Source organism: Xylanibacter oryzae DSM 17970, from assembly GCF_000585355.1.
In the GTDB taxonomy this organism is placed as follows: domain Bacteria; phylum Bacteroidota; class Bacteroidia; order Bacteroidales; family Bacteroidaceae; genus Prevotella; species Prevotella oryzae.
In genome coordinates this window covers 913,419-1,028,761 of record NZ_KK073873.1, presented here as the reverse complement: position 1 = coordinate 1,028,761, position 115,343 = coordinate 913,419, and the positions used below count along the sequence as shown (strand labels likewise).

General features: G+C 35.1%; 99 protein-coding genes, 6 tRNA genes and 1 pseudogene (2 of these 106 cut by a window edge). 53 read left to right on the top strand and 53 right to left on the bottom strand.

The genetic code is table 11. The annotated features are described in order from the left end of the window. Positions 1–359: the 5' end (the start) of a sigma-70 family RNA polymerase sigma factor gene (locus tag XYLOR_RS04285; protein WP_036877274.1), read on the bottom strand. Its footprint begins 514 nt before the window's first position; the window shows 359 of its 873 coding nt (coding positions 1–359); the start codon lies at positions 357–359; the stop codon falls past the left edge of the window. Between the two features lie 330 nt (positions 360–689). Between XYLOR_RS04285 and XYLOR_RS13770 the strand changes: the two genes are divergently transcribed. Further along, complete coding sequence (locus tag XYLOR_RS13770; RefSeq protein ID WP_154655662.1) at positions 690–809, top strand: RNA-binding protein; 120 nt, start codon at positions 690–692, stop codon at positions 807–809. Positions 810–844: 35 nt separating this feature from the next. Here the strand turns inward: XYLOR_RS13770 and XYLOR_RS04280 are convergent, their stop codons facing one another. The 3 genes from XYLOR_RS04280 to XYLOR_RS04270 form a co-directional block, all read right to left on the bottom strand. Beyond that, positions 845–3,298: an alpha-L-arabinofuranosidase family protein gene (locus tag XYLOR_RS04280; protein WP_036877272.1), complete on the bottom strand. Its 2,454-nt coding sequence runs from the start codon at positions 3,296–3,298 to the stop codon at positions 845–847. 101 nt (positions 3,299–3,399) lie between these two features. Further along, the gene (locus XYLOR_RS04275) at positions 3,400–4,572 is read right to left on the bottom strand and encodes a class I SAM-dependent rRNA methyltransferase (protein WP_036877270.1); all 1,173 of its coding nucleotides are present in this window, start codon (positions 4,570–4,572) and stop codon (positions 3,400–3,402) included. 16 nt (positions 4,573–4,588) lie between these two features. Continuing rightward, a complete protein-coding gene (locus XYLOR_RS04270) occupies positions 4,589–5,233 on the bottom strand; it encodes a 3'-5' exonuclease (protein WP_036877267.1) in 645 nt (214 codons plus the stop codon). A 365-nt stretch (positions 5,234–5,598) separates the two neighbouring features. On the opposite strand from XYLOR_RS04270, the gene XYLOR_RS04265 reads away from it, so the two are divergent. The 5 genes from XYLOR_RS04265 to XYLOR_RS04245 all read left to right on the top strand — a co-directional run bounded on the left by XYLOR_RS04265 (position 5,599) and on the right by XYLOR_RS04245 (position 12,877). Then, the gene (locus tag XYLOR_RS04265; protein WP_036877265.1) at positions 5,599–8,055 is read left to right on the top strand and encodes an FtsK/SpoIIIE family DNA translocase; all 2,457 of its coding nucleotides are present in this window, start codon (positions 5,599–5,601) and stop codon (positions 8,053–8,055) included. 11 nt (positions 8,056–8,066) lie between these two features. Beyond that, complete coding sequence (gene lolA1 / locus XYLOR_RS04260; RefSeq protein WP_036877262.1) at positions 8,067–8,672, top strand: outer membrane lipoprotein periplasmic chaperone LolA1; 606 nt, start codon at positions 8,067–8,069, stop codon at positions 8,670–8,672. 11 nt (positions 8,673–8,683) lie between these two features. Continuing rightward, positions 8,684–10,177 (top strand): DUF5687 family protein, encoded by a 1,494-nt coding sequence (locus XYLOR_RS04255; protein ID WP_154655661.1) that lies wholly within the window; start codon positions 8,684–8,686, stop codon positions 10,175–10,177. Positions 10,178–10,814: 637 nt separating this feature from the next. After that, a complete protein-coding gene (gene bla / locus XYLOR_RS04250; protein WP_036877257.1) occupies positions 10,815–11,696 on the top strand; it encodes a class A beta-lactamase in 882 nt (293 codons plus the stop codon). Between the two features lie 737 nt (positions 11,697–12,433). Further along, positions 12,434–12,877, top strand: coding sequence for a T9SS type A sorting domain-containing protein (locus XYLOR_RS04245; protein ID WP_036877254.1), 444 nt, complete (start codon positions 12,434–12,436; stop codon positions 12,875–12,877). 21 nt (positions 12,878–12,898) lie between these two features. On the opposite strand, the gene XYLOR_RS04240 is transcribed toward XYLOR_RS04245, so the two are convergent. Then, entirely contained in the window at positions 12,899–14,107 is a 1,209-nt protein-coding gene (locus tag XYLOR_RS04240) for an MltF family protein (RefSeq protein ID WP_051508857.1), read from the bottom strand. 130 nt (positions 14,108–14,237) lie between these two features. Between XYLOR_RS04240 and hisG the strand changes: the two genes are divergently transcribed. Genes hisG through XYLOR_RS04200 form a run of 8 tightly spaced genes read left to right on the top strand, consistent with a single transcriptional unit; the run spans position 14,238 to position 21,555 of the window. Continuing rightward, on the top strand, positions 14,238–15,089 hold the full coding sequence (gene hisG, locus XYLOR_RS04235) for an ATP phosphoribosyltransferase (protein WP_036877252.1): 852 nt from the start codon (positions 14,238–14,240) through the stop codon (positions 15,087–15,089). Between the two features lie 4 nt (positions 15,090–15,093). Next, positions 15,094–16,383: a histidinol dehydrogenase gene (hisD, locus tag XYLOR_RS04230; protein ID WP_036877249.1), complete on the top strand. Its 1,290-nt coding sequence runs from the start codon at positions 15,094–15,096 to the stop codon at positions 16,381–16,383. Position 16,384: 1 nt separating this feature from the next. Continuing rightward, positions 16,385–17,419, top strand: coding sequence for a histidinol-phosphate transaminase (gene hisC / locus XYLOR_RS04225; RefSeq protein WP_036877247.1), 1,035 nt, complete (start codon positions 16,385–16,387; stop codon positions 17,417–17,419). Between the two features lie 11 nt (positions 17,420–17,430). Continuing rightward, positions 17,431–18,243: an RsiV family protein gene (locus XYLOR_RS13260; protein WP_051508855.1), complete on the top strand. Its 813-nt coding sequence runs from the start codon at positions 17,431–17,433 to the stop codon at positions 18,241–18,243. Between the two features lie 15 nt (positions 18,244–18,258). After that, positions 18,259–18,879, top strand: coding sequence for a 16S rRNA (guanine(527)-N(7))-methyltransferase RsmG (gene rsmG / locus XYLOR_RS04215; protein ID WP_036877245.1), 621 nt, complete (start codon positions 18,259–18,261; stop codon positions 18,877–18,879). Then, on the top strand, positions 18,876–19,520 hold the full coding sequence (locus tag XYLOR_RS04210) for an MBL fold metallo-hydrolase (protein ID WP_036877242.1): 645 nt from the start codon (positions 18,876–18,878) through the stop codon (positions 19,518–19,520). The genes rsmG and XYLOR_RS04210 overlap by 4 nt, the downstream gene beginning before the upstream one ends. Continuing rightward, complete coding sequence (gene ruvC, locus XYLOR_RS04205) at positions 19,520–20,086, top strand: crossover junction endodeoxyribonuclease RuvC (RefSeq protein WP_036877240.1); 567 nt, start codon at positions 19,520–19,522, stop codon at positions 20,084–20,086. Before XYLOR_RS04210 ends, ruvC begins: the two co-directional genes overlap by 1 nt. Next, positions 20,074–21,555: an ATP-binding cassette domain-containing protein gene (locus XYLOR_RS04200; RefSeq protein WP_036877237.1), complete on the top strand. Its 1,482-nt coding sequence runs from the start codon at positions 20,074–20,076 to the stop codon at positions 21,553–21,555. The genes ruvC and XYLOR_RS04200 overlap by 13 nt, the downstream gene beginning before the upstream one ends. 1 nt (position 21,556) lies before the next feature. On the opposite strand, the gene XYLOR_RS04195 is transcribed toward XYLOR_RS04200, so the two are convergent. From XYLOR_RS04195 to XYLOR_RS04180, 4 genes are read right to left on the bottom strand one after another with little or no spacing between them, the layout of a single operon-like run. Beyond that, complete coding sequence (locus tag XYLOR_RS04195) at positions 21,557–22,714, bottom strand: DUF6057 family protein (RefSeq protein WP_051508853.1); 1,158 nt, start codon at positions 22,712–22,714, stop codon at positions 21,557–21,559. Positions 22,715–22,717: 3 nt separating this feature from the next. Then, positions 22,718–24,784: an alpha amylase C-terminal domain-containing protein gene (locus XYLOR_RS04190; protein WP_036877235.1), complete on the bottom strand. Its 2,067-nt coding sequence runs from the start codon at positions 24,782–24,784 to the stop codon at positions 22,718–22,720. A gap of 21 nt (positions 24,785–24,805) precedes the next feature. Further along, positions 24,806–25,252: a NanQ anomerase/TabA/YiaL family protein gene (locus XYLOR_RS04185; RefSeq protein WP_036877232.1), complete on the bottom strand. Its 447-nt coding sequence runs from the start codon at positions 25,250–25,252 to the stop codon at positions 24,806–24,808. A gap of 37 nt (positions 25,253–25,289) precedes the next feature. Continuing rightward, positions 25,290–26,411: a phosphatidylinositol-4-phosphate 5-kinase gene (locus XYLOR_RS04180; RefSeq protein WP_036880660.1), complete on the bottom strand. Its 1,122-nt coding sequence runs from the start codon at positions 26,409–26,411 to the stop codon at positions 25,290–25,292. A 121-nt stretch (positions 26,412–26,532) separates the two neighbouring features. Between XYLOR_RS04180 and kdsB the strand changes: the two genes are divergently transcribed. Next, positions 26,533–27,276 (top strand): 3-deoxy-manno-octulosonate cytidylyltransferase, encoded by a 744-nt coding sequence (gene kdsB / locus XYLOR_RS04175; RefSeq protein ID WP_036877231.1) that lies wholly within the window; start codon positions 26,533–26,535, stop codon positions 27,274–27,276. Here kdsB and XYLOR_RS04170 read toward each other — a convergent pair. From XYLOR_RS04170 to XYLOR_RS04155, 4 genes are read right to left on the bottom strand one after another with little or no spacing between them, the layout of a single operon-like run. Beyond that, a complete protein-coding gene (locus tag XYLOR_RS04170) occupies positions 27,268–27,903 on the bottom strand; it encodes an HAD family hydrolase (RefSeq protein ID WP_036877229.1) in 636 nt (211 codons plus the stop codon). The genes kdsB and XYLOR_RS04170 overlap by 9 nt on opposite strands. Positions 27,904–27,905: 2 nt before the next feature. Next, a complete protein-coding gene (metH, locus tag XYLOR_RS04165) occupies positions 27,906–30,659 on the bottom strand; it encodes a methionine synthase (protein ID WP_051508851.1) in 2,754 nt (917 codons plus the stop codon). A 20-nt stretch (positions 30,660–30,679) separates the two neighbouring features. Beyond that, entirely contained in the window at positions 30,680–31,156 is a 477-nt protein-coding gene (smpB, locus tag XYLOR_RS04160) for an SsrA-binding protein SmpB (RefSeq protein ID WP_036877228.1), read from the bottom strand. Then, entirely contained in the window at positions 31,149–31,664 is a 516-nt protein-coding gene (locus XYLOR_RS04155) for a DMP19 family protein (RefSeq protein WP_036877226.1), read from the bottom strand. Before XYLOR_RS04155 ends, smpB begins: the two co-directional genes overlap by 8 nt. A 664-nt stretch (positions 31,665–32,328) precedes the next feature. Between XYLOR_RS04155 and XYLOR_RS04150 the strand changes: the two genes are divergently transcribed. The 3 genes from XYLOR_RS04150 to XYLOR_RS04140 all read left to right on the top strand — a co-directional run bounded on the left by XYLOR_RS04150 (position 32,329) and on the right by XYLOR_RS04140 (position 35,419). Next, positions 32,329–33,030 (top strand): iron-sulfur cluster assembly scaffold protein, encoded by a 702-nt coding sequence (locus XYLOR_RS04150; protein WP_036877225.1) that lies wholly within the window; start codon positions 32,329–32,331, stop codon positions 33,028–33,030. Positions 33,031–33,042: 12 nt separating this feature from the next. Then, complete coding sequence (locus XYLOR_RS04145) at positions 33,043–34,056, top strand: GGGtGRT protein (RefSeq protein ID WP_036877224.1); 1,014 nt, start codon at positions 33,043–33,045, stop codon at positions 34,054–34,056. A 103-nt stretch (positions 34,057–34,159) separates the two neighbouring features. Then, complete coding sequence (locus XYLOR_RS04140) at positions 34,160–35,419, top strand: type IX secretion system plug protein (RefSeq protein WP_036877223.1); 1,260 nt, start codon at positions 34,160–34,162, stop codon at positions 35,417–35,419. A 633-nt stretch (positions 35,420–36,052) separates the two neighbouring features. Here the strand turns inward: XYLOR_RS04140 and XYLOR_RS04135 are convergent. Further along, positions 36,053–36,126 (bottom strand) — tRNA-Pro (locus XYLOR_RS04135). 76 nt (positions 36,127–36,202) lie between these two features. Next, positions 36,203–37,390: a serine palmitoyltransferase gene (gene spt, locus XYLOR_RS04130; RefSeq protein ID WP_036877221.1), complete on the bottom strand. Its 1,188-nt coding sequence runs from the start codon at positions 37,388–37,390 to the stop codon at positions 36,203–36,205. A gap of 162 nt (positions 37,391–37,552) precedes the next feature. Between spt and XYLOR_RS04125 the strand changes: the two genes are divergently transcribed. Further along, entirely contained in the window at positions 37,553–38,587 is a 1,035-nt protein-coding gene (locus tag XYLOR_RS04125) for a diacylglycerol/lipid kinase family protein (protein ID WP_036877219.1), read from the top strand. A gap of 3 nt (positions 38,588–38,590) precedes the next feature. After that, positions 38,591–39,895, top strand: coding sequence for an NCS2 family permease (locus tag XYLOR_RS04120; RefSeq protein WP_036877217.1), 1,305 nt, complete (start codon positions 38,591–38,593; stop codon positions 39,893–39,895). Between the two features lie 7 nt (positions 39,896–39,902). Here the strand turns inward: XYLOR_RS04120 and XYLOR_RS04115 are convergent, their stop codons facing one another. The 8 genes from XYLOR_RS04115 to dnaB all read right to left on the bottom strand — a co-directional run bounded on the left by XYLOR_RS04115 (position 39,903) and on the right by dnaB (position 49,379). Further along, positions 39,903–40,583, bottom strand: coding sequence for a tetratricopeptide repeat protein (locus XYLOR_RS04115; RefSeq protein WP_036877214.1), 681 nt, complete (start codon positions 40,581–40,583; stop codon positions 39,903–39,905). 73 nt (positions 40,584–40,656) lie between these two features. Continuing rightward, a complete protein-coding gene (gene leuB / locus XYLOR_RS04110) occupies positions 40,657–41,718 on the bottom strand; it encodes a 3-isopropylmalate dehydrogenase (RefSeq protein ID WP_036877212.1) in 1,062 nt (353 codons plus the stop codon). Positions 41,719–41,743: 25 nt separating this feature from the next. Then, positions 41,744–43,312, bottom strand: coding sequence for a hydroxymethylglutaryl-CoA lyase-like TIM-barrel protein (locus XYLOR_RS04105; RefSeq protein WP_036877210.1), 1,569 nt, complete (start codon positions 43,310–43,312; stop codon positions 41,744–41,746). Next, positions 43,291–43,881: a 3-isopropylmalate dehydratase small subunit gene (gene leuD, locus XYLOR_RS04100; RefSeq protein ID WP_036880656.1), complete on the bottom strand. Its 591-nt coding sequence runs from the start codon at positions 43,879–43,881 to the stop codon at positions 43,291–43,293. Before leuD ends, XYLOR_RS04105 begins: the two co-directional genes overlap by 22 nt. A 46-nt stretch (positions 43,882–43,927) precedes the next feature. Next, positions 43,928–45,322: a 3-isopropylmalate dehydratase large subunit gene (gene leuC / locus XYLOR_RS04095; RefSeq protein WP_036877208.1), complete on the bottom strand. Its 1,395-nt coding sequence runs from the start codon at positions 45,320–45,322 to the stop codon at positions 43,928–43,930. Between the two features lie 12 nt (positions 45,323–45,334). Further along, positions 45,335–46,834 carry a 2-isopropylmalate synthase gene (locus XYLOR_RS04090; RefSeq protein WP_036877206.1) on the bottom strand — a complete coding sequence of 500 codons (1,500 nt, stop codon included), beginning with the start codon at positions 46,832–46,834 and terminating at the stop codon, positions 45,335–45,337. A gap of 311 nt (positions 46,835–47,145) precedes the next feature. Beyond that, positions 47,146–47,835: an SGNH/GDSL hydrolase family protein gene (locus tag XYLOR_RS04085; RefSeq protein WP_036877205.1), complete on the bottom strand. Its 690-nt coding sequence runs from the start codon at positions 47,833–47,835 to the stop codon at positions 47,146–47,148. A gap of 20 nt (positions 47,836–47,855) precedes the next feature. Next, positions 47,856–49,379: a replicative DNA helicase gene (gene dnaB / locus XYLOR_RS04080; protein ID WP_036877204.1), complete on the bottom strand. Its 1,524-nt coding sequence runs from the start codon at positions 49,377–49,379 to the stop codon at positions 47,856–47,858. 100 nt (positions 49,380–49,479) lie between these two features. On the opposite strand from dnaB, the gene ispE reads away from it, so the two are divergent. Both ispE and XYLOR_RS04070 read left to right on the top strand, forming a co-directional pair. Then, a complete protein-coding gene (gene ispE / locus XYLOR_RS04075) occupies positions 49,480–50,310 on the top strand; it encodes a 4-(cytidine 5'-diphospho)-2-C-methyl-D-erythritol kinase (RefSeq protein WP_036877202.1) in 831 nt (276 codons plus the stop codon). A gap of 6 nt (positions 50,311–50,316) precedes the next feature. After that, positions 50,317–50,826, top strand: a complete 510-nt coding sequence (locus XYLOR_RS04070) for an NUDIX hydrolase (RefSeq protein ID WP_154655660.1) — start codon at positions 50,317–50,319, stop codon at positions 50,824–50,826. Between the two features lie 5 nt (positions 50,827–50,831). Here the strand turns inward: XYLOR_RS04070 and XYLOR_RS04065 are convergent, their stop codons facing one another. The 5 genes from XYLOR_RS04065 to XYLOR_RS04045 all read right to left on the bottom strand — a co-directional run bounded on the left by XYLOR_RS04065 (position 50,832) and on the right by XYLOR_RS04045 (position 57,381). After that, on the bottom strand, positions 50,832–51,383 hold the full coding sequence (locus XYLOR_RS04065) for an ABC transporter substrate-binding protein (RefSeq protein ID WP_154655659.1): 552 nt from the start codon (positions 51,381–51,383) through the stop codon (positions 50,832–50,834). Between the two features lie 64 nt (positions 51,384–51,447). Further along, positions 51,448–52,173 carry a DUF5932 domain-containing protein gene (locus XYLOR_RS04060; RefSeq protein ID WP_036877199.1) on the bottom strand — a complete coding sequence of 242 codons (726 nt, stop codon included), beginning with the start codon at positions 52,171–52,173 and terminating at the stop codon, positions 51,448–51,450. Then, positions 52,160–55,615: a DUF5112 domain-containing protein gene (locus XYLOR_RS04055; protein ID WP_154655750.1), complete on the bottom strand. Its 3,456-nt coding sequence runs from the start codon at positions 55,613–55,615 to the stop codon at positions 52,160–52,162. The genes XYLOR_RS04060 and XYLOR_RS04055 overlap by 14 nt, the downstream gene beginning before the upstream one ends. A 49-nt stretch (positions 55,616–55,664) precedes the next feature. Further along, a complete protein-coding gene (locus XYLOR_RS04050) occupies positions 55,665–56,336 on the bottom strand; it encodes a bifunctional 4-hydroxy-2-oxoglutarate aldolase/2-dehydro-3-deoxy-phosphogluconate aldolase (protein ID WP_036877197.1) in 672 nt (223 codons plus the stop codon). A 19-nt stretch (positions 56,337–56,355) separates the two neighbouring features. Further along, on the bottom strand, positions 56,356–57,381 hold the full coding sequence (locus XYLOR_RS04045) for a sugar kinase (RefSeq protein WP_036877196.1): 1,026 nt from the start codon (positions 57,379–57,381) through the stop codon (positions 56,356–56,358). A gap of 201 nt (positions 57,382–57,582) precedes the next feature. Here XYLOR_RS04045 and XYLOR_RS04040 point away from each other — a divergent pair, with 201 nt between their 5' ends. The 6 genes from XYLOR_RS04040 (at position 57,583) to XYLOR_RS04015 (ending at position 64,316) form a co-directional block, all read left to right on the top strand. Further along, positions 57,583–58,647, top strand: coding sequence for a LacI family DNA-binding transcriptional regulator (locus XYLOR_RS04040; protein ID WP_036877194.1), 1,065 nt, complete (start codon positions 57,583–57,585; stop codon positions 58,645–58,647). Between the two features lie 22 nt (positions 58,648–58,669). Beyond that, on the top strand, positions 58,670–60,166 hold the full coding sequence (locus XYLOR_RS04035; RefSeq protein WP_036877193.1) for a UxaA family hydrolase: 1,497 nt from the start codon (positions 58,670–58,672) through the stop codon (positions 60,164–60,166). Between the two features lie 13 nt (positions 60,167–60,179). Continuing rightward, positions 60,180–61,460 (top strand): Na+/H+ antiporter NhaC family protein, encoded by a 1,281-nt coding sequence (locus XYLOR_RS04030; RefSeq protein WP_036877191.1) that lies wholly within the window; start codon positions 60,180–60,182, stop codon positions 61,458–61,460. 15 nt (positions 61,461–61,475) lie between these two features. Beyond that, complete coding sequence (locus tag XYLOR_RS04025) at positions 61,476–62,300, top strand: hypothetical protein (RefSeq protein WP_036877189.1); 825 nt, start codon at positions 61,476–61,478, stop codon at positions 62,298–62,300. A 96-nt stretch (positions 62,301–62,396) separates the two neighbouring features. Further along, on the top strand, positions 62,397–63,095 hold the full coding sequence (locus XYLOR_RS04020; RefSeq protein ID WP_084608516.1) for a glycoside hydrolase family 25 protein: 699 nt from the start codon (positions 62,397–62,399) through the stop codon (positions 63,093–63,095). 39 nt (positions 63,096–63,134) lie between these two features. Beyond that, positions 63,135–64,316 (top strand): zinc ribbon domain-containing protein, encoded by a 1,182-nt coding sequence (locus tag XYLOR_RS04015; protein ID WP_036877187.1) that lies wholly within the window; start codon positions 63,135–63,137, stop codon positions 64,314–64,316. 125 nt (positions 64,317–64,441) lie between these two features. On the opposite strand, the gene XYLOR_RS04010 is transcribed toward XYLOR_RS04015, so the two are convergent. Both XYLOR_RS04010 and XYLOR_RS04005 read right to left on the bottom strand, forming a co-directional pair. Beyond that, the gene (locus tag XYLOR_RS04010; RefSeq protein WP_036877186.1) at positions 64,442–66,388 is read right to left on the bottom strand and encodes a TlpA family protein disulfide reductase; all 1,947 of its coding nucleotides are present in this window, start codon (positions 66,386–66,388) and stop codon (positions 64,442–64,444) included. Between the two features lie 543 nt (positions 66,389–66,931). Beyond that, positions 66,932–67,849, bottom strand: a complete 918-nt coding sequence (locus tag XYLOR_RS04005) for a glucosaminidase domain-containing protein (protein WP_154655658.1) — start codon at positions 67,847–67,849, stop codon at positions 66,932–66,934. A 127-nt stretch (positions 67,850–67,976) separates the two neighbouring features. Here XYLOR_RS04005 and cdd point away from each other — a divergent pair, with 127 nt between their 5' ends. The 4 genes from cdd (at position 67,977) to XYLOR_RS03985 (ending at position 71,112) form a co-directional block, all read left to right on the top strand. Further along, complete coding sequence (gene cdd / locus XYLOR_RS04000; RefSeq protein WP_036877183.1) at positions 67,977–68,459, top strand: cytidine deaminase; 483 nt, start codon at positions 67,977–67,979, stop codon at positions 68,457–68,459. A 120-nt stretch (positions 68,460–68,579) separates the two neighbouring features. Further along, positions 68,580–69,005 (top strand): Fur family transcriptional regulator, encoded by a 426-nt coding sequence (locus XYLOR_RS03995; protein WP_036880648.1) that lies wholly within the window; start codon positions 68,580–68,582, stop codon positions 69,003–69,005. Between the two features lie 23 nt (positions 69,006–69,028). After that, complete coding sequence (locus XYLOR_RS03990; RefSeq protein ID WP_036877180.1) at positions 69,029–69,583, top strand: NADH peroxidase; 555 nt, start codon at positions 69,029–69,031, stop codon at positions 69,581–69,583. A 104-nt stretch (positions 69,584–69,687) separates the two neighbouring features. After that, entirely contained in the window at positions 69,688–71,112 is a 1,425-nt protein-coding gene (locus XYLOR_RS03985; RefSeq protein ID WP_051508850.1) for a hypothetical protein, read from the top strand. A 32-nt stretch (positions 71,113–71,144) separates the two neighbouring features. On the opposite strand, the pseudogene XYLOR_RS03980 reads toward XYLOR_RS03985, so the two are convergent. The 7 genes and pseudogenes from XYLOR_RS03980 to XYLOR_RS03950 all read right to left on the bottom strand — a co-directional run. Continuing rightward, positions 71,145–72,098: pseudogene (locus XYLOR_RS03980) on the bottom strand (rhamnogalacturonan acetylesterase); the annotation flags it as partial. A gap of 68 nt (positions 72,099–72,166) precedes the next feature. Continuing rightward, positions 72,167–73,528 (bottom strand): histidine--tRNA ligase, encoded by a 1,362-nt coding sequence (gene hisS / locus XYLOR_RS03975; protein WP_036877173.1) that lies wholly within the window; start codon positions 73,526–73,528, stop codon positions 72,167–72,169. A 12-nt stretch (positions 73,529–73,540) separates the two neighbouring features. Then, complete coding sequence (locus XYLOR_RS03970; RefSeq protein WP_036877170.1) at positions 73,541–74,812, bottom strand: adenylosuccinate synthase; 1,272 nt, start codon at positions 74,810–74,812, stop codon at positions 73,541–73,543. Between the two features lie 5 nt (positions 74,813–74,817). Continuing rightward, positions 74,818–75,312: a Fur family transcriptional regulator gene (locus XYLOR_RS03965; protein WP_036877167.1), complete on the bottom strand. Its 495-nt coding sequence runs from the start codon at positions 75,310–75,312 to the stop codon at positions 74,818–74,820. 65 nt (positions 75,313–75,377) lie between these two features. Then, positions 75,378–75,998 carry a DNA alkylation repair protein gene (locus tag XYLOR_RS03960; protein WP_036877164.1) on the bottom strand — a complete coding sequence of 207 codons (621 nt, stop codon included), beginning with the start codon at positions 75,996–75,998 and terminating at the stop codon, positions 75,378–75,380. Positions 75,999–76,008: 10 nt separating this feature from the next. Continuing rightward, positions 76,009–77,967 carry a dipeptidyl-peptidase 3 family protein gene (locus XYLOR_RS03955; RefSeq protein ID WP_036877161.1) on the bottom strand — a complete coding sequence of 653 codons (1,959 nt, stop codon included), beginning with the start codon at positions 77,965–77,967 and terminating at the stop codon, positions 76,009–76,011. Between the two features lie 23 nt (positions 77,968–77,990). Continuing rightward, entirely contained in the window at positions 77,991–78,446 is a 456-nt protein-coding gene (locus XYLOR_RS03950; protein ID WP_036877159.1) for a helix-turn-helix domain-containing protein, read from the bottom strand. Positions 78,447–78,570: 124 nt separating this feature from the next. Here XYLOR_RS03950 and recQ point away from each other — a divergent pair, with 124 nt between their 5' ends. After that, entirely contained in the window at positions 78,571–80,391 is a 1,821-nt protein-coding gene (gene recQ / locus XYLOR_RS03945) for a DNA helicase RecQ (RefSeq protein WP_036880642.1), read from the top strand. 23 nt (positions 80,392–80,414) lie between these two features. On the opposite strand, the gene XYLOR_RS03940 is transcribed toward recQ, so the two are convergent. The 3 genes from XYLOR_RS03940 to XYLOR_RS03930 all read right to left on the bottom strand — a co-directional run bounded on the left by XYLOR_RS03940 (position 80,415) and on the right by XYLOR_RS03930 (position 82,529). Beyond that, positions 80,415–81,113 carry a DUF2461 domain-containing protein gene (locus XYLOR_RS03940; RefSeq protein ID WP_036877156.1) on the bottom strand — a complete coding sequence of 233 codons (699 nt, stop codon included), beginning with the start codon at positions 81,111–81,113 and terminating at the stop codon, positions 80,415–80,417. A 5-nt stretch (positions 81,114–81,118) separates the two neighbouring features. Next, entirely contained in the window at positions 81,119–81,766 is a 648-nt protein-coding gene (gene nth, locus XYLOR_RS03935; protein ID WP_036877154.1) for an endonuclease III, read from the bottom strand. A gap of 145 nt (positions 81,767–81,911) precedes the next feature. After that, a complete protein-coding gene (locus XYLOR_RS03930; RefSeq protein ID WP_036877151.1) occupies positions 81,912–82,529 on the bottom strand; it encodes an OmpH/Skp family outer membrane protein in 618 nt (205 codons plus the stop codon). 313 nt (positions 82,530–82,842) lie between these two features. On the opposite strand from XYLOR_RS03930, the gene XYLOR_RS03925 reads away from it, so the two are divergent. Then, positions 82,843–84,300 (top strand): aminoacyl-histidine dipeptidase, encoded by a 1,458-nt coding sequence (locus tag XYLOR_RS03925; protein ID WP_036877149.1) that lies wholly within the window; start codon positions 82,843–82,845, stop codon positions 84,298–84,300. Positions 84,301–84,471: 171 nt separating this feature from the next. Beyond that, a complete protein-coding gene (locus tag XYLOR_RS03920; protein ID WP_036877146.1) occupies positions 84,472–84,948 on the top strand; it encodes a low molecular weight protein-tyrosine-phosphatase in 477 nt (158 codons plus the stop codon). A 94-nt stretch (positions 84,949–85,042) separates the two neighbouring features. Here XYLOR_RS03920 and XYLOR_RS03915 read toward each other — a convergent pair. The 3 genes from XYLOR_RS03915 to XYLOR_RS03905 all read right to left on the bottom strand — a co-directional run bounded on the left by XYLOR_RS03915 (position 85,043) and on the right by XYLOR_RS03905 (position 85,924). After that, a tRNA-Glu gene (locus XYLOR_RS03915) sits at positions 85,043–85,114 on the bottom strand. Between the two features lie 21 nt (positions 85,115–85,135). Continuing rightward, a tRNA-Ser gene (locus XYLOR_RS03910) sits at positions 85,136–85,222 on the bottom strand. Between the two features lie 186 nt (positions 85,223–85,408). After that, complete coding sequence (locus XYLOR_RS03905; RefSeq protein ID WP_036877143.1) at positions 85,409–85,924, bottom strand: RNA polymerase sigma factor; 516 nt, start codon at positions 85,922–85,924, stop codon at positions 85,409–85,411. Positions 85,925–86,191: 267 nt separating this feature from the next. On the opposite strand from XYLOR_RS03905, the gene htpG reads away from it, so the two are divergent. Both htpG and XYLOR_RS03895 read left to right on the top strand, forming a co-directional pair. Beyond that, positions 86,192–88,249 carry a molecular chaperone HtpG gene (htpG, locus tag XYLOR_RS03900; protein WP_036877141.1) on the top strand — a complete coding sequence of 686 codons (2,058 nt, stop codon included), beginning with the start codon at positions 86,192–86,194 and terminating at the stop codon, positions 88,247–88,249. A gap of 143 nt (positions 88,250–88,392) precedes the next feature. Beyond that, positions 88,393–88,466: transfer RNA gene (locus XYLOR_RS03895), tRNA-Arg, on the top strand. A gap of 1,096 nt (positions 88,467–89,562) precedes the next feature. On the opposite strand, the gene XYLOR_RS03890 is transcribed toward XYLOR_RS03895, so the two are convergent. Together XYLOR_RS03890 and XYLOR_RS03885 are read right to left on the bottom strand one after the other, a co-directional pair. Continuing rightward, positions 89,563–89,635: transfer RNA gene (locus XYLOR_RS03890), tRNA-Lys, on the bottom strand. Between the two features lie 107 nt (positions 89,636–89,742). After that, positions 89,743–90,546 (bottom strand): MBL fold metallo-hydrolase, encoded by an 804-nt coding sequence (locus XYLOR_RS03885; RefSeq protein WP_036877139.1) that lies wholly within the window; start codon positions 90,544–90,546, stop codon positions 89,743–89,745. Positions 90,547–90,636: 90 nt separating this feature from the next. Between XYLOR_RS03885 and XYLOR_RS03880 the strand changes: the two genes are divergently transcribed. Then, a complete protein-coding gene (locus XYLOR_RS03880; RefSeq protein WP_036877137.1) occupies positions 90,637–91,104 on the top strand; it encodes a hypothetical protein in 468 nt (155 codons plus the stop codon). Here XYLOR_RS03880 and tamL read toward each other — a convergent pair. Beyond that, complete coding sequence (gene tamL, locus XYLOR_RS03875; protein ID WP_084608515.1) at positions 91,058–93,277, bottom strand: translocation and assembly module lipoprotein TamL; 2,220 nt, start codon at positions 93,275–93,277, stop codon at positions 91,058–91,060. The two genes, XYLOR_RS03880 and tamL, sit on opposite strands and share 47 nt — an antisense overlap. Positions 93,278–93,440: 163 nt before the next feature. Between tamL and XYLOR_RS03870 the strand changes: the two genes are divergently transcribed. The 6 genes from XYLOR_RS03870 (at position 93,441) to XYLOR_RS03850 (ending at position 99,424) form a co-directional block, all read left to right on the top strand. Next, a complete protein-coding gene (locus XYLOR_RS03870) occupies positions 93,441–94,205 on the top strand; it encodes an RNA methyltransferase (RefSeq protein ID WP_036877135.1) in 765 nt (254 codons plus the stop codon). A gap of 23 nt (positions 94,206–94,228) precedes the next feature. After that, a complete protein-coding gene (locus tag XYLOR_RS03865) occupies positions 94,229–96,598 on the top strand; it encodes a TonB-dependent receptor (RefSeq protein WP_036877134.1) in 2,370 nt (789 codons plus the stop codon). Positions 96,599–96,723: 125 nt separating this feature from the next. Further along, a complete protein-coding gene (mce, locus tag XYLOR_RS03860; RefSeq protein WP_036877131.1) occupies positions 96,724–97,128 on the top strand; it encodes a methylmalonyl-CoA epimerase in 405 nt (134 codons plus the stop codon). A 39-nt stretch (positions 97,129–97,167) separates the two neighbouring features. Then, positions 97,168–98,721, top strand: coding sequence for an acyl-CoA carboxylase subunit beta (locus XYLOR_RS03855; protein ID WP_036877128.1), 1,554 nt, complete (start codon positions 97,168–97,170; stop codon positions 98,719–98,721). Between the two features lie 76 nt (positions 98,722–98,797). After that, a complete protein-coding gene (locus tag XYLOR_RS13900) occupies positions 98,798–98,956 on the top strand; it encodes a hypothetical protein (RefSeq protein ID WP_169730549.1) in 159 nt (52 codons plus the stop codon). Between the two features lie 33 nt (positions 98,957–98,989). Beyond that, entirely contained in the window at positions 98,990–99,424 is a 435-nt protein-coding gene (locus XYLOR_RS03850; protein ID WP_036877127.1) for an acetyl-CoA carboxylase biotin carboxyl carrier protein, read from the top strand. A 73-nt stretch (positions 99,425–99,497) separates the two neighbouring features. Here the strand turns inward: XYLOR_RS03850 and panD are convergent, their stop codons facing one another. Both panD and panC read right to left on the bottom strand, forming a co-directional pair. Further along, on the bottom strand, positions 99,498–99,845 hold the full coding sequence (gene panD / locus XYLOR_RS03845; protein ID WP_036877124.1) for an aspartate 1-decarboxylase: 348 nt from the start codon (positions 99,843–99,845) through the stop codon (positions 99,498–99,500). A gap of 19 nt (positions 99,846–99,864) precedes the next feature. After that, positions 99,865–100,713 carry a pantoate--beta-alanine ligase gene (panC, locus tag XYLOR_RS03840; protein WP_036877121.1) on the bottom strand — a complete coding sequence of 283 codons (849 nt, stop codon included), beginning with the start codon at positions 100,711–100,713 and terminating at the stop codon, positions 99,865–99,867. Positions 100,714–100,893: 180 nt separating this feature from the next. Between panC and XYLOR_RS03835 the strand changes: the two genes are divergently transcribed. The 3 genes from XYLOR_RS03835 to XYLOR_RS03825 are packed head-to-tail and all read left to right on the top strand — an operon-like array spanning position 100,894 to position 103,342. Next, positions 100,894–101,709 carry a glycogen/starch synthase gene (locus XYLOR_RS03835; RefSeq protein ID WP_036877120.1) on the top strand — a complete coding sequence of 272 codons (816 nt, stop codon included), beginning with the start codon at positions 100,894–100,896 and terminating at the stop codon, positions 101,707–101,709. Between the two features lie 29 nt (positions 101,710–101,738). Next, positions 101,739–103,205 (top strand): DUF4270 domain-containing protein, encoded by a 1,467-nt coding sequence (locus tag XYLOR_RS03830; protein WP_036877118.1) that lies wholly within the window; start codon positions 101,739–101,741, stop codon positions 103,203–103,205. Continuing rightward, positions 103,205–103,342: a hypothetical protein gene (locus XYLOR_RS03825; protein WP_036877117.1), complete on the top strand. Its 138-nt coding sequence runs from the start codon at positions 103,205–103,207 to the stop codon at positions 103,340–103,342. The genes XYLOR_RS03830 and XYLOR_RS03825 overlap by 1 nt, the downstream gene beginning before the upstream one ends. A gap of 44 nt (positions 103,343–103,386) precedes the next feature. Here XYLOR_RS03825 and XYLOR_RS03820 read toward each other — a convergent pair whose 3' ends face one another. Genes XYLOR_RS03820 through XYLOR_RS03805 form a run of 4 tightly spaced genes read right to left on the bottom strand, consistent with a single transcriptional unit; the run spans position 103,387 to position 108,800 of the window. Then, entirely contained in the window at positions 103,387–105,846 is a 2,460-nt protein-coding gene (locus tag XYLOR_RS03820) for an ATP-dependent helicase (RefSeq protein ID WP_036877116.1), read from the bottom strand. Continuing rightward, entirely contained in the window at positions 105,846–106,700 is an 855-nt protein-coding gene (locus XYLOR_RS03815; RefSeq protein ID WP_036877114.1) for an N-acetylmuramoyl-L-alanine amidase-like domain-containing protein, read from the bottom strand. The genes XYLOR_RS03820 and XYLOR_RS03815 overlap by 1 nt, the downstream gene beginning before the upstream one ends. Positions 106,701–106,724: 24 nt before the next feature. Then, positions 106,725–107,759, bottom strand: a complete 1,035-nt coding sequence (locus XYLOR_RS03810; protein WP_036880637.1) for a DUF4421 domain-containing protein — start codon at positions 107,757–107,759, stop codon at positions 106,725–106,727. Between the two features lie 57 nt (positions 107,760–107,816). After that, complete coding sequence (locus XYLOR_RS03805; protein WP_036877112.1) at positions 107,817–108,800, bottom strand: Gfo/Idh/MocA family protein; 984 nt, start codon at positions 108,798–108,800, stop codon at positions 107,817–107,819. 84 nt (positions 108,801–108,884) lie between these two features. On the opposite strand from XYLOR_RS03805, the gene XYLOR_RS03800 reads away from it, so the two are divergent. Both XYLOR_RS03800 and hisB read left to right on the top strand, forming a co-directional pair. Further along, entirely contained in the window at positions 108,885–109,817 is a 933-nt protein-coding gene (locus XYLOR_RS03800; protein WP_036877111.1) for a hypothetical protein, read from the top strand. Between the two features lies 1 nt (position 109,818). Continuing rightward, the gene (hisB, locus tag XYLOR_RS03795; protein WP_036877110.1) at positions 109,819–110,895 is read left to right on the top strand and encodes a bifunctional histidinol-phosphatase/imidazoleglycerol-phosphate dehydratase HisB; all 1,077 of its coding nucleotides are present in this window, start codon (positions 109,819–109,821) and stop codon (positions 110,893–110,895) included. A 577-nt stretch (positions 110,896–111,472) separates the two neighbouring features. On the opposite strand, the gene XYLOR_RS03790 is transcribed toward hisB, so the two are convergent. Then, a tRNA-Asp gene (locus XYLOR_RS03790) sits at positions 111,473–111,546 on the bottom strand. A 259-nt stretch (positions 111,547–111,805) separates the two neighbouring features. Between XYLOR_RS03790 and XYLOR_RS03785 the strand changes: the two genes are divergently transcribed. The 4 genes in view from XYLOR_RS03785 to XYLOR_RS03770 are tightly spaced (at most 12 nt apart) and all read left to right on the top strand, a layout consistent with a single transcriptional unit that may run on beyond the window. Next, a complete protein-coding gene (locus tag XYLOR_RS03785) occupies positions 111,806–112,039 on the top strand; it encodes a Sec-independent protein translocase subunit TatA/TatB (protein WP_036877108.1) in 234 nt (77 codons plus the stop codon). Next, positions 112,036–112,812 carry a twin-arginine translocase subunit TatC gene (tatC, locus tag XYLOR_RS03780; RefSeq protein WP_036877106.1) on the top strand — a complete coding sequence of 259 codons (777 nt, stop codon included), beginning with the start codon at positions 112,036–112,038 and terminating at the stop codon, positions 112,810–112,812. The genes XYLOR_RS03785 and tatC overlap by 4 nt, the downstream gene beginning before the upstream one ends. 11 nt (positions 112,813–112,823) lie before the next feature. Next, on the top strand, positions 112,824–114,317 hold the full coding sequence (locus tag XYLOR_RS03775) for a 4Fe-4S binding protein (protein ID WP_036877103.1): 1,494 nt from the start codon (positions 112,824–112,826) through the stop codon (positions 114,315–114,317). 12 nt (positions 114,318–114,329) lie between these two features. Beyond that, positions 114,330–115,343 carry the 5' portion of an aldo/keto reductase gene (locus tag XYLOR_RS03770; protein ID WP_036877100.1) on the top strand. It continues 393 nt past the right edge of the window, so 1,014 of the gene's 1,407 nt are visible here — the first part of the coding sequence; its start codon is at positions 114,330–114,332; its stop codon lies beyond the right edge, outside the window.

Here is a 115,343-nt window from a genome sequence, read left to right as displayed (position 1 = left end):
GCTTGAAGAATACTCTGTCTTATCCACCAAACTGCATATGAGATGAATTTAAAACCACGTGTCTCGTCGAATTTTTGTGCAGCTTTAATTAGTCCAATATTACCTTCATCTATCAAGTCTGTCAATGTCAACCCCTGGTGCTGATATTGTTTTGCTACAGAAACAACAAAACGTAAGTTCGCAGTAACCAACTTATCTTTGGCTTTTTCTCCAGTGCGGCCGCCTTTTTTAATTTGTTGCGCCAAATCAATTTCTTCATCAATAGAAATTAATGGAGCACGTCCAATTTCAACTAGGTACTTGTCCAAAGCCTCGCTCGAACGGTTCGTAATACTCTTCTGAATTTTTAATTGTCTCATCTTTAATACCTTAAATCTTAATATTACTCTTAAGCATTTTACCTTAATTTGGTCTTATTTGAGTAGACCCTCTATATATAGGGCGCATTTTAACACAAATGAGCCCGTTTTGGGCGTAATTTAACTAAATATTTAGTATCTTTATGGAATATTAGTTCTAAAATTATTTAATAGCAGAAAATATCTTGAAAAGTGGGATAATTTATCTTATTTATCATAATATTGATTATGTTGAATTTGTACTAGTTTAAACTAGTTTAAAAATTTGGATGTTTCATACATATGTTATACTTTTGCATCACGAAAAAATATTAATAAAAACTTAATAATATGGGAGCAGCTGGAAACAAAAAGCCCAAAAAGGCTAAAGCAGGTAAACACGAGGCCAAGTACGCAGCAGAAGAATCTATGAGTAATTCTGCTAAAGGTCAAAAAAAGAAACTTCACTAATCTGAAGTTTCTTTTTTTCTTGCGAGTCATATTTATTATTTTTCAATTCGTATTATATTAAGTGAATATGAAGGAACATCAAGTATGACATTGTCTTTTGATGGAGATAAGGTTTCTTCAACTGGATATACTTTCGTTGGATTATCAAATGTGTTTTCATCATTTCCACTCGTTGATGTCAATCTTGTTACTCTTGCTTCCTTTATATCATAGTTTTTGATATTCAACTTTGCAGTAGTATTTACAGAACTTGTATTTACGATTTTTACAAATATTTCTCCTGTATTATCATCTATTGAAGCATTTGAAAAGACACCAGGACTTGTGTTCTTACGTAATTTTGCATTTAAAATATTATTTTTATCAATGTAACATTTTGCGCTATCACCATCAACCTCAATCTTAATATCATACCATCGCCCTTTTTCTATGTTCCCTGGAACTGTAGCTACTTGAGATTTACCACCATTCACAATTTGTTCTAGTCCATTTAATGTATTTCCCCAACCACCAAGATTAAACCAACAATAGTTTTGAGGATCTTGATAATTAAAAAGAACTAGAAATCCTTCATTACCAGCATCTTTTCTTGCCCTTAATGTGTATGTATATTTACTTCCTGATATCTGTCTGTCTAGAATCTCAACACAAGATTCTTTATTAGATTTCTGTATCAAAACACCATTATCTGATTTCCATTCACCATTTACTGACTTAAAGTCCGATGTATTATCGCATGCATCACTAAATTGAGTCTGGCTTGATTCTACTTTAAGATTATCAAATGATGATTGAGTTCCCCATGTACCTACACCTACTTGATATGATTGAGGCTTTGGCTCTAAAACCTCTACGTTTTTGTAAGGGTTTGATTTAATGATATTTACGATTCTTGTTCCTATATTTGATGCCATTAATTTCTGCACATAATATGATGGTGTGCACATTACTTTGCTTGAATTGTACCTTATCATATCAGGTTGCCATGCAACATTATTTTCATTAACAAATATAGGTGCGTAACTGTTCATCTCAACTACGTCTGAATTATTTTCCATTCCCATCATATAAACAGCTTCTCCTAAAGCAGCATTAAGGTTCCCTACCCTTCCAAAGCCTTGAGTGACAGCGTATTCCCCACAATAAATTTTAGAACCACCACGCGAATAAAAGTCATATTTGTTAAAATTATTGGTAAACCATGCAGGATTTCTATAATAGTGCTCATCAAGAAGTTCAGCAGCTTCTGCATTATCCCATTTAGGATCGTCTGTACCCCAAGCAGCGACATTACCGATAAGATGCATTTTAGGGTATTTTGCTAATACGGCTTCCTTAAACTTTTTGAATCTTTCGTAGTAATGATCGCTCTGACTTTTGATACTCTGATCAGGCTGGTTATTTTCATTCCCAATTTCAAGGTATTCGATATTAAATGGAGCCGGATGTCCATTTTCAGCACGTATTTTACCATATTTGGTAGAAACATCGCCGTTAGCGTATTCCAATGCATTCATACACTCATCTATCCAAGGTTTAATTGAATCAATTGGGGTCATTCCTCCATGCCAAAGTCCAATATTCACAACATAAAGAGGCTTGGCATTGATATCTTCTGCCAACTGAAGAAATTCATGAAATCCCATTCCATCTGTCGTGCGATATCCCCAATTGCGATTAATATGCCCAGGCCTTTCTTCTATAGGCCCAATAGTCCTCTCCCAATGAAATGCATTATCAGAATTATCTTGTCCCTCAACGAAGCATCCTCCTGGGAAACGCATAAACTTTGGGTGAATATTATACAATAATTGGGCTAAATCAGGTCGACAACCATTTTCTCTATTTTTAAATGTAGGAGGAAATAATGATACTACATCAAAATCGACAGTTCCACAACCATTTGCTAATATATAAAGGCGCGCATTATTATCGTTACCGTTAGATATTATTGTAGTTGTATATTTATCCCACTTTTTTGAAATTTTCTTATCAATGACTGCCTCTGCATAAGAAACAACACCATTCTGGTCCATTAAAGCGACTTTTAAAGTTCCCTTAAGTTTGCCTTTTGCCCAAAATGAAAGTTTATATGTACGGCCTTGTACTGCATTTATCCCCCAGTATCCCCCATTAGATATTCCCGACAATGCCTTCGGAGATGCGACGAACTTTACCTCTAATGCGTGCTTGTGCTTATCATTAAGCATTTTGTTGCTTATCAGTTCCATCTTAGCGCTTGCACCAGCAGTATCATATGAGCGCCAATTTTCAGCTATTGTATCATTATCTTCAAAAGAACGATTTCTAATTAGTTCGGCATAAAGCCCTCCATCAGCTGCATGATTTATGTCTTCAAAGAAAAGACCATTAAGCATTTTACTGATTTCGATGCCTTTTTGAGAAGGATCAATATCAATATTTATCTGCGCATTTACGGATACAACAGATAAGAATTCGAACACAAAAAATATAATTTGTTTCTTCATAAGTTATTATAATGTTAATAGATTAAGTGACAAAAATACACCTTTTTCTATTATTATACAATAACTTATGAATATTTTTTCTATTTTTAAGGACTTTTGTACTATTCAACGTACAAGACGAGACCTTTAAGATATTCACCCTCAGGATGATATATGTTTATAGGATGGTCGGCCGGTTGATGTAACTGATGCAATATTCTAACCTTGCGGCCAGTCATTGCGGCTGCGGTGAAAACAGCATTGCGGAAGTTGTCTTTTGTAACAACCTGAGAACAACTAAACGTAAAGAGAATGCCTCCATGTTTGATTTTCTCAAATGCCTTAAGATTAAGTCTGGTATAACCTTTAAGAGCATTTCGTAATGACGATCTATGCTTGGCAAATGCAGGTGGATCTAGTATTATAAGATCATAAGTATCAGGTGCTCCATCTAGGAACTTGAATGCATCCTCACAAAATGACTCATGACGATTATCACCGGGGAAGTTTAGTTCTACATTTTTGTTGGTAAGGTCTATTGCTTTTGCACTGCTGTCAACTGAATGTACTAATTTTGCACCTCCACGCATTGCATAGAACGAAAATCCACCTGTATAGCAGAACATGTTTAATACAGATTTCCTTTTTGAATAATGTTCTAACAAACTGCGATTCTCACGCTGATCTACAAAGAAACCAGTTTTCTGACCTTTTAGCCAGTCTACATGAAATTTTAATCCGTTTTCTATTGCTGTATTGTCTTCACTGCCACCATAAAGGAAACCGTTTTCCGGATCCATGAAAGGGAGTGTTGTCTCACTCTTATAGAATACATTTTTTATTCTGCCTTCCATAACTTTAACTAATTGTTCGGCAACTTCTTTTCTGCATAGATGCATACCAATACTGTGTGCTTGCATTACTGCAGTTTCTCCATAGATATCTATTATCAAACCAGGAAGATTGTCTCCCTCACCATGTATCAGTCTGTATGTATTGTTATTAGGATCATCTGCAACACCAATAGACTTGCGCATATCAAAAGCTGATTTTATGCGTGAGAACCAAAAATCATTGTCTATTATAATGTCATGGAAAGACAATACGCGAACAGTTATTGATCCCTGCTGGAAATGTCCTACAGCTATAAAACTGCCATTTGAAGTAATAACTCGTACTGTTTCACCCTCTTCTATGCCATCATCGAGATGCTGTATGGCGCCAGAAAAAATCCAAGGATGAAAACGATTAAGACTTTCTTCCTTACCTCTTTTTAGATATATCTGCTTATACATATTGTTTTTTATTTTTCTATTCAGCTATGGTCTCTTTAACAACTTCAGGTACAATCACAAGTTCATAATCATCAGTAATCTCTAAACGTTGTAACTCTTTATATATCATTATGCAAGCCCAAGCATCTGTTGCCGCATAAAGTTTTTGTTTATCATTTAGAATCTCACTATCCCAGTTTGTCAACCTTTGGGCTTTGCTAATCTTCTCATTGAAGAGATTTGCATATAATTTCTGCAAACTGAGATCTTCAATACCTATTTCTTTGACATGTTTCTGCAGATCATAGAAAGCCCCCGGTGTAAATTTAGCTCTTTTGTTCAGTGCCATTACGTCATCGTTGAGAGATAATCCAATTTTGGGCACATTTCGAGATTCCAATAATCTTATTATTGCAGGAGTCATTCCTATCATGTTGAGTCTAAAAAGGAAGCATGTATCTATTGTAGATACTTGTAACAGAGATACTTGATAAGTTACGCCTTTTTTAAATGAAGGTCTTGTTTCTGTGTCTATCCCCAAAATAGGTTGAGACATTAGATATTCTACCGCTTTTTCAGTCTCTCCGGGAGTTATTATAGTGATAATTCTTCCACTGAAAAGAATCCGTGGAAGAGATTTGATGTCTTTTTTATCAAACTTATTATATATTGTTTTCTTCATCTCTTTCTATTACGTTTGAACCATAAAAATATAGTTGACTTAATAAGTCGGATGCAAAAGTACAAAAAAAAAGCAATATATCGTTTAGTTTATACAAATTTTTCATTATCCATTGCAGATGCAACTCCTCCATTATTACTTAGAATCTATAATATAGAATAAAGTGAAATTCTCAAAATCAGTGCATATTAAAAGATATTACGTTTGATGTGCAAATTAATCACGAACCTATGATAAACAGTCAAAGACGTACATTATATAATTAAAGCAATGAAATATTAAAAATTGGCATAAAATATTAAGCCATATAATTTAAAATCTAAATTAAATGTGTATCTTTGCATTCGTAAAAACATGAATTTTAAATGAGAAAGAAAAAAACCGAACGCAAACCTCTCTCGTTTAGTGAGGCTATAGGTTTTAAAAATATGTTCCAAAACGAGAAGGCAGTGTTCCTTTTCGGAGTTATTCTGTTAGCTATCTCGATACTGATGATATGCTCATTTGTGTCATATTTTAGTACAGGAGCAGCCGATCAGAGTCTATTGGAAAATCCTCGAGGAAGCGAGTTACTTAATGCAACAAGAGAATTCCAGAATTATTGTGGATCTATTGGTGCCTATACAGCGTTTTTCTTGATTAAGAGATGTTTTGGAATCCCCGCTTTTCTTATTCCAATATTCCTGATATTCGTATCTTTAAAAAAGATGGGAGCATATTCGGTTAATCTCTGGAAATGGTTTTTCTGTACAATGATAGTTATGATATGGAGTTCTATAACATTGGCAAAATTTATATCACCTATCTTTGTAGACAGTTTTTTTAATCCTGGAGGTGATCATGGTATGTATGTATGCCAATGTATTGAGAATCTAATAGGCCCGCCTGGTATTACGGCTGTGCTGGCATTCACTGCTCTTGCCTTCCTAACATATCTCACAAACGAAACAATAAGTGTTGTTAGGAAAATGCTTAATCCGGTTAAATATATAACAAAAGTTGGTTTTACTATAACTAATAATTCGAGAAAAGGTACAGATGATTCTGATAATAATATAAAAACAGAAGAAGATCCTGCTGTCTTTGATGATCCTGCCATTCAAAAAGTAGAGTTTGTTGGCTCAGATGCAGAAATAGTAACTCTGGATAATCCTGTGTCTGATAAAAATGAAAGTGTTAAGCCTGCCGTGTCACATTCTAGTGAAAGACTAAATATATCAGACGGCAAAGAAATGAATATTATTACAGGTAAAGAAGAAGAAAAGGCAGACAATAATATTGTTGTCGGAGGTATAACGATGGATAAATATGATCCAAAGAGAGATTTGGAAAATTATCATTACCCCACCCTTGATTTACTTAAAAAATATGAGAATGACGGTAAGCCATATATTGATATGGCCGAACAGACAGCTAATAAGAACCGTATCGTTGAGGTTCTTAAAAGTTTTGGTGTTGAAATTCGGACTATCAGTGCAACAGTCGGTCCTACAATAACATTATATGAGGTAACTCCGGCAGAAGGAATAAGGATATCAAGAATAAGAAATCTTGAAGATGATATTGCTTTAAGTCTTTCTGCCCTAGGTATACGTATTATAGCTCCAATACCTGGCAAGGGAACCATAGGTATAGAGGTTCCAAATGCCAAACCAAACATTGTTTCGATGGAAAGTATCCTTAACTCTAAGAAGTTCCAAGAAACAAACATGAAACTCCCTATTGCCTTGGGTAAAACAATTTCGAATGAGGTTTTCATGGTTGATTTAGCAAAAATACCACATCTCCTTGTTGCTGGTGCTACTGGACAGGGTAAATCTGTCGGCCTTAATGCTATTATAACATCCTTATTATATAAGAAACATCCTGCTGAACTGAAGTTTGTCCTTATTGACCCAAAGAAAGTTGAATTCAGCATATATCGTACAATCGCAAATTATTTTCTTGCAAAAATACCCGAAGAAGATGATGAACCAATAATAACAGATGTAACTAAAGTTGTAAAGACTCTGAATAGTCTATGCAAAGAAATGGATCAGCGCTATGACCTTCTTAAACTAGCCGGTGTACGTAAGGTAGAAGAGTATAACGAGAAATTCAAAAATCGCCAGTTGAATCCAGAACACGGACATAAATTTATGCCATATATTGTTGTTATTATAGATGAGTTCGGTGATCTGATAATGACAGCGGGTAAGGAAATAGAAATGCCAATAGCTCGTATTGCCCAATTGGCTCGTGCTGTAGGCATACATATGGTAATTGCCACGCAACGTCCTACCACAACAATAATAACTGGTAATATCAAAGCCAACTTCCCTGGTCGTATGGCGTTTAAGGTAAGTTCAATGATGGACTCAAGAATTATACTTGACCGCCCAGGCGCAAATCAACTTATAGGTAGAGGTGATATGCTTTTCTTAAGTGGTAACGAACCTGTTCGCGTGCAGTGTGCCTTTGTCGATACACCTGAAGTTGATCGTATTAATAAGTATATCGCTCAGCAACAAGGATATCCTTCGCCTTTTGAACTTCCAGAGCCCGATTCGCCTAACGAAGATGGTATAGGTACGGAAATGATGGATCTTCAACATGTAGACCCTCTCTTCGAAGAGGCAGCAAGGCTTATTGTTCTTAATCAGCAGGGATCAACAAGTCTTATACAGAGAAAATTCTCTATAGGGTACAACCGTGCCGGAAGATTAATGGACCAGTTGGAAAAATCTGGTATAGTAGGTGCTGCACAAGGTAGCAAGCCTAGAGAAGTAATGATAACAGACGAGAACAGCCTTGAACAATTATTGAATGGAATAAGACGTTAATTAAATATATTATGAATTTTAAGATTAACAATTTGATTATTATTATGCTATTTTCTTTTACAGGATTAGCATCAGCCCAGACAGCTAAACAAGTTTTGGACAAAACAGCACAGGTAATAGGTTCACGTAGTGGAGCAAGTGCTAATTTCACAATGTCCGGAAACAAATACGGCAATGTTAGTGGTACAATTTCTATCAAGGGCAAAAAGTTTCATGCATCCACACCTCAAGCCATCATCTGGTTTGACGGAAAGACAGAATGGACATACGTAAAGAAAAACGATGAAGTGAATGTAAATAATCCTAATGAGGCACAGCTTCAAAGAATTAATCCCTATAATTTCATCAATATGTACAATAATGGTTATAAATATACTATGACAACCTCTGGCGAAAAATATATTGTACATTTAACAGCATCATCACCACGTGCTATACCGGAAATGTATATAACAGTAAATAAGGGTACATTTCAACCATCTGTTATAAGAATGCGTCAAGGCAAATCATGGAGTACAATTACTATTAGTAATTTTCGTAACAAAAATCTTAGTGATGGGATGTTTCGCTTTAATTCTAAAGAGTTTCCTAAGGCAGAAGTCATTGATCTCAGATAATAATAAATGGTATGTATAGATTATTGCGCAAAAATATAGTACTATCAGAACGACGTAGCCCTATTTGGTCACAAAATAGGGCTGCTAAAATTGGTCTCTATATAATGGGCGCGTTTGCATCTTTATACCTTATATTAATTTCAATATCATTGGCTTACGCAGCTAATAACGATAAGTCATTTACAGGTGGAGAGCTCCTTTTCGGAATAATGCCTTTTATACTATTAGTAGATTTCCTTTTTAGATTTGTCGCCCAGCAGACACCGGCCCAATTAGTTAAGCCATATGTCCTTTTGCCCGTACCCAGGTACTCATGCATAAATTGCTTCGTTATATCGTCTCTGCTTTCATGGGGAAACATTGTGTGGTTCGCTTTGCTTATACCATACCTAATAATGGCTGTTACATTCAGTGAAGGTATATTTGTGGCAATAGCTTATCTGCTTGTATATTATATTATGATATTGGCGAATAGTCAATGGTATCTTATATCGCGTACACTTATTAATGATCACATATGGTGGTGGTGGATGCCGGCTATTTTATATGCAATAATTTATATGCCACTGTACATAACAGGCAAATTGAATATAGATAAATTCTGCTTATTCTATTCACATATAAGTAATTATATAACATCATTCCCTATTATAGTATTTTTGTGTGCTATATTAATACTTGCTATATTAGTTTTAATTAATCGCAGATTGCAATATGTATATACATGGAAAGAACTCGGAAAGGAAAAAACGAAAGCATTAAAAAATGTAAGTAACTTCAACTTTTTTGATAGATATGGACAAACCGGCGAATTCATTAAGCTAGAAGTCAAGAGTATTATGCGCAATAAGAAGTTGCGTAAATCATTTATTTCAGCAATAGCTGTTATCTTAATGTTCAGCATGATAATATCATTTACGAGCACATATGGTTCAAGCATGACTTTCTTTTGGATGTTCTATAATTTTTCAATTATAGGTGCTATGCTTATTGTGAAAATTATGGGAATAGAAGGAAATTACATAGATGGTTTACTTGTACATAAAGAAAACATTTTAGCTTTACTTACAGCAAAATATTATTTTTATTCAGCATTGCTAGTTTTGCCTTTTGTTTTACTTCTTCCAACAGTTTTTACAGGTAAGTCAACTCTTTTTGAGCTGATTTCGATAATGTTATTCACTGCGGGTTTATGTTATTTTCTTTTCTTTCAGATGGCAGTATACAACAAAAATACTATACCACTCAACAATAATCTTATATCTAAAGGTGGAATTGAAAGTAACTATATACCTATGGTCGTTAACATTTTAGTATTCTTAGTTCCAACAATTTCTTATTCAATTGTACATGCTTTATTTGGAGATATACCTGCTAATTTTATGATGCTGATAATTGGCATTATTTTTATTGCCATACATAAAATATGGCTTAAAAATATATATGTTAGGATGATGAAACGCAAATACGATAATTTAGATGGTTTCAGGTCATCAAGAAGGTAATTATAGCAAAGTGAACTTCGCAATATATTTTTTGTAAACACTGTCACAATACCACAGATCCTCTGTATCAGGCACTTACGTGAAATGTATATGCCACCAAATGCCACCAAAATGTCACTAATAACTAATAAGACTTATATACTATTTGTCAGAGTATAGCTTTTACTTTGTCGGAGTATATCTATTGCATTGTCAAAGAATAGCTTTTGCATTGTTAGGGCTTAGCTTTGAAGATGCAAAAGTATAGCTCTTAACATCAAGGGGTATTTCAGTGGCGTTTGGTGGCATATTAATTTACGACTTGCACTGGATAATGTGTTAAATATCAGTAATATACAGCGTAAAGTGGCATGGTGGTATTTTATTTATAAAAATATTCCGTAAAGTGAAGGCCATAAAATATGCAAAGCCCTCAGACATTTTATTAGATAAGTCGTACAATTACCCTTCAGCCACATATGCTATCAGTCAATTAGTTACGAGATATTTAAAGGTAAAGCAGAATTATATTACCATATAAGATGATGCTTTTTTGTAAATTATTTGTGCCGAGTTAATATTATTTGTATCTTTGCACATGGTGTAGTAGCCGTTGCATAGAATAGATAATCAGACGAATCAATCAAAATAAAACAAGATGAAAAGAATAATTTCTTATCTCATATTCCTTTTTGTTTCTTCTTTCACGTTTGCACAAACAGATGGTATCAGAAAAGGAATAAACAAAATAATTAAAGGGAAACATGCAACAATAGGTGTTGCAATTTATGATACTCAGACTGGAAATACACTGAATATTAACGGTGATAAACATTTTCCGATGCAAAGCGTTTTTAAATTTCCCATCGCACTAAATATTTTGACTAAGGTAGATAAAGGAAAGATGAGTCTGAATGATTCCATTTTCATCACAGCCAAAGACCTGCTCCCTGGAACATGGAGTCCAATTCGTGACAGATATCCTGAAGGCAATATTAAAATGCCTCTGTCTGAAATCATTCGTTATACGATTTCACAAAGCGACAATAATGGATGTGATATTCTCATACATCTGTTAGGTGGAACATCAACTGTTAATAGTTATATCAGTTCTCTTGGCCTTACAGAAATGAAAATAAAAAAGACAGAAGCAGAACAACATATTACTCCTTCTGCTCAATTCTATAATTGGACAACGCCGACTTGTGCCATTCAATTGCTAAGATTATTTCATGAGAAAAAGATATTATTGTCAGATTCGAGAGACTTTTTGTTTAAGACAATGACAGAGACATCAACTGGTTCGGTGAAAACTGAGATTCCTCAAGATGTTATCGTAGCTCATAAGACGGGCTCTGCCTTTTTCCCTGGTAGCTATGTGGTAAACGATATTGGAGTAATGCAGATACCCGATAATCACACAATACTGTATGCCATATTTATTATGAAATCGAAAGAAAGTAAAGAGAATAATTATAAAATCATAGCAGATATTGCTAAAGTTGTATACCAACAAGCTACATCAGAAATATCTAAATAAAAGCATGAGGAACTCAAAGTCTTGTGTTTATATGAAAGTTTTCTTCATTTTTCATATAAATCTTTTGAAAATCACTATTTTCAAATATACTCAAAGCTCTTTTTATCAGAAAGCAGTTCAGAGAGATCTTTAGCGTAATAAGTATTATAGTTCAGAATATGGTTAAGGAATCATATCATCCATGTATTTGTATGATACACGCTATGAAACTGCCTTCTATTTAGCACAAACCCTTTTGTGAAAAGACAAATAATTATTTATAGAAAGCATCATGCTGTTATACCACAACCGCTGTAATCATCACGACTACAGGTGTCCACCCATGTCGTCTCCTCCGAAATCTGTCGGTGGGCACTGCGAAATATAGATTCGGGAAGGAATCGAGTCGACCGTCCTCTATATGTTCGTTAATCATAGTAACATGCATGATGCTTGTATTTTAGATAAATACTAAAGATATGCGCCTAAAAAACTTGAAGACGCTTGTCATAGGTTTATTAATTTTGTTTTTATAAATGGTTAAATATACATTTGTCTATTAAAGACGTTGATTAAATTTTCGTACAAATGTACTCATTAAATATAAACGTACAATAAATATATAGAAATATTGTATATATTTTTAATTTTACTGCTAAATTGATAGGAATTTTAGTTTTTTTAATTATGCCATGATGATTTATATAGTATTTTTCTTTATATTTGCAACGAGAATCTTATAATGAAATTGTTACATTATGCATCTTAAATCAATAATTTTATATTTCCTCCTGTCATGTCCTTTGTGCGTATTGGCAGAAAATAATTATCATAATATTACCATTAATGGGAAAAATATTGATAAGAAGGTAAATCAAATAACATTTGATGGTGATAAGATTTTTTTTCATTGGAGTGACGGTAGTACATCTCGTGAAGCATCAAAAGTTATAATGGATATTTCAGATTCAATAAACATCAATGATATTAAGATTTTTTCTATTGCCGGATTTCAGGGGAGCGATTTGATCATAGACGGTTTGAATCCGAACCAAAATCTCTTCATATATGACATTTATGGAAAAATTATGATGCGAACGATAGCAATAGCGGCTCGTGCTGATTTGAAAATAAATAAGTTGAATACTGGCATATACCTACTTAAGGCTAATGATGCTGTAATCAAATTTGTAAAGAAATAACTTCAAATTAGTGATTAATCATTATACATGAAATCTGTAATGTTTCTTTGCCCGATGGGGTGTCATATAATCGCTGTTAAAAGATGGAATATGGTGTGAACCTCCTCTAAAACTACCAGGACGGGCCACTCCCCTATATTGCGCCCAACGCTGACGTATCCTATCTACATAATCTACTGTTTCTGTTCCTCTCATATATCCATGCTTAACAATTGGATCATTATAATATCGGGCGTTGCACAACTGTAAAATATAGTATGAAACATCAGCCCAGCGATACTGATCCCTACCGCTTTTATTTGTCAAGGCCATTGCATCACGTACATGATTATAACCACCATTATAGCAAGCCAGAACAAAATAAGTACGCTCCATTGGGTCTCGAACATCACGTAACTTATTAGATAATTCTATTAAGTATCTTGACGCGGCAGAGATATTCGCTTCCGGATCATATAGATCTCCTGTAGGCAATCCCAAGTGTGCTGCGGTAGACGGCATAATCTGCATAAGTCCACAAGCTCCTGCCCACGACGTTGCCTTAGGATCAAAGCAAGACTCTTGATAACATTGAGCAGCTAACAAACGCCAATCCCATCTTATTGCAGAACCGTAACTCATAAACAGATGATCATATTTAGATATTATTCCACCTTTACTGCTTAGCATAGGAGAGTAAACATGCCGGCGTACACTTCCACTACTTAACAGATATGTCTCTTCCTTATTTATTTGAGCTACCATTTCCGGGCGAAACCATTTGTTTAATGTATCAGCCAATTCCATATTACCTTTTTTTACCGCCCATTGCGTATGAAGACTATCAATTCGTGCTCCACAATAAACAAGAGAGCCCCTACCCTTTATGTTTTTAGGCAATTGGAAGGCAATAATATCTCCGTCTCCATTATTTAGTCTTCTAACTAATTCGGCAGTGTCTCTACACACTTCAACACGCAAACTTACCCCTAACTTCTGAGCAAACTTTTCACATAGAAGATACTGTGTTCCAAATCCGGCACCATGATATTCATAGTAATTTTCAGGACCATTCATAGTAAGCATTATCAGCTCACCATTGTTAACAATATCACTCATCGTAAAGCTTTTCGATTTGCTAACTGTATCATTCATTGTTTCTCCCCATGGAGCAGTAGCTTTACTTTCTTTATTTGAACACGAAGAAAGAAAGAAGACTGATAAAAATATTATGGTTATAATTTTTTTCAATAGTGTTCTATATATATTTATGCAGATTTATTACCTTCATTATCTAATTTAGATGCAAAAGTAGTCATTTTCTTGCAAATTAATAATAAAATCAGTACTTTTGCATACAATTAATTAGAAAAATAGAAATATGTTGCGTATAGCCGTACAATCAAAAGGTCGTCTTTTCGAAGACACAATGGCGCTGCTCAGTGAAGCAGACATCAAAGTGAGTTCAAGTAAACGCACTCTTCTGGTGCAATCTACCAACTTTCCAGTAGAAGTGTTATATCTTCGTGATGACGATATTCCACAAAGTGTGGCTAGTGGTGTAGCAGATCTTGGTATTGTAGGCGAAAATGAATTTAAGGAACGTAATGAAGATGCTGAAATTGTAGATAGGCTTGGATTCAGTAAATGCCGCCTAAGTCTTGCAATACCTAAAGAATCTAAATACGAAGGTGTAGAATGGTTTAATGGGAAAAAAATCGCGACTTCATATCCAATGATACTACGCAAGTTTCTTGATAAGAACAATGTTAAAGCAGATATTCATGTTATAACAGGTAGCGTGGAAATTTCACCGGGTATAGGTCTGGCTGATGGCATTTTTGATATTGTCAGTTCAGGATCAACTTTAGTTAGCAATAATCTAAAGGAGGTTGAAGTTGTTATGAAAAGTGAAGCTCTCCTGATACGCAATAAGCAAATGGATGAAGACAAAATGAAGACTCTACAGGAGCTTCTCTTCAGATTTGATGCAGTTAGAAGTGCTCAAGATAAGAAATACGTAATGATGAATGCTCCCAAATCTAATCTTAGAGAAATTGTAGAGGTTTTACCAGGCATAAAGAGCCCTACTATAATACCATTGGCTGATGATGAGTGGTGTTCAATTCATACTGTTCTCGATGAGAAATGCTTTTGGGAAATAATAGGCAAGTTAAAAGAACTTGGTGCACAGGGTATTCTTGTTACACCAATTGAAAAAATGATATTATAATAATATGAACATTATCAAGTATCCGAAGAGGAGTGAATGGAGTCGCATTCTGGAGCGTCCGCATCTGGATGTTTCTCAACTGAATGCTACAGTGCAAAATGTGCTTGAGAGAATAAAGCACGAAGGTGATGCTGCAGTTATTGAATTTGAATCAAAGTTTGATCATGTAAACATGACTTCATTAGCTGTATCTGAAGCAGAAATGAATGAAGCTGAAGGTTTAGTAAATGATGATTTACATCATGCACTAGTTCTTGCCCATCACAATATAGCAGAATTTCACAAATCACAGGAGTTTGATGGTAAAAAAGTAGAGACACAACCTGGTGTTACTTGTTGGCAGAAATCAATACCAATACAAAAAGTAGGATTATATATACCTGGTGGTACTGCGCCACTATTCAGTACAGTGCTTATGTTAGCTACACCGGCTAAGATTGCAGGATGTGAAGAAATCGTATTATGTACTCCGCCTAACCGTGAAGGAAAGGTTAATCCTGCTATTTTGGTTGCTGCTAAAATAGCAGGTGTCAATAAAATATATAAAGCCGGTGGAGTTCAAGCTATCGGTGCGATGGCCTACGGAACAGAGTCTGTTCCAAAGGTTTATAAAATATTTGGTCCTGGTAACCAATATGTAATGGCTGCCAAACAACAAGTATCTCTTCACGACGTAGCTATTGATATGCCGGCTGGCCCATCTGAAGTTTGTGTTATTGCAAATGACACAAGCAATCATGTGTTTGTTGCGGCTGACTTATTATCTCAGGCTGAGCATGGCATAGATTCACAGGTCATATTGATTACCACTTCTGAGGAATTCCTCAATAAGGTCAATGAAGAACTTAAAGCACAACTGGACATTCTGCCACGTAAAGATATAGCAGCCAAAGCTTTAGATAATAGCAAATTTATATTGGTAAGCGATATGAAAGAAGCCATGGAACTAAGTAACGCTTATGCCCCAGAGCATCTAATTATCTCTATTGATAATTATGAATCTCTTGTTGATAAAGTCATAAATGCAGGAAGTGTATTTCTTGGAGGGTATGCATGCGAAAGTGCCGGTGATTATGCAAGCGGCACAAACCATACTTTGCCAACTCATGGCTATGCATTGGCATACAATGGCGTAAATCTAGACAGTTATAACCGTAAGGTTACATTTCAACATCTAACTAAAGATGGTATAAAAAGCATAGGACACGCAGTAGAAGTTATGGCAGAGAATGAACAGTTAATGGCGCATAAAAATGCTATGACTGTACGCATTATGGATATTAAAAACAAGTAATATGAAATCATTGAAAGAATTGGTAAGACCAAATATATGGTCGCTAGCTGCATATAGTAGTGCCAGAAATGAATACAGTGGTCATGTTGCCAACGTATTTCTGGATGCTAACGAAAATCCTTATAATAGACCATTTAATAGATATCCTGATCCATTACAATTGGAGGTAAAAGCAAAACTTGCACCGATAAAGCGTGTTAGGCCCGAACAAATCTTTTTGGGGAACGGAAGTGATGAGGCTATAGATTTACCTTATCGCTGTTTCTGCAGCCCAGGGATTGATAATGTTGTTGCGATAGAACCTACGTATGGCATGTACAAGGTTTGTGCTGACATAAATGATGTGGAATACCGTCCTGTATTATTGGACGATAACTATCAGATATCTGCAGAGAAGTTGCTTGCTGCTACCGATGAAAACACTAAAATTATATGGGTATGCTCACCAAACAATCCGTCTGGTAACAATATAGATCGCGATGAAATCGTAAAATTGGTTGATTCGTTCGATGGAATAGTTATCATTGACGAAGCTTACTCAGACTTCTCGTCGCAGAAGCCTATGAGAGATGAGCTAGACAAGCATCCAAACATGATTGTATTAAATACATTCAGCAAAGCATGGGGTTGTGCAGCAATTCGTCTAGGTATGGCTTTCGGCAACGAAGATATAATTGAAATATTCAATAAAGTTAAATACCCTTACAATATAAATAATCTTACACAGAACCAAGCACTTGAAGCTCTTAAAGATCCTTTTGAGGTAGACAAGTGGGTGCGTACTCTCCTACTCGAGCGTTCGCGGATGATTGACGCATTCAAACAATTACCTATATGCGAAAAGATTTATCATACTGATGCAAACTTTTTTCTTGCCAAGATGACTGATGCTCAAAAAACATATGATTATCTCGTAGAAAAAGGTATAATAGTACGTAATCGTACACGAATAAAATTGTGTACTAATTGTTTGCGCGTAACGATCGGTACAAAAAATGAAAATAATGAATTATTGTCTGCTCTGAGACAATACTAAAGATAATAAAAATGAAAAAAGTTCTTTTTGGAACATTAATTTTGTCTTTGTCGATTGCAAGTTTAACTCTAAACTCTTGCATTAAAAAAACAAAAGAAGGCAAAAATATTACTTTTGAAAATATAAAAGTTAATAAGTCAACGAATATAGAGACTGGTCCTAATTCACCACAATGCAAGGTTAATATTCAACTGTTATACGCAACAAATGCAGATGGAATTATTGGTAAAAGGATTAATAGTGCAATAATTGACAAGCTGTTTGCTATGCAAAAGTTGTCTGCACAAAATGCAGTAGACTCGTTCACTAATAAATATTTGGACGATTATAAGACCAACTATGGACCATTCTATAAAGAAGACAAATCAAATCCGGAAAAGAAAAAAACTTACCAATTCTTTTATAATTTAAGTAGTGAGACAAATAAAGGAAAAAACGGTATTGTAGTCTATCTTATTAAAGAAAATTTCTATGAGGGTGGCGCACACGGAATTACACAAACAATAGTAATTAACTTTGATAAAAATACAGGTAAAGTAATTAATATAAATGATGTTTTTGTTCCCGGTTATGAAAATGCGCTTAATGGTTTACTACTGGATGCATTATTAAAAAAGACTGATACAAAAAATGTTGATGAACTTAAGAGCAAAGGATACCTCGTTTCTGAAGACATTTACGCTCCAGAAAATTTTATTATTGGTGATGATGCGATAACTTTCATATATAATCCATATGAAATTGCTCCTTATTCTATTGGGAAAATAGAAATAAAACTAGAATACTCTGATTTAAGCAAGATTCTTAATAAGAATTTTAAATAATAAAATGATTTGCATATGGATGTTATAAATAAATATTTCACAGAACTTACTGCAGAACAGCAGAATCAGTTTGAAGCATTGGATGAACTGTACCGAGACTGGAACAGTAAGATAAATGTGATTTCACGTAAAGATATTGATAATCTGTACGTACATCATGTATTACATTCATTAGCAATAGGAAAAATGATAAAGTTCAAATCAAACACTAACATTCTTGATTTTGGTACAGGTGGAGGATTCCCGGGGATACCTTTGGCCATATTATTTCCAGAGTGCAAATTTAAACTTATTGATGGAACTGGTAAAAAGATAATGGTTGCTAAAGAAATTGCTCAATCCATCGGACTAAAGAATGTCAATATCGAACATCTTCGTGGAGAAGACGAAAAAGGAAAATACGATTTCATCGTAAGCAGAGCTGTTATGCCTCTTCCCGATTTACTCAAGATTGTCAGAAAAAATGTTTCAAAAGAACAGCACAATGCTATTCCAAACGGGGTAATTTGCCTTAAAGGAGGCAATTTGGAAAATGAAATCAACAAGTATAAAAAAATTGCCGAGAAAACGGATATTATAAGTTATTTCGATGAAAAATGGTTTGAAGATAAATATTTAATATATTTGCCAGTATGATTAATATACAAAAGTTTGTCTGTAACATGTTTGGTGAAAATTGTTACGTAGTTAATGATGAAACCAATGAATGTGTCATTGTCGATTGTGGCGCTTTATATGAAGAAGAGCGCAATGCGATTGTAAACTATATAACGCGAAATAATCTAATTCCGAAACATCTTATTGTTACGCATGCACATATTGACCATAATTTTGGTAACGACACAATATATAAGACTTTCGGGTTAAAACCGGAAATAAGTGCTGAAGATGAGTTTCTTATGAGTAAGTTAAAAGAGCAAGCAATGGACTTCTGCCAGATAAACTACAAGCAATCAATTCCACCTGTAGGATTATATTTCAAAGAAAATGATGTCATTGAATTTGGTAATCATAAGTTTACCATCATTTCTACGCCAGGGCATACACCTGGTTCTGTATTTTTCTATTGTAAAGAAGAGAAGTTGGCTTTTTCTGGTGATACCTTGTTTCGTTTTAGTATAGGCAGAACTGATTTTGAACTTGGTTCATTTGAAGATTTAAATAATAGTTTACATCAGAAAATTGCAAAAATGCCTTGGGACACAACTGTTATGACGGGACACGGTGAGCAGACAACTATACGTGAGGAAATGTTTTCGAATCCATATCTGCGATAATGGAAAAGGCTGAAAAAATTATACTTGGCATTGATCCTGGTACCAATATTATGGGCTATGGTGTCATTAAGGTAAAAGGTAATAAGGCTGAGATGGTAGCAATGGGCATTATTGACTTACGTAAAATGGGTGATGCTTACATAAAATTAGGACACATTTTTGAACGTGTTACAGGTATCATCAACGAATATCTACCAGATGAAATGGCTATTGAAGCACCTTTCTTTGGCAAAAATGTACAATCTATGCTGAAACTAGGACGAGCTCAAGGAGTTGCAATTGCAGCCGCTATACATCATGGTGTGCCTATTCATGAATATGCCCCACTTAAAATCAAAATGGCAATAACTGGTCAAGGCAAGGCTTCGAAAGAGCAAGTTGCCGGGATGTTGCAAAAAATATTACATATACCAGACGATCAAATGGGAGGTTTTATGGATGCTACCGATGCTTTGGGTGCAGCATACTGCCATTTCATGCAAATAGACAAACCTGTTAGTGACAAAAATTATAACGGGTGGAAAGATTTTGTAAATAAGAATCAAGATAGACTATGCAAAAAATAATTGAGGTACATAATGGTATTACTCGTATGCCTGAATGGCGTATGGCTGAACCTGTTGATTTTGAAGCTGTTGAAGGTGAACATATTGCCGTTGTAGGACCAAACGGAGGAGGTAAGTCAATGTTTATAGATATAATCATAGGAAGACATCCTCTTTTAATGACAGAGCCAATGTATGATTTTACGCCAAGCAAAAAGAAACTAGTTTCTGAAAATATCAAATATATAACTTTTCGTGATTCTTATGGTGAAAGCGATGGCGCTTATTATCTTCAACAAAGATGGAATCAACATGATATTGACGAAAATACACCTACTGTAGGTAGACAATTAGAAGAAGCATATAACCTTGTTGGTGAAGATACACTAGAACGCCGTGAACTTCAAAAACACTTGTATGAACTTTTTAACATGAATAATTTACTAGACAAATACATAATATTATTATCTAGTGGAGAACTGAGAAAAGTTCAATTAGCAAAAACACTTTTATCCGACCCTCGTGTGCTCATAATGGATAATCCTTTTATTGGATTAGATCCACAGACACGCGATCAATTAAAAGATTTACTAAAAACTTTATCTAATGAGCGGGCACTCCAAATCATCCTCGTATTATCCAAGGTTGATGACATACCTGATTTTATTACTCATGTTGTTGAAGTAAAGAATATGAAGGTATTCGCTAAAATTACAAAGAAAATATATCTGGAATCAAGAAAAGAGATTTCTACACATATATTAAGCAACGAAAAAAGACAAGAAATTATTAATTTGCCATACACTAACAAAGAATACGATACCAACGAGGTCGTAAAAATGAATAAGGTTTCTATAAGATATGGCAAAAGAACTATTCTGCAAGAATTAGACTGGACTGTGAAGAATGGAGAACGTTGGGCTCTAAGTGGCCAGAACGGAGCAGGGAAAAGTACTTTGCTTAGTCTTGTATGTGCAGACAACCCTCAAAGTTATGCTTGTGACATTTTGCTTTTTGGAAATCAAAGAGGATCTGGTGAAAGTGTATGGGATATAAAAAAACATATAGGCTATGTATCTCCTGAAATGCATCGCGCATATCAAAAGGACCTACCGGCAATACGTATTGTAGCTAGCGGACTAAAAGATTCAGTTGGATTATACATGAAACCTGATAAATCTGAATATGAGTGTTGTAAATGGTGGATGAACATTTTCGGTCTGAGTGGCATAGAAGATCGTACATTTCTGAGATTGTCAAGTGGAGAACAGCGTCTAGTTCTTTTAGCTAGAGCCTTCGTCAAAGATCCAGAATTGCTTATTCTTGATGAGCCACTACATGGTTTAGATAATATAAACAGACGAATGGTTAAAGATATAATAGAAACATTCTGTATGCGAAAGAATAAAACTCTTATAATGGTAACGCATTATAAGGAAGAGCTGCCTGCTTGCATAACAGACAGTATATTCCTTCAGCGCCATATTTGATTTATTTACTACCATACATATAGTAATACCAATAAGTGTTATTATATGTATCTTTAATAGCATTTTTTCTAAGTCTTAAATCTGGATTCTTTTTAATTAGATCTTGAAGATCCTGGAAATCTGCATCCATTATATTGTCGTGATATACAATAACAGGATTAGCACGCAGATGAGTATAAATGGTTAGAGCTTCCCGGTAATGCTTAGGTATGTTAATTCCTATTTTGTAATATTTTCTAATGTCTTTAACAAAAGCATCTAAATTTTTGTCCATCAGATCTGCACATATGATGTAGTCATATAATTGTCTACTTGGATATCCTTTCTTTATCATAAGGTCAAAATAAGCTTTTGGCTCCAAAACTTCCTTTGGCTTGGCACCAAAAAAAGAATATAGACTATCAGTTGAATACATCATACATTTTACTGAAGTTCCATTAGGAAGCATAGAGTGTGAGCCTCCTACAAGTGGATATTCAAATAAATGGTCACCAAGCCTTCCTTCGTGCGCTAATGCATAAATACGTAGCATAGTAAGACTTGAATCTGTCTTAGCCTGACCAATTCCAACTTTAATTGCTTTATTGTAGTCTTTACTAATGATATAATTTTCCAACTTCATACGGTATCTGAAAGTATCATTACTACCACAAACAAGACATACCACAAACATCATAATTATAATTTCTATCATGTTGACCCACATCAATCTTGACAAATAGCCTTTATCATTCATCTCTGGTTCATAAGGTTCAAATTGCTTTGCAGCCCAAACAGCCCCATACCATATTACTAAGATAACTGGTGCAAGCCATAACCATGTCATAAACGAAGAATGTTTATCAATATCAGGAGTTATATAACTAATGACCATCAACAAGAGAAATGATGGCAAGTAAGATAGAGCATGTGATCGTCTGTGCAATTTAGTTATTGAATATATTCCATATTGCAACATCTGGAGCACAATAGTTATAATTATTGCACCTACAGTTCTGTTATAATGTGTCTGTCCACTACTCCATACATGTTGCGCCACTGACAACAGATCATCCTGAAAATCATATAAATATATGAAACTGAAAACTATAAATACTATAGCACATAATACCCTCATAGGGCGTGTACTATCTTTTTTCTTGTGATATATAAAATTCATTTATCAATTTTTCTTTAATACTACAGCTGAACGAGCTGGTATATACAATTTAAGCCACTCTTTGTGGTCTTTTACATATAGAGGATCATAATTTGTAAGGTGTACTACTTTATCATCTGCTAAACCATTTCCGCCGAATTCTTTTGCATCAGTATTCAAAACAACTTCATATGAACCTGTTGGAACAAGAATGCCATAATCACTAAATGATTGTGTAGGATTAAAATTAAAAACGAATAAAAATTCATCTCTGCTATAAGCTAACACTTGATCATTATCATTACTCAAGATTTCTTCTACTATTGTATTCTGTATATTTTTTATGCCTCTTAGTAACTTAATCATAGCTCTGTCAAAATCTCCTAGAAAATGGTAGCACAGGTCTTTATTATCAACTAAATTCCATTGTCGGCGAGCATATTTATGGCTCCAACCATTTCCTTCACGCGGAAAGTCAATCCATTCAGGATGTCCAAACTCGTTGCCCATGAAATTAAGATAACCACCATTAATAGTCGATGATGTTATTAGCCTTATCATTTTATGGAGTGCAATGCCACGATTCACCTTATCATTTTCATCTCCAATTTTAAAATGCCAATACATATCGGCATCAATTAGTCTGAAAATTAAAGTTTTATCACCAACAAGGGCTTGATCATGGCTCTCGCAATAGCTTATTGTTTTTTCATCAGCCCTACGGTTGTTCAATTCCCAGAATATTGAACTAGGTTTCCAATCTTCATCTTTTTTTTCTTTTATTGTCTTTATCCAATAATCAGGTATATTCATTGCCATCCTGTAGTCAAAACCATAGCCTCCTTCTTCAAATTTTGATGCTAGACCAGGCATTCCACTAACTTCTTCTGCGATGGTAATCGCATTATGATTGACTTCATGAATAAGTTTATTGGCTAATGTCAGATAACAAATAGCATTATCATCTTGACGACCATTAAAGTAATCAGAATAATTGCAAAAGGCTTCACCTAGTCCATGACTATAATACAACATTGAAGTAACTCCGTCAAAACGGAATCCATCAAAATGAAATTCTTCAAGCCAATACTTGCAATTTGATAATAGGAAATGTACTACTTCATCTTTGCCATAGTCGAAACACAGACTGTCCCATGCCGGATGATTGTGGCGCCCACCAGGATAAAAGTATTGATTCGGATCACCGGCAAAATTACCAAGGCCTTCAACTTCGTTCTTAACAGCATGGCTATGTACGATGTCCATAATAACAGCCACACCGTGTTGATGTGCAGTGTCTATAAGTTCTTTCAGTTCTTCTGGAGTTCCAAATCGACTGGAAGCTGCAAAGAAACTACTCACATGGTAACCAAATGAACCATAATAAGGATGTTCTTGTATTGCCATTATCTGTATACAGTTATATCCGTCCTTTATAATACGCGGCAATACATTATCTTTAAATTCTACATAAGTTCCTACTTTTTCTGCATCCTGTGCCATACCAATATGACATTCATATATGAGAAGTGGCCCCACATTTGCTTTGAATTTTTCCTTCTTAAAAACGTACGGGATATCAGGATTCCATACTTGTGCTGAAAATATTTTTGTATTTTCATCTTGTACAACTCTCTGAGCCCAAGCAGGTATACGTTCACCATCACCGCCATTCCAATGTACATGAATTTTGAATAAGTCACCATGCTTTATGGAGCTTTTAGGTATTTTAATTTCCCAATTTCCAGTTCCTGTTATACGTTTTAACTTGTAGTTGTCGTTTTCCTTCCATTCGTTAAAATCTCCAACAAGATAAATTTCGGTGGCATTTGGAGCCCATTCACGAAAAATCCATTCATTCTCAGTTTTATGTAAACCAAAATATTTATATCCACTGGCAAAATCAGACAAAGGTATGTCCCCGTCTTTTGTCAACTGACTTCTTTTACACAAAGCATATTCATGCCTGCATCGTATTGCGTCTTCGAATGGCTCTAACCAAGAATCGTTATTAACGATACCTATATGAGTCTGCACTTCCACGGATTTAGAAGACTTCGTCTTATTGACATTTACTTTTTTTTCTGCCATAATAAATGGTTTAAAATATTTTCATTTAACACATACCTTGAATATAGCTTTATGTATTTCAGGTACTGTCGATATACATGGGGCATGACCGTCTTGTGGAAAAAATATAGCGAACATGCCTGGATTACATGTAACAAAACTTTCTGCAGGTCCTTCGTATTTTGCAATATCTTTGTCTGAGTTATATTCTGATTCAGGTAAATTAGTTAAAGGTGTATATCCATATGTCTCAGGCGTATCTAGAGGTATTTGGATATCTATCATTTTTATATGTGTTTCCAAAACAGCCTCATATGGATCTTTACCTTTGGCTGTTGTAATATTGACAAATAACTTATCCCCGTCTATAGAATATTTACCATTTTCCATATTCGCTAGTTCGTTGTTCTTTATGAAATCTACAACTTTCTCGAACATTGGATTGAGTGAAACATATTTACTTAAATTTTCTAATGTGTCGATTACCATAATAATTTGTTTTAAATGCGGTTTTTAATATAATTTTTTATTGATCTATTTTTTTTCTTCCATTAATATAAGTTCCTTTAGCCGTAATATTTCCATTTCTATCTTTTTCAATGAACTTACCATCACGTATATCATTCGTATATGACCCCTCAAAACGAGTTCCATCTTTATCTTCTTCGATAGCGTTTCCATTTTTCTTGCCGTTCTTGAACGTGCCTTTAAATTTGCAGCCATCTACATAATGAGCTATACCTTCACCGTCAATTTTACCATTTAAGAAATCACCTTCAAAGACATCTCCGTTTTTCATGGTCAATTTACCATGACCATTAGGTTTATCCCCTTTCCATTCGCCAGTATAGGTGTTCCCGTTTTTCCAGACCAATGTTCCTTCTCCGTCTTTGTTTCCTTCCAAGAAATGTCCTGTATAACGATCTCCATTCCCATATCTAAAGATCCCTTCACCAGTTCTTTCTCCCTGCACATAGTCTCCTTCATAGACATCTCCATTTTGGAATTTATAAATTCCTTTACCATTCTGTATATCGTTGCTCCATAAACCTATATAGACATCTCCATCTGCATAATGAAATGTCCCTCTACCAGAACGTTGGTTATTAGACCACATTCCATCATATGTTGAACCATCACCCCAATCATAAAATCCCCTACCACTTTTCTTATCATCTTTCCAATCGCCTTCATAGTATGCACCACTAGCAAATGTATAACGTCCTTTGCCGTTACGATGATCTTGGAACCAACTGCCCTCGTACTTATCTCCATTATAATAAAACATAATTCCATGGCCTTGCTGATAATCACGAAACCATAGTCCTACATATTTATTATTGTTCATGAAATAATATGTACCTCTTCCGTGCTGTTGATCCTGGAACCACTGTCCCTCATACTTTTCACCATCAGAAAAAGAATATATACCATAACCTTGACGCCTTCCTTTTACATATTCGCCCTCGAAAGTATCACCGTTTTTATAGATGGTGGAACCTTTACCATTTGGTTTGCCTCCTAACATTTCTCCCTTGTATTCTCCACTATCTTTTGTAGTACAAGAACCCAGAGTTATCTTCTGTGCAAACACAGTAATAGGAAAAAGTGCAATTAAAATAGCTAGTATCTTATGATTTAAATTCATTGTCTTGTTATTTTTCATTTTCAAAATTAGCAAAAAACTATAAGACTACAAAATTAATTAGATTTTTTAACTGATTAATTGTATCTTTTATGTAACTTTGCGTCGATAAATTAATATTGAAATGAAATTTATAGGAATTATACCAGCTAGATATGCTTCTACACGTTTTCCAGGAAAACCACTAGCCTTATTAGCAGGCAAGCCTGTTATACAGAGAGTTTATGAACAAGTTAAATCCGTATTGGATGATGTCTATGTAGCCACGGATGATCGTAGAATTTATGATGCTGTAAAATCTTTTGGAGGAAATGTTGTTATGACCTCAGCACATCATAAAAGTGGTACCGACCGCATTGAGGAAGCCGTAAAAAATATAGGCGGAGATTTCGATGTAGTAATCAATATTCAAGGGGACGAACCTTTTATACAGTCTTCACAAATAAAGACTGTCTGTGAATGTTTTAATGATAGCGAAACACAAATAGCAACTCTTGGTAAACCATTTACACAAGATATGGGCATGGAGGCTATTGAAAATCCCAATTCACCAAAGATAGTAATAGACAACAGAAATTACGCAATGTACTTTAGTAGAAGTATAATACCGTTTATACGTGGAAAAGAAAAGACTCAATGGTTAGAATCGTATCCATTTGTTAAGCATATAGGTTTATATGCTTATAGGCGGCATGTTCTTTCTGAAATAACTAGCCTTCCGCAATCTAGCCTTGAAAAGGCTGAAAATTTGGAGCAATTACGATGGTTGCAAAATGGATACCGAATCAAAGTAGGCCTTACTGAGATAGAAACAATAGGGATAGATACCCCTGAAGATCTCAAAAAGGCAGAAGCCTTCTTAAGTTAAATAATTATATATATCTTCTGTCCAATCAATACCATTCTTAGGACAGAAGGTATTTATTCCGAATTTACTTGCAACTGCAACATTGCGTGGTCCATCGTCAACAAATAGTGTCTCATGAGGTTGAATTTTTTCTGTAATGAGCATCTTATAGAAAAATTTCTCGTCTGGTTTCATCATTTTATTTTTATAACTAAGATATAAAGCATCAAAATAATAATTTAAAGAATGCCCTACTCCATCAAAGTTTTCACTTAATCCCCAATGCATAATAAAAGGATTTGTATTAGAAAGCAATATTAAATTATATCCCTTTTCTTTTAATTTAACTAAAACATCTAAGTTCCTCTGCGGAAGCTCTTTACAATATCCGCACCATGCATGTTCACACTCCTTAAATGTAAGTTCTTTACCAATAATATTACCTAGTTCTATACGGAATTCATCTGCACTAATTTTTCCTTCTTCCAAATCTCCAAAAATGCCTTTTTGCGTATATGGATCAAGATGCTTTTCAACTTCAGTTAGTCCTATTTCGGCAAATCTTTTAATAGCCTGTTGCTGATCTATAGTCATAATAACACCACCAAGATCAAAAACTATATTTTTAATTTTACTACCAATAATCATAATTAAAATAAATTCAATTTGTTTTTTCTAGATTCTTCAATAGATATTATTTTCTGTTGCTCTTCTCTATATTCTTCACGAAGATTTTCATATTTTTTATCAAGGTTTTCTTTAATCCTTGTTCTTTCATTATCATTTATAAGTTTTGGAGCAACTAATGCATTCTGACTTGCATCTCTCATCCATACGACAGGGCCGTTATATACTGGTGCTATCTTTAGTGCTACATGCAATTCACTAGTAGTTGCACCACCTATCATTATAGGAATGTTAAGATTAGCTTTACGCATTTCTTGGGCGACATGTACCATCTCTTCAAGGCTAGGTGTTATAAGGCCACTTAATCCAATTATGTCTACATGTTCTTCAATTGCTTTCCTAACGATTTGCTCAGCTGGAACCATAACTCCCATGTCTATTATCTCATAATTATTGCATGCCATCACTACTCCAACTATATTTTTACCAATATCATGTACATCTCCTTTTACAGTAGCCAATAAGACTTTACCTGATTTAGTCGCACCATCTTTTTTTTCGGCTTCAATATATGGCTGTAATATTGCTACTGCTTGTTTCATAGTACGAGCGGTTTTAACTACTTGTGGTAAGAACATTTTTCCAGATCCAAAAAGTTCACCTACTTTATTCATTCCGCTCATTAATGGCCCTTCTATTATCTGAACTGCATGATTATAAGTCTTTAGCGCTTCATCGATGTCAACATCAATATATTCTCCTATACCTTTCATAAGTGAATACTCCAAACGTTCTGATAATGAACCATTTCGCCATGAATCAATTTTGACAGAACTTACAGTTGTTGCATCTATACCATTATTTTCTAAATTTTGTTCTTCTTTTATTTTATCCGCTAAGCTAATAAGACGGTCCTGAGCACCATCTTTCCTATTTAAAATGACATCCTCAATTACTTCAAGTTGTTTTTGAGGTATATCACTGTATATCACCTTAGTAGCTGGGTTTACAATACCAAAGTCCATTCCTTGTTGAATAGCATAATATAGAAAAACAGCATGCATAGCTTCACGTATATAATCGTTCCCTCTAAACGAGAACGATAGATTACTTACACCACCACTAACATGTGCACCTTTAAGATTTTTCTTTATCCAACCAACTGAACGAATAAAATCTAAAGCATAATTATTATGTTCTTCCATTCCTGTAGCAATGGCTAGGATATTAGGATCAAATATTATATCAATAGGATCAAATCTAACTTCAGAAACTAATATATCATAAGCCCGTTTGGCTATATCAATACGGCGTTTGTAAGTTGTAGCCTGCCCTTCCTCATCGAAACACATAACTACTACAGCCGCCCCATGCCTTTTTGCATCTTTAGCATGACTAACAAACGCATTCTTCCCCTCTTTTAACGATATACTATTTACTATACATTTGCCTTGACAACATTTAAGTCCTGCAACAATTACATCCCATTTTGAAGAATCTATCATTATAGGAACCTTAGCTATATCCGGTTCAGCTGCTATCATATTCAAGAAGTTAACCATCTCAGCCTTTGCATCTAGTAATGCATCATCCATATTTATATCTATGACCAGTGCTCCATCAGCGACTTGCTTTCGTGCTATTGAGACAGCTTCTTCATATTTTTTTTCTTTTATAAGTCGTAAAAATTTTCGAGAACCAGCTACATTACAGCGTTCACCTACATTTACAAAATGGACTTCAGGTGTCACATCAAGAAGTTCTAGTCCACTAAGCCACATCGTTTCGGCTTTTTTATTTGGTTCATGCGGTTTTTTGCCTTCAACTAAAGGGATATACTCTGCTATATATTCTTCAGTTGTTCCACAACATCCTCCAATAATATTGACAAGACCTTCGTCTATAAACTCTGCTATTTGAGTAGCCATCGATTTAGGCGTCTCATCGTATAATCCCATGCTGTTAGGCAAACCAGCATTTGGATATGCTGATATAAAATATGGAGCTTTTTTTGCTAGTTGCTCAAGAAATACTTTCATTTGTCTTGCACCAAATGAGCAATTAAGACCAACTGAAAATATATTATAGCTGCTAACACTTGCCAAAAATGCCTCTAATGTCTGTCCGCTTAAAGTTCTACCGGCTAAATCACTGACAGTAACTGATAACATCACTGGTAACGAAATATTTCTGTTGCACATAACTCTTTCTGTTGCGTCTAATGCTACTTTGGCATTAAGCGTATCAAAAATTGTTTCAATAAGAATTATGTCTACACCACCTTCAATGAGTGCATCTATTTGCTCGTAATAAGCCTTAAATAATAAATCATATGTTATTTCACGCGCAGCAGGATTACTTACATCAGGGCTCATTGAGCATGTCTTATTAGTGGGTCCAACAGAACCAGCTACGAACCTCGGTTTATCTACACTAGGAAACTCATCAGCCACTCTTCGCGCTATACGGGCGCCTTCTAAAGCCATCTCACGACAGTAATCTTCAAGATGATAATCAGCTTCAGAAACGCATTGACTGCTAAAAGTATTTGTTGTGATTATATCAGCTCCAACTGCAAGATATTTACGATGGATATCAGCAATAACGTCCGGACGTGTGATATTAAGCATATCATTATTTCCCTTCATTTGTCCTACTTTATCATTAAAATAGACTCCTCTGAAATCTTCTTCCGTGAGATTGTATGATTGTATCATAGTACCCATCGCACCATCTAAAACCAGAATACGTTTTTTAGCTACATCCTTAAGTGTCATACTAATACCAATTTATATTTTTAGAATCTCTTAATAGCTCTATCTATTTCCCGCCTATCTTCTTTTTCTTTAAGCGTCTGTCTCTTGTCAAATTCTTTCTTTCCTTTAGCCAAAGCTATATTTATCTTTGCAAGACCTTTTTCGTTTATAAAAACCAATGTAGGCACTATTGTAAATCCGGTCTGCTTTGTAGCAGCTTCTAGTTTTAGAAGTTCTTTCTTTGTCATTAATAATTTCCTATCTCTTTTACTTTCATGATTGTTGTAAGAACCATAAAAATATGGGCTGATATTCATACCCTTGACCCATAATTCTCCATTATTAATATAGCAAAAAGTATCTACCAAAGAAGCCTTACCCATACGGATTGATTTAATCTCCGTACCCGTAAGTACTATACCCGCAGTAAATGTATCAACAAAAAAATATTCAAAAGAAGCTTTCTTGTTTTTTATATTTACAGGACTTTTTTTATTTAATTGTTCATTCTTATTCATTTTCTTTTTCTATCTCAGCAAACTTATCAACATTTTCATCAATATATCTAGCTATATTTTCTGTCCACAGCTCTTCATTTTCGACAAATTCATCATCAACATCGTCAAATTCAGGGAATTGTTCAAACAATGCCATAAATTCTTCATCTGTACAATCTTTTTCAATATTTTCATGATACTTCTTATAAAGATGACTTGCATCAAAAACAAGTTTAGACAATTCTCTAAGCCCCCACGTTTTAAGCATCTTTGCAAAAGGATTAATAAAGATAAAAGCTCCATAACCATTATGTATAAGCTGTACAAATCCTCCATCCATAACTTCATTGCGTAGATCTATATATGCAAGAAGGGTAATTTGATCAGAATTCAGCTCACTCATGTTGTTAGCTGTCAATTGACCTCCAATAGCTTTATTAATGGTATCAGCAAATATGCCTATAAATGCATCCATACCTTCTTTGGCAGCAGCCATAAGGTCTTTCTCTTTTATAATAATTTTTTTCATATAAATGCTTTCTGTATCACATTGCTGCAAAGTTACACAATATCTTTGGAAAAAGCTCATTCATGATAAAAAAAATAAAAAGACAGAAAGATAAACCATACAAAAATTACCTCTTTAACATTTGCCACAGTTCAATATAACTAAATGCAATAGTGTTATAAATTTTCAAACAGTAATATGTACAAATTAGTCTATCCAGAGTAGCAAAATAATTTTGTGTTTATCGTAGCGTGTGATGTAATATACAACTTTTATAATACTTATCAAGTCAAAGTAATCTCTGGCAGAATTAAATATTTGAAGCATAGCTAATAAAAGTCATAGGATATAATCTCTGTTATCAGAATTAATATTGTATTCTCATACAACATTCTATAGCCAATATTATAGTAAAGTGGAAAAATATATTTAGCGTCTTATACAGATAAAAAAATATCATGATATGTATTTGATGTACAAGGTATACATCATAACTAAACATAATAACATTTACTTTTCACAATTATAATATTGTGGTTAAAGAGATAAAAAACAATCATCATTTCTTGGTATTCTTCGATAATTATTGTAACTTTGCGACTGAAAACAAAGAAGATTATTTATATAATTATGTATTCGAATATAGATATCAATATCAAATATTCATTTAATAAACTGAAAGAATATGATTTATTCTAAAGAAGTGGACAACATGTGTGTTGTCGCTAAAGGTCCTAACCACGGACCAGCTCCAATTCCTGAGGAAGGAAAATGGATTCAGTCCAAAGAGATTAAAGACATCTCTGGTTATACCCACGGTGTGGGTTGGTGTGCACCACAACAAGGTGCTTGTAAATTATCACTGAACATTAAGGAAGGTATTATTCAGGAATGCCTAGTTGAAACTATCGGTTGTACTGGTATGACACACTCAGCAGCAATGGCTTCTGAAATTCTACCAGGTAAAACTATCCTTGAAGCTCTTAATACAGACCTTGTATGTGATGCCATCAATACAGCTATGCGCGAACTATTCCTGCAGATTGTTTATGGTCGTTCTCAGAGTGCTTTCTCCGAAGGCGGACTAGTTATAGGTGCTGGACTTGAAGATCTTGGTAAAGGTCTGCGTAGCCAGACAGGTACTTTGTATGGAACAGTAGCTAAAGGTACACGTTACCTTGAGTTGACAGAAGGTTACATCACAAAAATGTTTCTAGACAAAGAAAATCTTGTTTGCGGTTACGAATATGTGAACCTAGGCAAGATGATGGAAGCAATTAAAAAGGGTATGGACGCAAACGAGGCAGTGAAAAAATTCACAGGTTCTTATGGACGTACAACTGCAGAGCAGGGAATTGTTAAGAGTATTGACCCACGTAAAGAATAAGGAGATACAGATATGATTAGAAAAGTTAATTTCGAAAGTCAGGAGCGTAGAATCGAACAAGTTCTAGCTGCCTTGAACGCTAACGGTATCAAAGATATCGAAGAGGCTAATCAAATTTGCGAAAACGCTGGAGTTGATCCTTATCAAATTTGCGAGGAAACTCAGGGTATTTGCTTTGAGAATGCAAAATGGGCTTACGTTGTAGGTGCAGCTATTGCTATAAAGAAAGGTGTTAAGACTGCTGCTGATGCTGCAGAGGCTATTGGTCTTGGCCTACAGAGTTTCTGTATTCCTGGTTCAGTAGCTGACGACCGTAAGGTTGGTATCGGTCACGGTAATCTTGCTGCACGTTTGCTCCGCGAAGAAACACAGTGTTTCGCTTTTCTAGCTGGACACGAGAGTTTTGCAGCAGCAGAAGGTGCTATCAAAATTGCAGAGATGGCAAACAAAGTTCGTAAGAATCCATTGCGCACTATCCTGAATGGTCTTGGTAAAGATGCTGCTCAGATTATCAGCCGTATCAATGGTTTTACATATGTTCAGACTAAGTTTGACTACTATACATCAGAATTGAATGTTGTTAAGGAAATTTCTTACTCAGACGGTCCTCGCGCCAAAGTAAAATGCTACGGTGCTGATGATGTACGCGAAGGTGTTGCTATCCTATGGAAGGAAGGTGTTGATGTTTCAATCACTGGTAACTCTACTAATCCTACACGTTTCCAGCATCCTGTAGCTGGTACATATAAGAAAGAACGTGTACTCGCTGGAAAGCCTTACTTCTCAGTTGCTTCAGGTGGTGGAACAGGCCGTACTCTTCATCCTGATAATATGGCAGCTGGTCCTGCTTCATACGGTATGACTGATACCCTTGGACGTATGCACTCTGATGCTCAGTTTGCAGGTTCTTCATCTGTTCCTGCGCACGTAGAAATGATGGGATTCCTGGGAATGGGTAATAATCCTATGGTTGGTGCTACTGTTGCTGTTGCAGTAACTGTAGATATGGCTATCAATAAAAAGTAATCAAAGATTCTTTAATAATGAATTCCCACAACAGAATATGTTGTGGGAATTTCTTTTTTATTATATTATTGCGTATTTTTGTGACATAATATGTTTGATCACTATGAAAAAGTCCTTATTATTATTATTTATCTGCATAACAGCGTGTAGAATTAGTGCACATATCATTTATGATAATGATATAAAGTCACTTCAAGTTATTATCAACGATGATTGGTTGTCAATACCAATAATGAAACTTAATAACAATGAATGTTTAAATGTGTCATTTGACCAACTTTCGCATACCTATCACAGATATATATACAAAATAGAACATTGTGACGCGAATTGGGCTCTTTCAAATAATTTACTAGAAGCTGATTACATAAATGGATTCAATAATAACACTATTGACAATTATGAGGAATCTATTAATACTAATGTTCCGTACACTCATTATTCAATTACGATACCTAATGAAAAGTGCAAACTGACAATGAGTGGAAATTATAAACTTCTTGTCTTTGATCAAGATAAAAATAATAAAAAAGTAATTGAAGCTAGATTTATGATACTTGAGCCGTTGATGAATGTTGGACTTAGTATTACTACAAACACGGATATTGATATCAATAGAAGTCATCAACAAGTTAATATGGATGTAAATTATAATGGAATAAGTATTACTAATCCTATAGAACAAATCCATACAATAGTTATTCAGAATGGACTAAATGGTGAAAGTATTACAGATGCTAAACCAGATTATATAAGAAATGATGGTATAAAATGGATTCATAATAAAAATCTTATATTCAATGCCGGAAATGAATACTACAAATTCGAGGCTTTATCAACAAATCACCCAACTATGGGCATTGAACATATAACTTGGGATGGAAATAAATATAATGTTTTCCCTTTTGTTAATTTTCCTAGAATAAACTATATTTATGATGAAGATGCAAATGGAGCTTTTTGCGTACGCAATAGTACCAATCAAGATAATGATATAACTTGTGATTATGTACAGGTAAATTATAAACTTAAAATGGATTCAGACAATATAAAACAAATAGACTTCCTTAATAAGAACTGCTGTATTATGATTAACGGCAACTGGACAAACAATTATGATGCTAGTGAATATAAAATGTCTTACGAAAGTAAAGACAGAAGTTACAATATCTCATTATTGCAAAAACAGGGATATTACTCATATCGATACATCGTTATTGATAATACAGGAAAATATCTCCCAGATGGAATTGAGCCATCTTTCTATCAAACTGAGAACAAATATCAAGCACTGGTATATTATAGAAAATTAGGTGGCAGAACAGATCTATTAGTTGGATATGCTAGTATTGATTTTAAATAACATCACTTTCTTTGTTGTTCAAACTGATATTCTTATGTAGTACTCTGCCCTTATGCTTTTGTGCTCTGGTATTTTTTCAATATCTATTACTCCTAATGCTTTAGTTCCAAGTATAAATTACTATAACGGTTCCATCTATTCTTACGATATAGCCCTTTGGGGAATTTGTAACTACTGGATACCGTATTTCATATATTAATATGCTTTCACCTAGATTACACATAAATAAAAGTACTTATCGGCATTTTGGTATATGGTCTCAGAAAGAAAAATCTATTGTTTTTCTGGATATAATAGATAGAATAATTTGGATATTCATTTTAATGATTTCATTTATTTAAGAGTGTCTGATTTATGTTAAAGTCTTAAAACTTAATAATTATCCCAATCGAATAAGTAAATTAAAAAATAATCAGTATTCGGCTAGAAAGAACATGAACAAAATTTATTTAAAATCTAATGACTTTTTGGGGATGCTCTAAAGATATGCTTTTTATACAAAAGAGAGTCCTGATTGTTAAATCACAAAGTTTACAAACTGACTAAAAATAGCTGAGAATATATTAATAGGAAAGTACATATTAATAAAAAAGTGATCTCTGAAAACTCAGAAACCACTTCATTTTATCTTTGTCGGGGCGACAGGATTCGAACCTGCGGCCGCCTGGTCCCAAACCAGGAGCGCTACCGGGCTGCGCTACGCCCCGTTTGCTAAGAGCCTTGTTTCTCATTTGCGGTTGCAAAGGTAGGAACTTTTTTCGACTCTTGCAAATTTTTCAGCAATTATTTTATAATATTTTGCTCTTTGAATATTTTCTTAAGCACCTGAACACCTCTTTCTACCTGCTCTTCTGTATGAGTTGCCATCAAAGCAAATCTTACTAGTGTATCTTGTGGCGCACATGCAGGAGGAATAACAGGATTTATAAAGACTCCATCATCAAATGCTAACTTTGTAACCAAAAATGTTTTATCAACATCTCTAACGTAAAGAGGAATAATAGGACTTTGTGTTTCACCTATCTCAAACTTTTCTTCCTTGAAACGACGCAATGCATAGTTCGTAACTTTCCAAAGATTCTCTATGCGTTCTGGTTCTTTACGTATAATGTGTAATGCTTCCATGGCAGCAGCTGTTGCAGCAGGAGTATTTGACGCACTAAATATATATGTACGACATGTATGGCGAAGATAGTTAATTGTATCTTTATCAGATGCTATAAAACCTCCAATACTAGCAAGACTTTTACTGAATGTGCCCATAATCAAGTCTACATCATCAGTAAGTCCAAAATGATCACAAACACCTCTTCCCTCTTTTCCAAAAACTCCTAAGCCATGTGCTTCATCAACCATAATTGAAGCATTGTACTTGTGCTTTAGCTTTACAATTTCAGGTAAATTAGCTAAATCACCCTCCATTGAAAACACGCCATCAACAATAATAAGTTTAATAGCATCTGGACGACACTTTTGAAGGACCTTTTCTAAGTCTTCCATGTCGTTGTGTTTGTATTTTAGGCAAGTTGCGAATGAGAGACGACGACCATCAACTATACTAGCATGGTCACGATCATCACATATTATATAATCTTCCCTACCACAAATAACTGATATCACACCTGAATTAACAGAGAAACCTGTTGAGAAGCATAAAGCTTCATCTTTATGTTCAAACTCAGCTAATTCTTTCTCAAGCTTGATATGAAGGTCTAATGTACCATTTAGGAATCTACTTCCTGCACAACCGGAGCCATAAATTTCCAAAGCGTTTTTGGCCGCATCTATAACTCTCTGATCTCCCGTAAGACCTGTATAAGCATTGGATCCAAACATAAGAACATTATGTCCTTCCATTTGCACTTCTGTACCTTGTTTTCCTGTAATAGCACGGAAGTAAGGGTAAACACCTGCAGACATATATCTCTGCGGTTCGCGATAATTTTTGTATTTTTCTTGTAATTGTCCCATCTTATTAAATAGGTGTAGATTGCTCTACAATATTAATTATAGGCTGCAAAGTTAGTAAAAATGTTATTAAAATCGCACAATTTTAAAAGAAATATTTATTTTAGTCATTTTTTATTCAAAATAGCGTTGAAGATTTATATAAATATTGTATTTTTGCAAATTATGGCTAGTAAAATCAAATTAAAGTTTATAATCAACCCTATTTCAGGTACGCAAAATAAAGAAAACATACCTGATTTGATCAATAAAAAGATCAATAAAGAAAAGTTTGATTATGACATTTCGTTTACTGAATATGCAGGTCACGCAGCTGAAATAGCTCATTGGTCTGTTGACCATATGTATCCTATAGTTGTAGCTGTAGGTGGTGATGGTACTGTGAATGAGGTAGCAAGATCACTTGTTCATACAGATACAGCTTTAGGAATTATTCCATGTGGCTCAGGTAACGGTTTAGCCAGACATTTGCAAATTCCTATTAATATACATAAAAGTATCGCTATTATTAATAACTGTAAGATTGAATCTTTGGACTATGGTATAATTAACAATATGCCTTTCTTTTGCACGTGCGGAATGGGATTTGATGCTTTTATCAGCATGAAATTTGCAGAAGCAGGCAAACGAGGTCCTATTACATATGTTGAGAATGTCCTCAAAGAGGGTTTAAATTATAAACCTGAAACTTACATTATAGAGGATGAAAATGGGAAACATAAGTATAAAGCTTTTCTAATAGCTTGTGCAAATGCATCACAATATGGTAATAATGCTTATATAGCTCCACAAGCATCAATGAGTGATGGTCTGATGGATGTTATAATTATGGAACCATTTACAATGTTTGATGCCCCACAGATTAGCATAGATATGTTTAATAAGACTCTTGACAAAAACAGTAAGATAAAAACCTTCAAGGCAAAAAAGATACATATTAATAGGGAAAAACCAGGTGTGATTCACTATGACGGTGACCCAATTATCACTGATAAAGATGTGGATGTGCACATTGAAAGTTGTGGAATAAAGATGATTGTCAATCCCGATGCAGAGAATGGTACACAACCGAATGTTTTATTGAATGCATTCAGCGATTTTTTCAATAACATGAATTTGATACGTGAAGATATTGGAAAACAACGCAGAAAAATTTATGTAATAAACAAATTATTACTTAGAAAATTAAATAGATTATAATACATGATTGGTACATTAGAAAAACTTTTAGGTTTTAATCCTAAAACTATGAGATTAAGGACAGAATTAATCGCAGGTGCGACAACATTCCTTACTATGAGTTACATACTTGCTGTTAATCCAGCTATACTAGCTTCTACAGGTATGGATAAAGCAGCGTTGTTTACAGCTACTGCATTATCATCAGCAATTGCAACATTGTTATTAGCGTTCATGGCCAAACTTCCTTTCGCACAAGCCCCGAGTATGGGACTTAACGCATTTTTTGCCTATACACTATGTATGGCCATGGGACTCAGTTGGCAACAATCTCTTGCAGCAATGCTTGTTGAAGGAATAATATTTTTAGTTATCACGTTCTTTAATATACGTGAAATGATTCTTAATTGTATACCACAAAGCCTTAGATATGCAATATCTGCAGGTATCGGTATGTTTATTGCTTTCATTGGCTTTAAAAATGCCGGAATAATTGTTTCAAATCCTAATACATGCGTTGCACTGGGACAATTCACATATACATCTATTCTTGGTATAATTGCCATTTTAGTAAGTGGAATACTTATGGGGAGAAACGTAAAAGGAGCTCTTTTCATTGGAATAATATTTGCCACTATAGTTGGAATTCCTATGGGTGTTACACATTTACCTACGGGCTGGTCTCCTATATCTGCACCTCATTCTTTGGCACCTATATTCTGTAAGTTTGATTTTCACGGATTCTTCACATTCAAAATGTTTCTTATTATATTTTCTCTCCTTATCATAAATATCTTTGATACAATAGGGACACTTGTAGGATTAGCTGAAAAAACAGGAATTGTTCAACCTGATGGTAAGATACCACATGTTAGTGAAGCTATGATGAGTGATGCTATCGGTACAACCTGCGGAGCATTACTTGGAAGTAGTACTATTACGACATATGTTGAGAGTGCAAGCGGTATCGCAGAAGGAGGACGTTCAGGCCTCACAGCATTCACTACAGGAATTCTTTTTATTGTATCATTATTATTATCACCAATATTTTTGCTTATTCCATCTGCAGCAACATCAGGTGCCCTCGTAATGGTTGGTGTACTAATGATTGACAGCATAAAAAAAATAGATCTTAATGATATTTCCGAGGCCTTTCCTTCTTTTATAACAATGATTACAATGGTACTCACCTATTCTATTGCAGACGGTATATGCCTTGGTATTTTGTCATATGTTATTATTAAACTTTGTACAAACAAAGTGCATGACTTAAACATTATGTTGTGCATATTATCTATATTGTTTGTTATGAAGTTCATTTTTGGATAAACAAAATTTACTTTCCACAACGGGCGAACATCTCGCGCAATGCCGCGCGGTTTTCGCCCTTTTTTACTGCTGCTTCAAGATCATTACGGGCTTCGTTATACTTATTCAACTTTATATATAAATTAGCACGTGCTATATATAAATTAGTATTATCAGGTGCACGCTGTATTGCTTCACCATAGTCGTATATTGCAACATCATACATATTTCGTTCAGATTCAATACCAGCACGTCCAGCGTATGCATTAGCACTATCTGGAAACATTTCTACAAGATGATTAATAACATCATATGCATCTGTATAATGATGATCTTTTTGATTGACAAGAGCAAGAGACAACCGTGCCTCAAAGTTGAAAGGTAATATTTTCAAAAGTTTCTCATAATCTGCACGTGCGAATTTATATCTTTTCTGATGATCATATGCATAAGCACGATAAAACAAAGCAGCGGGGTTAAACGGTTGCTTTCCTAATACAAAGTTATACTCATCTATCGCATAATCCCAGTGCTCCATCTGAATATTTATTGCAGCCTTATTTAGATGCAGATTTAAAGAATCTTGATGATACATCAATTGCTTATTTACTATATTAAGAGAATCTTTCCACTTAGTGAATTCTTGTGCTATTGACATTTGTGTTGATAGCGCAACAAGTATTATTGATAAATATAATTTGTATTTCATATTCTGATAAATTAAGAAAACCACAGACGATGTGCTTATTTAAATACATAATCCGTGGCCTAATGATAATAAATTAATTATTCTTTATATAGTTTTCAATCCATGAGCCAACCTCTCTTGTACCATATTTTGCACCACCTTCAATCTGTATTTCTGGTGTACGCACATTTTCATCCAATGATGCATTAACGGCTTTACGAATTAAAGCACCTTCTTCTTTCAAATCAAAGTACTCAAGCATCATAGCAACTGATAGAATCTGAGCTATTGGATTAGCAATATTCTGACCTTTAGCTTGTGGCCAAGATCCATGTACAGGCTCAAATACTGGTGTGCTCTCACCTGTAGATGCAGATGGTAACAGTCCCATAGAGCCGGAGATGCAACTACCTTCATCTGTTAGAATATCTCCAAATGTATTTTCTGTTACCATTACATCAAAGAATTTTGGTTCTGATATCATACGCATTGAAGCATTGTCCACAAACATATAGTCAACATTAACATCAGAATATTGAGGCTCCATTTCTTTGGCTATCTGGCGCCATAGTCTGCTAGATGCAAGTACGTTAGCCTTATCTACAACAGTGAGATGATGATTCCGTTTACGAGCATATTCAAAACCAACTTTTAATATACGAACTATCTCCGGACGTGTATATAAATCAGTATCATAAGCTTTATCATTATCTTGATATTTCTCTCCAAAATACATTCCACCTGTAAGTTCACGTATGCATATAAAATCAGCCCCATCAACCAATTCATCTTTCAAAGGTGATTTATGTACAAGACATTTGAATGTTTGTACAGGTCGTATATTAGCAAACAATCCTAACTTTTTGCGCATCGCAAGGAGTCCTTGCTCTGGGCGAACCTTTGCTGTTGGATCATTATCAAACTTTGGATCTCCAACAGCAGCAAACAGCACAGCATCAGCATCTTTACAAGCCTTAAATGTAGCTTCCGGAAAAGGATCCCCAACCTCATCTATAGCGTGTGCTCCACATATTGCCTCATTATATTCAACCTGATGATCAAACTTTTCGGCTATAGCGTTCATTATCTTAACGCCTTGTTCCATAATCTCTGGTCCTATTCCATCTCCTGAAAGGACTGCAATTTTTAATTTCATAATTTTATGTTTTTATCTGAACTTTCTATTTACCCTCTTCTAATATATTTAGCATCTTGAATGTAGCTTTAATAGCTGCTTCTGTCTGGTCCGCATCTAGTCCACGAGTTCGGATATACTTACCATCATCAAACCTCCACGTTATAACCGCCTGAACCAAAGCATCAGTTCTACCTCCAGGAGGTATGGTAACTGCATAATTCTGAAGAGTCGGAAATGTACGGTTTAAAGCATTCTTGTATATTTTTCTTAGAGCTTTCACAAAAGCATCATACTGTCCGTCACCAGTTGAATCAGCTTCATACTCATTTCCATTTATGTCGACTTTAATACTTGCTAAAGGTTTCAATCCATAAGAAGATGAAACCATGTAACTTACAAGTTTTACTTTATCTTCTGGTACATTATGCTTAAGTACATCGCTTACAATATATGGCAAGTCATCTGGTGTTACGATTTCCTTTCTATCTCCCAGCTCTGTAATCCGTTTTGTAACCTTTTTGGTTTGTTCTGGTGAAAGCTCCAATCCTAAATCTTGCAAATTACGAGCAATGTTAGCCTTGCCACTATTTTTCCCTAACGCATATTCTCTTTTTCTCCCAAAACGTTCAGGCATAAGGTCATTACAATATAAATTATCTTTATTGTCACCATCTGCATGTACTCCTGCCACTTGAGTGAAAACATTTTCACCTACAATCGGTTGATTCGGTGCAATTGCTATACCAGAATATCCTTCTACAAGACGACTTATATCGTTAAGTTTACTTTCATTCATGCTTGTATTAGCATGAAATTGATCCTTAAGTATAACCTGTACACTAGCTAATGGCGCATTTCCACATCTCTCGCCCAAACCATTCACCGTTACGTGAAGCCCTTTTGCACCACTAAGTACTGCTGCAAGTGAATTACTTACTGCAAGGTCATAATCGTTGTGTGCATGAAAATCAAAATGCGCTTCAGGGTATCTTTTCAGCATTTTCCTAAAGAATTCTATAACCTGTAACGGATTTAAGATACCTAATGTGTCTGGTAATAGAAAACGCCTTATTTTGGTATTTACCAATGCATCCATAAGCTGATAAACATAATCAGGTGAATCCTTCATTCCACTGCTCCAGTCTTCAAGATATAGATTAACATCCATATTTTTCTGACTTGCATAATTAATTGAATCCTTTATATCAGCAATATGCTCTTCAGGTCTCTTGTGTAATTGTTGCAAACAGTGTTTTAAGGAACCTTTTGCTAACAGGTTAATCACTCGACAACCACAATCATTTATCCAATCGATAGACAAATTTCCGTCTACAAACCCAAGAACTTCTACCCTGTTGAGCATATTTTCATGTTCTGCGTATCTGCATATCATTTTGACTGCATCTTTTTCCCCTTCAGAAACTCTAGCAGATGCTACTTCAATTCTGTCAACATTAACATCCTTCAGCAGTCGTCGTGCAATCATTAATTTCTCATGGGGAAGAAACGAAACACCACTAGTTTGTTCTCCGTCACGCAGAGTACAATCCATTATCTCTATATACGGTGGTATACGACGATATGTGTTTGTCATTTGTTTTTCTTTTCCCATCCCTCTATCATATCTCTGCTTTGCAACAAATAATCGATATCATCAAGTCCATTCATGAGGCAATGTTTTTTATATCTATTTATTTCAAATTGTTCGCTATTCCCTGTTGCCTTATTAGTTACAGTCTGATTTGGAAGATCAACTTCTACTTCCATTTTAGGATTACACTTTATACTTTCAAACAATTCAGAGAGAAAATCTTCACTTACAACAACAGGCAAAACAAAATTATTTAGTTCATTGTTTTTATGTATATCTGCAAAAAAACTGCTTATCACTACTCTAAAACCATATCCAGCTATAGCCCAAGCAGCATGCTCACGACTACTTCCAGATCCAAAGTTTTTTCCTGCAACCAATATACAACCTCCATATGTAGGATCGTTCAATACAAAGTCTTTGTTTAAATTACCATTTTTATCATATCTCCAATCTCTAAAAAGATTGTCACCAAAACCTTCTTTATCAGTAGCTTTAAGAAAACGAGCAGGTATTATCTGGTCAGTGTCTACGTTCTCCAAAGGGAGAGGTACACATTTACTTGTTATTACATTGAATTTCTGTTTCATTGCTTTATATTTTATCATCAATCTTATATTGTGACCATTTTACTTATTACATTAAATCTCTTGGATCAGTTATTACCCCTGTTATTGCAGCTGCAGCTGCAACTAGCGGACTAGCCAAAATAGTACGTGCACCAGGTCCTTGGCGACCTTCAAAATTACGGTTGCTTGTAGAAACTGAATATTTCCCTGCTGGAATTTTATCATCATTCATTGCTAAGCATGCAGAACATCCAGGTTGTCGTATTGCGAAACCGGCTGCCTCTAATAAATTGTCCAAACCTTCTTCACGTATCTGTTTGTCTACAGTCCATGAACCAGGGACAAGCCATGCTATAATATTATCAGCTTTTTTCTTACCTTTTACCAAAGATGCAAAAGCTCTGAAATCTTCTATACGACCATTTGTACATGCTCCTAGAAATACATAATCTATTTTATGCCCTTGTAATTTTTCTCCTGGTTTAAATCCCATATATTTCAATGATTTATTAAATGAAGCCTGACCTGATTCGTCAATAGTATCAAGCGTAGGAACACATTCAGTGATACCAATTCCCATGCCAGGATTTGTTCCAAAGGTTATACGCGGCTCAATATCATCAGCTTCAAAATTGAGTTCCTTATCAAATACAGCATCATCACCACTCTTCAATGTTTTCCAGTATTCTAAAGCTTTGTTCCAATTCACACCCTTAGGAGAGTATTCGCGACCTTTAAGATATGCAAAAGTTTTATCGTCTGGTGCAACAAATCCACCACGTGCGCCCATTTCAATAGATAGATTACACAATGTAAGACGTCCTTCCATACTCATATCACGAACAACATCACCTGAGTATTCAACAAAATAGCCTGTCGCTCCTGAAGTAGTAAGTTCTGCCATCAAATAAAGAGCCACATCTTTTGCTGTAACACCCTTACCCAATTTGCCATTTATATTTATTCTCATTGATTTTGGCTTCTGTTGTAGAATACACTGCGATGCCATTACCATTTCCACCTCACTTGTACCTATACCAAAAGAAACAGCTCCTACTGCACCATGAGTAGATGTATGAGAATCTCCACATACAATAGTCATACCTGGAAGAGACAATCCTTTTTCCGGTCCTACAACATGTATTATTCCGTTATCCTTGGATAACATACCGTAATAAGACAATCCAAATTCTTTAGCATTATTCTCTAATGTGTCAACTTGTTTGCGTGATACAGGATCAGCAATAGGTTTGTCCTGATCATGGGTCGGTGTATTATGGTCAGGCATACAAAATATTTGGTCAGGGCGAAAACACTTAAGTCCCCTACTTCTCATGCCGTCAAAAGCTTGAGGAGAAGTAACCTCATGACAATACAAGCGATCAATATACAATTGAGTTGGTCCATTTTCAACAATTTGAACCACATGTTTATCCCAAATTTTATCAAATAATGTATTCATTTTAATATATTGTTATTTTCTAAACTTGTTAATGCAATCAATATAAGCATCTACAGATGCTGTAACGATATCAGTATTTGCTCCGAATCCATAATATACATTACCATCGTATTCTACCTGCATATGAACTTTACCTACATCATCAGATCCTTTACTTATGGCCTGAATAGTAAACTCTTTAAGCGTCATATGCTTCTGAATTATCTTCTTTAGTGCGCGTATAGCAGAATCAACAGGTCCGTTACCAGTAGAGGATTCTTCAAATTTCTGTCCAGATATATCCAAGCCTATACTAGCTACACTCCTCACACCCATTCCTGTTGTAACTTGCAAATAATCTAGTTTAACTGCATGTGCTTCAGCTGTATCAGCACCTGCGAGCATAAGTACATCATCATCGTTTACTTCCTTCTTATTATCTGCCAATTTAAGGAAGTTTTGATATATTTTATCTACCTTCTCTTCATCATCTACATTTATACCTAAAACCCCAAGGCGGTACTTCAATGCAGCGCGACCACTACGAGCAGTTAATACAATTGAGTTATCATCGAGACCGACATCCTTTGGATCCATAATCTCATAAGTAGAGACATTTTTGAGCACGCCATCCTGATGTATACCACTCGAATGCGCAAAAGCGTTACGCCCCACTATAGCCTTATTGGCCTGTACAGGCATGTTCATAAGACTTGAGACCATACGACTGGTAGGATATATCTTTGTGGTATTTATATTAGTGTCTATACCTAAATTCTTATGACACTTAAGTATCATTGCTATTTCTTCCAAAGAAGTGTTGCCTGCACGTTCACCGATACCATTTATGGTAACCTCTACTTGTCTTGCCCCATTAACAACTCCGCTGAAAGTATTAGCAGTAGCCATGCCTAAATCATTATGACAGTGAGTTGATAATATTGCCTTATCCACACCATCAACATGTTCCATAAGATATTTTATTTTATCTCCATATTCTGATGGTAGACAATAGCCAGTAGTATCAGGTATATTTACGACTGTTGCACCAGCCTTTATTACAGCTTCTACTACACGTGCCAGATATTCATTATCAGTACGTCCTGCATCTTCTGCATAAAATTCTATATCTTCAACATATTTCTTAGCATACTTAACAGCAGCTATTGCGCGTTCAATTATTTCTTCTCTATTACTTTGAAATTTGTATTTGATGTGATAATCACTGGTACCAATCCCTGTGTGTATTCTCTTATGCTTTGCATACTTCAAAGATTCTGCTGCGACATCAATGTCTTTTTCTACAGCACGAGTAAGTGCGCATATTGTAGGCCATGTTACAGCCTTTGATATTTCTATCACAGAATTGTAGTCACCAGGACTAGAAATAGGGAAGCCTGCTTCTATCACATCCACACCTAACTGCTCCAGTTGTTTTGCCACTTGAATTTTTTCAACTGTATTTAACTGACATCCCGGAACTTGCTCGCCATCGCGAAGAGTCGTATCAAAAATAAATAATCTGTCACTCATTTTATTTAATTTATTTAATGTTCTATTTTCATATTATAAAAAAGCCTTTCACACTGCGGAAGTGAGAAAGGCTCTAATATTTTAATACGTTAGTATCTAAAAGCACACATCATCACTCCCGCCCACTCGTTGTAGTCGAATATCAATAATAATGTGTAGTAGGTCTTGACGTTTCATTTTTAACTATTTTTCTTTAATGGATGCAAAGTTAATTGTTTTCTACGAATAAAACAAAGAAATTGAAACTTTTTTATCGTAAAATCTTTCAATTTTCAATTTTTAGCCATCGATTACTTATTTTAAACATGAAATCAGTTCTTTTTCTTAGTATTTAATACGGCTTCTATCTGTTCTGCTATTTGTTTGTGACCTTTTACAGATGGATGTCCACTCATTTTATCTATATTTTGTAGTTCTATATACTTTATATTGTAATGATCGCATATTGTTTTTATAGAAGATGTTATTTCTTGCTTTAATCCATCATTAATAATAAAGTAAATATTCACATTGGGATATCTATATTTCATATGTTCCAACAAAAAAGTCATTGCCGGACGAAAATAATATAAATCAGCCTTTGTCTGGTCACCGTATTTGAATTCTCCAATAGGTGAACCTGCCCAACTATCATTAGTTGCTCCGAAAATGAATATTATGTCAGGACACCCAAGATTATCCATACGTGTTATAAATGAACGACCAGAATAATCATTACCATCATATCCTGTATAAGAGATAGTAGCTCCTGAATATGAATTGTTAACACACAACTTATACTTGTTTTCATTGATATACTGCCACCACCAAGTTTGCGTCACATTGGTGACATCAGTTTTTTTCTGTCCATTTTTAGCATAATACCATACTTCGTTGGTATTTGGCGTAAGATATCCTTCGTACGTAGAATATGAATCACCAAGTATTGATACACTTTGCCCTTGCGCAAACACAGCCAAGCATGCAAACAATGACAACAATAACAGTCTTGTCTTTTTCATTATATTATATATTAATTTTATCAAAAAGGAAGCGGACTTGATGGTGGTGGAGGTAATTCGCCATCGCCAATTGGTGGTATTGAACTACCGTTTACTTTTGAACCTAATATTTCCCCACCTACTGTTGGAGGTAAATATGAATTCGTATCTGGGTTCTCAAAACGGGTAAATTCGCCACGGAAATTAAGCAATACATCACCTATAGCTCCCTTTCTGTGCTTAGCTATGATAATCTGTGCCATGCCATGAAGGTCATTACCTTTTTCATCTGCATAAATATGATAATATTCAGGTCTGTGCACAAACATTACCATATCGGCATCTTGCTCAATAGCTCCAGATTCACGCAAGTCACTCAACTGAGGCCTTTTCCCTTCAATACCTTCACGCGATTCTACACCACGATTCAACTGAGATAATGCTATTACAGGAATATTCAATTCCTTAGCTAGTCCCTTAAGTGATCGGCTTATTGTCGAAACTTCTTCCTGGCGGTTGCCAAATCTCATTCCATTAGCATTCATCAACTGTAGGTAGTCAATCATTATTGCTTTTATACCTTTTTCTTTTGCAAGTCTCCTTGCTTTAGAGCGAAGTTCGAATATCGAAAGTCCAGGAGTATCATCTATATAAAGAGGTGCGCCTTCCAGACTTCGTATATTTTTATCAAGTCTGTTCCATTCATCTGGTGCTAACTGGCCGTTCATAATCTTGCTACCCTGTATTTCGCATACATTAGAGATAAGTCGATTTACCAATTGCACATTGTTCATTTCAAGAGAAAAGAATGCAACAGGTACGTTAAAGTCTACGACCATATTCTTAGCCATTGATAATGCAAAAGAAGTCTTACCCATCGCAGGACGCCCTGCTATAATTACGAGGTCGGAACACTGCCATCCTGAAGTCATTTCATCCAGTTTTGTATACCCACTAGGTATACCACTAAGTCCATCCGCCCTGGAAGCCGCCTTTTGAATATCTTGCATTGCCTGTTTAAGAACAGGATCAATCTGAGTATAGTCTTGGCGCATGTTCTTTTGTGAGAGTTCGAAAAGCGAGCCCTCTGCTTCTTGCATAAGATCATCAACATCCACACCATCATCAAAAGCCTTTGTTTCTATTACACTTGCAAATGATATAAGTTGGCGCGCAAGAAACTTCTGTTGAAGTATATGAGCATGGTATTCAACATGAGCAGATGAAGCTACATGCTGAGATAACTCTGTAATATATACAGGGCCCCCTACCTCTTCAAGGTTTCCATCAGTTTTCAACTGCTCAATAACAGTAAATATATCAACTGGTTTCTCTTTCAGTGAAAGAGCTTGTATTGCTTGATATATCATTTGATTGCGAGGCTCATAGAATGTCTCTGGATGCAAGATTTCACTTACCATAGAGAATGCATCTTTATCTATTAGCATAGCTCCCAAAACAACCTTTTCTATATCTAAAGCCTGTGGCTGTAAATGACCATAAGTATTATTAATTGGCACAGGTTGCTTTGGTTTTCTTTGATTCTTGTTATTTTCTGCTGGCATTTTTTTTAGTTTAGGCTACAAATTTACAAAAAATATCTTTCACAATAATCATATTAAGATATAAAATATTAACTTTGCCACAAAATAAAGAATAGAAGAAATGATAACGAGACCTTGCGCAAAAATTAATTTTGGACTTAATATTGTAGGCATACGACCTGACGGATATCACAATATTGAGACAATATTTTATCCAGTGCCTATATATGATGATATTGAGATTACAGAGATGGATCCACTGTTTACTTCTCTCAGAAACGCAGACCTTAAGATTACAGGAACATCTGTTGACTGCGATGAGCAAAAGAATCTGGTAATAAAGGCCTATAATCTTTTATCAGCAGACTTTAATATACCTCGTATACATATTCACTTGTATAAGAACATTCCTATGCAGGCAGGTATGGGTGGCGGTTCTGCTGACTGCGCATATGCAATAAAGCTTCTTAATAGACAGTTTGACCTAGGATTAACATCTATACAGATGAAGAAATACGCAGCAAAACTTGGAGCAGACTGTGCTTTTTTTATAGATTCAGTTCCATCATATGCTACTGGTATTGGTGATATATTATCACCAATAAATGTCAATTTTAATGGTTATAGTATTGTTGTAGTCAAACCTCCTGTAGCTGTATCTACTGCACAAGCATATTCAAAAATTATTCCAGCATCACCTACAATATCATGTATAGATGCTGTGAAGCAGCCTGTTGAAACTTGGCACAAATTATTAAGTAACGATTTTGAAAAACCAATTTTTGCAGAACATCCTGAGATTGCTTATATTAAAAAGCATTTGTATGATTTGGGAGCGGTGTTCTCAATGATGTCTGGTAGTGGCAGCGCTGTTTTCGGCATATTCAAAAAGATGCCCTCTGATATAAGTAAAGAGTTTTCTAATTGTATAACTATAACAGAAGTTTTATAATATAAAATTGCTATGGATAATAAAAAAGAATTGTTACCTGTTGTTGATGAAAATGGTAATGTAATAGGCAGCATAAGCCGTGGTGAAGCACATGACGGAAGCAAAGTACTTCACCCCGTCGTACATCTGCATGTTTTTAATGACAGTGGCAGTTTGTATCTACAAAAGCGACCTGACTGGAAAGATATTCAGCCCGGCAAATGGGATACTGCTACGGGTGGGCATATAGACTTAGGCGAAAGTGTAGAAATAGCATTAAAACGCGAAGTAAAGGAAGAACTTGGCATAGAGGGTTTTACTCCTGTATCTTTAGGTCATTATGTTTTCAAAAGCAAAATAGAAAAAGAACTTGTATATGTGCACAAAACTATCTATAATGGAGAAATAAAGCCAAATAAAGAAGAACTTAATGGTGGTCGTTTCTGGAGTAAAAATGAGATCCTTGAAAATATAGGGAAAGAGACTTTTACGCCTAACTTCGAAAGTGAGTATCTTAGATTTTTCTCTAAAGAATAGTTGTGTTAAAGGTTAAATACAAATACTACAGAGAATAATAGTTGCACAAATAAAACGTAAAGTAATAATATATACCTTGCTCCATATATGCCTTCAGCCATAGAATCAAGTATTGCCGTAATTCCGGGCAAGTTACCAGACATTGTTCCGTAGCTTAATGACAATAAAATACAAACGAAGGCAAGCACTGGTATAAGGCTCTCGCTAAAACTACTTGGGAATAGCGATCCACTTACGCTTAGAAGCATTGCATGCGGAACAATTGTTAGTAAAAGCATTACAATGACAGCACCAATAAGCTCTGTAATAACTACATACATTGCAATTCTTTCTCTGAACGAAAGGACCCTTTTTTTAGTTAGTATCGCATTAAATGGTTTTATTATTCCACTAAACTTTACAGATCCATAAGCTATCGCTACTAATATTATCCAGACTAGGTATGGTGTAGCAAGATTCTCTGCAAAATGTCCAAAAAACCACCTGATTCCTTCCGCACTGAGGAGACTTCGTACGGCAGTAGAGCTACCATTAGCAGAGTTTATCAGCCAAGACATCAACACCACAGCAATCTGTATAATAACTAATGATAATGCTGTTCTTGAATAAAACTTAGAACCTTTATTCTTCATCTGGTATTAAATTGTCAACATCAAGTATTCTCAACTCCAAAGCCCTTACTACTAATCTAGTAGCATTAATACCTACTCCACCATTACCATCAGGGAATAATTTCTGAACCAATTCATTTTGCCTTTTTTCAAGACTTTTTACCCCAAATGGCATACCTCTAAGATTTGTTATCTGCTCTTTTGTATAACCTAAAGCTAGATGACGCAAAAACCGTTCATCATATTCATCAATTTCGTAATTTACAATAGCCTCCTGACTAATCAGCTGGCTGTCAACCGTGTTCTTAAATTTCTCTACAATCTTTTCTAGAATTGGTTGATTGAATACCAACCTTTTCCCTTCTATAACGCTACGCACATCTCCTCTAGTCAACAGCTCACCACTTTTCAGTATTATGCCATCAGCACCTGCATCAAGAACGTCAACCCAAAGCTTTTCATTCAAAATCTCACCTGTAAATATTAAGACCTTTATTCCTTTTCGCGTCTCTTTAGTCTGACGACATATCTCAACCCCAACAGTAGTGGAACCACCAAGACCAAGATCAAGTAGCACTAAGTCGGGCTTATTTTCTTTCATAAGTTTCCAATATGAAATCTCACTATCTGCGGTGCCTATAATTTGAGCTTCAGGTATATCATTTCTAAAGATACCCTCAGTGCCTTTTAATTCCAAAGGGACATCTTCAACTATAATAACTTTAAATTTTTCCATATTGTATAGCTTTATTTTTAGGTAATATTATATTAATTATCAACTCATTATTTTCATTTTCTGCATATATGCCACAACCTCTATAGTTTGTAAATTCCGAGTGGTCTCTTATAATTTGGGTACATAACATAAATGGGATATGTTGTGTAGACGGAGTAAACAAAGAATGAGCTTCTTCGTCTGTTACAGCATTTCCGGCAACATGAACCCTAAGGTTTATATATTGGTCACCTTGATTCACTACATCTACAGGAAGTCTTTTACATCCAGTATGCTTACGCAGGATATCAAAGAGATAACACATCATGTCCTTATCACACAATACAGTCTCTTCTAATTTTGTATCTGCAAAGTCTTTAACTTGTACAGGTTTTATTTTATAACGTACATTTTTAGTTTGTCGTACAGCCTGTGAACTTAAAATAGTATAAAGTTCTTTATAATATGCCACTAATTCATTCAGCGCGTTAAGGTTGTCACTATTGCCATCTACTAGAAGTCGAATTTTACTTGGGTAATACATGGTTTCGTGCTTCAGCGTAGACAGACAGTTGTCTAATACACTATTGCTTATATGCAATTCATTATTTTCATATTCTGCCCTTTTCAGTTCATCTTCAGCCATTTCTATATTATAATATTGTCTATTGTCCATATCTATAGACATTTGTAAGGCTTCTTGTATTTGGTTTACAATATCTTGTAATGGCAATGAATATCTTTCATTCGATAATGGTTTTATCTTTTCCAGTTTACACGCATCACTCTCATCACTTAACAATATGCTATTTATATGTTTAATCTGTTCTACACAGAATCTATAATACAATTTGTGTCTGTAATATAGAAAATAGTATGCCGGTATTATACTTATAAGTAGCAAAATAAGAATAACAATAGCTACAGTCTTATTAGTTTCTGACTTCTGCATTGCCAAACAATATGGTCCAAGTTTTGAGTCAGCACTGGTCTCCTTAAACAACTGAGTATAAATATTATTATTATATTTATATAAAGACCATTTATGAAGAGCAAGTGCTGCCACCGCACTTTCGTTTCTTACATCTATTATTATGGCATAATTTATTTTCAGAGAGTCCCTAAACCACTGTATTTCAGCTGGTACCATACTTGAAGTACTGTATTTAAGAATTAGTTTATTACCTCTTGGTTTACATAGTAGATAAACCTTATTCATATATTTGAAGCATGAATCAGCATAATCAAGAGTTCTATTATACTTACCTAAAACATTACTGTAATAAGCAGAATCTGCATATTTAGCAGCTCTTGACATTAGTATAGTCTTTGGGTTAATTTTGCCAATTTTACCGTTTGCTGAAATTGCTGTGATTCCTGACAATAAGACTATTACTGTTATCATAAATCTCATCAGACCATGAGGCAAACGGAAATAGAAACGGCACCCTTTACCAAGTTCACTTTCGGCTGATATAGCACACACACTGAAAATTTTGCTTATCTTACGATATTTTTCTATTATACCTTTGCAGTTCATTAGTCCAAAACCATGCCCGCCATATACTTTATGATCAAAGATATTACTAATCTCCTCTTTAGATATTCCGCATCCTGTATCTTCAATTGATATCTCTACATAATCTTTTTCTGACTTTGAACTTATAGTTACAATTCCACCTTCCTGAGTAAACTTACGAGCGTTATCTGCTAATGTATTTATCATGAAAAGTGTCAATACTTTATCTGCTTTTACCTTGTCATGTGTATCTCTTATATCAAGTGTGATTCCCTTCAGATTAAATGACATTTTACTATGACTTACAGTATCAAATATATTATGTAGATCAAAACTTTCTATATGAAGATTAAGTTGCCCTTGACGTAATTGTATCCAGTCTGTAAGTACACTATTATAATCATTTATTTTATCCGTAAGTTCAGCAACATATTTATATCGTTCCTCCCTGAGTTTTTCATTGTCAGTTTTATTACCAAGTCTTTTCACTTCATTGATAATACGGTCAATAAATGGAGTTATACTTAAGACCAACGAAACCTTTGCACGGTTCTCAAGATTTTGTTTCCTATTTTTAATTATATGCATGACATTCATAGTTGTTGCCTCTGTTATGTCATCATATTTATTTTCCAACTCCGTTATCTTCTTATTGTTATTTTCTTGCCATTCACGTAATGGTATAAGCAATTGCTTTAACTGTTCTTCGCCATTGCTGTTTATTCTAAGATGATTAAACAACCATAACAAAACAATAATAAAAATGATCATTAATACTACAGCAACAATCATCCAGTTTAGTTGTGTAGATGTAGCGTCATATTGTTCTGCACGCGATTCAAGATATCTGTCTTGTCTTGTCATCTCCTGCATATCTATATACTTATTGCGGTTACGATCACTCTGCTGCTTATTATTCATTGCAGAATATGTCACACTCAACCGCTCTCTTATGCTAGCAACTAAATCAGGAGCCCTTAACACATTCTTATTAGAATTAAGAGCCATTTGCAAATTATATATAGATGATGGATAATCACCCAAAAAGAAATAACAAGAAGACAATGTTCTGTAACTACCTGCCAACTGATATGGATCACCAAATTTCTTAAATATTTCAACAGATCTTTCAGCCAAATACCCTGCCATCAAACTATCAGGTTGTTGTTCAACATTAAGATACTTTATAGCAGGCATATTGTCACGTATCAGTCGTGTACGAGACTCTGGCACCATTAAATGTTCTGATATAGATTGAAGACTATTAGCCACCCAAAATGGATAATTCATCTGATTAGCTAAGAGCAGACATCGCATAAGATAATCAAACTCCTGTTGGTTAACATCCGTTTGTGTTGATGCAGTTATTATTCCACCAGAACCTATATTGTATAGATAATCCAAGTACTGAGCTGTATCTTTTTGCATCAGCATATCTGCATCAATCTTCTGCAACTCATTTATTGAGTTTTGTTCAAGACCAACATAATAGTAATATGTTGAAGAAATTATATAAAATTCAGATTCAGCATATACAAATCTCTTTTGAAGCCGTTCAGAAAGCATACCTTTTTCCTCGTCTATACGGCGAAGACGTCTTTTTGCCTGTTCACGGTAATCATAAAATTCTTTATTCTTTGACATTCTCTGGCACAAACGCATCATTTGCACATCAGCAATAAGCAATTCCACCTGATTATCTGTCAACTTATAAACATCATCCAGTTGTCTGCGAGCTTTAGCATAATTCATACGCATTGTACAGACAAAAGCAAGATTGTTTAAAGCTTCGGCTCTACCATCATCATAACCTTTGGATAAATTATATGCACTGTCTGCGTATAATTTTACAGCATCAAGATTCCTATAATGCTGCACGTAAGCTATATTATTCAGCTTATCTATCCTACTATTATCTCGGTTAGAACAAGCTGAAAAGACCAAAAAGCCCCATATGGAAATAATCCATACAGAACTTTTTAGTATAATGTTTTTATGCGCGAGCTTTAGCAATGTAACCAAAAGCCTCTACACATTTATCTGAAATTGCCTTCCAGTTCTTAGCTGCTATGACGTCCTTAGGGAACAGTTTACTGCCCATGCCTACACACATAACACCAGCCTTGATCCAGTTGGTAAGATTTTCTTCATCAGGAGAGACGCCACCTGTTACCATGATATTTGACCATGGCATAGGAGCCAAGACATTCTTTACAAAAGATGGACCACCTACATTACCTGCAGGGAAAACCTTAGTAATATCACATCCATGCTCTTGGGCGAAACCAATCTCACTTACACTTCCACAACCAGGAGAGTAAGGTACCAGACGACGGTTGCATACAGCGCAAACATCAGGATTGTAAAGAGGACCAACAATAAAATTAGCACCTTCTTGAATATATAGAGCGGCAGTTGCAGGATCAACAACAGTGCCAACACCCATAATCATTTCAGGACAGTTCTTAATAACCCATTTGTTAACCTCAGCAAATACTTCATGAGCGAAATCACCACGGTTAGTGAATTCAAATGCACGTACGCCACCATCATAACAGGCTTTAACCACATTTTTTACTATTTCAGCATCACCATTGTAGAAAACAGGAACCATACCGGTTGTTTTCATTGCAGTCATAACCTGCAGCTTATTAAATTTTGCCATTATGTATAATTTGTTTTATTTATCTTTGTACACGGCCTGATGCATCACCACCGGCAAGACTCTCAACCTCTTCACGACTTACCATATTGAAGTCACCGGGTATTGTATGCTTTAGCGCTGATGCTGCAACTGCAAATTCCAAAGCTTTACCCTGATTGTCAGGATATGTAAGCAGACCATGGATAACACCACCAGAGAAGGAATCACCACCACCAACACGGTCAACAATGGGAAGAATATCATATCTATTAGACTGATAAAATTCTTTTCCATTATATATTAGGGCCTTCCAACCATTATGGCTTGCACTTATGCTTTCACGTAGTGTAGAAATTACATACTTGAACCCAAACTCTTTCATCATGCCCTGGAAAATTCCTTTATATCCCTCTGCATCAGTCTTACCATGCTCAACATCTGCATCAGGTTTGAATCCCAAGCACAATTGTGCATCCTCTTCATTACCTATACATACATCTACATACTGCATCAGGGGACGCATAATACTTTGAGCCTTCTCTGATGTCCATAGTTTTTTACGGAAGTTAAGGTCACAAGAAACAGTTACTCCATGACGATGAGCTGCTTCACATGCCAACTTAGTAAGTACAGCAGCTTTATCGCTGATAGCCGGAGTAATACCACTCCAATGGAACCACTGAGCACCTTCCATTATTTTATCAAAGTCGAAATCTTCTGGATCAGCCTCGGCTATTGAACTGCCGGCGCGATCATAGATAACTTTTGAAGGACGCATACAAGCACCTGATTCGAGATAGTAGATACCTACACGATCACCACCACGAGCTATATAATCCGTATTTACACCGAAACGGCGAAGCGAATTCACTGCGCACTGACCGATTTCATGCTTTGGCAATTTACTGACGAAATATGCTTCATGTCCATAGTTGGCACAACTAACTGCAACGTTAGCTTCTCCACCACCATAAATCACGTCAAAGAACTCGCTCTGCACGAATCTCTTCTGACCTGGAGAAGAAAGACGGAGCATAATTTCACCCAATGTTACGACTTTTGCCATTTTCTTAATTTTTTAATTGTAGTTGTTTATTTTTATAATATTCTGTTTGCGTGCACAAAAATAACACATTCTTTGCAAAGTTAGTAATAAAATCAACAAAAAATGCATTCTTTACATTTTTTTTCATTGTGTACTCGCACAATTCATAAATTATTGCTAATTTTACAGCCGGAAACTTAAACTTTTAATTCAATTATTACGATGGCTGGAAAAATAAGAATCAAAGATATCGCTGAGAAATCTGGTGTATCGGTTGGAACTGTCGACAGAATTTTACACAATCGCCCTAATGTTTCAAAAGTTGCACGCGAAAAAGTTGATAAAGTCCTCAAAGAAATCAATTATCAGCCCAACATGTATGCAAGTGCTCTTGCATATAACAAATCATATGTTTTCTGGCTTATTATACCTAAGCACGAGTCAGAAGCTTATTGGGAAGAAATAGAAGAAGGTGCAGCTAAGGCATGTGATGCCAGAAGAGATTTTAATATAGAAGTCAAAATCAAATATTATAAGCGTTTCCATCTAGATACTTTCGTAAAGGTAACTAAAGAATGCCTTGAAGCATCTCCAGATGGTGTTATCATTGTACCAAGCACGCTAGAGGTTACGCGCCAGTTTACAGACAAATTGCATGAAAGAGAGACACCTTTTGTATTATTAGACTCATATATGCCCGATTTGAAACCATTGTCATTTTATGGACAGGATTCGTTCCAGAGCGGATATTTTGCTGCAAAAATGCTTATGCTTATTGCAAACAAGGAAAAAGAAATCATGCTTATGCGACAGACCAACAGTGGTATTGTTGAAAGTAAACAACAGGAGAACCGTGAGGTTGGTTTCAGGCATTATATGCACGATCATTTCCCTGATATAAAAATTATAGATGTTGATTTACCATTAGAAGAGAACAAACCAAAATATGATGCTATTTTGGATTCGTTTTTCAATCAGCATCCAATGGTACATCATTGCATAACACTATCTTCAAAGGCTCACCTTGTAGGTGAATATCTTTTGCGCACCAACCGCCGCGACACACAGATTATGGGATATGATATGGTAGGTAAAAATGCAGCCTGTCTACGTCAGGGTTCTATTTCATTTCTGATTGCGCAGCATGCATATATGCAAGGCTACTCTTGTATGGAAACTCTTTTTGAAGCTATTGTATTGCATAAAGAAGTGAGTCCGGTAAATTATATGCCTATAGAAATTCTACTAAAGGAAAATGTCGATTTCTACAGGCGGACACAGTTGTAAATTATTTAAAACTAATCAAAATATGAACAAATCCAATTTTATTAAAATCAATCCGACAGATTCTGTTGTCGTATGCCTTAAACCTTATAGAAAAGGTGAAACTATTGAGGTTGACAATAAACAGATAGAAGTTTTACAGGATACACCTGCCGGACACAAAGTTCTCATAAAGGACGCTCCAGAGGGCACTGACATTATCAAATATGGCTATCCTATAGGACATTCACGAGAGAATCTAAAAGCAGGACAATGGGTAAACGAAGACAATCTCAAGACTAATTTGTCTGGTACATTATCATATACATATTCTCCTGTAAATGAAGAGCTTAGCATCAGTAATCAGAATAAAACATTTAAAGGCTATCAAAGAAGTAATGGAGATGTTGGCGTACGCAATGAGTTATGGATTGTACCTACAGTAGGTTGTGTTAATGGTATCGCTGAGCGACTGGCTGAAAGCATGCGCACAGAAACGCACTGTGACGGCATAGATAGTATTTTTGCATGGCATCATAATTATGGTTGTTCACAACTTAGCGGTGACCATGAGAATACTCGCAAAATATTAAGGGATATCGTTTTGCATCCTAATGCAGGAGCTGTATTAGTCGTAGGACTTGGATGTGAAAATAATCAGCCGGATGAATTTGAAAAGCTACTAGGTGATTACGACCATGACCGTATCAAATTTATGGTAGTACAAAAAGTAGAAGGTGATGAGATTGAGTATGGTATGAATATTTTGCGCCAACAATATAATATAATAAAAGAGGACAAACGTGTAGACTTACCACTCAGCAAACTGCGTATTGGATTGAAATGTGGCGGTTCTGACGGATTCAGCGGTATAACTGCCAATCCTCTTGTAGGAGAATTCTCAGATTTTCTTGTTGCACAAGGTGGAACAACTATTCTGACAGAAGTACCTGAAATGTTCGGAGCAGAAACTATATTAATGAATCGTTGCAAAAATTCTGAACTGTTTGATAAAACAGTCAAAATGGTAAACGATTTCAAAGAATACTTTCTCAGTCATGGAGAACCTGTTGGTGAAAATCCATCACCAGGTAATAAGGCCGGTGGTATTTCGACTCTTGAAGACAAGGCCCTTGGATGTACACAGAAGTGTGGTCGTGCATCAGTTTCTGGAGTTTTGGATTATGCAGAGCCATTAAACACCAATGGACTTAACTTACTTTCAGCCCCTGGTAATGACCTTGTTGCGTCTACAGCATTAGCAGCCAGCGGTTGCCATATAGTATTGTTCACCACCGGTAGAGGAACCCCATTTGGAACTTTTATTCCAACTATGAAGATTTCTACGAACAGTGATTTGTATAAACGCAAGGCAAACTGGATAGATTTCAATGCAGGAGTACTAACAGAAGGCGTTGCTATGACAGACCTACTGCCACAATTTGTAGACAAGATTATTTCAGTCGCCAGTGGCGAAAAAGCGCGTAACGAAATAAATGGATATCGCGAGATCGCTATATTCAAGAATGGAGTAACACTATAATATACGAATAAAATTGAATAAAAAGAAAGGATTTTTGGCGTTAAGTCCACTGTTGTTTTTCATAATACTCTACCTGGTAACATCCATTATTGCAGGTGATTTTTACAAGGTACCGATAACAGTTGCATTTATGTTATCCAGTATATATGCTATCATAGCTATGTACGGATATCCGATAGATACTCGTATCAAAATATTCAGTCGTGGCGCCGTCTCCGGCGACCTTATGTTGATGTTATGGATATTTGTTCTTGCCGGAGCTTTTGCAAACAGCGCAAAAGACATGGGAAGCATCGATGCAACAGTCAACTTAACGCTAAATCTCCTTCCTGGTAATATGCTTCTGGCCGGACTATTTATTGCAGCCTGCTTCATATCACTTTCGATAGGTACAAGTGTTGGAACTATAGTAGCGCTGACACCTATTGCCGCAGGTTTGGCACATTCCACAGGAGCGAATATTCCGCTTATGACGGCAATAGTTGTAGGAGGAGCTTTTTTCGGAGACAACCTGTCTTTCATATCTGATACCACAATTGTAGCTACCACATCACAAGGATGTAAACTGTCAGATAAGTTCAAGGTAAACTCCTTTATAGTTTTCCCAGCTGCAGTCATTATATTGTTCTTGTATATATTTATGGGAAGCGAGGTACACTCACCATCAAACATACCAAGTGTTGAATTTGTAAAAGTAATCCCCTACCTCATCGTCATTATCACAGCTGCGGCTGGTGTTAATGTAATGGGAGTACTTACACTCGGAATAGCACTTACAGGAACTATCGGAATAATAGAGGGTACATATGATGTATTCGGTTGGTTTAAGTCTATGGGAGACGGTATAATGAGTATGGGCGAACTTATAATCATAACAATGATGGCTGGCGGCATGCTCGAAATTATCAAGAAAAACGGAGGTATAGACTACATTATAGAAAAGATGACAGCTCATGTCAGAGGAAAGCGTGGTGCGTATATGGCAATAGCAACAATAGTAAGCATATGTGATATCTGCACTGCCAATAACACGGTGGCAATTATAACAGTTGGTGGTATTTCAAAAAAAATATCAGAAAGATTTGATTTGGATAGTCGTAAGTGCGCAAGCATACTTGACACCATGTCATGCTGTATGCAGGGACTCATACCATATGGAGCACAAATACTTATGGCTGCTGGACTAGCTTCCATAAACCCCGTATCAATTATGCCGTACCTGTATTATCCTTTTGCAATAGGCATAGCATGTATATTGTCCATACTCTTTAGATATCCTAGGAGGTATTCATAATCATATTATTGAACGATGGATGTAATTAAAAGAAATTTTTTCAAAGCCATACGTTCCGGCGTATTTAATACAAAAGAACAGCTAGAGCCGATGTCATTATTCAAATGGCAGCAGTTAGTAAATCTTGCCATAAAGCACGGTTTGGCTCAATTTGCAATAAAGGCTTTACAAGATGAGGAAACACATCCATGTTTCTGTTTTCCAAATCAGACTCTTGCCGAATGGGATAAAATAAGGAAAGACAGCGTACTCAATTCAAAGCCTTTATACGATATGGATGAGTATAAAAATTTGAGGATGAACAATTTCTTTCTGAACCGACGATTAAGGAAAATCGTTGATAACGAACTTCATAGCATAGATACTAATACAGAGACATTACGCCTACTCTCTTTATATATTTCAATTACAACCTATATTTTACGAGACGGCATACAACTTAATGAGATAATACGGTTGGGATATTTTCTAAGGAGAAATGGTGACCGTGTTGATTATGTAAAATTCGAGAGTTGGATAAACCGTTTAAAGATGCGCCATATAGTAACACTCGAAAGTAGTGTGCTTATACAACTTTTTGACTTTTCGCACGACGAATTCCCTTTTATGGATAAAGAAGAGGAAAATGCAAAAGAGCTTATATTAAGAGACATTAGTTCTTTAGGTGCAAGAGATATGCACTTCAGTCAGGGTAATGGTGCCTTTGTACACAATAAAAATAATCGCGCCACACTTTGGCATATCTGCCACAGTGCCAGACTGATGAAATATTATCCATTAGAAACGACAAGTAATTTTATCCATAGTTTTGCAAGTTCATTATCCGAAATAGAAGAATAATACACAACATAACGTCCGAATTAATAATTTTTTCAATTCTTCGTTATCTATTTTCGATATTAATAATTAACTTTGCAACCAAATGCGAATTATATAATGAGAAGATATATATTATTAATAAACATAATTCTATTATTCAGTATAAAGATATTCTGTCAGAATCAATATGATGTGCAATGTGAAGATACTTGTAGTCATATACATGGTATAGACCTTAGTCACTATCAAGGTAAGGTTTTTTGGGAAACAGTTGGAGACAATACCAAAATGGCTTACGTATATCTTAAAGCCACCGAAGGCGGCAACCGAGTAGACGATAAGTTTGAAGACAACATTTTTATGGCTCACAGATACGGTCTGAAAGTTGGTTCGTACCATTTCTACCGTCCATTAGCCGAGCAGCAGAAACAGTTGGACAACTTTACATCACAGTGCAGACCTGGTGAGCAAGACATTATACCAATGATTGATATAGAAAACAAGCAAGGCCTTAGCAATGAAGACTTTTGCGATTCCCTTTTCAAGTTTTTAGGAATGGTCGAAAAGGTATACCATCAGAAACCATTGATATATACATTCGCCAACTTCTACGATCATACTCTATTAGGGAAAATTGATGATTACAAATTGATGATAGCACAATATACTAAGCGTGAACCGGTACTTGCAGATGGAAGAGATTTCATGATGTGGCAATATACAGGTAAAGGCCGTATCAATGGTATTAATTCGTTTGTAGACAAAAGCCGTTTTATGGGTCATCATGGATTACGCGAAATCAGATTTCGACATTAACAGACAAAAGTATAAACAAAATAAATAAAATAATAAACAATGGCAATCATTAAATGTCCTGAATGCGGTCGTCAAGTTAGCGACCAAGCACAAACTTGTCCTAGTTGTGGTATAGAAATAGCCGGGAAAGTAACTAAATGCCCTGATTGTGGAGATGTTTTCTTCAAGTCAGAAGGTATGTGCCCTAATTGTCACAAACCATACGTAAGTGGAGGTGTTTCAGCTACCCCACGTCCAGAAGCTACTGCAAGTCCTGTAACTCCAGTTCGCCCTGTAACAGAAAAAACTGAAAAGAATCCAATAAGTGGCCAAGATAATAATGGAGGTAAAAACACAGAAGAGCCTAAAAAGAAGAGCCACACAGCACTTATTGTTTCTTTTATTATTGCAGCAATAATTTGTGCCATCTGTTTTTATTACTACAGCGATGCAAAGGGAAACAAAGAGCAAGATGCATACGAACAGGCAATGAAAAGTACAGATCCTGCTGTGCTGCAAAACTTCCTTGATACATATGAGGATGCGCCGGAAGCTCACCGCGATAGTATCGAGTCACACCTTACATTGCTAAAGAAAGGTGATACAGATTGGACAAACGCTCTAATAAGCAATTCAAAGAGCGCCCTTCAGGAGTATATAAATCAGCATCCTAACAGTTTACATCTAGGCGAAGCTAAACACAAGATAGACTCTATCGACTGGGCTGGTGCAAAATCTGCAAACACTGCTGAAGCATATCAAACATATATGCAACAGCATGCTGATGGTGAGCATATCGACGAAGCAAAACAGAATGCAGATAAAGCTTCTGCAACAGAAGTTAGCTCAGAAGACAAACAGATGGTAAGTAGTCTTTTCCATGAGTATTTCAGTGGTTTGAACAGTCGTGATGAAGGTACTGTAACAGGTACTGTAACAGCAGTACTTAATAGTTTCCTTGGAAAATCTAACGCTACCAAAAATGATGTAGTTATGTTCATGAAGAAAATCTATAAACCGGATATAACTAATATGGTATGGAGAGTGAATAACGATTTCCATATTGATAAGAAACCAGCTGCAGGTGATGGTGAATTTACTTACGCAGTTACATTTACTGTAGATCAGAAAGTAGAAAAGACTGATGCTAATCAGAACAGCCTTAATACATACAAGATTAAAGCGAAGGTTTCACCAGAAGGTAAGATTTCAGAACTTAACATGATAAAGATAGTTCAATAGTACATAGTCATAGTACTACTACTAAATATAATAGCTTAATATTTATACCAGCAGTTTGTTATAAAACTATACGGTAAAATATTAAGCTATTTTCTTATAAACTAATAGAACCTAATTATAGCGTTTTATTTTCTTATACCCTTTTCATTCAAGAAATGATCAAGCATATATGAGCTATAATTATAGTTTTCATCCATTATCTTTCCGTCACGATCTACCATTACATAGTGTGGTATACCATTGAAGTGGAACAGTTCGCGCATATACAGATATTCAGCATCCTTGAGATAAACACTAGGAAAACCTTTCAGGTGCTTTGCTACATATTCATTATAATCATACTCTGAAGGTGACGTCCCTGCTCCTGTTATATACAGAAATTGGAAATCGGGATTGCCCTGCATCTCTTTACGAAAATGTGCCATCTCTTCAATTCCAGCACGGCATGGGCCACAAGTCGTTCCCCAGAAATCAATAAAAATATACTTGCCCTTGTATGGAGCTATCAGTTTCTTAAACATCCGCGATGCTTCATTATCAGGCAACTCGTAAGGCTTCTTTACATTATTTATCTTACTTAATAAGGCTTTAGCATAGCTTATTATTACAGGATTCTTGAATATATTTGGTTTTACACTCATATCTCCATTTGCTATCATTTTCTTATATTCATCCCCAAAAATACGACGAAGCGTAGACAATTGCCATAAGAATGTACCCTTAAACTTATCATACATCGTGTAAGATAGTGCTATTTTAGAATAATTACAGTTCAAGTCAAGTGTTTCGTCATATAAGGTATTATTGACTTCAAACCTGTTTAAAAACATACTGTATTCGTTATTAGCTAATGCCACCTCATCATCGGTAGGCATTTCTTTCATAAAATCATAGAAGTTTTTTTCAATAGGTACTTTAAGAGAAATATTGGCCGTATCTTTTCTTGCATAGTAATCTCGTGTATCTACAAAATCCAATAATCTATATCCTAGAACAGTTGCTTCGCGATTACGCTTAAGATGGGCTGCTTTAGGGGTATAATTATCAACTGTAATTATTGAATCAACCTCTGCTTTCCTTTTCTCATAAAGTGGAACAAATTTTTCAAGAACCTGAGATGGAGTATATTTCATCGCTTCTGGTTGATATAACTGATTCATTGTTTGGACATATTCTGATCCATAAGCATAAAAATCATCTTTAACTTGTTTACAGATATCAGCAGTAGGACTTGTGTAAACTACAGGGATATTATGATTAAGACGATATTGTGTGTATAATAAATCATCCATATTCACCTGAATATCAATGTGTTGTCTAGGCTCTATGTAAAATGGAATAACAAAATCATTTATCACAATATGGCTTTCGATAGGATAATACAAAATTAATTTTGTTTCAAAACTACCATCAGGACTTATCTTTACTATTGTAGGATAGTCCTGCCTTGTAAGTTGATTACAGCAATAAATAATACCTGTAGTTAATCCAAATTTTGGGTTATATCCCTTAAGGTATCCTGTAATATAAGCAGAATCCGTCCTGAAAAAGTTATCTTTTGTGAAGTCTTTACCACTATCTTTAGGCTGGTCTGTTGCTGCTTTCGGTACTTGATACACAAAAGGATTTACCTTTTCTTTCTTACCAGCCATGGATATGCCCCATATCTGCCAAGAACTTTTGTCATCATTTTCTTTCCAGTCCATCTTCTTAACGCTCTTTGGTATTACAGGATAAACTATAGAGAAGTCCATTTCTCCGGATTCGGGCATATACATCTTTTTGTTCGGATCAAACCCTTCGAAACGTATCGGATAGAAAAGTTTGCCGGTTTCTGTATCAGCAAGAAATACAGAATCACGAAGCTGTATCCAAGAGTGAGGAATAAAATGTACATGAAAGTACAATTTAGTCTCTTTAGATGTCTTTTCTATTTTGGTAATAGAAAGTGTACATGTGTTTCTGCCTTCGAAAGGGGGATTGTAAATAACCTTTGCGGTTACTTTTACTGTACATATTATCAGAAAGAGTAATATGAATAATGATTTACTTAAATGATAAGTTGTTTTCATACTATAAATGGTCTTAAAATATAAAGTTAACAAATATTATTTACGCAAATATAAAAATTAAAAACCAAAGGCACAAATTATTCTTATAGATGTTCTGTAAAAAGAGACGTTAGGCAAAGTATATGTAACATATATTACTATATAATATTAATATAAATAGAATTACCACCAAACTTTTTTAAATAATAATGCCACTTTACCACTAGCGCTGTGTATCAAGCATTTACAATGATACAAATACCACAAAACATCACCCTAATGCCACTCTAAAATTGCGAAACACATACAATAACTATTAAAGCATAGTTTTTACAATGTCTGAGTATTGCTTTTGCAGTGCCTAGGCATAGCTCTTACAATGTACGCAAGTATAACTTTTGTGATGTAGAAGTTATGTATTATAAAAGTGGTAGTTGAGTGACATTTAGTGGCGTTTCAATGAATAGCCACCAATAGTTAAGATACTATATATCAATCATTTAAGATATAGAGTGGTATAGTGGTATTATTTATTAAAAAAAATACTGTAAAGTGCATGAAAGACTACCTGACACGAAGAGTGTCACCAACTTTTATCTGATAATCAGGTGGTAAATTATTCATCTTATATAGATACTTCAAACGTATACCATATATCTGGGCGATATCATACATACTCTGCCCTGGCTTTACTATATGAGGAACTTTCTTATACGCCTTGTCGGCCTTACGGCGCTTTTTCTTAAGATATACTACATCACCAGGACTCAATATGTCATCTTTATCACGTTCATTATAACGAGCTAAAGCCCTACGAGGAATATCTACTTCTTTTCCTATGCTCTTAAATGTATCTCCAGATCTTGCTTTTAGATAATAGTTCTTATTATACATGTATATAGGATGAAGACCCACACCATAAGCTGAAGATCTGTCATGACCGGTACGTCTGGCAATAAATTTATCATAGTTGCGCTGACTGTCAAACTCATCCAATTTATACAACTGTATAATATTAATAAGACTTAGAGCATAATTCGGATTAGTAGCATAACCACACTGTTTCAGTCCATAAGCCCATCCTTTATAATCTGTTACATCCAAGCTGAATAAAGACCGGTATCTCTGTGAATTTACAAGAAACTTGCTATGATCTTCATAACTGTCATATGCGTTGTCGTAAGCCCGGAAGCATTCGTTTACATCATCATCATCCTGATAAAATGTTCCACCTGTCCAACCATGGCATTTTATACCGAAGTGATTGTTACTGCGAATAGTCATAGTACTAAGTCCGGCACGACTCTCTAAAAGGCCTTGCGCAAGAGTAATGCTAGCAGGGATATGATAGCGCAACATCTGCTCTATCGCCAAATCCTTATATTGATTGATATATTGCTGATACTGATAATTCCACCTTGCCTGAGCTGAAAGCCCTAAGGATATGATAACAGTCAATAACAATAATATTACTTTCTTCATTTGATTTATCTTACCTTTTTGCAAAGATACGCCAATTATGATTGATAACAAAATAAAAGCAATTAAATTTTGAATTTATGGATTTTAATACTATCTTAGCACCATGATTATTTAAACACAATATATAATGAAAACAATAACATTGAAATCGAATATTCAATTATGTAAACCCGAAGAGCTGTCTGAAGAGGAACAGACATTAATTAAAAAAGCAATCGAGGCGACAAAAACATCTTATGCCAAATATTCGAACTTTAAAGTTGGCGCCGCAGTTTTGTTGTCAGACGGCAACATTGTAACCGGCAGCAATCAGGAGAATGCATCTTTCTCTATGACAATGTGTGCTGAGAGGAACACAATATTTGCCGCTAATGCTATGTATCCCGATAAAGGAGTTGTAACTCTTTGCATTGCTGCCAAAAATGTAAATAACGTACTGCTTAATAAACCAATATCACCATGTGGGGCATGCAGGCAAGTCATACTAGAAGAGGAAGAAAGGTATAAACACCCCGTGAAGCTGCTGTTATACGGCACAGAAGGTGTATATGTAATCAATACAATAAGAGACATATTACCATTAGCCTTTATTGATGATGACATGAAATAAGAACAAAAACAATTATTCCAATATTAAAATAGTTTAAATATTGGAATAATTACAACTTAATATTTTGTACATTCAGAAAAAGTATATATATTTGCAAACGAAATCAAGACAATGAACAAGATGAAAGAAAAAGAGGCATACGATAAGCTATTGAGTTGCGGACTCAAACCGTCAGTACAAAGGATGGCTATTATGCAATACCTTCTGACACATTTTACACATCCAAAAGTGGAAGATGTATATGCAGGATTGAACAAGAAGATGCCTACTTTGAGTCGTACCACAGTATACAATACCTTACGACTACTGTCAGACCATAAGGCTGTACAGATGATAACAATTGATGAACATCGTGTATGTTATGACGGTAATACAGATCCACATGTTCACTTTTACTGCAAGGAATGCGGAAAAGTGATTGATATGTTCGATCAAGAAGCGCCAGAAAGTCCTGATAACAAAATGATTAACGGGAATCTAGTAACTGACGCACAGTTATACTATAAAGGTATTTGTGCTGAATGTCTAAAAAATAAAAAACAATAATTAATATTTAAAATCAATCGATTATGAAAAAGAAATTTATTTGCACAGTTTGCGGTTACATCTACGAAGGTACAGAAGCTCCAGAAAAATGCCCTATTTGTAAGGCTCCACAGTCTAAGTTTGTTGAGATGAAAGATGATGATTCACCAGCTTTCGCTACAATGCACGTTCTAGGTGCAGCAAAAAAAGAGAATGCTGATGAAGAAATGCTTAAAGATCTACACGCACACTTCAACGGAGAATGTGGTGAAGTTGGAATGTATCTTGCTATGGCACGCCAGGCTGACCGCGAAGGATACCCTGAAATAGCTGAGGCTTACAAGCGCTATGCATGGGAGGAAGCTGAACACGCATCTAAGTTTGCAGAACTTCTTGGTGAAGTTCTTGGCGACACAAAGAGCAATCTTGAGGCTCGTATCGCTGCAGAGCGTGGCGCTTGCGAAGACAAATTCCGCATCGCTAAAAATGCTAAGGCTGCCAATATGGATGCAACTCACGATACTGTTCACGAGATGGCAAAAGACGAAGCTCGTCACTGTGCCGGATTTATGGGACTCTACAAGAGATACTTCAAATAGGTCGATATATTATTTATACAAACGAGTGATGCCGGGGGCGGAATTTTTCCGCTCCCTTTTTTTGTCTTATACAATATTGATGTCTATATGGCGTTTATATCTATATGAAAAGAATTATCCTGTTTATACAAATTATAGTGTCATTATTATCTATTGTAGCTTGTAATGACAATGATAGCTTTTCTGAATCAAAATCAAACATTCTTTCCTTTTCGAGTGATACAATTAAGATGGATACTGTTTTTTCTAAAGTTCCTTCATCAACAAGGTCTTTCTGGATTTATAATAACTCAAGTGATGGAATAAGAGTAGCTTCAATAAAATTGGAAAAAGGTAATCAAACAGGGTTCAGAGTAAATATTGACGGCACAGATCTAACTTCTAGGGGATATCAAACTTCGAATGTTGAAATAAGGAAAGGTGACAGTATACGGGTTTTCGTAGAATTAACATCTGGATATACTAACGAACTGGAGCCAAAGAAGTTGGAAGATAATCTTACATGTTTACTAGAAAGTGGCGTAACGCAAAAAGTCAATCTGAATGCATGGTCGTGGGATGCTACCGTAATGCATAACAGCGAAATAAAAGGAGACACTACTTTATCATCAGAAAAACCGATTATTGTATATGGGATTCTTAAGGTGGATAGCAATGCTACTTTAGGAATAAGTGCCGGCACTTCTATTTTTTTTCATGATGGTGCTGGAATAGATGTATATGGAACATTGAAGAGTATCGGAGATATAGGAAAGTTTATTACTTTAAGGGGAGACAGACTTGATAATATACTCGAATATCTGCCATACAACATGGTGAGTGGACAATGGAGAGGCATTCACATATATTCTTCATCTGTAAATAATGAAATAGGATTTACTGATATCCATAGTAGTGAATATGGTATTGAGTGCGACTCTGCATCTACTTATAATTCAAGATTAAATATGTATAACAGCATAATACATAATTGTAGAGGGAACGGATTGACTTTATATAACTGTAAAGCCAACATAGAAAACTGTCAGATATCAAATGCTCTAGGAGATTGCGTAGCTATATATGGTGGGAATGTGAGCATCATGAATACAACTATTGCTCAATTCTATCCTTTCGATTCTGAAAGAGGTGTCGCTCTGAGGTTTGCAAATAAATATAACGAATGGAATTATGCATTATCTTCTTTACGTGTTACAAATAGCATAATAACAGGTTATTCAGATGATGAATTGATGGGCGAAAAAGATAATAATGATATAGACTTCAATTATAATTTTGACCATTGTTTGATCTGCACTCCACATATTGACAATGACAAGTCTATGTCGAACATCATTTGGGAAGCACCTGACAGTATTAATGCTCAAGACAAAAATTTTAAGATTATAGACACAAAAAACCTGCGATACGACTTCAGACTTAATTCTCAATCAAAAGCCATAAACGCAGGCATTGCTAATTCTCTAATTTATGATCTTAATGGAAAGAAGCGTGATGACACGCCTGATCTTGGTTGTTACGAATATTAATTCCAAGCGGATCCGCTCTGGATTATAAATTTTATTTTTTTATCTTTAGACAACAAAGGTCTCTTCCAAGTTCCTTTTCTCACAAGAATAGTTGTTTTCTTATTTGCAGGTGACATGTCTACAGCCTTCTGAATATCAAAATAGTCTCCACTACCATCTTTGGCAACTGTAATATCATAATGACGAATATACTTTTTAAGCGCAGGCACCTTTTTACCTATTTCATCAGCTAGTAGCCCAGCCACAATATGGGCACCATAAACATTATAATGTGTATTATCCTGTCTGCCTTTTGGCAATGAAGGCTCTTCACCGGGATTAAACCACATATGCAACTTCTTTGATTTCTCAGGTCCCATGCCTTGTTCTAAATCATGAGTTATCTTATTAGCATCAACAAAAGGTACATTCATTTCTTTTGCCACATTACGTGGTGAAAGAAGATAAGCTCCATGTGTATCAACCAGTGTTTTTCCTTCTTGAAGTCCAACAGATGAATTTGTACGTAAGTCATCGTCAGTAACAGCAGTCTTACTCTGTGAGAAAATTCTGCGTACTACACTATTGAATAATACAGGAATACCGCCCTTGCTCCTTGTCTCAAAAACGAATCTACGCAGATTAGCATCAAATGTTGAGCCTGGCTCTGTATGACGGTCGGCTTTAGGTTTCTCATCATTATGACCAAACTGAATAAATACATAATCACCGGGGTTGATTTTGTCGAGAACTTCCTGCCATCTGCCTTCATTAATAAAACTCTTTGAAGAACGGCCGTTTAAAGCATGATTGTCTATACGTACATCTTCACTGAAAAAACATGGAAGTACCATACCCCATCCTCTCTCAGGAAGGCCTTTGCTGATGTCCTTGTTTGCCATTGTCGAATCCCCTATCATGAAAATTGTTATAACATGATCTGACTTGAATGATGAAAGGATCAGGATGCACAACAGAGTGCAGATAAGTGTTTTAGTTTGTTTCATAGTTTGCATTTAAAATATAAGGTTGGCATAGTCTAAATAGACTACACCAACCTTTACAGTAATAATACTTATTCAGTAATAATTGAAATCAGCTCTTCAGGTGTAACAAGTGACTGCTCACCTGTTGTCATATTCTTAAGAGTAACTTTGCCTTCGTTCATCTCATTATCGCCGGCAAGAGCAACAAATGGAATTTGTTTGGAGTTAGCATAACTCATCTGTTTCTTCATCTTGACCGAATCAGGGAATATCTCTGTACGTATACCTGCTGCACGGGCTTTAGTTATAATTGGCATGCAGTACTCTGTTTCCTTCTCACCAAAATTGATAAATACCAGTTGTGTCGTATTTATAGCCTCTTTAGGATATAAATCAAGAGTATTAAGCACATCAAAAATGCGGTCTGCACCAAATGATATACCAACCCCACTCAAACCAGGCATACCGAATATACCTGTAAGATTGTCATATCTACCTCCACCTGTAATACTTCCCATTGGCGTGTCTAAAGCCTTAACTTCAAATATGGCACCCGTGTAATAGTTCAGGCCACGTGCTAAAGTAAGATCTAACTGTATTTCGTTCTTTAATGAGCATTTCTTAAGTGTGTCAAGAATAAAACGTGTCTCTTCGACTCCTTTCATTCCTATTTCCGACCCTTTTAGCACCTCTGCTATTGTAGCCAGTTTCTCATCATTTGTTCCACTTAGTGAGATGATAGGTTGTAGTTTTTCTATCGCCTCAGCACTGATACCATCGGCAGCTAGTTCTTCATTTACGCTTTCAAGACCGATCTTATCAAGTTTGTCTATCGCTACGGTAATGTCTACAATTTTATCTGCAGCGCCTATTACTTCAGCCATACCTGTTAGGATCTTACGGTTGTTGATTTTTATCTGAACTCTGACACCAAAACGTGTAAAAACAGTATCGACAATCTGCATAAGTTCAACCTCATTCAATAAAGAGTCACTTCCTACTACATCTGCATCACACTGATAGAATTCACGATAGCGACCTTTTTGAGGACGATCTGCTCGCCATACTGGTTGTATCTGGTATCTCTTAAATGGTAACTGTAATTCCTCTCTATGCATCACAACATAACGGGCGAATGGTACAGTGAGGTCGTAACGCAAACCCTTCTCACAGAGTTTTGCTGCCAGATGGAGTGAACTTCGCTGCGATAAGTCTTCATCAGTGATCTTATTCATATAATCACCACTATTCAGAACCTTAAACAACAGTTTATCTCCTTCTTCACCATATTTGCCCATCAGCGTCTGCAGAGTCTCCATAGCCGGAGTCTCTATCTGCTGAAAGCCATAGAGGGCATATACTTGTCTAATTGTATCAAAGATATAGTTACGCTTTGCCATCTCTATAGGAGAAAAGTCGCGCGTACCTTTTGGAATACTTGGTTTATTCATTCTTACACTCTGTTATTTTCTTACAATTGTCTGGTCACGGTCAGGACCTATTGAGATAATCTTGATAGGTGTCTCCAATTGTACCTCAAGGAAATTGATATAGTCTTTGAATGCCTGTGGAAACTGATCTTCACTGGTAAACTTAGTCATATCTGCGTTCCATCCTGACAATTCTTCATAAACAGGCTCAATGCCTTCTTCAATGTCATAAGGGAAATAATCAATTTTCTTTCCATTCTGCTTGTATGCTACACATGCCTTGATCTTGTCAAAACCATCAAGTACATCACTCTTCATCATTATTAACTGTGTAACACCGTTGACCATAATAGAATAACGCAAGGCCACAAGGTCTATCCAGCCACAACGACGTTCACGGCCTGTTACAGCTCCATATTCATGACCAAGGTCGCGTATCTTAGCGCCTGTCTCATCAAATAGTTCTGTAGGGAATGGACCTGCACCAACACGTGTACAATATGCTTTCATTATACCATATACCTCGCCTATCTTGTTTGGACCGATGCCAAGACCAATGCATGCACCGGCACAAATAGTATTGGATGATGTAACAAATGGGTATGAACCGAAATCTACATCAAGCATTGTACCTTGAGCACCTTCGCAAAGAATGTCCTTACCAGAACGAAGAATATTGTTTATTTCATGCTCTGAATCCACAATATGGAACTGTTTAATGTATTCGATACCTTCCATCCATTTTTTCTCAACTTCTGTTATATCATAATCATAATTGAGAGCCTTTAACATTTTATCATGGCGCGCCTTATGTGCGGCATATTTCTCTTCAAAATTTTCAAGGATGTCACCAACACGAAGACCATTACGTGAAACTTTGTCTGTGTATGTAGGACCGATTCCCTTACCAGTGGTTCCAACTTTATTTTTACCTTTGGCTGCCTCGTAAGCAGCATCCAATATACGATGTGTAGGCATGATGAGATGAGCCTTCTTTGATATATGAAGACGTTCCTTTAGATCGTGACCGCTCTTCTCCAAATCCTTTGCTTCATCCATAAAGAGATCTGGAGCTAAAACTACACCGTTGCCAATGATATTTACTTTGCCGCCCTGGAATATACCAGAAGGAATGCTGCGAAGTACATATTTCTGACCTTCGAATTCAAGAGTATGCCCTGCATTTGGGCCACCTTGGAAACGAGCTACAACATCATACTTCGGAGTCAATACATCGACTACCTTACCTTTTCCTTCATCGCCCCACTGGAGACCCAGCAGAACATCTACTTTACCTGTTTTCATTTTATTTATATTGTTTCTTTATTCTTCTTTTTTGCATCAATACACCTACGTCTCGTCATTTGTGCCTGACAAGATGTACATATACCATAAATAAAAACGGAATAACCGTTTTTATGAAATCGCTTAAAATGTGTGTTTGAAATTGCTTTGTCTATTTCCTTTGATTTTACTTCTGTGACTTTACCACATATTGTGCAAACACGACGGCAATGGCCTTTGCTGTTATAACATGCTTCATACTTTGTTCCTGACTGCGTGTTATATCGAGCTACTAAATGTATCTCAACAAACAAGCCCAATGTATTATAAAGTGTGCCTCTACTAACTATGAAATTACAATTTTTATCTAGATATTCATTTAATTCATCTATTGTAAAATTGCTTGAAAGAGTATATACTGCGTTCAGGATAGTATATCTTTCAGACGTCTTGCGACGCTTAGTTGTTTCGATATATTTATCCAATATTTCTCTGGCCGCAGCTTTTGCAATATCTTCCATTCTACACGTTAATAATATAATCGCACAAATTTACAACTTTTTATTCGAATATTTTTATTTATAGATTAAAAAAGTTGTAAATTAAGACTTTTCATAGCTCTTTTTGCTATTTGCTCATATTCCTCTCCAAAATCGGCAAAATGTCTTATACTATTTATTGCTGCCTTCTTAATGGATATATTATCGCCCAGTAAAGCGGTCTTAGCCTGGTCAAGAAATTCGTTTATTCCTCTTTCATTAGGCTCCAGACCTTTAGAAAACAGACGCGAAAGAATATTATAACCACATAATTGATATAAAATATTATCTGAGGCAATCCATTCGTATGCTATAACAGGTGCATACTCCAATTTCTGATACAAATACATTGCAGCCACTTCTGCTATCTCTTGTGTAGGTGTCTGTTCCATCCATAAGTCTGTTATTTCTGGAAGCATTCTATCAATTGGCATTATCATTATGGCTAGAATCTTACACTCACGTATATCTTCTTTCCATAATTCTATTGCAAGATCATAGTCTGGTCCTATTTCTTCTGCTTGTTTTTTTAATAACGGAAGAGGAACACCCCAATTTATCTTATATACTATACCTTTTTCACGCATAGATTGTGCGGCAACACCGTTCATCATAAGCCTGAAACTCTGTTTAATACTCTTTAGTCTTTCGTGTGTTTCTTCGTTCATAATGATATTATCACATTACTGAATAATTTTTGCTGTATCTTAGCATCTGATGTTCGTATGTCTCAGTATAGTCTATTGCGACATCAGTTATATTACCTTCATCATCAATAACAGGAGTCATTACAGGATTTATAAATCCTTTATAGGGAGCAAGATTCAATTTTTTGTATCTTTCGAGTATTTCTGTATGCAACTGTGCATCAACTTTTACAGCATACGTCTCTACAATGAATCTAGCTGTCTCATAGTCGCCTGTACTTTTAATGCGTTGTATTTCCGCAAGCAACTCTGCAAATAAGGTACGTAATTTATGATAGTCATTGATTGCTATATATGTTTTACCATTTTTTTGCAACATCTCTATCACGTTTTCATCTTTCCCTTTTTCAAGACACCAATGAGCAATTAGCGAACGGTTGCGCATATGAGCTTCTTCGATTATATGGCCAGGTTTAATACGTGTAAGTTGAGTCATAAGTCCATTCATTATATATGTATAATAGTTTGACTTATATGCCTCTTTATCCGGAACAAGACCTAACTCAACAAGTTTATCATCTGCAATATAATATAAGCCGAACAGGTCTGCTCTTGCCTCTTCAATTGTATTACCGTAAGCCTTAAGCGCATCTGGGTCTACACCAGATAGTAACTGACCGCTTCCATGACCTAAACATTCATGAAGGTCTGTATGCAACTCATCACAAATATCACCGTATTTGTCAATAAGCTGGATCGTTTCATTATCAATAACAAATTCTTCTTTAAAGCCTGAACCTTTGGCTGCCTTATTATATGCGTAAGTAAGATTACTTATTGTGACACTTTTACTTCCATATTGTGCACGAATCCAATCTGCATTGGGCAAATTTATACCTATTGCAGTAGATGGATATTCGTCGCCACCCAACATAGCCGCTGAAACAACATTGGCAGATACTCCTTTCACTCTTGGTTTTCTAAATTTAGGGTCTACTGGGGAATGATCTTCAAACCATTGTGCATTATTACTTATAGTCTTTGTACGTTGTGTGGCTTCAATATCTTTTATCTCTACTATGCCTTCCCATGAACCTTTCAAACCAAGGGGGTCACCATAAACCTCAATAAAACCATTGATAAAGTCAATGTCTCCTTCAAGCGAGTTTACCGATTCAATAGAATATTTATCGAAGTCTGATAAATTGCCTGATTTATAATACTTTATAAGTAAACTAATAACACTTTCTTGTTTCTTATTTTCGGCAACTCCTTTTGCTTTTTCCAACCAGTAAACTATTTTACTAATTGTAGAGCCGTAAAGACCATTTTCTTTCCAAACCTGTTCTTCTATTACTCCATGTTCTTTTACCAAACGTGAATTAAGACCATATGATGGAGGTTGCTGTGTACAAACCTTTTTTTTCTCTGCATAAAACTGCTCAGCTTCATTTTGTGTAACACCACTATAATAATTGCAAGCAGAAGTAGCAACAATATCAACTCCGTCTGTTTGATTAACTCTCTTTGATAATATGTCTTTATCAAATATTACGGGACATAATTCATCACAAAAGTCCTTAACTGACTGATTTTCAGATAATGGAAGATGAGATGGTTCTATTTCTAATATTACTTTACGTAAATAAGATTCTGAAAATTCCGGATCAAATTTTTCACAACCGTAATGATGATAAATACCATTTGAAAACCATAGCCTTTTAAGGTATGTAACAAGACTTTTAAATTCTTCGCACTCTCTATTACCAGAGTATTCAACAAACAGAACCTCCAACATCTTGCGGATGCGGAGGTTGTATTTGCCGAATTGATCAAATGTAATATCCCTTCCCCACAATGTGGCTTCGGAGAGATAATATACTAATTTTTTCTGTTTTATAGATAGTTTTTCAAAATCATTCAGACGATACCTAAGCATCTGTAAATCTGCAAAGTGTTCATCCGAATATCTGAATTTTTCTTTCTGCATTTATTCTTACTTAAATTCAAGGTTTACAACCTTTTTTTACCAGGTTCTTTAAGAGCTTTGGGATGCTGAGAAATATACTTCATCTTATAATCTCTAGGAGTCATATTCTTTATCTTAAAGAAAGAAGCATAAAACGACTGACGATTAGCAAAACCCACCATGTCACTAACATCTTCCATGCTAAGATCATTGTATCTCTTATCTACAAGAATAGACATAGCTTCTTCAATACGGAACTTATTTACAAAAGAGGTATAGTTCATGTGAAATTTTACATTTACCACAGCTGAAATATATCTTGTGTTAGTTCCTAAATCTTCTGCTAAATGCTTTGCTGAATAGTCTTTATCCTTATATTTTTTCTGAATTAAGACTATGTTTAATATTTTCTCCTTTAATTCATCCATAAGACTTGGTCTTACCAAGCCTCGATAACGCGCATCTTTTTCCTTCTTTTCTGTAATGTTATACTTTGCCATACCTGAATGTATTTATTTGTTACTTAAAATTGAGGTGCAAATATATACAATTTCTAATGAAAAATCAAGCTTTATGGTATTTTTTAGTAAAAATAAACTAACTTTGTATACAATTCAGATGATTATGGAAATTAAATATTTATTAAAGCAATATTACGGATATGATTCTTTCAGACCCAATCAGGAAGAAATAATAAATGAAGTAATAAAAGGGAATGACTGTATGGCGCTTATGCCTACTGGCGGAGGTAAAAGTATATGCTATCAGATACCTGCCTTGAACTTACCCGGAACGGCTGTTGTGTTATCACCGCTAATAAGTCTGATGAAAGATCAAGTGGAGACTCTTAAAGCCAATGGTATAGAAGCAGAAGCACTCAATTCTAACAATGACATAAACAGTGATACTGTTATAAGAAGGAAATGCCTTTCAGGTGATTTAAAGTTGATTTATATGTCTCCTGAAAAATTGATATCAGAGATTCCATATCTCCTAAAAAGTATAAAAATTTCATTGTTTGCAATAGACGAAGCTCATTGTATAAGTCAATGGGGGCATGACTTTCGACCCGAGTACTCACAACTAGGTATTTTACATCAAGAATTCCCAAATGTTCCTGTACTCGCACTTACTGCTACTGCAGACAAAATAACGCGTGAAGATATAGTTAAACAGTTAAATCTAAAAGATCCTAAAATATTTATCTCATCATTTGACAGACCTAACCTTAGTTTGACTGTCAAACGTGAATACAAAAAGCCTGAAAAATTAAAATATATCTTTAATTTCATAGACAACCATAAAGGTGAAAGTGGCATAATATACTGTCTAAGCAGAAAAAATACGGAAATGATATCAAAAGTTCTTAGAGAACATGGATATAATTCTGCTATATACCATGCTGGTCTGTCTGCTGAAGAAAGAAATAAGACTCAGGAAGCATATAAGAATGATTTAGTACAAATAATATGTGCAACCGTAGCTTTCGGAATGGGTATTGACAAGAGTAACGTAAGGTGGATCATACATTACAATATGCCTAAAAGCATAGAGAATTTTTATCAGGAAATTGGTCGTGCCGGCAGAGACGGGGCTCCTGCTGATACTGTATTATTTTATTCATTAGCTGATATTATTCAATTACAACAATTCGCAAAAGATAGTGGACAGCAGCAGGTAAATATGGATAAACTACGTCGTATGAGGGAATATGCAGAATCAAATGTATGTCGAAGAAGAATTCTTCTGAATTATTTTGGTGAACAAACAGACAAGGACTGTGGAAACTGCGATGTGTGCGATAATCCTCCTATTAAATTTGATGGTACTATAATAGTACAAAAAGCATTGAGTGCGGTAGCACGTACTAATGAAGAAATACGGGTTTCTACAACAATAGAGATTCTAAGGGGTATAAACTCAACTACTGTTATACGTAAGGGATATAGCCAACTGAAGACATATGGCGTAGGACGTGATATAACATCCAACGACTGGCAAGATTATATTCTACAGATGTTGCAGATGGGATTTATAGAGATCGACTATAGCGAATCGAATCATATTAAAATAACATCTAGCGGATGGGACATTCTAAAGGGTAAAAAGCGAACTCAACTAGCTGTAATTGACCATAATATAAAAGTGCAAGCACCAAAGAAGAAGCACATGCACCTAGAGATTCCGTCTATAATAATACCAGGGATGGCGCCAACTGATGGGCATGAGGACATGCAACTATTTGAAGCTTTACGCGCTTTGAGAAAAAGACTCGCCGACGAACAGGGTTTCCCTCCTTATATTATTTTATCAGATAAAGTACTACACTCCCTAGCAATCAATAAACCCAAAACAATAGAAGATTTTGGTATGATATCTGGTATTGGAGATTTCAAAAAAGCCAAATATGGTGAGCTATTCACAAAAATAATAAGAAATTACTGATCGCTGCGTAACGTTATAGACGACTATTCGTAATCGTCTATAACATTATTCATAAAATCTAACATCGGTTTAGCAACCTTATATATGCCAACCATCTCATCAAGCCATTTTTCTCCATCAAAGAACGTATCAGGTACTGCTTTCCAGCAGCAATAGTCTTTCATTCGGAGATATTGAATATGCTCATAATCTTTTGGGAAACCAGAAGGACATGTTTTAAGGTATTCTAATCCAAAGCCTTTTGGTGAATTCCATCCTTTATTTTCAGCCTTACCAAAAAGTTTGATGAACTTATCGTTTTCTACACATTCGAGCCATTTTCCTTCATTTGACATTATTTCATTACGACAAGCAGTCAGTATATTTGTTGGCAACCAGTAATTGCCAACAGAAAGAAGACAATGCCCCGGCTCTAGATGTATATAATATCCTCCGTGCATGGATTTTTTACCATGGGCCGATATATAGGCTCCTATGTGATTCTTATATGGTGACTTATCAGGAGAAAATCTCGTATCACGATAAAATCGATATGTGGTATCTTTAACCTGAATATTCTTAACAGAAGAGTCAAATTCAGCAATTCTGGAAATAGCTCTTGTAATATCTTCCTCAAAGTTTTTTTTAACTTCAAGGTATTCATCTTTATGCTCCTGAAACCAAGGTCGGTTATTGTTGACGGAGACATCTTTTAGAAATTGTATTATTCTTTTAGCATCCATATTTATTATAATTTTGAACCATCAATTAATTTAGGACAAATATCATCAAACTCACATGTAGAACAATGTGGTGCTCTACTTGTACATACATATCTACCGTGTAAAAGTAGCCAATGGTGTGCATTTGGTATATCCGATTCCGGGATATTGGCCATAAGTTCCTGCTCTACTTTGTAAGGAGTGTTTGACTCCTTAGAAACAAGTCCAAGACGATGACTTACCCTGTACACATGGGTATCTACTGCCATAGTAGACTTGCCAAAGGCAACAGCTTGAATCACATTTGCCGTCTTACGCCCTACCCCAGGCAACTTTATCAAATCGCTTATATCATCAGGAACTTCACCTCGAAAATTTTCAACAAGCATTTTTGACATTTCAACAAGATGCTTAGCCTTCGCATTGGGGTATGAAACGCTTTTTATATATTCATATATATCTTCCTGATCAGCTTTTGCCATAGCTTCTGCTGTGGGATAATGTCTAAATAGTTCTGGCGTAACCTCATTTATTCGTTTGTCAGTACATTGTGCACTTAAAAGAGTAGCCACCAGCAATTGAAATACACTTCCGAATTCAAGTTCGGTGGTTACATTCGGCATTTTTTTACGAAAATAATCTAATATATAACGATATCTTTCTTTTTTATTCATGATAATGCAAATATACGAATAATTTCATATGCCTACAATAAATAAAAAAATATTTGTAGCAAAAAGAGATAATAAAAGGATATAATAGAACAAAAATGCCGCCTTCTTCATTATAAAGAAGGCGGCACTATAATTATATTTAAAATTATTTTCCTCCTTTTGCCTTAGACAATTCAGTAGAAGGTGAATAAGATTTGTTCAAACCATTTACAACATCTGTAGTGATATCCAATGCTTTATCTGCATAAAGAAGATTATCACCGGCTTTACTCAAAATCATAGAATACTTTTTATCCTTATTATAGATTTTCAAAAAATGTTGCAAACTATCACGCAGAGCTTTATTGTATTTAGTCTGTTCTGATTCGAATTCACTAGAAAGACGCTGTTGCAGAGTCTGCAAATCTTGCTGCTGACGCTGGAGATTAGCTTGGATTGCTTGAGCCTGTTCGCGTGTATATGCATTAGCCTGAGCTTTCTGCTGAAAATTAGCAGCAGCAGCCTGTAAAGCTTGTCCTTTCTGAGCTAGAGTTGCCTGAATATTTTGACCTTTTTTCTGTAATATCAAAGAATAGTCCTTGCAGAATTTATATTGATTCATAAGAGAGTCAACCTCTACATAAGCTATTTTCATATCGCCAGGAGCCGCTTTTGAAGTCTGTGATTTCTCATCCATTTGTGGAGTTGATTTGTTACACGATGTCATCGTGATAGACGCAACTGCAGCTAGCATGACAGCGCCAAAAATGTTTTTCTTATTCATTATCATTAAATTTATTTGTTTATTTATATTTTACTTTATCTGATGTTTGTCAACACACGCTTAAATGTCTTTATCTGTAAAAATGGATATTCTTCGTCATCGTCTAGAATTGTCCTTTACATGCTAACAGGAAAAGCGCCCGTCTTTTACTAATATGACTTTAATGCATAATATTGCTATACTTATAGCAATTATTAACACGCTCAATAATAATGTCTCATCCATTTTTCTTACTTTTGCGTTTAAATTGCGTACAAAGATAGTGCAAATTAGCAAAAGAACAAAATAAAATATAATAAATAAACATTTTATAATGAATAAAAATGAATTACAGCCGCGATGTGTATTCGAGCAATTCGCGAAAATCAATGAGGTGCCTAGGCCTTCTAAGCATGAGGATAAAATGATTGAATATCTCAAAAATTGGGGTAAGGAGCATAATCTTGACACTTTAGTAGATGAAACTGGTAATGTAATAATAAGAAAATGTGCGACTCCTGGATATGAAGACCGTGAAACTGTTATATTACAAAGCCATATGGATATGGTATGTGATAAACTTGTCGATGTGGACTTCAATTTTAATACTGATGCAATACAAACATATGTAGATGGAGAATGGCTTAAAGCAAAAGGAACCACTCTAGGTGCAGATGATGGTATTGGTGATGCCATACAGCTGGCTCTTCTGGCTTCTGAGGACATCGAACACGGACCTATTGAATGTGTTTTCACACGTGATGAAGAAACAGGACTTACAGGTGCTCATGGAATGAAGGCTGGTTTTATGACTGGGAAAATGCTTATTAACCTAGACAGCGAAGACGAAGGACAGATATTTGTAAGTTGTGCAGGCGGACTAAGCACAAAAGCCATTTTCAAATTTGTAAAAGAAGATGCTCCTAATGGTTATTTCTTTATTAAAGCTCAACTAAAAGGTTTAATTGGAGGTCATTCAGGCGACGATATTAATAAACATCGCGCAAATGCTATAAAGATTCTAACAAGATTCCTTTATAAAGAACAGGACAAGTATGATATACGTATTGCTCAATTTACTTCAGGTAAGATGCATAATGCCATACCTCGTGACGGTTATTTTACAATAGCAGTACCTAATAATGCAAAAGAAAATATTAAAGCAGACTGGAATATATTTGCGAGTGATGTAGAAGATGAATTCCATGTTACTGACAAAAATATGATTTTCAACATGGAATCTACAGATGCTGAAAAGGTTTTGCCTGCTAATGTTGGTTCTAACTTTGTAAAATCAATGCAAGGTATACATAATGGCATTTTAGCTATGTGCCAGGATGAAGCTATTTCATGGATGGTAGAGACATCAAGCAATGTAGCAAGTATAGTAACTACAGATACGGATATAACAATTGTTGCATCTCAACGTAGTAACGTAATGAGTAATCTAGAAAATATGGGCAATACTATTAAATCTGTATTTGAATTAGCAGGTGCAGAGGTATCCCAAGGAGACAGATATCCAGCTTGGAAAATGAATGCTGATAGCAAGTTGACTAAGATTGCTGTAGATTCATATAAAAGACTCTTTGGCAAGGAGCCAAAGGTTTTAGGTATACACGCAGGCTTGGAATGTGGTCTATTCTCAGAGCGATATCCAGACCTTGATATGGTTTCTTTTGGTCCTACTCTACGTTTTGTTCACACTCCAGACGAATGTCTGTTTATTCCAACAGTACAAATGGTATGGGATCACTTGAAAGAAATATTAAAGAGCATTCCATCAGCATAAATACGGTAACGTTATTAAAAAATATCAATAATAAGAATCCAAGCTAGCATAATGGCTTGGATTTTTTTACGCTATCAGCGAACATACATTATTTATTATTGTTCTTTTGCAATAATAATTTTATTACCTTTGCAGCAATAATAATAAAAAGAAATAAAAGAAGTTCTATATATGAAAAAGGTATCGTTGTTGTTTGTATGCTTAGGAAATATATGCCGTTCTCCCGCTGCTGAGGATATAACAAAAAAAATAGCTGAAGACAAAGGAATATTAACACTGTTAGATATAGACTCCGCTGGTATTGGAGACTGGCACATAGGACAACTTCCTGATGCTAGGATGAGAAAACATGGATACATACATGGATACAAATTCAATAGTAAGGCAAGGCAAATATGCATGAACGATTTTAACCGTTTCGACTATATCATCGCAATGGATAAAGATAATTATTCATACTTATCAAATATTGCTCCTAACAAAGAATGTAAAAAGAAGATTTTACGTATTAGCGATTATTTGAAGTTATACCCTAATTATGACAAGATTCCTGATCCATATTATGGAGACGATGATGATTTTGAAAATGTGATTATCCTTCTTGAAGATGCATGCAAAAATTTACCACTTTCGTTATTCAATAAATGAGTCTTCTTTATTCAAAATAAAGGCTAAAGCAATATATAATCCATCAAGGCATAAAAAAAGTAGCTGAAAATCAGCTACTTAATTATTTCATCCGTAGTGGGTACGAGAATCGAACTCGTATGCCAAGATTGAGAATCTTGTATCCTAACCATTAGATGAACCCACCGTGGCTAGTTGCAAAAGTGTGCGGAAGCTGGGGGATTCGAACCCCCGGAACGGTTACCCGTTCGGCAGTTTAGCAAACTACTGGTTTCAGCCACTCACCCAAACTTCCTTTTGGTACAAACCGCAACACTTTTCTCAAATGCGAGTGCAAAGGTAAAGGATTATTTTTGATTACACAAACTTTTCATTGATTTTTTTTTAAAAAGTGCCAAGATTAGAATCATAGGTTATCTAATCCATCACAAATGACAATATACATTAGCCAATAAATGAATATAACATAATAATATCCTCCCTATGCCAACATCTTGTCAACATACTGGCGTACTTCTTTTCTTGCCGCTCCAAGATAATTCTCCACCCTCTTATAATTTTCGCCCAACGTCTTTGATATTTCAGAAACCTTCATTCCATCGTATATGCACATTTTATATATATGACGTTTTTTATCAGATAGAAGAGCTATACCTTTTTCTAATATCTGGTTTATCTCATTTGCTGAATATATAGATAATGTATCATTGTTGCCACATGATGTCGTTGACTTAAAATAATGTTCGTATTCATTAATCAAACGGTGATGGCGCCAAAAATCATAAATAAGATTTCTGGCCACTGTATAAACAAGACAAGGCAATGTTATTTCGGATATCATCTTGTCTGATAAAAGTAGACGTACAAATATATTTTGAACGATATCTTCAACTTCATCAGTATAGTCAATACGTTTACCAACGAATGCTATCAATTCTGCATAATGAGATTGATAGTATTCTGCAATAATGTCAAATTTGGTTTCGCGCTCCTTCATGTTTCAATTTGTGTTTTTAGTATTGCAAAGATAATATTAAAAAACAAATGATGCAACTTAAAGCATTCAAAAAAGGAACACATAATAAAAAATGATACATAAATGATAGCATTTGTAACATACGGTAAAATTCGCATGAAAACTTTTCCAATCAAATGGACTTTTTTAAACATTGCATACATTATTTCTTATTATAATGACATCTGCATTGGCACACTATTTGCATATTATATGATGAAAAGTTGAACATATTAAAACATTAATAACATGCAAAAAGGAAATATTGGGGTTACAACAGAAAACATTTTCCCCGTTATCAAAAAATTCTTGTATTCTGATCACGAAATTTTTCTACGTGAAATTGTTTCTAACGCTGTAGATGCTTCACAGAAAATTAAGACCCTTGCTGAAAAGGGGGATTTCAAGGGTGAACTTGGCGACCTTACTGTTCAAATCAAATTGGATGAGAAGAAAGGAACAATTACTGTCAGTGACCATGGTATTGGTATGACTGAAGAAGAAATAGACAAGTACATCAATCAGATTGCATTTTCTGGCGTAAGTGATTTCCTTGATAAGTATAAGGATAATGCAAACGCTATTATTGGTCACTTCGGACTTGGATTCTATTCTGCTTTCATGGTATCTAAAAAGGTGGAAATCATAACAAAAAGCTATAAGGATGATTCAAAAGCTGTAAAATGGAGCTGCGATGGTTCTCCTTCATTCGAAATTGAAGATGCCAAAAAAGATGATCATGGTTCTGACATTATATTATATATTGATGATGACTGCAAAGAATTCCTGGAAAAAGCCAAAATAGAAAGTCTCCTAAATAAATATTGTAAGTTCATGCCCGTTAGTATTTCTTTCGGGAAAAAAACTGAATGGAAAGATGGAAAACAAGTAGACACTAAAGAAGACAACATTATTAATAATGTAGACCCTTTGTGGACAAAGACTCCAAGTACATTGAAAGATGAAGACTACAAAAAATTCTATCAGACTCTCTACCCTATGCAGGATGAACCTCTCTTCTGGATTCATCTTAATGTAGATTACCCGTTCAACCTTACTGGTATACTTTATTTCCCGCGTATTAAGTCAAACATAGAACTACAACGCAATAAAATACAATTATATTGCAACCAAGTTTTCGTAACAGATCAAGTAGAAGGCATAGTACCGGAATTCCTAACACTATTACATGGTGTTATTGATTCTCCAGATATTCCTCTGAACGTTAGCCGCAGTTACTTGCAAAGTGATGCCAACGTAAAGAAGATTTCAACATATATAACAAAGAAAGTGGCAGATCGTTTGCAAAGTATTTTCAAAGAGGACCGCAAGGAATATGAAGAAAAATGGGATAATCTTAAAATATTCATTAATTATGGTATGCTTTCTGAAGCGGATAATTTCTACGAAAAGGCTAAAGATTTCTCTTTAATGAAAGATACCGACAACAAATATTTCACTTTTGACGAATACAAACAATTAATTAAAGATAACCAAACAGATAAAGAAGGAAACTTGATTTATCTTTATGCCAATAACCTAGAGGAACAATATACCTATATAGAAGCGGCTAAAGCAAAAGGATATAGCGTACTACTGCTTGACGGTCAGTTGGATATTCCGGTTATCTCTATGCTTGAACAAAAATTTGAAAAGAGTAGATTTACACGTGTTGACTCTGACATTATAGACAGACTCATTATTAAGGAAGATCATAAAGAATCAGAACTTGACAGTGATAAGCGTGACAATTTGTCATCTGTGTTCCGTTCTCAAATGCCAAAACTTGACAAAATAGAGTTCAATGTTGAGGTTCAAGCTCTAGGAGAACAAATGCAGCCTGTAATTATAACCCAGAGTGAATATATGAGACGTATGAAAGATATCAGCAGATTTCAGGCAGGAATGAGTTTCTATGCACAAATGCCTGATTCTTATTCATTGGTATTAAATAGTGATCACCCTCTAGTTAAAAAAGTACTTGATGATGCAACCTCAAGCACAGACGAAAAACTTAAGCCGATACTAGGTGAACTAAAAGGTCAGCAAGCTCGTCTTGCTGCGTTACATCAAGCTCAATCTAAAAAGAAACCAGAGGAAATTACACAAGAAGAAAAAGATGACATACAAAATACTGAAAAAGAATTAGAAGCTGAACGAAGTAAGAAAGAGAGTATTATAGCCGAATATGCAAAAAACAATAACATTGTACACCAGCTTATCGATTTAGCTCTTTTACAGAACGGAATGCTAAAAGGTGCTGCTCTAGATAAATTCTTAAAACGCTCTATTGACTTGATTAAATAATCAAATAGAACATATAAAAAGGCCTTTCTATTATTGGGAAAGGCCTTTTTTATTGATGAAAGATATTTTTGAAAAAAAAGTTATATAAAAATTTGGAGGAATAAAATAAAAGCCTTACCTTTGCACTCGCAATCAAGAAATGAGGCTCCGTAGCTCAACTGAATAGAGTAGCTGACTACGGATCAGCAGGTTTAGGGTTTGAATCCCTACGGAGTCACATAAGAGAAAAGGTTTCCAAAATGGAAACCTTTTTTGCATTATATACTTGTATATTACAAAATTTACGACTGGATTTTATGTGATGTTAAATTATCATATTATGCAAGTTTAGATAATGAGAATCATATTGGTTCAAATACTTAATATAATAAGTATATCATGATATAAAACATGTAATATGAGCATTATATTAAAATATTTTCTCTTAAAGTCATTTTTGTTTTTAATTTCAACACATTTTTAAAAGACAGAATACACCCTATTCGACCAAAGCCTAATTAGACACCAGTTCAATTCTTGCATTTGTTTATCCTATTGTAGAGACTAACAATACCAAATAAACCTTTATCATCTTTATATAAAATCATTAGACATAGGTTATAAGTTATCTAAATACAAGTCATAACAATGCCCCAATATAAAAATATGATTTCGTCTGCATAATAAGTTGCTTTAAGCTAAACAGAAAAATTGTAAATATCTTAAAGTGTAGACAGAAAATAAAATGCAAACAGCTCGATAGTTGTTAACATGAGTTTATCATTGAATTTTTTACATCTTTAAATTAGATAATTCCAGTTTTGTATAAATATCTTCAGCAATATTACAGATTTCATTGTATTAACACCACATAAGGTATTAAATAAGACCCTACTGATATAATATCTGATACATGAATTCGTCGCATGCATGTGACGTTTCAGAAAAAGGATAATCTTTGAGCCGTAAAACGCCATGATATACCGCTTGAATAGACTCTTAATACTTCAGATTTGAAGTTTTCAATACAAAAACGATCTACACGTCTTTTCTTTTCAATTTTACACATTTTATTTTAAGCCAATGTAAACCGTTTCTGCATAAAGTCAAAACCCACCCTATTACTTTCATTATAAAAACTACAAATTATATTAGCAAAATCTTTATAAAAATAACATAGACTTGCAAACTCAATCAAAAGACAATGAAAGTATAATAATATCATCCAGAATAACGACCAAGCCACAAAATACGAACGAACTATTATTCAGTAAATATTTAAATTAATTAGTTAGAATAATGAACAAAAAAGGGACTTAATTAAGTCCCTTTTGTACGCCCGCAGGGGTTCGAACCCTGGACCCTCTGATTAAGAGTCAGATGCTCTACCAACTGAGCTACGAGCGCCTTTTTTATCAGCAATCAGGCTATTTCTGAATTGCGATTGCAAAGGTAAGGCTTTTCTTTGTAACAGCCAAATTATTGAATAACTTTTTTAAGAAAAAGTGCATTTTTTAGTCCAATATAAAGATTTCACTAGGAACTTTTCTTCTAAGTACATCAAGTTGTACATCCTTGCCTACCAACACACCATAACTTCTCAAAGTACTTTCAACTGTCTTACGAGCTAATTCTGGGTGATTATTTTCTTCACTTAAATGACACAACCATATATGACGAAGATTTTCCGTCATATTTTCAGCGATAGCCTTTCCGCAATCTGCATTACACAAATGACCATCAGGGCCCGACACTCTATCTTTAAGGTATTGTGGATAAGGACCGTTCATGAGCATTTCCATATCATGGTTGGCTTCTATAACTAAATAATTGGCTTCTGAAATATAATTTTTCATGTCGTCTGTTACATGTCCTACATCTGTCATAAGACAAAATACAATACCGCCAACATCTATTTTGTAACCCACATTATCTGAACTGTCATGAGGAACTTCAAATGAAATAATATGAAAGTCTCCCAATTGGAAAGATTCACCTTTCTCTATTTCTTTAATGTGTTCATCTTGTATTTTTCGTTGTACACAATAGCTGCGCGTAATGCCATGGTGAACCTTATGCGTAGCATAAACCGACAGTCCATATTCGTAACTCATACTACCTACTGACTTTATATGATCAGCATGATCGTGAGTTATCAGGATGTTATTCACATCATCAATCTTCAAATTTCTATCTTTGAAGTATTTCTTTAGTGTCCTTATTCCTATTCCGGTATCTATCAGTATCCCATTATTTTCAGTGTAAAGATAGTAACAATTTCCGCTACTTCCACTGCCAAAGGATATAAATCTTAGCATTTTAAATTTGTTATTTTATGCAAAAGTACAGAAAATATGACTAAAAACCAAAATATAATGTATATCTTTGTAATATATTTATTATTTAATATGAAATTTAATTATTCATTAATATCACTTTCTATCGCATTTTCTACAGCATTATTTAGTTGTGGTGTAACACACAAAGGCGATAACGACCAAATAAATAAAGAAGTAGATGATTTCGCTACGTCTTATTTCAACTACAATTATAAGGAAGCGATAAGACACTGCACTCAGGAATCAAGGAAATGGCTAATATATGCTGCATCAAATATACACGATGCTGATATCATGGTCTTAAAGAATTCGAAAGAAGGGGCTTCAATTGTAATAAACGATTATGAATTTCATGATAATGACACTACCGGATGTGTTCTAATTACCGTGCATAATTATATGCAACTAGACACAATTGGCAAAGCTGGACGTATAATTAAACAAGCAGACTTCCGCCTGCCGGTTGTATTACGTAATAAGAGATGGACTATTAAAATGGAAGCCCCACTGCGAAGTGAAAAGCCAAATCACGACTAAGTTTAGGATTTGCTATCGCATAATGTTCTTTTTGTGTATCATATGCCGGATTTATTGCCTTCATACCAACATCAAACCTAAGAATAAAATAATCGAAATTAAGTCTAAGTCCTAAGCCGTATGCTACGGCTATCTGCTTATAGAATTCATTTATTTTAAATTGCCCTCCAGGCTGCTCGGCATAATCCCTTAATGTCCATATGTTGCCTGCATCAACAAAAACAGCACCATTAAATTTCCAAAACAAGAAAGTGCGATATTCCATATTCATGTCCAACTTCATATCACCAGTCTGATTTATAAAATCAATAGCGCCGTCTACTCCTCTATATTTTCCAGGACCAAGTCCTCTTACGCTCCATCCTCTAACGGAATTTGCTCCTCCAGAAAAATACCTTTTCTCAAAAGGTAGAACTGTACTATTACCATACGGATAGGCAATACCTAAATTACAGTGCAACGCTAGTGAATTTCGTCTATCGAATGTTATCAACTTCGTATAATCAAAATCAGCTTTAACATACTGTGCATATGCTATATTGAATAATGTATAATTGCCCTTATCGTCTTTTTTAGCGTTTGTAAGATGAGAAAATGCATTGAAGAGATTTCCAGCAGTTTCAATATTAGCTTTAAATGCATGCTTCCCGTTATTATAAGCATATCCGAAACCAATTTTTGCGATAAACAAATCTTCATAATTATACCTTAATATTGCATTACGATTGCTAACACTGTCAAGATATTCTTTCTTAAAGGTTTCTGATATCCATGGCATATGTATATAATTCAGATCAAGAATATCTATTTTGTATTGTGAATGGCTTTCCGGATTATTCCACTTATATCTTAATCCTGCCGAAAAGACTCTACGGTGGAACTCTGGTCTATTCTGCATATCATAAGATAAAGATATTTCTGATGATACATTAATACCATTACGACTATTTGGCAGCATAAATGGTAAGACGAATCGTGGAAATTGTAATTTAGTCTCTAAACTATATTCAACAAAATTGCTATTCTGATAACCTTCAAGGCCTTTAATTGCTTCAAAAGCCCCTCGTAATTCTACACTTAACAATTCAGATCCTCTAAAGAGATTTCTATTCTCGTATGTCAGAGATGCCGCAGCACCAAGATCACCCGCAGTATTTGTACCTTCAGGCTGAAAACTTATCGTACTCGGTTTGTTGGTGTTAATTTGTACATCACAGTCAAGAATGGTCGAGTCCGGAACTTCTTTGAATTTAATATTTGTATATCTTACAGCCTGCAAACAGCCAAAGTTATTATACGTTTTTTGCAAATCGTCAGAACTATACAAACGGCCCTTTTCTATTAATGTATTATCTTCAAGTACACGTTTTCTTAAATGAATATCAGTACTATCTGCATTATAGAAATTAACATTCCTGATTTTATATTGAGGATGATCAGTCTCTGGCGCATTGTTATTTTGCCTATACTTCATCAAATGCAAAACCAAATCTACATATCTATTGTTGCCTATAGAATCTGCCGAATAAACAATAAAATCTTTATGAAAATGGTAATATCCATTATCCGTGAGTATTTTAGCAATACGATTACGCTCTTTGTCTAGTGTACTTACGTCAAATTTCATACCAGAATGTAATCCCCACTTTGTAGAGTCATCAGTCATTAAAATTTTCGCTATATTCTTATCTTGTATATCGTATTTTAAATTTCTTATAAAAAACGGTTCACCAGGTACAAGAGTATATATTACTTTAATTTTTTTCCTGTGAACTTTTGTCTGCAGATTTACAATAGCATTCATGTATCCCATATTTTGCAAAGCTGTCCTTAGATCATTACAACTCAACCTTGCTTGAAGCGTATCATATATAATTGGTTTTTCTCCAAAACGTTGAAGCGTTCTGTTTATCCATTTTGAAGTATCCCTTCCTGCCATAGCATATGTTCCAAGAGGAATTTTAAATAGAGAGAACCATTTAGAATTACTATGTTGTCTGACGTATTGCCTTAATGCATTTGCATCAATATCTTTAGCGTTGGTCTTAACTTCCACTTTTTCAAGTAGATACTCTTTATCTGGCACAAACTTAGAAGCCGAGCAGGCTACCAAGACAACTATAACAGAAGCAAAAGCTGTATTCTTTATTATACTATGAAAATTCCAAATCACGTTCTGTAAATCAACTTAAATCAATTTATTAATAATATTAATTGTCGGCGAAGTTACAAATAAAATCTGAGAGATTAGTTTTCAGTAACCATTTATTTTATATAAGAAGATTATTTATTCTCTATGTGAATAAATATATCTATTTTTTTTGTACCTTTGCTGCATGATTAGCAAGAATAAAATTAAGCAAATCCATTTGCTTGAAACCAAGAAAGGAAGAAAAGTTGAAGGGCTTTTCATTGCCGAAGGTCCAAAGGTTACTGGTGATTTACTAGCCATATATGAAGCTCAGTCTATATATGCTACGAAAGAGTGGCTTGAGAAAAATATTCATACCTATAAAACAGCTAAAGAGATAGTTGAAGTAAGTGAAGATGAGCTACGAAAAATAAGCATGTTACAGCATCCTCAGCAAGTATTGGCGCTATTCTCTATTGAAGACAAAAAACCTGAAATCAATAATCTTTCAAAGAAATTATGTATTGCCCTAGATGGAGTACAAGATCCTGGTAATTTAGGCACTATTATAAGAGTGGCTGACTGGTTTGGAATAACTGATATATTTTGTAGTTACGACACTGCTGATGTATATAATCCAAAAGTAATTCAGGCCACAATGGGAAGTATCGCAAGAGTAAATGTATATTATACAGACTTGAAAAAAATAGTTAACGGTCTACCAAATGACTTTCCTGTATATGGAACATCATTAGATGGTCAAAATATTTACGAGCAAGTACTTTCTGATAAAGGGCTTATTATTATGGGGAATGAAGGAAACGGCATATCACAACCAATTATGGAAAAGATTACAAATAAATTATTAATACCTAATTATCCACCTGAAAGAGAAACGGCAGATAGTCTAAATGTAGCCATAGCTACTGCTATTGTATGCAGTGAATTCAGGAGAAAATGCAATAAATAGGGAAAAAATCCGTTTATACACAAATGAAAAGATTTTGTGTCATATTAATATTTATAATAATCATAATCGAGCCTGTTTTATCCGCTAGTTTTATTCTTTCGGGTAAAGTGGTAGATGAGACACAAACTCCTATTGAACTAGCTTCTATAGTTTGCAAAAGTCAAGGCAGAATAGTAAATTCAAATCTAAAAGGAGAATTTACGATGCACCTTAAGTCTGAAGATTCCGTTATTGTAAGGATCTCTATGATTGGCTATCAGACTAAACGCTTATCTTTAAAACACCCAAAAGGCAAAATAACAGTTACAATTGTTATGCCAAGTATGAATTCGTTAGGAGAAATCTTTGTTACCGAAAAACACAGGCAGTATGATCAAATACAGAACTTGGATACAAAAGACCTAAAATCTATGCCTTCTACAAATGGTAATACAATAGAAGAAATGATACAAAGCCAAGCAGGGGTATCTACACATAACGAATTGTCAACACAATATAATGTAAGAGGTGGAAACTTTGATGAGAATAGTGTTTACATAAATAACATAGAAGTGTATCGACCATTTTTAATTCATAGTGGACAACAGGAAGGATTAAGTGTTATAAACCCTGATATGGTCGAGAAAATTGGTTTTTCTACAGGAGGTTTCGAAGCTAAATACTCTGATAAGATGTCATCCGCTCTAGATATAACATATAAAAAGCCAACTGAATCGGAAGCAAAAATTCAAGCCAGTCTAATCGGTGCAAGCTGTTATATAGGACTAGCAGCAAAAAAGATATCATGGATTAATGGTATAAGATATAAGACAAGCAAATGTTTATTAGGATCATTAGATACAAAGGGTGAATATGATCCACGTTTTTTTGACTATCAATCTTATTTAAGCTATCAACCTAATAAACGTTGGACCATTGACTTTCTTGGTAACGTATCAACCAACAGCTATAACTTCACGCCAAAGGATAGAGAAACAGATTTTGGCACATTACAGAATATAAAAAAGTTCAAGGTATACTTTGATGGAAGTGAGAAAGACCTTTTTAATACTTATTTTGGAGCCTTGAGTGTTACACGTAATATAAGTATAAACACTAAAATATCATTTCTGTCGTCAGCCTTTTATACAAAAGAGCAAGAAACTTATGACATTCAAAGTCAATACTGGCTTACAGAGTCCGAAGCCACAGAAAATCTCGGTATCGGGACATACATGGAGCATGCCAGAAATTATATCAAGACAAACGTTGAAAGTTTCAAAATAATTTTAGACCACATATCAAAAGCCCATCATATTATATCAGGATTGACTTACAAGATTGAGCATGTAAAAGAAAATAGTAACGAATATGAAATGAGAGATTCAAGTGGATATTCAATACCTCATACAGGCTCTAATCTGCAAATGACTTATTCACTGAAATGCCTAAATTATTTGAATTCTTCTAGAGTTGAAGCCTTTATTCAGGACACTTATAAATTCAAATCATTCGGAGGAACATTTTATTCTCTAAATTATGGAGTTAGATACAGTAGATGGAGTTATAATAGTGAAAGTCTATTTAGTCCGCGACTTTCACTAACAATAATACCTGAAAAATATGAAAACCTAACTTTAAGATTTGCAACAGGACTTTACTACCAGTCACCATTTTTCAAAGAAATTAGAGATACTACAACTACTAATGGAATAACAGTAGCTACCCTAAACAGTAAGATAAAGAGCCAGAGATCAATACATTTTGTAATCGGTTTAGATTACAGATTTAAGATTAATGACCGAGCCTATAAATTCACTGCAGAAACTTACTATAAAGCATTGTCAAACCTAATACCATACAATGTAGATAACATGAGAATAGTATACTATGGCAATAACCAAAGTTCTGGTCATGCTATGGGGTTTGATTTAAAATTATACGGAGAGTTTGTTCCAGAAACAGATTCGTGGATTAGTTTTTCTCTCATGAATACAAAAGAGAAAATAAACGGTAAAAGTATACCATTACCTACAGATCAAAGATATGCATTTAACTTTTACTTTACAGACTACTTTCCTGGTACAATAAGATGGAAAATGTCATTGAAAATGTCTTACGCAGACGGGCTGCCATTCGGTGCGCCACATAAAGGACTTGAAGACAACAATTTTAGGGCACCTGCATATAAAAGAGCTGACATAGGCATGAGCTACAGACTAGTAAACAACGAAAATAAAGATAAAAAGTCTATCTTCCGTAATATTTGGTTAGGAGTAGACTGTCTAAATCTATTAGACATAAATAATGTAAGTTCATATTATTGGATAACTGACGTAACAAGCAAACAATACGCTGTACCAAACTATCTAACAGGAAGGCAAATTAATGCCAAATTGCAATTTGAATTTTAATGTAAAGTTTAAGGTTTGTTGCTTTGTCTAAAAACTTGCATTTTTATTTTGTTATTAGCTAGAATTAAAGTACCTTTGCATAAAATTTGGATTAAAAGATACTCATAAAAATCAATAAAAAAAATATGAAAATTTCACACATTGAACATTTGGGCATTGCAGTACAAAGTATTGAAGAAGCCCTACCGTATTTTGAAAATGTATTAGGCCTAAAGTGCTATAACATTGAAGAGGTAGCAGATCAAAAGGTAAAAACTGCATTCTTAAAATGTGGAGAGGTTAAGTTGGAGCTATTAGAGCCAACATCACCAGAGAGCACTATTCAGAAATGGTTGGATAAAGGTAACCACGGTGTACATCATGTAGCATTCTGTATAGAAGACGGTGTTGCCAACGCATTAGCCGAATGTGACGAAAAAGGACTTCGTCTAATAGATAAAGCTCCAAGAAAAGGAGCAGAGAATCTTAATATTGCATTTTTACATCCTAAATCAACAGAAGGAATACTCACAGAATTATGTGAGCACTAATTTAGTGTATAATTATAAATATTCATATATACAAATAAAATGAGTAAACAATTAGAAAAAATCAAAGAGCTTATTGCCAAACGCGAACAAGCTCGTATTGGAGGTGGAGAAAAAGCTATTGAAAAACAACATGCTCGTGGCAAATACACTGCGCGTGAACGTATAGATATGTTACTTGACGAAGGAAGTTTCGAAGAGTATGATATGTTTAAACTTCATCGTTGTACAAACTTCGGTATGGAGAAAAAACAGTTCTTGGGTGACGGTGTGGTAGCTGGTTCAGGTACTATTGATGGCCGTCTTGTTTACATTTTTGCACAAGATTTCACCGTCAATGGAGGTTCGCTTTCTGAGACAATGGCACAAAAAATATGCAAAGTAATGGATATGGCAATGAAGATGGGCGCTCCTGTTATTGGTATCAATGATTCAGGTGGTGCACGTATTCAAGAAGGAATATGCGCTCTTGCCGGCTTTGGCGAAATTTTTGAACGCAATATTCTTGCATCTGGCGTTATACCACAAATTTCTGGTATTTTTGGCCCATGTGCAGGCGGTGCTGTATATTCTCCGGCATTAACTGACTTTACACTTATGATGGAAAACACATCATATATGTTCCTTACAGGTCCTAAGGTTGTCAAGACCGTAACCGGAGAAGACATAGATCAGGAACACCTTGGTGGTGCATCTGTTCACTCAACAAAGAGTGGTGTAACCCATTTCACCGCATCTACAGAAGAAGAGGCAATGCATATGATAAAAACCCTTATCGGCTACATACCTAGCAACAATATGGAAGAAGCGCCTCGCAAAGAATGCACAGATCCTATCGATCGTAAAGAAGATCTCTTAAACGAGATTTTGCCTGATAACCCTAATGAAGCTTATGATATGTACAAAGTTATCAGCGCCATCACTGATAATGGAGAATTTTTTGAAGTTCAACCTAAATTTGCTAAAAACATTATTGTAGGATTTGCTCGTTTTAATGGACAAAGTGTTGGTATTGTAGCTAACCAACCTTCTTCTTACGCTGGTGTATTAGATGTAAATGCAAGCCGCAAAGGTGCTCGTTTCGTTCGCTTCTGTGATGCATTTAATATTCCTATTGTTTCTCTTGTTGACGTTCCCGGATTCTTACCTGGTACAGGTCAAGAATATAATGCGGTTATCCTGCACGGAGCACAGTTGCTTTATGCCTACGGTGAAGCCACAGTTCCTAAGATCACTATAACATTACGTAAAAGTTATGGTGGCAGCCATATTGTTATGGGATGTAAACAATTACGTAACGACCTCAACTTTGCTTGGCCATCAGCAGAAATCGCAGTTATGGGTGCTTCAGGTGCTGTTGCTGTTCTTTGTGGCAAAGAAGCAAAAGCAGCAGAAGATCCTAAGGCATTCCTAGCAGACAAGGAAGATGAATATACTGAAATGTTCGCCAATCCTTATCAAGCAGCCAAATACGGTTACATTGATGATGTAATTGAGCCTAGAAACACTCGTTTCCGTATATGTCGTGGACTAGCTCAGCTAGCGACAAAGCGCCAGACTCTGCCAGCAAAGAAGCATGGGAACATTCCTATGTAATTGATTTTTCATAAGGAGTTGGGAATAATATTAATTATTTCCAACTCTAATATAAATTAATATAAAGAAAAATATAATGGCAAAGGAAGATAAAAATGTATATGCAGCCATTTCGTTGGCTATACATGAATTTATGGGTAACAACGTACACGATGAAGAATCAGGAAAGATTACAATTGTGCCACGCAATACTCAATGGAATGAACGTCTAATGATGATGACACTTCATCCGTAAAAAATTGAAAATCAAAAATTTGAATTTGAAACAATGAAAGAATATAAGTATACAATTAACGGTAAAAAGTACGAAGTTACTATTGGTGATATTGAAGAAAATATTGCTAACGTTAAGGTTAACGGCGAAGACTACAAAGTAGAAATGGAGAAGCAACAAGAACCTGAAAAGAAAAAGGTTGTTGTACGTCCTGTTGCAAAACCTGTTGCCGCTGCCCCTGCTGCATCACAGAATTCAGCGAGCAAAATAAATACAGCTAACGCTATCAAAGCTCCGCTACCTGGAGTTGTAACTGAAATAAAAGTTGCAGTTGGAGATACTGTAAAATCAGGTGATACTGTTGTAGTATTGGAAGCTATGAAAATGGCTAACAATCTAGATGCAGAGAAAGATGGGAAAGTTACAGCTATACTAGTGCAACCTGGCGAAAGTGTAATGGAAGACACTCCTCTTGTAATTGTTGAATAACAATAACTTATATAATAAAATCCCGATTGAGAATATTCTTCAATCGGGATTTTTTAGTTTTTATATTAAAAAATTATTTTACAACCCTATTGTTTTCAGGAAATACTACTGTTGGCTTGAATTTCTTTGCTTCTTCGAAATCCATTAGGCAATAGGAAATAATAATAACAGTATCACCAACCAGAACTTTACGTGCTGCTGCACCATTAAGACATATACATCCCGAACCCCTTTCGCCTTTTATAATATAAGTTTCAAATCTCTCTCCATTGTTATTATCTACAATCTGAACTTTTTCACCTGATATCATACCAGCAGCATCCATTAGATCTTCATCAATAGTTATACTGCCCATATAGTTGATGTTTGACTCAGTAACAGTAACACAATGTAGTTTTGATTTTAAAATTTCAATCATCATCACCTAATACCTATTTAATTTATTTATATTTAATGTGGTCAATAAGACGTACAGGTTTTTTACCGCAATATACAGTTATACAACCAACTATATATTGTGAATCATCCCATGAAGATACATCCTGTAAAGTATTGCCATCAACAATTGAGAAATACTCCACTTCAAGTCCATCTATCGCATTTATATCTTTTATTACTTTATCATGAGTTTGCTCAACGGTATGTTTTTTGGCATAATCTGTACTGCTTTTGAGAGATTTAAATATATTAGGCGCTATTACACGCTCGTCCGAAGATAGCAATGCATTACGCGAACTACGGGCCAATCCGTCTTCATCACGAACGATTGGGCATTCCACTATCTGTACAGAAATGCCAAGATACTTGACAAGACATTTAATAACAGCTATCTGCTGCCAGTCTTTCTCCCCAAAATAAGCACGTTCGGGACGTACTATATAGAAAAGACGACTAACAACTTGACAGACTCCATTAAAATGACCTGAACGATGAGCTCCCTCCATTACAGAAGTAACAGGAGGGAAATCAAAATGTCGATTATCTGGTGTTGGATACATTTCTTCAACAGAAGGTGCAAATACAAAATCTGCTCCACATTCCTCAATCAGTTTGCAATCAGCATCCAAGTCACGCGGATAACTGTTCAAATCATTTTTATCATTAAACTGAGTGGGATTTACAAAAACAGAAACGACTGTTATATCATTATCTGCCACACTATGATTTACAAGTGATGCATGTCCAGCATGTAGAGCACCCATTGTTGGCACAAGGCCAACTTTTTTACCCTCTTTACGAGCTAAAAACAACTCGTTCTGAAGATCTGAAATTTTATGAAATACTTTCATTTTACCTAAACGTTTTATACGTTTTCAATTTGAACTGCAAAATAACAACATTTTTAGCAAATATGGAAGTAATATGGTAAAAATATGCCAATTAAAGTTGGCTTTTTCCTAAAATACTAGAATTTATGAAGCTTTTTGAATTATTTTTCGTAACTTTGCATTAATTATAAAGCATAAGAAATGAAGGCTAGAAAAATATTATTCATCAATCAGGAGATTGCTCCATATGTTCCTGACAGCGAAATGGCTCTTAAAGGAAAAGACTTGCCACAAGCCATGCAAGATTATGGTATGGAAGTGCGAACTTTTATGCCTAAGTGGGGTAATATAAATGAAAGACGCGGACAATTGCATGAGGTTATCCGACTTTCAGGAATGAATCTAATAATTGATGATACTGATCATCCTTTAATTATTAAGGTCGCTTCAATTCCATCAACACGCATTCAGGTGTATTTTATAGATAATGATGATTATTTTACAAAGCGCCAAATGGCACACGACGAATCAGGAGAAGAATATCCTGATAATGGTGAACGCGCTATATTCTTTGCAAGAGGAGTTCTTGAAACAGTAAAGAAGTTACGTTGGACACCAGATATTATTCATTGTCAGGGATGGATGGCCGCAGTGATTCCTCTTTATGTAAAGACAGCTTATCATGATGAACCTTCTTTCGCAAATGCCAAAGTTGTTTCTTCCATATTTACGAATTCACTAAAAGGAGATTTAGGTGATAACTTCAAGCAGTGTGTAGACTTCAGAGATGCTAAGTCAGAGCTGTTGGATAAATACAATAAAAAGTTTGATTTTTTAGAATTAGGAAAATTGGCAATTGATTATTCTGACGGAATAATTGAGGCTGTATCAGATGCAAACCCTGCTCTTATTGATTATGCCAATGCCAACAATACACCTGTGTTAAAGTTTCAAGCTGAAGAAAACACAGAAGTCTATAAGAACTTCTTTGATCAAATAATAGGAGATAAAGAATAATTTAGTTCATTAAGAAATATACAACTTAAATGAAAGCAAAACTATTAACAGTAATAAGCTTAATTACATTAGCATTTACGATTACTGCTTGTGATGATAATACTCTTGAATTAGGAGCTTCAATAACACCTAGTTCTGACAGTTTAAATATTTCTACTGCTACATTTCCTGTAAAAACGTGTTCTGTAATTGCAGATTCCGTATTAGCACGGACTACAACAGGTTACTTAGGAAAAATTAAGGACCCTGAAACAGGCTCTTATATTACGGCAAATTTTATGTCTCAATTTGGAACTTTGGAAAATTATGAATTTCCACCAAAAGATTCTATGGTTAGTAAAATAAATGGAGAAATTGTTGCCGATTCTTGTGAAATACGTTTATTCATTAACAAGTATTATGGTGATTCTCTAAACTTGATGAAAATCACTGCATATGAACTTGGAAAACCTGTCGAAGAAGGAACAAACTATTATTCAAATTATTCAATAGAGGACCATGGCTATATCAGAAGTACTTCGCAAGGTGGAATACAGAAAGACAAGTCATTCACGATTGTTGACTTGAATGAGGATGTTGACACGCGTAATTCTTCTTCTTACTCTAAAAACATACGAATAATGCTTAATTCAGAGTATGTTGATAAAGATGGGGTAAAATATAACAATTACGGTACATACCTAATGCGTAAATACTTTAATGACAGTTCGAAGAAAAACTATAAAAATTCATATAACTTCATTCACAATGTATGTCCAGGATTTTACTTCAAACTCAAAAGCGGATTAGGTAATATGGCATATATATACGTGTCCGAGTTAAACGTATATTTCAGATACAAAAATGATTCTACGATAAAAGGCGTCTCTACTTTTGCTGGTACAGAAGAGGTTTTACATACAACAAATATTATTAATGACACAAAAAGCATTAGTAAACTAGCTGAGGACAATACAGGTACTTATATCAAGACGCCATCTGGAATTTTTACAGAGATGGAAATTCCTGTCAATGACATATATCTTAATCATAAGAATGACACTATAAACAGTGCTAAAATAGTTCTTACCCGTATTAACAATAGTTCTCAAGATTCATACAATCTGGACGTACCATCAACATTGCTTATGATAGAGAAAGACAGTCTTTATAATTTTTTCGAAAAGGAAAAGATTGCAAATTATAAGAATTCGTTTTTAGCATCATATTCATCATCTACCAATACGTATACATTTAATAATTTCTCTGGATTAGTTTCGCGTATGGAAGATGCTATGGTAAAAGGAATGGCAACAGACCCTGAATGGGAAAAGAAACATCCTAATTGGAATAAAGTTCTTCTTGTACCCGTTGCAACAACATACAATACCACAAATTCATCATCTGTACTTACAAAAGTTGTACACGATATGTCTTTAAGCAGCACAAAACTTATAGGAGGAAATACAAATTTGACTATCAGCGTTGTATATAGTAAATTTACCAATATCAAATAATGGCAGATAATTTTCTTGAAAAGCAAATGGCTGAATACGAGAAGAAAAAAGAGCTATGGCTTAAAAATAAAAAACATGTTCATAAAAAGGTGGATATCAATAGAAATATAGAGAAGCCTGAAGATGAAACTTTATAAAGCAAAAGACGCTGGTAGATTACCAGCGTCTTTTTATTTTTAGATTATTCTAAGATATTAAACTTTGCAAATTTAAGTAGTAATTGTTTGGTACCAGAATTTTTAAATTCCACTGTAGCCTTGGCATTTTCTCCGGCTCCTTCAATTTTAAGTACTTTACCAACTCCAAAACGCTGATGTTCAATTAAGTTACCCTCAACTAATTCATTTCCTAAACGAGAAGGATTATTTTCAAAATCCAGACTAGAAGATGCCTTTGCAGCCAAAACAGATTCACGATTAGCACTATTTCTATTTACCGGTTTATATCCGGCATTGCGCAGTTTTTCCTTAAAACTATCAGAAAATATTTCTTTAGGATTTTCTCTTTTAGGTATACTAGTAATTTTGATTTTATCATCTGCAATGAACTGGTGAGCCACCGGATGGGGATTTTGATTTTTAGGATTACCATAACTCCTATCGCTACCAAAACCGCCACCCATTCCACCATAACTAGGCATATCTGAATATTTTCCAAATGATATTTCAGAATCAATTTTTAAATAATTAGGATCTATATCTCTAATAAATCTAGAAGGTGTATCATATTCCATTGTACCATATCTAAAACGATTCTGTGCACAAGTTAAGATACAATGTTTTTCTGCTCTGGTAATAGCTACATATAAGAGTCTTCTTTCTTCCTCCAATTCACGAGCACTGTTGCTGCTCATCGGACTTGGAAAGATATTTTCTTCTAATCCAACTACAAATACAGTAGGAAATTCCAATCCTTTAGCACTATGTATCGTCATAAGAGTAACACGCTTAGCATCTACATCTTTATCACTATCAAGATCAGTAAGTAAAGACACTTCTTGGAGGAAATCAGATAGAAGGACATTATCGCCTTGACCCTCTTCTCTCCTACTCTCAACAAAATCTTGCATTCCACTTAAAAATTCTTGTAAGTTCTGCTGTCTTGAAAGACCTTCCTGGTCAGAATTTGAGTATATATCATTGCTGATGCCCGATAACTTTATAATTTCAGTTCCTAGAGTATAAGCATCTTTATTACTCGCATCGTCTATAAAACTTTGTATCAAATCTTTAAATCCGGAAATTTTGGTAGCGGTACCTTTATTTACTCCAAGAGCAAATATTACAGGATTTGATATTACCTGCCATAGACTGACTGCATTATGTGCGGCACTTTCAATTATCTTTAATACAGTTGTATTGCCTATTCCTCTTGTAGGATAATTTATTATCCTCCTAAAAGCTTCCTCGTCATCAGGATTTGCTACAAGTCTGAAATATGCAATGATATCTTTTATTTCCTTGCGCTGATAAAAACTCAATCCGCCATATATTCTATATGGTATATTCATCTTACGCATAGCCTCTTCAAAACTACGACTTTGAGAGTTTGTTCGATAAAGTATTGCAAAATCATTATATTCTAATTTTTCAATACGGTGTAGACGCTGAATATCATTACATACAATAAGAGCTTCTTCTTTATCACTATATGCAGGTTTCAGTATGAGTTTCTCGCCTTCATTATTTTCGCTAAAAACATCCTTTGGTATCTGACGAGTATTATGCTTAATCAGACTATTAGCTGCTTGTACAATAAGCTGAGTAGAACGATAATTCTGTTCCAACTTAAACAGTTTGGGATTTTTATACATCCCATTAAAATTCAATATATTATCTATATTTGCTCCACGAAAACTATATATACTCTGCGCATCATCTCCAACTACACATACCTGTTGACGCTCTTTAGTAAGTTGAAGAACAATAGACTGCTGTACAAAGTTTGTATCTTGATACTCATCAACAAGTACAAAATTAAATTTATTGACATATTTTGAAAGTACATCAGAATGATTCAAAAACAAAAGCCATGTATTAACCAACAAATCATCAAAATCCATCGCATTAGCCTTACGACATCTTTCACAATAAGTCATATAGATCTTTTCCATCTCAGGAGTTCTTGTCGTTTTATCACGATCAACAAGTTCCTTATGATTTGGATAATCACCTGCAAGTATAAGATGATTCTTAGCCATGCTTATCCGACCTGATATCGTTGCCGGCTTGTATACCTTATCATCCAACTGCATCTCTTTTACTATAGCCTTTACCAACGAACGCGAATCAGAATCATCATATATTGTAAAATTAGAATTATATCCTAAATGAAATGCTTCAACTCTCAATATCCTAGAAAATACAGAATGAAAAGTACCCATATTCAACTGAGCTGCTAAATGCTCGCCAACAAGCTTACCTATACGAGATTTCATTTCACGCGCAGCCTTATTTGTGAATGTGAGAGCAAGAATATTCCATGGTTTCATTCCGTTCTGCAACAAATATGCAATTTTATATGTAAGCACACGTGTCTTTCCCGAACCAGCTCCAGCTATAACTAACGATGGTCCATCACAGTATAAGACAGCCTCACGTTGACTATCGTTAAGCGAATCAAGTATAATATTATCATTCATTATTTTACAAGTCTTATTACACGAATACCTGTTTGAACAGGATGTTGAGATAAATAATTGGCAAAAGTCATATTTTCCTCTACAACTCTATGATGCAATTGAGACGCATTGAGGAGATGTAATCCATCATTATGCCATACAGCGATACCAACATGAGAAGTATCTAGTCCTTTCTTATTTGTTATTATAGCTATAATGTCACCATCCTTTACAGCCTTGCGCATAATAATATTATTACGCACCATATATTTAGGTATATACTTATATCTACGACCATTAAGAGAATGCTCCACAATTTTAATTTTGGGTACTAACCTTGGATTTGCTTTAAGCATTGAGTATTTTTGATAGTTATCACTCATAAATCCGACATTAATTATCTGTGTAGCCATAAATGGTGGATCTGGAGACTGTATCTCATGAACCTCTCCCTTAAGTGTATTATCTATAATCCAATCGGTAAAATAATGAAGCCTTGATGAATAATCCTCTATTTTTCCACCTCTATATCTTAACTTTTTAACAGTATTAACATAACTCTGAAAATCATATTTATGATTTTTAGCACAAATTGAAAAAGCAGAAACTGCCTCTACATATGTGTAACAGTCTAATTGATGAAGATTTATAATGAGCCTTTCTCTTTTTGAGATATCCAACGTATGAGCCACATAAGGAATTCCAATCAATTGTCTTGCAAAAAAAATCATATAGTTCGTATTAGAAGGTTGATTTTTTGCCTTTTTAAGGAGTTTAACCACTAATGCTGAATCATGTGAAGAACATGAGTAGTCGTCTGCCGAAACGAAACCACATACTACTAACATAAATAAAACTAAAACTATCTTTTTCATATCAAGTACAAAAGTAATTAATTATTATCGTTTACCGAAATTATACCCAATGTAAATGTTCATTGAGCCAAAAACATTATTTGTAGAAAATCTCTCTTTATTATAATTATAGCTATGTAGTATACAACTACCTCCAAAATAGTATTTAGAGTTATTCCATATAAATCCAAAACGCCCTACACCATCAAGATTAAAGTTACGAAAATTAAATATTTTAGATGACCTTGCATCTGATTGCTCCACATTTCCTATAGAATTTTTATAACCCAAAGCCAGTGAAAGCGAAGCTGCCAATAAGAAATTTTTAGACAGGACAAGATTATATGCGTAACCACCAGAAACAGAAAGGTCGGTATATTTTACCTTCTCAAACATTAATCCACTATCCAATTTTATTTCCGGTTGTTTTGTATAATCTTTTACAATATTCTGCAATGACACATAGTCAAGCGATAAAGAATGTTGAGTATATCCTATACCAAGAAGTGCAGATCCACAACTTTTCTTCTGCCTAGTACTCTGACTGAAAGCTGCAGGGTAAGAAAATTTATAATGATTAAAAATATAGTATAAATTGAAGCCTTTAATTCCTACGTTAATACCACTAAAACTAACTCCATCAAGGGCAGATGTATCAATGCCTCTACCCAAATATGAATTTTGTATTCTATATGAACTACCTGTATTTCGAAAGAAAATGTCAACACCAATAAGCGAACTATAAAGACTTAAGTTAAACTCTGTTTTGGTATTCTTCATTCCGGTTGAACCAACTCTACCCATATCGACCTGATATCCGAGAAAGATCCATCTCCATCCTAAATATGGTCCAAGTTTTATGGCTGGTTTTGGAGCAAATCTAAAGTACTGCCCCGACTTGCCCTGCAGTTTATACATCTCATAAGTAAATGTATTCTGCATCATAACTGTATAGTTATATTTTTGAGGCTCTATGTAATTTGTATCTACATCATTGAAGGCTTTCACTATATTGTAAACAGTATTATATATGCCAACATGCTTTTTAGTCTTTACACATATAGAATCACTTCCTGCCAATACATATATTGACAGAAAACAAAATAGAACTAATATATATATGCGCCTGATAAACATCTAGAACTTTCCTAAAATTCTATCCATAACCCAGTTAACAGGCGTTGCCGATATGCTTGTGCATGCACAGACACCAATACCCTGCAAATCCTCTATTACCGATTTAATAATAGGCAACTGTACATAAGAAGGATTTGGAACAACTATATTTGTAGAACCATCAGTTGTTATAAGCTGTATAGGATCATAGTTATATACCGAAAAGCTTAACATTCCTTTGTCTCCAATCACTTCTATTCTGTCTTCCTTAGCACTCTCATGACCTACAAAGCACCACGATGCACTGCCTGGAAGTCCACTCTCAAAACGGAAACACGCACTTACACTGTCTTCAGTAGTATAAAGTCCGCCACGATTAGCGCATATACCGTCAGCCTGTGTAATTACGCCGAATAGATCCTGAATCAAGTCCAACTGATGTGGGGCTAGGTCGTAAAAATATCCACCTCCAGCTATATCTGGCTGCAACCTCCAAGGCAGACTTTTTGAAGAATTATAATCAAGATCTCTCGGAGGACAGGCAAATCTAATCTGAACATTCTGTACTTTGCCGATTAATTCGTCGTTTATAATTTTCTTTACGCGCTCAAAATATGGAAGATACCTACGATAATAAGCCACGAAACATGGTACTCCGGTCTTTTCCGAAACCTGATTTATACGCGCACAATCTTCATAACTTGCCGCCAGTGGTTTTTCCACATATACAGGTTTACCGGCCTTCATCGCCATAATAGCAAACGTTGCATGACTAGATGGAGGAGTCGCTATATATATCGCATTTACTTCAGGGTCATCAATAAGTTCGAGAGGATCTGTATACCATTTCTTAATACCATGTTTTACTGCGTATGAGCGTACCTTATTCTCATTTCGACTCGTAACAGCAACAACGGTAGAACCTTCAACCTCATTGAATGCGGGGCCACTCTTCTTCTCTGTAACCTCACCACAACCGATAAAGCCCCATTTTATAATTTTCATACCTTATTTTTAATTTCTTTAATGCAAAGATAATAATAAAATTACTATCTTTGCACGGTATTAGAATAAAATATTAGGAAATAAATGAAAAAAGAAGATAATTGTCTATTGTATAAGAGCCGCAGCTATAGTGCATGCGTCAAAGCTGGATACAATCTGTTTACTGATAATTTCCGTAAGTTATTCAGTTCTACATGGATTTTAGTATTAATTGTATCTTTATTAAAATCTGCCATCGAGGCATCTGGTTTTTCCTTAATCGCCACGATTAGGCATATAGAACCTGTACACATGATTGTAATTTATACGATTTTAGTATTACTAGAAATCGTATCATCTTTTATTCTGTTTGGAATTATATTCTATCTGTTCCAACAGCACAAACAGACGGGTACATATTCACGTTGCTCACTAAAGGGTGCATATAAAGGTATCGTCCATTTCAGTATCAGGAGCTCCAAATTATTTGTTTGGACAATATTATTGTATACACCTATTGTCATCGCTACCTGTTTTTTTGCAATAAGAATGATACCATTGCAATTTTCAGATCCTGCAATGCACAAATATTTAATATTATCAATATTATCCTTTATACTGTTCTTAATCTTTTATTTACCATTCGTTTTCCTTATGGTAAAATACATGATAGAAGACAAATCACATTCTTGGTCGGTTATTACTAAAGGATATAAAGATGGAATAAGCCATTGGGGCTTTTCATTTGCGGTAATCTTTCTTTCATGGCTCATTACAGCAATAGCAGTACTTATTATTAATATGCCTGAACTTGTTATTCACCAGGCAAATATCATATCACAAAATGGAGTACTTGAAGGTGATCCAAGCGGACTCCCTAACTACTTTGGCATACTTGTCTTTATTGTTTCATCTATAATAACATTTATGGCTCAGTATGCAGGAATTGCATTTTTATTCCCAATATACTATATGTATGGTTCAATAGAAACACAGAAAATAGAGAAGGTAGATTTTGAAAACAATATAGAACAATAAAATGAAAAAGAAAAGGGTTTTATTTATAGACAGAGACGGTACTCTTATCCAAGAACCTGCAGATGAGCAAATAGACTCATTTGATAAACTCAAGTTTACTAAAGGCATGTTCAAAAATCTAGGTTTTATACATAGTAAATTAGATTTTGAATTCATAATGGTATCAAATCAAGATGGTCTAGGTACGAACTCTTTTCCAGAAAACACTTTTTGGCCTGTACAAAACTTTATAATTCAAACCCTTGATGGAGAAGGCATTACCTTTGACGAGATTCTTATTGACAGACATTTTCCAAACGATAACGCCCCTACTCGTAAACCTAATACAGGATTAGTAGAAAAATACATCAACAACCCAGAATATGACTTGTCTAGTAGTTATGTAATAGGCGACCGAGATACTGATAGAAAATTTGCTGATAATATAGGATGTAAATCACTTATACTAGGCAAAGATGGTATGACTTGGGACAAAATAGCAGAGATACTTTTTGCCGGTGAGCGTATAGCAGAAGTAAAGCGCACCACAAAAGAGACTGATATTTATATAAAAATAAATCTTGACGGTACTGGTAAATGCAATATATCAACTGGTCTAGGTTTCTTTGATCATATGCTCGAACAAATTGGCAAACATGGCATGATGGACTTGACCATTCAGACTAAAGGAGACTTATATGTCGACGAGCACCATACGATAGAAGATACGGCCATAGCACTTGGTGAATGCATTCTGCAGGCACTTGGTGATAAACGTGGAATAGAAAGGTATGGCTATTGTCTGCCTATGGATGATTGTCTATGTCAGGTTGCTATTGATTTCGGTGGACGGCCATGGTTAGTTTGGGACGCTGAATTCAAAAGAGAAAAAATAGGAGAAATGCCTACAGAAATGTTCATTCACTTCTTTAAGAGTCTAAGTGATTCTGCTAAAATGAATCTAAATATTAAAGCAGAGGGAGCTAACGAACATCATAAAATTGAAGGAATATTCAAGGCTCTTGCGCGTTCTCTTAAAATGGCTGTACGAAGAGATATTTACCACTTTGAACTGCCTAGTACAAAAGGAAAATTATAAAATAAACGTCACTTTACCACTACCCTTTTGTTTATCGACTTTTCAGAGTTAACACAATACCACTAAATACCACTTAAGTACCACTTATTTGGTATTTAGTTACTATTATATTACAACTTTATTGTAACTTGTTGATGATTTATATACAGGTATTTGCATTCAAATTCTATCGAAACTTTCATTTATATATAATAGAAAATCATTTGTACTACAAGCACATATCATAAACTATATATCTGCAAACCTACTATGAATAAAGTCAATAGTTATGCCATGAAATGTAATAACTATACTCCAACACTACAATAGCTATGCTCCAATACTGCAATAGCTATGTTATTACCATGTCAAAGCTATACTCCAACAATACAAAAGCATAGCTTTACTTAATATGCACATATAGACAGTGGCATTAGAGTGGCATTTGGTGAAGGCTTTTATAATATTATATAATTATAAATATTTGATACACAATCATTTATATAGATAGTGGCATAGTGGCATTGTTTTTCATAAGAAATTATTGGTTGAAACATATAGAAACACAAAAACCTAAAGACTAATCTTTAGGTTTTTGCGGTGCGTACGAGACTCGAACTCGTGACCTCCTGCGTGACAGGCAGGCATTCTAACCAACTGAACTAACGCACCTGATAGTATCTATTCTGTTTTGCGGTTGCAAAGGTATTAATATTTTTTTAATTCCCAAAATATTATGAGACTTTTTTTCATAAGATTTAAAAAAACTTTTTTCTCTTATCTATACACCTTATTATAAAAAAGACAAGCTTCATCTTTTATTATTTTAATGGCATCATGCATAATTAAAAAGAAAATATGATTTATATTTTGTACTTTAAGTCTTTTTTTATAATTTTGCTGCTATAATAATAATTTAAATCATATTGATATGTTCGGATTAGGTGCACAAGAGATATTAGTTATCGCTCTTATAATATTACTGTTGTTCGGCGGTAAGAAGATTCCTGAATTGATGAAAGGTCTTGGTAAGGGGATTAAGAGTTTTAAAGATGGTATGAATGGTATTGAAAACAACAACGATAAAAAAGAAGAAGAAAATGATAAAAAGGAAGAAGGAAACGATACCAAGAGCAAAAACGATGATGGAAACAAAAAAGAATGAGCGTTAAGGACGGGAAAGCAGATCTTGCTACATTTTGGGATCATCTTGATGAACTAAGAAGTTGCATCATCAGGGCTGTATTATTCACGATATTGCTATCGGCAATAGCATTCTGTATGAAGGACTTAATGTTTTCTGTGGTATTAGCACCAAGAAACAGTAACTTTATCACTTATAGGCTGCTCGGGGTGGAAGCATTCAGCATACACCTAATGAACATAGGACTAACCGAGCAATTCATGATACACATAAGAACAGCCATTTATTTTGGAGTTCTACTAGCATCGCCTTACATACTATACCTGATATTCAGATTCGTTTCACCAGCGCTATATTCAAACGAGAAAAGATATGCGTTATGGCTGATAACTAGTGCTTACATCATGTTCATGATTGGTACGTTACTTAATTATTTCCTTATTTTTCCACTTACATTAAAGTTTCTGGGAACATATCAGATTAGTTCAGATGTTGCCAATATGCTTACGATTCAGTCATACATAGACACACTGCTTATGATGAATATGATAATGGGAGTAATATTTGAAATGCCGGTAATGTGCTGGATAATGGCCCGTATGGGGATTATTACAGATTCATATATGAGAAAATACAGGAGACATGCTATTGTGTTAATATTAATTGTAGCAGCTATAATAACACCTACTACTGATGCGTTTACATTGTTTGTCGTCTCACTACCTATCTGGTTACTATATGAAGCCAGCATATTCATAGTTAAAATTGCAAAACCAAAAGAAATTAAAGAATAATTTAATACGATATGATACGAAAGGTTAGAATAACTCTTGCTACAGTCTTTTTCATTTTCACGACACTGTTGTTTCTTGACTTTACAGGTACAATACGTCATTGGATGGGCTGGATGGCTAAAATTCAGTTTATGCCAGCAATCTTAGCTGTTAACGCTGTAGTGATTGTAGCATTAATCCTGTTAACATTGATTTTAGGGCGTGTTTACTGTTCAGTAATTTGCCCATTAGGAATATTGCAGGATACTATTGCGAAAATACATAATATAAAAAAGAAAAACCGATACACTTATTCAAAAGCTATTTCGTGGTTACGTTATACGATGCTTATCATAATGATTGCAGCATTCTTTTCAGGTCTCGGTTCATTAGTAGCCTTATTGGATCCTTATGGATCGTTTGGAAGAATTGCCAGTAACCTTATTCAACCTATCTACGAATTAGTAAACAATATGCTTGCAGCGATAGCACAGCATTATGATAGTTACGCATTCTACAATGTAGATGTTTGGATTAAGAGTATGCCTACATTTATAATCGCAGTATCTACGCTTGTTATCCTTATAGTACTTGCATGGCGTAACGGAAGAACTTATTGTAACACGATATGCCCTGTTGGTACATTTCTTGGTATACTATCTCGTTTCTCGTGGTTAAAAATACATATTGAAAAAGACAAATGTGTCAAATGTGGACTCTGTACCAAAGGATGTAAAGCATCTTGTATAGATTTTAAGAATTACAAGATTGATTACAGTCGTTGTGTAGTATGTGGAAACTGTATAGATAAATGCCATAAAGATGCAATTCACTATAATCACAATAAAACAGGAGAAAATACTGAAAGAGAATCAAATAAGTCAGGTGAGTCTATAGATACTGGAAAACGAATGTTCTTATTAAGTGCTGCTATAGCAACAACTGCAGCAACATTAGCACAAAACAAAAAGAAAGTTGATGGTGGTTTGGCTGTTATTGTCAATAAAGTTGCCCCTGAACGACAAACTCCATTAACGCCACCCGGATCTATCAGTGCAGAAAACATGGCAAAACATTGTACAGGTTGTCAACTCTGTGTTTCAGAGTGTCCAAATGAAGTTTTAAGACCTTCTACAGACCTAAGTCATCTTATGCAACCCATAATGTCTTACGAGAGAGGATATTGCAGGATAGAGTGTACTAGATGTTCACATGTCTGTCCTACAGGAGCAATAAAACCGATATCTCGCTCTTACAAGTCATCTTTACAAAGGGGGCATGCTGTATGGATAAAGAAAAATTGCATACCAGTAACTGACCATAAATCATGTGGAAATTGCGCACGCCACTGTCCGGCTGGTGCCATAACTATGGTTCCGGTAAACCCTAATGACGAAAAATCTATTATGGTTCCTGCCGTAAATGAGGCTATTTGTATCGGCTGTGGAGCATGCGAGAATCTATGCCCTGCTCGTCCGTTCTCAGCCATTTATGTAGAGGGACATGAAATACACCATACAATTTAAACTATCAATAAGATGAAAGATTCTAATAAAATAAATAGACGTAAATTTTTAAAAGTATTTGGTGCTGGTTCTATCGGGGCTATTGCAGCAATGACCGGATGTAAAAATCCTCTTAAGAAAAACGCTGATTTATATAAGGAACAGGTAGAACCCCCTAAGGGAAAGATGACATATCGCATAAACCCACATACCAATGATAAAGTATCAATACTCGGATTTGGTATGATGCGCCTTCCCCTAGTAGGGTCAGACCAATCATTGGAAAGTACAGCTCCTGTAGATCAGGTAGCTCTGAATAAACTTGTAGATTATGCCATTGACCACGGGGTAAACTATTTTGATACCTCTCCGGCTTATTCACAGGGGAATTCCGAAAGTGCTACAGGTAAAGCACTTCACAGGCATCCACGGAATAAATATTATGTCGCGACAAAGCTATCTAATTTCGACCCTTCTACTCAGACGCGTGAAAAATCCATTGAAATGTTCAATGACTCGCTTAAATACTTGCAAGTAGATTACATAGACTATTACCTACTGCATGCAATAGGTATGGATGGTATGGATTCTTTCAAAAAGAGATATATAGATAATGGCATTCTAGATTTTCTTGTTGAAAAACGTAAAACAGGCAAAATACGCAACCTTGGATTCTCTTATCATGGAGATGTCAAGGTCTTTGACTGGTTAGTAGCAAATAACGATAAGTATCATTGGGATTTTGCACAAATAGAACTTAATTATATAGACTGGAAACACGCCAAGGAAATAAATGATATTAATACCGATGCTGAATATCTTTATAATGAACTTGACAAAAATGGTATTCCTGCAATAATTATGGAACCACTTTTGGGTGGACGACTGTCTAATTTACCGGTTCCACTTGCTAATGAAATCAAAAAACGTGATCCGGAACATTCTGTTGCCTCATGGGCTTTCAGATATGCGGCTTCGCCCAAAGACGTACTTACGGTATTAAGTGGAATGACTTATATGGAGCACCTGAAGGATAATCTTCTTTCA

Bases quoted from the DNA above. Each gene is read 5' to 3' on its own strand.
- XYLOR_RS13770 (WP_154655662.1), top strand. From the start codon at position 690: ATGGGAGCAGCTGGAAACAAAAAGCCCAAAAAGGCTAAAGCAGGTAAA.
- XYLOR_RS04280 (WP_036877272.1), bottom strand. From the start codon at position 3,298: ATGAAGAAACAAATTATATTTTTTGTGTTCGAATTCTTATCTGTTGTA.
- XYLOR_RS04275 (WP_036877270.1), bottom strand. From the start codon at position 4,572: ATGTATAAGCAGATATATCTAAAAAGAGGTAAGGAAGAAAGTCTTAAT.
- XYLOR_RS04270 (WP_036877267.1), bottom strand. From the start codon at position 5,233: ATGAAGAAAACAATATATAATAAGTTTGATAAAAAAGACATCAAATCT.
- XYLOR_RS04265 (WP_036877265.1), top strand. From the start codon at position 5,599: ATGAGAAAGAAAAAAACCGAACGCAAACCTCTCTCGTTTAGTGAGGCT.
- lolA1 (WP_036877262.1), top strand. From the start codon at position 8,067: ATGAATTTTAAGATTAACAATTTGATTATTATTATGCTATTTTCTTTT.
- XYLOR_RS04255 (WP_154655661.1), top strand. From the start codon at position 8,684: ATGTATAGATTATTGCGCAAAAATATAGTACTATCAGAACGACGTAGC.
- bla (WP_036877257.1), top strand. From the start codon at position 10,815: ATGAAAAGAATAATTTCTTATCTCATATTCCTTTTTGTTTCTTCTTTC.
- XYLOR_RS04245 (WP_036877254.1), top strand. From the start codon at position 12,434: ATGCATCTTAAATCAATAATTTTATATTTCCTCCTGTCATGTCCTTTG.
- hisG (WP_036877252.1), top strand. From the start codon at position 14,238: ATGTTGCGTATAGCCGTACAATCAAAAGGTCGTCTTTTCGAAGACACA.
- hisD (WP_036877249.1), top strand. From the start codon at position 15,094: ATGAACATTATCAAGTATCCGAAGAGGAGTGAATGGAGTCGCATTCTG.
- hisC (WP_036877247.1), top strand. From the start codon at position 16,385: ATGAAATCATTGAAAGAATTGGTAAGACCAAATATATGGTCGCTAGCT.
- XYLOR_RS13260 (WP_051508855.1), top strand. From the start codon at position 17,431: ATGAAAAAAGTTCTTTTTGGAACATTAATTTTGTCTTTGTCGATTGCA.
- rsmG (WP_036877245.1), top strand. From the start codon at position 18,259: ATGGATGTTATAAATAAATATTTCACAGAACTTACTGCAGAACAGCAG.
- XYLOR_RS04210 (WP_036877242.1), top strand. From the start codon at position 18,876: ATGATTAATATACAAAAGTTTGTCTGTAACATGTTTGGTGAAAATTGT.
- ruvC (WP_036877240.1), top strand. From the start codon at position 19,520: ATGGAAAAGGCTGAAAAAATTATACTTGGCATTGATCCTGGTACCAAT.
- XYLOR_RS04200 (WP_036877237.1), top strand. From the start codon at position 20,074: ATGCAAAAAATAATTGAGGTACATAATGGTATTACTCGTATGCCTGAA.
- XYLOR_RS04195 (WP_051508853.1), bottom strand. From the start codon at position 22,714: ATGAATTTTATATATCACAAGAAAAAAGATAGTACACGCCCTATGAGG.
- XYLOR_RS04190 (WP_036877235.1), bottom strand. From the start codon at position 24,784: ATGGCAGAAAAAAAAGTAAATGTCAATAAGACGAAGTCTTCTAAATCC.
- XYLOR_RS04185 (WP_036877232.1), bottom strand. From the start codon at position 25,252: ATGGTAATCGACACATTAGAAAATTTAAGTAAATATGTTTCACTCAAT.
- XYLOR_RS04180 (WP_036880660.1), bottom strand. From the start codon at position 26,411: ATGAATTTAAATCATAAGATACTAGCTATTTTAATTGCACTTTTTCCT.
- kdsB (WP_036877231.1), top strand. From the start codon at position 26,533: ATGAAATTTATAGGAATTATACCAGCTAGATATGCTTCTACACGTTTT.
- XYLOR_RS04170 (WP_036877229.1), bottom strand. From the start codon at position 27,903: ATGATTATTGGTAGTAAAATTAAAAATATAGTTTTTGATCTTGGTGGT.
- metH (WP_051508851.1), bottom strand. From the start codon at position 30,659: ATGACACTTAAGGATGTAGCTAAAAAACGTATTCTGGTTTTAGATGGT.
- smpB (WP_036877228.1), bottom strand. From the start codon at position 31,156: ATGAATAAGAATGAACAATTAAATAAAAAAAGTCCTGTAAATATAAAA.
- XYLOR_RS04155 (WP_036877226.1), bottom strand. From the start codon at position 31,664: ATGAAAAAAATTATTATAAAAGAGAAAGACCTTATGGCTGCTGCCAAA.
- XYLOR_RS04150 (WP_036877225.1), top strand. From the start codon at position 32,329: ATGATTTATTCTAAAGAAGTGGACAACATGTGTGTTGTCGCTAAAGGT.
- XYLOR_RS04145 (WP_036877224.1), top strand. From the start codon at position 33,043: ATGATTAGAAAAGTTAATTTCGAAAGTCAGGAGCGTAGAATCGAACAA.
- XYLOR_RS04140 (WP_036877223.1), top strand. From the start codon at position 34,160: ATGAAAAAGTCCTTATTATTATTATTTATCTGCATAACAGCGTGTAGA.
- spt (WP_036877221.1), bottom strand. From the start codon at position 37,390: ATGGGACAATTACAAGAAAAATACAAAAATTATCGCGAACCGCAGAGA.
- XYLOR_RS04125 (WP_036877219.1), top strand. From the start codon at position 37,553: ATGGCTAGTAAAATCAAATTAAAGTTTATAATCAACCCTATTTCAGGT.
- XYLOR_RS04120 (WP_036877217.1), top strand. From the start codon at position 38,591: ATGATTGGTACATTAGAAAAACTTTTAGGTTTTAATCCTAAAACTATG.
- XYLOR_RS04115 (WP_036877214.1), bottom strand. From the start codon at position 40,583: ATGAAATACAAATTATATTTATCAATAATACTTGTTGCGCTATCAACA.
- leuB (WP_036877212.1), bottom strand. From the start codon at position 41,718: ATGAAATTAAAAATTGCAGTCCTTTCAGGAGATGGAATAGGACCAGAG.
- XYLOR_RS04105 (WP_036877210.1), bottom strand. From the start codon at position 43,312: ATGGGAAAAGAAAAACAAATGACAAACACATATCGTCGTATACCACCG.
- leuD (WP_036880656.1), bottom strand. From the start codon at position 43,881: ATGAAACAGAAATTCAATGTAATAACAAGTAAATGTGTACCTCTCCCT.
- leuC (WP_036877208.1), bottom strand. From the start codon at position 45,322: ATGAATACATTATTTGATAAAATTTGGGATAAACATGTGGTTCAAATT.
- XYLOR_RS04090 (WP_036877206.1), bottom strand. From the start codon at position 46,834: ATGAGTGACAGATTATTTATTTTTGATACGACTCTTCGCGATGGCGAG.
- XYLOR_RS04085 (WP_036877205.1), bottom strand. From the start codon at position 47,835: ATGAAAAAGACAAGACTGTTATTGTTGTCATTGTTTGCATGCTTGGCT.
- dnaB (WP_036877204.1), bottom strand. From the start codon at position 49,379: ATGCCAGCAGAAAATAACAAGAATCAAAGAAAACCAAAGCAACCTGTG.
- ispE (WP_036877202.1), top strand. From the start codon at position 49,480: ATGATAACGAGACCTTGCGCAAAAATTAATTTTGGACTTAATATTGTA.
- XYLOR_RS04065 (WP_154655659.1), bottom strand. From the start codon at position 51,383: ATGTCTTGGCTGATAAACTCTGCTAATGGTAGCTCTACTGCCGTACGA.
- XYLOR_RS04060 (WP_036877199.1), bottom strand. From the start codon at position 52,173: ATGGAAAAATTTAAAGTTATTATAGTTGAAGATGTCCCTTTGGAATTA.
- XYLOR_RS04050 (WP_036877197.1), bottom strand. From the start codon at position 56,336: ATGGCAAAATTTAATAAGCTGCAGGTTATGACTGCAATGAAAACAACC.
- XYLOR_RS04045 (WP_036877196.1), bottom strand. From the start codon at position 57,381: ATGGCAAAAGTCGTAACATTGGGTGAAATTATGCTCCGTCTTTCTTCT.
- XYLOR_RS04040 (WP_036877194.1), top strand. From the start codon at position 57,583: ATGGCTGGAAAAATAAGAATCAAAGATATCGCTGAGAAATCTGGTGTA.
- XYLOR_RS04035 (WP_036877193.1), top strand. From the start codon at position 58,670: ATGAACAAATCCAATTTTATTAAAATCAATCCGACAGATTCTGTTGTC.
- XYLOR_RS04025 (WP_036877189.1), top strand. From the start codon at position 61,476: ATGGATGTAATTAAAAGAAATTTTTTCAAAGCCATACGTTCCGGCGTA.
- XYLOR_RS04020 (WP_084608516.1), top strand. From the start codon at position 62,397: ATGAGAAGATATATATTATTAATAAACATAATTCTATTATTCAGTATA.
- XYLOR_RS04015 (WP_036877187.1), top strand. From the start codon at position 63,135: ATGGCAATCATTAAATGTCCTGAATGCGGTCGTCAAGTTAGCGACCAA.
- XYLOR_RS04010 (WP_036877186.1), bottom strand. From the start codon at position 66,388: ATGAAAACAACTTATCATTTAAGTAAATCATTATTCATATTACTCTTT.
- XYLOR_RS04005 (WP_154655658.1), bottom strand. From the start codon at position 67,849: ATGAAGAAAGTAATATTATTGTTATTGACTGTTATCATATCCTTAGGG.
- cdd (WP_036877183.1), top strand. From the start codon at position 67,977: ATGAAAACAATAACATTGAAATCGAATATTCAATTATGTAAACCCGAA.
- XYLOR_RS03995 (WP_036880648.1), top strand. From the start codon at position 68,580: ATGAAAGAAAAAGAGGCATACGATAAGCTATTGAGTTGCGGACTCAAA.
- XYLOR_RS03990 (WP_036877180.1), top strand. From the start codon at position 69,029: ATGAAAAAGAAATTTATTTGCACAGTTTGCGGTTACATCTACGAAGGT.
- XYLOR_RS03985 (WP_051508850.1), top strand. From the start codon at position 69,688: ATGAAAAGAATTATCCTGTTTATACAAATTATAGTGTCATTATTATCT.
- hisS (WP_036877173.1), bottom strand. From the start codon at position 73,528: ATGAATAAACCAAGTATTCCAAAAGGTACGCGCGACTTTTCTCCTATA.
- XYLOR_RS03970 (WP_036877170.1), bottom strand. From the start codon at position 74,812: ATGAAAACAGGTAAAGTAGATGTTCTGCTGGGTCTCCAGTGGGGCGAT.
- XYLOR_RS03965 (WP_036877167.1), bottom strand. From the start codon at position 75,312: ATGGAAGATATTGCAAAAGCTGCGGCCAGAGAAATATTGGATAAATAT.
- XYLOR_RS03960 (WP_036877164.1), bottom strand. From the start codon at position 75,998: ATGAACGAAGAAACACACGAAAGACTAAAGAGTATTAAACAGAGTTTC.
- XYLOR_RS03955 (WP_036877161.1), bottom strand. From the start codon at position 77,967: ATGCAGAAAGAAAAATTCAGATATTCGGATGAACACTTTGCAGATTTA.
- XYLOR_RS03950 (WP_036877159.1), bottom strand. From the start codon at position 78,446: ATGGCAAAGTATAACATTACAGAAAAGAAGGAAAAAGATGCGCGTTAT.
- recQ (WP_036880642.1), top strand. From the start codon at position 78,571: ATGGAAATTAAATATTTATTAAAGCAATATTACGGATATGATTCTTTC.
- XYLOR_RS03940 (WP_036877156.1), bottom strand. From the start codon at position 81,113: ATGGATGCTAAAAGAATAATACAATTTCTAAAAGATGTCTCCGTCAAC.
- nth (WP_036877154.1), bottom strand. From the start codon at position 81,766: ATGAATAAAAAAGAAAGATATCGTTATATATTAGATTATTTTCGTAAA.
- XYLOR_RS03930 (WP_036877151.1), bottom strand. From the start codon at position 82,529: ATGAATAAGAAAAACATTTTTGGCGCTGTCATGCTAGCTGCAGTTGCG.
- XYLOR_RS03925 (WP_036877149.1), top strand. From the start codon at position 82,843: ATGAATAAAAATGAATTACAGCCGCGATGTGTATTCGAGCAATTCGCG.
- XYLOR_RS03920 (WP_036877146.1), top strand. From the start codon at position 84,472: ATGAAAAAGGTATCGTTGTTGTTTGTATGCTTAGGAAATATATGCCGT.
- XYLOR_RS03905 (WP_036877143.1), bottom strand. From the start codon at position 85,924: ATGAAGGAGCGCGAAACCAAATTTGACATTATTGCAGAATACTATCAA.
- htpG (WP_036877141.1), top strand. From the start codon at position 86,192: ATGCAAAAAGGAAATATTGGGGTTACAACAGAAAACATTTTCCCCGTT.
- XYLOR_RS03885 (WP_036877139.1), bottom strand. From the start codon at position 90,546: ATGCTAAGATTTATATCCTTTGGCAGTGGAAGTAGCGGAAATTGTTAC.
- XYLOR_RS03880 (WP_036877137.1), top strand. From the start codon at position 90,637: ATGAAATTTAATTATTCATTAATATCACTTTCTATCGCATTTTCTACA.
- XYLOR_RS03870 (WP_036877135.1), top strand. From the start codon at position 93,441: ATGATTAGCAAGAATAAAATTAAGCAAATCCATTTGCTTGAAACCAAG.
- XYLOR_RS03865 (WP_036877134.1), top strand. From the start codon at position 94,229: ATGAAAAGATTTTGTGTCATATTAATATTTATAATAATCATAATCGAG.
- mce (WP_036877131.1), top strand. From the start codon at position 96,724: ATGAAAATTTCACACATTGAACATTTGGGCATTGCAGTACAAAGTATT.
- XYLOR_RS03855 (WP_036877128.1), top strand. From the start codon at position 97,168: ATGAGTAAACAATTAGAAAAAATCAAAGAGCTTATTGCCAAACGCGAA.
- XYLOR_RS13900 (WP_169730549.1), top strand. From the start codon at position 98,798: ATGGCAAAGGAAGATAAAAATGTATATGCAGCCATTTCGTTGGCTATA.
- XYLOR_RS03850 (WP_036877127.1), top strand. From the start codon at position 98,990: ATGAAAGAATATAAGTATACAATTAACGGTAAAAAGTACGAAGTTACT.
- panD (WP_036877124.1), bottom strand. From the start codon at position 99,845: ATGATGATTGAAATTTTAAAATCAAAACTACATTGTGTTACTGTTACT.
- panC (WP_036877121.1), bottom strand. From the start codon at position 100,713: ATGAAAGTATTTCATAAAATTTCAGATCTTCAGAACGAGTTGTTTTTA.
- XYLOR_RS03835 (WP_036877120.1), top strand. From the start codon at position 100,894: ATGAAGGCTAGAAAAATATTATTCATCAATCAGGAGATTGCTCCATAT.
- XYLOR_RS03830 (WP_036877118.1), top strand. From the start codon at position 101,739: ATGAAAGCAAAACTATTAACAGTAATAAGCTTAATTACATTAGCATTT.
- XYLOR_RS03825 (WP_036877117.1), top strand. From the start codon at position 103,205: ATGGCAGATAATTTTCTTGAAAAGCAAATGGCTGAATACGAGAAGAAA.
- XYLOR_RS03820 (WP_036877116.1), bottom strand. From the start codon at position 105,846: ATGAATGATAATATTATACTTGATTCGCTTAACGATAGTCAACGTGAG.
- XYLOR_RS03815 (WP_036877114.1), bottom strand. From the start codon at position 106,700: ATGAAAAAGATAGTTTTAGTTTTATTTATGTTAGTAGTATGTGGTTTC.
- XYLOR_RS03805 (WP_036877112.1), bottom strand. From the start codon at position 108,800: ATGAAAATTATAAAATGGGGCTTTATCGGTTGTGGTGAGGTTACAGAG.
- XYLOR_RS03800 (WP_036877111.1), top strand. From the start codon at position 108,885: ATGAAAAAAGAAGATAATTGTCTATTGTATAAGAGCCGCAGCTATAGT.
- hisB (WP_036877110.1), top strand. From the start codon at position 109,819: ATGAAAAAGAAAAGGGTTTTATTTATAGACAGAGACGGTACTCTTATC.
- XYLOR_RS03785 (WP_036877108.1), top strand. From the start codon at position 111,806: ATGTTCGGATTAGGTGCACAAGAGATATTAGTTATCGCTCTTATAATA.
- tatC (WP_036877106.1), top strand. From the start codon at position 112,036: ATGAGCGTTAAGGACGGGAAAGCAGATCTTGCTACATTTTGGGATCAT.
- XYLOR_RS03775 (WP_036877103.1), top strand. From the start codon at position 112,824: ATGATACGAAAGGTTAGAATAACTCTTGCTACAGTCTTTTTCATTTTC.